Below are 115,343 nucleotides of genomic sequence, written 5' to 3'. Positions count from 1 at the left end.
CAGATCCACCAGAAAACTCAGCAGTAACACTTGTTGAATTTACAAATGGTTTAACATATTCATTTGAATAAAAGTCAACATCTGGATATTGATATTTATTTGGATTGTTTTTATACGGATCAATATCACTAGGTAAAAAAGTAATGTCTTGCCCATCATTAAGTCTTGCCTCGTTAAATAGCTCCATGTAATCCAAAGACCCTACATAATTAGGTAAAGCAATAGGTGTTCTAAGACCAGACCTAACATTAAAGTTCATTTCTTTTCTATTTGTTTTTCCACGTTTGGTATTGATAATGATAACACCATTTTTTCCTTGACTACCATATAAGGCTACAGAATTCGCATCCCTAAGAACAGTAATCTGATCAACCTCTTCCATATTTAAAACATTTGGATCACGACCAATTACTCCGTCAATAACAAAAATAGCATTTCCTAAACCTCTAACGTTAGAAGAACCTTTAACACCTAACATTAAACCATTAATGTAATCTCTAACCCATTGTGTATTATCATACTTTAAACGATCTTTAGTGTTTATTGATGAAATAGCACCAATATTCTCACGACGATTCTTACTAACAAGTCCCATCTCAATTTGATCATCTTCTGTAGCTAGGAAAGGAGATTTCTCCAATGTAACATTGTCCAATAAATCAGAGATACTAATCAGTTCTGATTCGTACCCTCTTTTTTGAATTACAACAGACTCATCGCCCAATAATGTAATTTGAAATTGTCCATTAACGTTCGTAATTGCTTGAACTCCGTTAGGGCCAAATACATTAACGCCCATTATTGGGTTACCTTGTTCATCAATCACGGTTGCGTTAACCTCTGTACCTTTTGTTTGTGCTATTGTTTGATTACAAAAGCAAAACAAGGCAAAGCATACTAGCGTAAACAACCTATATAATTTATTTATCTTCATTTTTTTTTCTTTATATTAATTAAAACGAATTTGTGTAAAACTACCATCCTGGATTTTGAGGAAAACCTTCATAAAACTGTGTTTGCTTAGCCTCAAATGGCAACCAATAGTGCTTAGGATATTCACAAACTCTTTCTATAAGAACTTCTTCTGTGAATGAAGAATGATCTTTAGGATACGCTAATTTTGTTTTAAACCTATATTTATCTAAATGTGCTATTCCCCAACGACGAATATCCATCCATCTATGAGCTTCAAAACATAACTCTGCACTTCTTTCTATTCTTAATTGATCCATAAATTTATTGTTATCAGATACAATAGATGAATGAACATTTGGAATACCAGCTCTATTACGTATTTTATTAATGGCACCCTCAGCAGTTAACCCGTAAGAAGCAGGTATTGAACTTGGTCCTTTAGCAGCTAGTAATGCTTCAGCATACATTAAATATACATCTGTAAGTCTCATAGTTAAACGCACACCCATATATCTATTAATAATTCTATTCCATTTACTATGAAACTCACCATTAATTACAGGGTAAAATTTCTTTTGCATATAGCCTGATTTAGAACCTCCATTACCTTTTTCATGTACACCACCTATATAAAGCTGTGCTGTTCTATGTTGAACAGGAACTGATCCTTTTGTTCCAAGAACATCTCTATCAGCCACAATAAATTTATAAAATCTTGGATCACGATTTTCAAATGGTTTTGTAGGGTCATAAGTTGGTGTACCATACGCTCCACTTAAATCATCTTCAATAGATAACCCGTTAGCCATTCCAAAATTATTATTGATAAAATTATGAGTTGGTGAAAAAAGCGCTGACCCATTTACTCCATGAATAGCTTTCTCCATACCTGCAGTCATAAAGGCTTGAGCTCTTGCTCTATTTCCTCCAGGTGCTGAAAAAATAAACTCAGTACCTCCTGGCCACATATTAGCGTTTGGCGTTTTCCAAAATACTTCTTCATACTCATTCCAATTAGCTAATCCATATACTCCTTGGTCATCTAATTTTAGAACTTCTGCAAAAGCATCAACTGCCATATCAGCTAATTCAGTATCGTACTCATAAGTATTTATACTAGATTGATTGTTAAAATGCATTAACGGGCTGGCAGCAAAAAGCAAGTTTTTACCTTGAAAAGCATAAGCTACACCTTTCGTAAGTCTACCTCCATTTTGACTTAAAGTTTTTTCGCCATAAGGTTGATCATCCCAATTCAAAGGCAATAATTGAGCAGCCATTCTGTAATCTTCATCTGCTCTTAAAGCACATTCTTTATATGTATCAGGGCGTGGTAAGTCAAATTCACCAACAAGTACGGTATCTATGTAAGGAAAGCGTCCCCAGAATTTCATAATCTCATTATGAAAATAAGCTCTAAAGAAATAGGCTTGTCCTAAAATAACATCTTTTTCTGCTTGAGATAAATTCACCATTAAATCAACACTCTCAATCACAATATTAGCTTTACGAATACCAAACATACCAGCATCCCAAACACGTGGTCTGAATCTTGCATTAGTATTATTGGTATCAGGCCCTCTAACATACGCACCTCCTAAATAACTGTATTTATGATTTACCCAAAACCCTAAGTTTCCTCTATCAATAGCACCACTTGCTTGCCATCCATTTTTAGTCCACGCATCATCTCCAAACATATAATCTTGAAAAGTGTGACTGGCAGTACCGTAATCAACTACCATCGCATACATTTCTTCAACAAATCCCTGTGCGTTATCAAAGCTTGAAAAAACATCCGCTTGTTCTAACTCTGATTCTGGGGCTATATCTAAGTAGTCCTCGCACGAAAACGACAACATAAGCCCTATAAATAATAATATTTTTATTGTATAATTTTTCATCAAATTCTTTTTAAAAATTCATATTAAAACCGAAGTTAAACCTTTTCAAGGTTGGGTAATCTCCCCTAAAACTAGAATCTGAGGTAATACTACCGTTAAATTCTCTATCATCAGGTAAGTCTGTCCATAAAATCAAATTGCTACCATTGGCAAAAAATTGAAGTTTGCTAATCCCTATCTTCTCACACACTTTTTTAGAAATATCATAAGATAATGATACATTCTTAAGTCTGGTTAATGACGTATCATATCTATTCTGTAACGGACTGGTAGCTCCTTGATCTAAACTCCAGGCTGGTTGTGTACGTGTACTATTTGGATTGTCTACAGTCCAGTAATTTAAATCCTGTTCAAAAATTAGATCTGTTTGATTGCTAAATGCTCTGTCTCCGAAATTTCTGATACTATTTTGAGTTCCATAAAATTGTACTGAAACATTAAAACCTTCGTAACGAGCACCAACAGTAGCACTCCATGTTCTTTGAGGGCGTACTGTATAGCCATAAGGAACATTATCAAAAGAACTATTATATTGTCCATCACCATCATAATCAATTAAATCATAATAACCTGTACGTGTAGATGCTTGTCCTGCCACTTTTGGTGTAGACATATAAATATCATCCCAGTTAGTCAACATTCCTGCAGGAATACCTGATCTTGGTTGACCAATTGCGTAGCCCGCAGCCTGTTGATAAAAAGGACGTAATGCAGGATCTTCTCTCTCTATTACCTTGTCTTTTGCTTGTGTAAAGTTGCAATTACCATAAACATTTAATCCACTTCCAAAGGTATGATTTACATTCACTACAACTTCATAACCTCTCACCTCTACTTCTCCTTTATTAAAATCAGGAGGCGCAATTCCAAACCAATCAGGTACTGCTCGTTGTGAACCAACTATAAGTATATTACCACGATCTTCTGCAAAGTAATCTAACTCAGCGGTAATCAAATTATTAAACACCCCTATTTCAGCACCAATGTTATACTTAACAGCTGTTTCCCACTGAAGATCTGAATTACCTACTTTTTTCTCTTTATAGAATATGTATGGTGATCTTCCTCCTTGATACGCACTTGGCACCAAAAATGCTGATCCTCCACTTGACCATTGACTCAAATAATTATATCTACCTGGAACACGATCATCTCCCACAAGTCCATAAGAACCTCTGAATTTAAGTTTGTTTAACCATTCCGTACTTTCCATAAAAGATTCGTTTGATACAGTCCAACCTGCAGCTGCTGAAGGAAACAGATCAAAACGATAACCAGGTCCAAATCTCTCAGAACCATTATACGCACCATTAATATCTAAAAAATATCTTGAATCGTAGTTGTAAGTTACTCTACCAACCCAGTCTTCACTATAATATGGAAATTCACTTCCTCTAGCATACTCTTCACGTCTCATTAATGCTAATGCTGTTACATTATGTTTATCAGCAAAAGATCTATTATAATTTAATGCAAAATCATAAACCATTCTACGTACTCTACGCTGACTAGCACTACCATCATTGCCATCAAATATTTCTGAAGCATTTACAGTCCATGGGAATAACGTAAAATCAAAGTCATTAACACCATTAGGTGATAGAAAAATTTCATTATCACCATCATACACTCTGTAAATCACATTTTCAAAACCATCAGCTCCATTATCAGTAAGAGATTGTTTACTTGTCATGTTGTTATCTAGTGAAAACGATGTTTTAAAAGACAAGCCCTTTGTGATAAAGTCTAATTTTTGTTTCAGTACAAAATCTGTGTTTACCTGAAAATTAGTAAAAGTGTCATACCCTGTATTGGTTAAACTCACAATTGGATTTGTTATTCCAAAGGTATCATCCTTGTATTGCCCATATAAACCATCAGGATATACTGGAGTATACAAGTTAGGCGCAATTTCATAAATACCGTTTACTACCGTATTTAAATTACTAGGTGACTCACGAATTCCCATGTACCCAGATAAATTTACTGAAAGTTCAGTAGTACTTGTAATATTAAAATCAATGTTAGTACGGTAATTAAATCTATCATACTTATATTCTCCTAAATACCCTTTTCCACTATCATATTTTTTCCCATCAAAAATATCACTTACTGATTGATACGCTAAACTACCAAAATACTTAGCAGTTTTACCTCCACCACGAACAGATAGATTAATTCTATAATCTTGAGCAAAGTCTTTCAAAGTTTCATCCTCCCAATCAATGTTAGGATATTGGTAACGCTCTTCATCTGTTAGAGGGTTGATATATTTATCAAGAATACCCATTGGGCGAAAATCGTTCCAAGCACGAGGTTCGTTCGCTAATTCTCTTAGAATAGAACTATTAGATTCTAATATAGCGTCATAAGAGTTTAGTTTACTTGGAAGCTTTGAAACCATTTTAATAGTTGAATTAGCTGCCAAGGATAGTTGTGCTTTACCTGTTTGACCTCTTTTTGTTGTAATCAAAATTACACCATTCGCCCCTTTAACACCAAAAACGGCTGTTGCAGAAGCATCTTTAAGTACAGAAAGTCTTTCAATATCATTCATATCAATATCACTCATAGACCTTTCAACACCATCAACAAGAATAAGCGGTTGATTAGTTCCGTTCCATGAACTTTGGCCACGAATAAAAATTTGCATATCAGATTGACCAGGGATACCACTACCTTGAATAGCTGTAACACCTGGTAAATTACCTTGTAATGCTTCTTCTACATTAGACACCCCAGCTGCTCTTTCCATTAAATCCTCACCTTTAATTTGAGAAATAGCCCCTACAACACTTTCTTTTTTCTGAGTACCATAACCAACAAGTACTATTTCGTCTAAGCTTTCTACATCACCTTCTAAAGTTACATTAACGGTTGTTTTACCATCAACTGCAATTTCTACTGTTTTAAAACCTAAGTAAGAAAACACTAGCGTTTTTTCACCTGAAGTTAATTCCACAGAATAATTTCCGTCAAAATCTGTTGACGCTCCTCTACTGGTACCTTTTTGCACCACGGTTACACCAGGTAATGACATACCATCAACATCTTTCACAACACCAGAAACTCTGTTTTGAGCCTCTAAATTAATTGCCGTGAAACTTGAAAACACTATTACCAGCAGTAACGCTAACCCGGAAACAGGAAATTGTTTTTTTAATTTTTGTTTCATATTTAGTTTTAAGTTTAACATATAATTAGTTTTAATTAATCACATTAGTTTGAATTTATTATAATTATTACTCTTTAATTCAGCTAAGTTAAATCACAATAATATGTTAACAATATTATAATAAATGTTAAAAGCCTGCATCCTGTACTATGCTGTAAAACTTAATTTAAAACCTATTTTGTATTATAATTCAGAATAAAAAACACATACAAACAACTAATAAAGAACATATTAACTAAAAATATCAAGTACAAAATGATTACCCAACTTGTTATATGAATTTAGTTCTTTAGAAATTATTTTTTTATGAAATATCAAATCACAAAATAAATGGCTCTAATACTGTAAACCTACCAAGTTGACATATTATTTGACAACAAAGTACCAACATACAATATTTCATTTCAAGCACATAAAAAACCACTACATATGTTACAAAAACATAAAACTAAAATATTTTGTTCTATCTATGATTTTACCTTGTTTTTCATCTATTAAATTACAACAAAACAACTATCTACAAAAAAAAAAGGAAGAAAAAGATGATGCGAAATATCAACCATTGAAATATTGACCATTATTGTGCTATTTCATTTATGATTTACTTTGGTTAGGTTATAACTAATTTCATAGCTTATTCTTTTCAACAAAAAAATCAAACCCGTATTTAGTTATAAAATATAAATTAATTTTAAATTTTCTAGTGAATTCATAGACCAAACTTAGGTTCCTAAATCTAACAAAAGTGCATTTTACCAAAGATTCTTTCGACACTCTCAAAGCTAGTTATCACAAAACTTACTTAAAACTTTTGTTTTTATTCTTTCTTTTTCAAAAAAAATGGATCAAAATAATTACCTAATTAGTAACTATTTTGATCCACAACAACAGTAAATTACAGAAAATACTGAAGGTACTTTATTATTTACTGCGGAATTAACTCTATTAATTTAACACTATGAGGTGCTAAATCTACTTTTAAAGTAATATTACCATCTTTGGTTTCAATTATTGAACCTTTAACGGTTTGAGGTAATTTTGCTAACTCTTCATATTTAGATTTATTGGCATCAAAAACAGTTTTCCATCCATCTTCAAAATAATCATCAGGTCTATTCCCATAAATACGAGCACTACTCGTTGTTTTGTTTGCAACTCCTGCAGCTATTACATCTTTATACAATTCGTGCATAAAAACACCGTTATTTTCATCTACAGTCCATTCATTCATTTTCCATTTACTTGAAGCAGCTATAAGACCTCCTTCAATTCTTGGATACACAACTTTACTTCCTGTACTATTTCTTGTGGTATTGTGATTGTAAACTAATAAGTAAACCTTAGCGTTTTTCACAACAGGTATTACACCTAAATATCCATTAAAATTATCAACCGCTTGTAGTCTATTACCATCTTCCATTTTTAGAAACATGGAGGTAACATTTCTTCTACCAGTAGCTAAACCATCCGTAGATTCTTGACCCCAATCATAAATTTCAGTTATATCATATTCATAAGCCATTTCTGCAATAGCAGCATACCAACTTGCGCCAAACTCGGTTGCATCACTCAAACTCAACCCTCTTTTTTTATTTTCATCTCTTAAAATTCCAAACTCCTGAATATCAAAAGGAATATCACTAAATTGAGAATAACTGTTTAATTTTGCCCTATAAGGTTCAACTGTTTCTTGAAATTTGACATCATTTTGATCTATTTTTTCATAATAAGAAAGACAGAAAAAATTCATTCTTGTCCCTATTTCTCCTGTTGCATAATTTGTACCAGTAGCACAATGGTCAATAATTTCTGTTCGCCAAGTTGCTACTCCTTCTGTAAGCAAGTTTCCTGGTCCAACAATAGCATCAGGAATCACTTTTAAAACTTCATCTACAGTAATATCATAATGTTTAAAATATTCGTCTTTTGTTCCTCTCCAATGGCTAGGTGTATAATTTGGTTCGGTAGCAATTCTAAAGCGCCAATTTTTAACTTCGTTCATACCAAACTCATTAATAAGTGTTTGTAGAAATGCATTAATGTATTGTCTCCAAATACCATAATCAACAGGAGGTTTTGAGTTTCCGTAGGTATCAACTATTTTTTCTCCACTCATATCCCAAGGCACATTATCTAATACAATTCTAGGTTTAAAACCCGTTTGCATAAAGCCACGCATACTAGAAATTAAACCGCTAAAATCTGTAATAATTTTACCTGAGGCATCTACACCTTTGTAAAAATTATTTTTATCATCAGTTCTACCTCCCAGTACTCTTACCAAATTATAGCTTTTTACATAAGGTTTTATATGATCTAAACTATTTGTAAAGTTAGCACTCTCAAATCGCGTTTGGTTAATCATTGGTCGTGTTGACCAGAAATTATACATTTGCCCAACTACAGAACCGGTATTAATAGATATAATTTTATTAGGATCTATAATTTCTGGAGTTTCTGGAACTTCTACAATAGGTTCATCAATGATTTCTTCAGGAGTATCATCTGAACAAGATAAAAACACTAAAAAAACAGCCAATAAAATTATTACTTTACTTAAACTTATTTTACTCATATTAATATAATTAATTATTATTAAAATTGATTGATAAATCTACAACTCGTAATGCACTTGGTTTTCTAAGCGCACTAGGTTCTTCTTGAAGCATTACTGATAAAACACCTTCGTTTTTCCAACGATAAATATCGGCCAACATATCATTCATAAACGGACCTTTTACCGAATGTGCTATATGCCAATCTTTCCAATTGTTTTTTGCGGTTGCAACAGCTATAATTAAGTCTTCACCATCATCATTACCGCTTCTTCCTTTTATTTTTGTATTAGTTGTTCCACAGTAAATTAGAATGAGGTTGTCATTTTTATCAGTAAAAATTTTAGGACGATTGCCAACTGCCATAGGTAATTGCAAACTGTTCCATTTACCACTTTTATCTCTCCAGTAATGAAAATACCGTTGTGCTGCTTTTGGCCCCCAACGGGTTGCCCCTAATTTACTACCTACCGCTTCAATTGTTTCTTTTGTACAATGAAACATTACCACATGTACACGCCCTTCTGAATCTATAACTTGCCCGTGATCGTTCATTAAACCCAATACTCTGGGAATGGATTGTACCACAATTCCTGGTGAGTTAACGTTTATAATTTCAGTTAACAAATCTCCATCATTATTTTTCCATGTAAATCCACGATCATCACTATAAACATACATTAAATCGTGGTTAGCTCCTTGACTATTTTCTCTCCAAACAAAGGTTTCATGTAGTCTTCCGTTTGCATCATAATCGTAACCATTAGGGTAAGAGCAACGTGTTTCACTTTTACCTAATTGGTCTTCAAACATTCCTATAGCCGAATCAATTTGTCGTGTATTATCCCATTTCCCTGTGGAAGCATTGTAATCAACCAACATACGGTCACCATTACCAGAACCTCTCACACGGTAATTCATTTGAAGATTCCCTTCTGGAGTTTGCCAAAATTTAGGATACGTAATTCTAATTGGTTTATTTTCTTCTAATTCATCTATAATTGGACCAAAAGAAGCAGCACTCCACTCCATAGTTTCAGGATTGGTTGCCAAGCCTTTTTTTGAAACCCGATAATGCAACGGATGTACATGATGATCAAATGCTAAGTGAATAGTTCCATCATTAGGACAAATACCAAATGAAACAATATTATGCGAATCGTCACTTTTAAAATCGTAATCTAAAAATTGAATGGTTTTCCAATCGCCAGAAGGCAATTTTCTTCTAGAAATACAAACTCGTCTATCGCTGTTATAATAAGCTATGTATTGATAACCATTGTAGGAAGCAAGCGCATCTTTTTGATACGTTCGTCCATTAATAGCATTTCCAAACTTTCCATCAATAGTTAGCGCTTTAGAATCTACTGTTGAAATGCTTTTTTGAACAATTTCAACTTGCGCATTTAAAGGCACAACTAATAATATAAAAAGAAAAAACAAATACCATTTATTTTTCATTATTTAATTTTTTCTGAGATTAAATGAATCTTCAAATAATTATATTTTTTATTTTAAATACTCCAAATGATAAGTTCCTGAACCTATTATCACTGCTGATTTATCAATTACTTTTATTGAATTCTCTTTTTGATAAGTTTCAAAATGTGTACCATTTATTTTTAATGAAGCTAATTCAGTTGGAGTTAACATAACTTTAGCTTTTGTATTAAAAGGCACTTCTAAATTCATTGAAAAGTTTTCTCCTTTTATCTCCCAACTATTATGAATAGTTCCATACGGTGTAGGCACATCCACTGCTGTTTCAGTCATGTTTTTAGGGAATATTGGTTGTACCGTAAATTCTTTATAACCTGCTCCTTCATAAGTTGATTTAATTCCTCCTAAAGATTCATAAAAATAAGCTGCAAAACCACTATGCATTGGATGGTTTAGTGAATTTGTTGGACCTTCCATCGTTTCCCATTCAAATTGACGTTCTGGCCAAGTTGTAAAACCATTATTCATTACATACGTTTGACTTGGGAAATCTGGTGTTGTTAAAATTTGATACGCCAAATCTTCCTTACCATAGTTGGTTAATACGGTATAAATGTATCTATTTCCATGAATTCCTGTTGAATGGTGTCCTCCTTTTACTTCATTAATATCATATACCAAACCATCTACAACACTATTTATTTCTGTTTCAGGAACCATTCCAAACTGTAAAGCCTGTACAGTTGCTGTTTGACTTCCGTACCATTTGTAATTGGTTTTTGGAATATTTACTAGAAAAGTTTTATTAAACGCTTCTTTCAACTCCTTTTTTTCTTTATTCATTTGTGCTTCATAAGCAGCATCATTAATTATTTTAGCAAAGTTTTCCATAATACCTAAAACGTCATAAAAATAGGCGTTTGCTGAAATAATTGGATCACACTCCATAGCACTTGGGTTTGCTCTTCTATCCCAACGTGGTGGGCACCAATCTCCCATTCCATCTTGAATAATCCCATCTTTATCCTTATACGATAGATAGAATTGGGTTAATTCTTTCATATCTTCATAATAATCTTTTACAATCGCATCATCTCCATAATACAAATAATTGTACCAAGGCAAATACATAGTTGCTACACCCCAATCTAACTTTGCATAGGTTGAAGTACGCTTACCTGGAGCTATCATAGTTGGTACTTGAAATTTAATTTCAGGATTGTTATGTCCTTTAGTTGGTCGCATTTGCGTACGAATATCTTCCATATATTTTTTATAGAAATCGTACATATCATAATTATACAATGCATATTCACAAAATGCATGTGCATCACCTAACCAACCACATTTTTCACGGTGTGGGCAATCTTCAGGAATACCGTGAACATTATCTACAATGGTCCATTTGCTAATACTGTGCATTTTATTTAACAACGCATCTGAAGATGTAAAGCTTCCGTTTTCTTGAATATCAGTAGCAACTAAAACAGCTTTAATCATATCACTGTCTGGTTTTCTTGAAATCCCTTTTATTTTTGCATATCTAAACCCGTGATAACTAAATTTTGGTTCCCAAGTTTCTTTATCACTTCCTTTACATATATATTTATAAATTTGAGCCATTCCATTGGCACCGCCACCTGTAGAACCCTGAAAAATATCTTTTTCATTTCTTAACAAAGCTTCTGTAGTTGTAATTTCTATAAGTTGTCCTTCTTTTTCTTGGACATTAATTTTTACCCAACCAGCTATATTTTGTCCAAAATCTACAATCCAATCTCCGTTTGGCGCTTTAAAAACGTTTTGTGGTTCAAATTCTTTTAGTTTTTTTATTGCAGGAATTTGTTGTGCACTAATTTTAGTTACTTTAGGTGAAATTACCTTTGCAACTCCCCACTTAGCATCATCATAATTTACCGTATTCCAACCATTCAATTCAAAACGAGCATCATAGGTATCACCTCCATAAATATTATTAAAAACAATAGGACCTGTAGACTCTTTCCAAGAATCATTCGTGTAAAAATCTTCTTGACTACCATCAGTATACGTCAGTTTAATTAACAATCTAACTGCAGGAGCGCCGTAAGACATATCTCTATCCGATTCTGGATCTCGTTTCCAAGAAATATCTTGTCCATAAAACCCATTACCTAAAACAATACCAATAGCATTTTCACCTTTTTTTAATGCTTCTGAAATGTTATAATCTACATAATAAGCTTGCTTATCGTAGTTTGAAGGTGCAGGATCTAATACATGGTCTCCTACTTTTTCTCCATTCAAATACAATTCATAATAACCTAATCCACAAACATAAGCTTGTGCACTTTGTATTTCTTTTTCTGTTTGAATTACTTTTCTGAAATAAGAAGCTGCTTGCCCTTCAACCATAAATGGCTCCTTCATTTTACCAGTTTTATAGGCTCTAAAACGATGTTCTGAAGTTCTTGTATCTTTATTTAAACTAATCCATTTTGCTGCACCCCAATTTGTTTCATTCATCAATCCCATTTGGAAATCTTGAACTGAAGACCAATTAGAAGCTTGCTCATTTTCATCCCAAATCTTCACCTTCCAATAATACTTTTGAACTGGTTTTAACTTTTGACCTTCATATGCTACATACGTAGATTTTGAACTAAGTATTTTTCCTGAATCCCATAAATCGGCATCATTAGTATTTAATTTATCTATACTTGAAGCTACTAAAATATGGTAAGCAGATTGTGATTTATTAAAACCTTCGGAATTTATAATCCACGTAAACAATGGATGCTCACTTTCTACAACAGTAGGATTGTTTTTTGAATTACATTCAAGAGATTGAAATCCTAAATCAGTTGCTATTGACTCTTTTTCATCACAAGAAGCAGTTAATAAAACAATTGATAAAAGCGCTATAAAAAATTTTCTTTTGGTCATTTTAAATATTAAATTTTAGTAAAAATCAAAGTTAACTTTAGTTTACATTTTAATTGTCCTGTACTATACTGTTAAATATATTTTTTTTATGTAATAATAAGCTGTAAACAAAATATCTACAATAAACATTATCCACAAAAAAAGATGTTAAATTTTACAGAGAACTCTCTATAAAACTTAACATCTTCACGAGGAATTTAATCCTTTAATAATTTTATTTTATAAGCAGGTTTTTACTGCTTTTAACTTCCTAAATAGAGTTTCCTATTCCAACTAATACAACCGACAATAAAATTACAGCAATACCTGCAGTAATTGTCCATTTTGTTTTAGCAGCAACACCTTTCCATTCTTTACGGTATATACCCCAAAGATTTGCAGTTAAAATAATAGTTGACATATGTAAAATCCAAGAACTAGCACCGTTTCCTAATTTACTTTCACCCATTCCGTAGAAAAAGAATTGTAAAAACCAGATGAATCCTGCTAACGCTGAAAACATAATATTCTTAGCAATTGGTGTATCTAAATTTGTAAAATCTTTATATGATTTATTTTTTAAACTTAAAATAGTTGTCCAAATTAGGTTAGTTGCAAGTCCACCCCATAAAATTACCACAAAAGTTACATTATTTGAGTATAAGTGATCATAACCTGCTTCAACTGCAGCATCTGCCAAAGGTTTTCCTGCTTCAATACCAAAATTGAAAAATGAACTCAAAATACCTGAAAGAATTGCCACTATTAATCCTTTTACCAAATTAAACTCAGCAACACTTTTTTTCTTGTCTTCGTCTGATAATTCGCGTTCTTTCATAATACCAGCTTTACCTGAAAGCGCAATACCTATTAAACAGACGATTACACCTAAAAACACAATTTGACCTCCAGTAGAGGTTAACATATCTGTAAAGGAAGTTTTACCTTCGGTTGGAATAATGTTATAATATATAGAAGGAACTAATGCTCCAAAAGCGGCACAAAATCCTAAAACAACTGAGTTTCCTAAAGACATTCCTAAATAACGTACTCCAAGTCCATACGACAATCCTCCTACACCCCATAACAGTCCCATTAATAATGTGAAATAGAAAACTGTATCAGAACTTTCAGAAATTATTTGAGCAAAACCTGGTATTGTTAAATAAGCTGCAACTGGAGGAGCTATTAACCAAGACATAACGCCACCAACCATCCAATAACTTTCCCATGCCCAACCTTTTACTTTATTATAAGGCATGTAAAAACTACCTGAGGCCACACCTCCTAATGAATGAAATAAAACACCTAATATTGCTTGCATAAAATTAATTTTTTAATGTTTTTAATTACTTTTTTAAATATTTTATAAATTTAAATCATGAAAACAGTTCTATTATCCTGCTCTGTCATGCTTATTTAAAAAATAATACAATTAACTCCTTTAATAACCTCAACAATACTATAATTAATGATGGCTAAATTGAAGTTTCGAAAGATAAAAATTTTGTATCATAGTACAACTACTTACAAATTTTAATCACTTTTAAGTTTGTATCGTTTTTTTATTTTATTGAAAACCCGTTTTCAATAAAATAAATACTTTACATATAGATAAATTGTGGTAGTTATTTCACATCACCAATATTTAGTATCTAAGGCCAAATGTGCCAAAGCACTCTCAGGAACATCTTTAAGATCAAACGTTTTACGAAAAGCAACCCAAGTATTTGCAGGTCCTGCTTGGTCTTGCCACATCCATTGTGCATTTCCCCAATTTGGAGTTTGAGCTTAACTTAAAGATGTTGTTTAGGTTAAAAATAGAACCAAAGACGACTAAGTTTTATTCGATTTCGGTATTCATTTAATTATTTTAAATTATGTTTTTAGCTAATTTTACAACTTTAGTTCCAATTCAATAATTACATTTACAGATCTAGTTTTACCTTAATATTTCTAAATCTAGTTCATAGCTTGTTTTATGCTATCATTACTGTCCCAATTGTACCCCCATTGTTTCATATATTCTTCACCTGGTAAAAATTCATCCCCATTCTTATCTAATATTGCTAGCAGCTTAACTTCCAAATCTGCTTGTATTGTGCTAAACTCTGGCTGATCTACAACATTATTCATTTGATAAGGATCCTTCAAATTATCATACAATAACCAAGGACCATTAAGGTCGTGTACATACGTATATTTTTCGGTTCTTACCCCTCTATATTCTCTTCCTCCACGTTTGTATTTCCATTGATGAAAAGGAACTGGACAAGTTATAAGAGCTGCGTCTACATCCAATACTTCAGTACCCAATAATTGTCCTGTATAATCTATGCCTTGTACCGTTTCAGGAATAGGTAAATTAGACATTCCTAATAATGTTGGCATAATATCAGGAAATGAAAACATTTTAGTCATTTGTGTACCCGCTTTTAATTTGGCAGGATATTTTAACATGAAAGGAATGTGAATAGACTCTTCCCAAGGCTTTTGTTTTTTTACTTGTGAATGAGAATAGAGCATGTCTCCATGGTCTGAAGTGAAAACAAAAATTGTATTTTCATCTAAGCCTAGCTTTTTAATTTCTTGTTGCAATTCAGCAATACAATCATCGAGTGCTGATATGTGAGCATAATAACCTCTGATATCTTCTTTTGCTTTTTCGGTTTTATCTTCAGGCACATTAGGTCGCAATTGAATATCCATATCTTTATACAAGTCCTGATACTTTTTAGGTGCAGTATTATAAGGCGCATGCGGAGGGCCATACGACACAAATAATACAAACGGATTCTCTTTATTATCCTGCATGTATTTTACAGCATCTTTTGTTTGGGCAATAGCATCATAGCCTTCCCATTTATGCTTCACGTCATTTTCGTCGTAATAAATGGAATTATTGTAATTATGGGTGCATTCGTGTACTTTCCAATAATCAAAACCTTGACGACGATTGACAGTTACAGGCAGTTGTCTTCCTGCGCTATTTTTCATTCCTTGGGGATGACCATTGATATGCCATTTGCCAATATAGCCCGTTTGATAACCATTTTCTTTATAGACTTCGGCAATACAAATCTCTTCTGATCTCAAAGGCTTATCATTGTAAAAAAGTCCGTGACTAAGCGGATATTTACCTGTCATTAATGAAGCTCGTGCTGGTGTACAAACAGGAATATTTGAGATGGCATTGGTAAATACCACTGCTTCTTTTGACAATGTATTAATTGCAGGCGTAATTACCTGTTTATTTCCTACAAAACCAAGGTCTTGTGCTCTCCATTGATCGGTTAAAACAAAAACAACATTAGGTTTTGCTATCTCTTTTTTTGATTGGCAGGATACCATAAGTAGTAAACCTGCGAGTAATAATAGTTTTTTCATTTTATATATGCTTAATTATTTAGTTCTTACTTTTTAACTGTTTCAATAACCAAAGGTCCTAATAAGCCTGAAGGTTGTATAGCGCTTTCTGATGTAATTTTATCGATAACTATCCACGTATATTTTTCATTCTCTGGTCGTTGTTTGTCTCTTATGAGTTGATTTCGCCATAAGTTTACCACTTCAACTTCTAGTATATTTTCTCCTTTTTTAATGGCATCCGTTATATTCAATCGATAAGGTGCCATCCACACACCACCAATATATTTTCCGTTTAGTTTCACTTTTGCCATTACCGAAACTTTCCCTAGATTAAGGAATAGATCTTGGTTTTTTGGAAGTTTATCTATTTTAAAAGTTGATGAATAAACTGCTGTTCCTGAATAGTACTTTAGTTGCTCATCTTCTGAATTTCTCCAATCGATTAATTTATCAAATACTACAGGATCTTTAGGTGCAATATCTTTGTTTATAAAATCTACTTTAAAAGGCGATTCAATAGCACTCACCTTTTCGTAAGCAGGAAAATTAGTAGCATAAGCAGGATTCACATTTATTTTATTGGTATCATTCGTAAATACTACAAACCAACTTTGAGCTGCTTCCATTGTTAATGGCACTTTGATACCTGTGGCTGTTATTTCATAGTTGGCTAAAGCTCTTATTTCGCCACTTACCGCATCCCACAATTGTGGTTTTAGCTTTTGATTCACTCTAAAAACTGGAGATAAATCAATGGTCTCATCACTTTGATTACTTATAAAATAGATTTCCATACCAGGCATCGTTCTGTGAATCCACAGTACTGGTAAATCAGCAGAAAGCTCCAAATCTTTTGACAGATTAATAGTCTCGAATACTTCTGACAATTGGAAACCATCCTTCACTTTTCCTGCGCCATATTGCACCGCCATTTTACCTTGATTGTATGTTCCATTCCACATCTTGTTAGCCAATGCTTTCACTTGCTCATCACAGGCTGGGAAATTCTGTAAACTTGGAGATTCTAATGGTTTTGGACCTAAAATAACACCTCCTTGTTGTACCAACGCTTCAATCTTCTTTAGTAATTCAGGACGCATCGTAGTAAATGGAGGTAACACCATTACTTTGTATGACATCCCATCAGGTAACACAAATCTGCCATCTTTAACAGATAAACGGCTCATAATCACTTCAGCATTGATATAATCGTAAGAATATCCTTCTGGAATTTCTGGGTTCCTACCACCCGTCATTATTGGCGCATCTTCACCAATAAAATAGCACACATCGGCAACATATTTACCTTGTTGCAACAAGTGCTGACAACGGCGTAGATAGTCGAAATACGTATCAGCCTGACTAAACCAAGTATTGTGTCGGTTGAACTCAGTACCAAACCAAGCGTTCATTCCAGGTTTACGATTATCGTCAGGTTGTTGGATATACAAATGCAAAACAAAATGATTGATCCCCTCTGTTAATGCCCAATCTCCACGTTTTTTAAGCATCGAAGGATGACGAAGGTAAGCTTTGCGCGATGAGGTAAAAGCCTCTGCTGAAGTAATAGGTTTACCGTAAGTGTGTGATGTAGAAGAAGAAGCTTTACATTCAATATTGCCGAGCGTACCTTCATTCCAAAACTCTCCAGATATTAAATCGGACTGTCCGCCATACATCATAAACTCACCCGGAAAACCCCAGTGACCATAATTTTCTAACCAAACTTTAAGGTTGTACTTATTACTTGCTTTTCGTAAGCCTCCCACATATTCGTAAGCTACATCATCAGCAATAGCACGGCGTAAATCCCATAGAAAACGTTCAGATAATTCAACACTACCCACAATTCTACCAGAAAGAACAGGCAAGAATGGTATAGGATCATAACCAAATTTTTCTTTGAATTTAATTTCATAACCATCGGTCCAATTTTGAGAACCTTGCTCGTAACTATCGGCCACAACATATTTAAAAGCCGACTTGCTTTCTTCAGGTATACGTTTTAGTAGTTCCCCCACAAAATTATCGAAATGATACTGCGCCAAGGCACTACTCATTTTATCAATCTCATAGCCAACACCCTGTGGTGCTGCTGGTGCATTTTTAGTACCCGTAGGCGTCATTCCCATACGCATAATGGTCCATTCACCTGCAGGCGCATCCCAGTTTAGCACACCATTTTTATCAAGCTTATTGCTAATATCAATCACCTCATTTGGATTTACACATAGGCTTTTATCTTTTAGCGCTTCTTGTTTACTAAATATGTAAGTATCCCAATTTGGTTTAGGTGTAGAATGCATCTTCCCCAATTGTTTCTCAATGTATTTATCCAATACAGGCGCTTCAGAAATAGTAATTTCAGCAAAACCATATCCGCCACCTTTAGTTCTAAAATTAGTACATTTTAATATAAACTTGTCAGTTATAACATCCGATAAAATGGTAGCAAAATCTCCTGTCTCAATTGAAGCTACATTGGGAGAAATTTTAAAACGATCAAAAAGGAATTCTTTTACTACTTTTTCTTCACCATTAACCACAGCCATTAAAGTCATATTACATTTAAAAGGCTTACTTGGTATAATGGCGATAGAACGTGCTGTTATTGCTTCAGAAAGTTCAAAACTAATTTCTAAAGATTCTCCCTTCTTTGGTTCAAAGCTCGTATCTGCTTCTTTATTGCCATCGTTTAAGACCGCCACGTCAACATCGTTCCAATTTGCTGTTATTTTAGTGGAAATAAACTGTGTACTTCTTTTTTCAATAGCTGAAGATTTGAATGCAAAAGTATGTGTATCTTGAAATTCATCCTTTGGTTTTTCTAGCTGTATGCTAAGTTTTTTACCTCCTAAAACTTTTGTTTCGCTATAAGTAAGGTAACGCATAGCTTTGGTATAATCTACCCAAGGACCACCACTTTGACTCCATCCCGGACAATTAAACACACCAATATCAACCCCAATACGCTTCCCTTCAACCACGGCATGTACCATATGCGACCACCAATCTTCACTTAGCATGGGTACTTTTCCATCTTCGTGAGCCGGATTTATATTTCCAATTAAAGCACCACCAATACCAGCTTTTTTCATGGCTTCCAAATCTTTGGTAATACCATCTTTAGAAATATCATCATTAATCCAATACCAATAACACCAAATAGTATTGGTATCAGCAGGTGTGGTAAAATTTGATGTTACCTGTTCAAAGTTTTCTTTGCTAATTTGGCTCCAGCTTCTACAGGAACCCATTAAAAAAAGCATTATAAAAACGCAACTTAGCTTTATTGGTAATTTCATTTCTTTATGTATTTCATATGTGTAAAATTTGATTTTTTAGCGGTCATATATGTTATCGCTTTTATTTATTGGTGTTTGCTTCACTGAGTCAATATTTTCATATGTGTTCAGCGAATTTCATTTGCTTGCGCAAACTTCTAGTTAATGGCGATTTCATATCAAAATAAGTTTTAAACACTTTACAATTAGTTTATTAGCATAAAAACCTTAAACACAAACTGAAGTATTTAGACTAAACCTTGATTATTTTTAGTTACTTATAATCTGCTTTAACTTTCCATGCACCAGCTTGAACCCTGAATTTCAAATATTTTAAATCTTCATTATCAAATTCAATTCCTTTTAGTTGTTTTTTCGATTTACCATTTTCCCATATACTTTTTCCATTTACGAACACTTTTTCAATTTTTTTACCTGTTTTAGGAATTCCGATAATGGCTACTGTATTCTCTGGAGAAACTAGATTCATTGCATATACAGACTCTTTAACTTCAATATCTATAACTATATTTCCTTTTACTGTTGGAATGGTTTTTTTTAAAGTGCTAAAATGAAGCAATGTTGGCATAATTTCATATTCACTCCAAGCCAATTTAGTAGGTGCTACACCGGCAATGTATTTTGATAAAATAGTATTAGGCGCATTCCACGCGTGGTTATAACTTCCGCCATTAGGAAACATCTCGTATAAAGTTGTCATTTCCTTCTTATCAACCTGACTTTGATACTGATCTTTCATACGTTCCAACGATTCCTTTGATCTTCCTGCCATACACATGGCCTCTTCAGCAATCCATTCAAAATGCGGACTTGAAAAGCGATTTGGAATTAATACATTGTCTACAATTTGATTGTAATATTCTGGCTTTGCAATACCCGAAACTATGGCGATAGCATTGGCTCTATCATCCTTTAAACTTTCAGGATTGGTACTGTAAAAACCATTTTTCCAATAAGCTTTATCAAAGGCTGGTTTCATTGTTTCCATTCTATTTGAATACCATTTTATATCATCCTTTTTACCTAAAACTTCTGCCATTTTTTTGGCTTCATTTAAGGCTAAATAATAGAAAGCAGCTTGAATAGGCTCGCTATCGATGGTATTTTTCACTCCCCAATCTACCCAATCCCAAGAGTCTGGACTTTTCCCTTTACGGTATTCAGGCAATCCGTTTTCTTGCATTGGAAATAGCGCTAAATAACCATACATATATGGATACACTTTTTCCAAGGTTTCTTTATCTCCTGTATTTAAATAATAAGGCCAAACGCACTGTGCAATAAACTGCAAACTTTGTGCAACCAGTTCACGAACTCTAAGTGGTCCTAATGCGCCAATAACACCATTTTCGTTAAACGACATAGTTTGTAAAATGGCTTTTTTTAACAATTGACGACCAGCATTGTCCATAGAATAAAAGATATATCCCGTTTGATCGGCTACATCACCAATCCACAAAGCACGTTCTCTATCAGGACAATCCATAAAATTATCACGAGCACAAACAAATAAAGTATTGTTACCCATCGACCACAAACGACTGTAAAATGGGTCGCTCACTTCAAATTCACCAACCATTTCACCAACAGTCATCCAACGATATTTTAAAGCTTTTACCTTAACACCTTTTGGAATTGTATAGCGCACTTCGTGACCGTTCATCCACGAAAAGCTCTCGAAAGATTGCGTTCCTTCTTTGGTAATATAAGTAGCGTTGATTCTATTCAATCGGTTATCTGTAGTGATAAAAATAGTGTCACCCGCTTTGGCTTCAATTTCTAAATAAGGGGTAATTTGTTTGTTAAAAGGAAGTTTACAAATAATAGTTTTACCTTCACTAATATATGGTAATTTTAAATCTGCAACATTGGTATAATCTTCCAATCCGTGATTGATTAAATGAGGAACAATATTAGGTTCTAAATTATACCAAGGTGCTGTTCCGGCTATACCTTTTTCTATTGCTGAAGGCCATGTAGCATCAGAAAAATCTGCAGTGTACCACGCCTTATCAGACCAATCGTTCATGGCGTTTTGCGCATCATATTTTACACTGAACTGAACTGTGGCTTTACTAGCAGGCTCAATGGTATTGTCATATCCTGGATGTTGTATCGCTTTCCATGAAGCATCTGAAACCACTTTCTGATCACCAATGTTTGCTGAAAACAAAAGACCACCTTTTTTACTGTCGATATGAGTTCCTTTGTGCGTTTCGCGTCCCCAGTACCATACCAAAATTGCAATGGTATTTTCACCTTTTTTTAAATAAGGTTGAATATTTACTGTTTCGAACCAAGAATTAGCAGGCGTTATTTTATTTTTTCTATCCCATTCACCTGCTTGACTTGGACCTCTTGACAAGCCTCCTTCAAATAGTACCATTTCGCCATTAATCCACAACCAAAATTTACTATCTACAGAAACCAGCGCTTCTACCTGTTTGGGTACTTCATTTAATGTTACTGTTTTTCTAAAGCTCATCCACGTATTGGATGGCCCATCTTCTTGCTGCCATATCCATTGTGCACCTTGCCAGTTTGGAGTTTGAGCAAAACTGAATGATGTTAATAGCACTAAGCTAAAAATCAAACTAACTTTTATTATTCCTCTAATTTTGTAATTCATATTATTTTTTTAATATTATTCTTTGAAAATTTTAAGGTTATCAAAAAGATTATTATTGTAAGAACTTCCTAACAACACATATCCATTGCCTATTTTATGGGTTACTTCGGTTAGTAATTCGCCATCTACAAATACCTTAATCTCTTCTTCTTTAAAACTAAGTTTTAGATGGTGCCAAATGTTTCCATCAAAATTTTGAATACTTCCTTCAGCCAAGGTTGTTTTATCGAAAACCAGTTTCCAGTTTCCATTTTTTTCAAGCATCAAACGATGCCCTTTTAAATAACTTCCTTGCACTCTTCCTCCTAATTCAACATTACCTCCATCAATAAAAACATCTACACTACAAGTAAAATTTTTCCAATTGATATCACCCACCAAGGTATTCGGTTTTATATTTGAACGCCTGTAAATACGCATCCAGTCGTAACCTTGTTCTGGGTTTATTTGTTTCAAATAATTTGTTCCATCTTCTTTTTTGGCAATTTCAAAACTCCCTGTTTGGTCTGAATGATATTTAGGTAAATCTCCTGCTTTTCTATCTTCATAATCTTCACTATAAGGAAAAGGAAAAGCTGTTTCATTAGGAATTTCATAATGTCCTTTTTGCTGACCTGTAGTTGTGGTCAATGAATAAATACATTTAGGATCAAGATTTATTACAAACTTTCCTTTTTTAGGGAGAATACTTTCTTGCTGAACAAACTGATTATTTTCATCAGATTTCCAAACTGAAACCAATTTATCCGACAAACCTTCTTCAATCTTAACCTCTAGGATCTCAGTCTCCTCTGTACAAATAATCATACTCCAATTATCGCTGTTTTCTTCTTTTAAAGTAACACAACTTCCTTTGTAAGTTGCGGCATCAAACAAGCCACAAGCTTTATCCAAATAGTTCCATTTATTCGGTTCTGCAAATTGTGTGGTATGCGCCGTTGCCCAAATAGTAGGCCATACTTCGTAATATCCACTCCAAGGACTGTTAGCCTTCATAGCACCTGCCTTATCCCAAGTGACCGATTTGTATATTGAGCCAATAGGGGCCCAAATGAGGGTTTTGGTAATTTTATCTCGAATGTAAAACTTGTTGTATAAACGTGCTAGATTGAGCGCTCCTGCTCCACCCCAATCTTTGCCTGTCCAGCTCCAATCTTCACTAGCCCAAAGTGGTTTGCCTGATGCTTTTGCCTTTTGAGTTGTAGGACGACCTCTGCCATCTACCATATCTTCTGTAAATTCACGACCGGATATATAGTGATATCCTAATGCTTCTACCACCTTATCAAATTCAGGGTCATTCTCAAACGCTTCAAAAATTTGCCAATCGCCACTGTTATCATCTGGTCCTTGAATTTTCACTTTTTTGTACCCACGGGCATCCAATAGTGGGCGCACTTCATTCACCAACCAATCGCGGTCGGTATAGTTTTCGTTTTCGGCTGCAGCTACCCAATCAATATCCAAATTCCAATCGCGTTTTGCCACATCTAAAAATGAAACGAAATATTCAGCTGATTCTTTGGTGTAAATATTCGGTTTCAAATAGCCTGGAAAACTCCATGGCAAGTATTCCAAAATCAAATCTTTATTTCGGTTTTTAGCTTCTCGCATGAGCCAAAATTCGTACCCTCTAGACACTGGATTTTTTAATTCTTCTCTAGAAATCGCATGCGAGGGTTCAGAGCCACAAGTAGAATTTTCTCCACCACCCATTTCTACTTTTAGATGCTGAAAACCAGCCCCAAACTTGGGTTTAAATAATATATCTAAAATTTGACTTTGGTAAGGATCTTTATAATCGTACAGTAAATCGGTAGAAGCTCCAGCACTAACACCTCCAATACCTTCAAAAACTCGACCTTTATCTTTTGGATTTAAAGTTATTTTTACAACCCCATTTTTTTGTTCAAAAACAGGTGGCTCAAACGCATTTTCAGGGTTTTTAATATCGCCCATTACAAACCAAGAAGGTTCGCTATGTACCACACCACGATTATTTCCCCAAGCAGTCACCTTCCAATATACCTTTTGCCCTGATTTTAGGGGTTCCCCCAAATATTTATACGGACCTGTATTTGAATTACTTGTTGGCCCTGTATCCCAAATATCAGGATACTTTAATTTCTCAATACTTGTGGCCATCATAATTCGAAAACCTCCTTGTTCTGGACTTGTTTTATCACCAACAAAAGTCCAACTAAAACTTGGATGCGTTTTGGTAATTCCTACAGGATTTGTTTGTCCTTCGCACTTTAAGTTTTTAATTTCCATACCCTGTACCATTGTACTGAGGCTTATTAGAAAAAAAATAAAAAATCTCATTTAAATAAAACTTTAATTAATTGTATAATACTTATATCCAATTTGGGTTTTGAGTAAAAAAGGCATAAGAATGATGTTTCAAATATTCATTTACCATTTTATAATTGATAAATTTAAATTTTACCCGTATTAGTTTTATCCTGTACTATCTTGGCTATTTAACTAAAGTAATTAGTTAAACTATAGCTACTAATTACTTTTAAAGAAAATAATTAGATTAACCATTTTTTACTAACAAATCTTAACCACTTTTAAGTTTAATAGTTTGCCTAGCTTTTCTATTTTATTGGCAATATGCCCAACACCAATAGCACAATGATGTGCTGGTCCTTGCTTAGACCATTCATTCATAAATGCTCTAGCGCCTATTGAAAAGCGATAACGACTGTTTGTATTTCCTATTTGTAAAGTTGGTCCTTCAACCGACGCTCCTTCAGCAACCAATAAAAATACCTCATCTTTACCTTCAACAACAGACAATAAGGTTACAGGTCCGTGTTTTACAGTCATTTGAATAGACAACCCTTTACCTGGTTTTCCGTGATATACAGGAAGCGGTACTAACTGAACTTTTCCTTCGGCAATGGCGAAATGAGCAGGTCCATCATGACCCAACATTACAATATCATCGTTAAAATCCATGGCGTAAAATTCAGAGAAAGAACCACCAATACCAAAAGCATCCATAATTTTCATGGCTTGTGCATTTTTTACTTCATACTCACCAGCAACAGGTACATTTTTTCCAGTTAACAACGTATTTCCTGCAATAACAGAGGTTACAATGTTTTCATATTCATTTCCAGATTCACCTTCGTAATAATAAGCTAAAGAACCAAGGTTATGAGTTTCTATCAATTTATCAAGCGCTACAGATGTTTTTGCTGCGCGAATCAATTCTGCTTCCTCACATTCAGCAACAACTTCAAATGTGTTGTAAAATTCTTGAATTTTCTCTGTTATCTCTATTTCAGTAACTTCATCTCTATATTTTTTTACTTCGCACATTTCAACAACTTCTATGTGTGTACCAAATGCTGCCGATTGTTTTGTTAAATCGGAATACACATCTAACATTCCGCAGTAATAATGTCCTAAAACTCCCAATCTATTGTTATTCATTACTGAAGCTACATGAGCTGCATCAATCCAATCTTGAATTTCATCCCAAACAGCCTGTTCACCTAAATAGCCTGTTACAAATTCGTAATCCAAACCTGACCGATTAAAAACATTTGCAATTTCAGGAGCTGAACAAGCCTGGCAATGCGCCAACCATTCCCCTGTCATTAATCCACGATCGCCCATTTTATTGAAATTTTCATAATCAATAGCTGCAACTGGTTGAATATTTAGTATAACGATTGGGCATTTTAGCTTTTGAACCACAGGCAACACTGTGGACGACAAAGCATACGTTGAAACATACAAAAACACAATATCAACATCATTTTTCTTTAAGTTATCAGCTGCTTCTCTTGCTTTTACAGGCGAATCAATCAAACCTACATTTACAACCTCCGCACCAAATTCGTTCATTTTGTCAGCTATCTGATTTTGATAACCTTCTAAACGTTGTAACAATCCCTCAAACTGAGGCCAATAAGTATCTAAACCGATACCAAATAATCCTACTTTCATTGTTATATTTTTTTATTATTTTATGTTATAATTTCCTGCTTTAGCAAATATCTTATCTAATTTCATTTCTACTTTAGCACTTTTACTTTAAATACCATAATTTTTACAGGCCCCAACAAACCCGAAGGTAGCAATTCGGAACTCCTATGCCAATGCTTGTAAGCTGCAAAAGTAGTTCGATCTGTTGGTCGATTAGTATCATCTAAAAGCCAATCAGGCCATTGCTTCACATTGGGGCCTTTTCGTTTATAATCCAAAGGCAATTGCTCATCACCAATCAAACGGTTTGGCCACAGGTTGGTAATTTTCACTTCCAAAGTATTCGTCCCTGCCTGCACAAATTCATCAATATTAAGCCTGAAAGGGGCTTTCCATAAAATCCCTAGATTGTGTCCATTTACGATAACTTCGGCAAGTTCTTTCACGCTGCCCAAGTCTAACTGTAAAGAAATATCTTCTTTAAGAAATTTAGAAGAAACCTCGAACTGTTTTTTATAAGTAGCTGTACCCGAGAAATAACGAATATCATCAATGTTTGATATTGACCACGAGTCCAACTGATCAAAAGAAGTATCTAAGGAAGCTCCTTCTTTCATTGAAAAACTCACGTCCCAAGCCCCTTCTAAAACGATGGGCTTAGGAACAGATTTCACCTTTACCGTTTTACTTTTCCCTTCGGAAGTCAGGTAAGCTATTTCCCCAACGTAAGGAGAAACCCATGAAACAACACCATCCTTATGTATTAATTTCGGTTCTAACACTTCTTGTGTCAATTTTAAGATATCGCCATTGGAAACATGGGCGTATTTCTCCACTCCATTCGTTTTATACGCTACGTGTAAGGATTTCTTGGTAGTAATATCTATTCCTTCGGAAAAACTATCATTAACTGGAATTTCGAATACTCCAGATTTGATTATAGATTTTACTTTTTCGGTCACATCAAAAACAGGATGATTTGGAGGAATGCCATCTACGCCGCGTTCGAATTTCCCAAAAACGGCTCTTAAAATCTGCAGTTCTCCCTTATCAGAAGCAGCTATTACTAGCCACTCTTTTTCCATCGCATTTTTCTCTAGAAGCACATCGCCTATTTTATATTGAATGCGCAATTCTTTATGATACCCTGGTGCCGGATCACCCTTACAAAGGCTACGTGTGACTTGTATATTCAAGCTATTATTTTCTACTTCACCCTTGATCACCGCTGTCACATCCACCAACCCACTAGGCAAGAAAGTACCATATGCTGCTTTTAATATTTCTAAATTGGGCAATGGTTTTGATGCCGGTTTTTGGAGAGTCTGTGTCGTATTTACAATGTGTTTCTCTGATGAGACCATATTTCTGAAAAGGACAAAAACAGAACCTTCAGAAGCAAAAGGAATGTTTACAGTGGTCGTGCCATCACCATTATCCCGCCATACGCTAGCCTTACTTACTTCGCCTGTTTCGGCATTCCACAATTCGGGCTGTAAACCTGACACACGGAAACGACAACCTAGCTCTCGACTTTCTTTCCTCGAATTGACCACAAAATAAATATCAGCATCGTCAGTTTTTCGGTGAATAAAGTCAATCCCCTCACGACTACCTTGTGCAATGGAAAAATCAGGAGGTAAGGTGCCATTTTGCAATTCTTCGACGATAGAATTCTCTTTAATAAGGCCTTTACTCCATAATCTATCGGCTAAATGAGCTACGCTTTCATCACACGAAGGGTAACTATTAAGACTTGGTGATTTTTGTGGCTTAGAGGCTAGTATGGTCGCTCCATCATTGGCCAAGGCTTCAATCTTAGCCAGCACTTTGGGCGTCATCCAAGGACTTGAGGGCATCACCAAAGCTTGGTATTTGTCGCCCAAAGAAGTACAAACCAATCCATCTTTGACGCTTAGTTCGGCTATTTTATTTGCACCTATCAGATCATAGTCATAACCTAGTGCTTTTATCTCAGGTATCAGCAAGGCATCATTGGGCGATGCTTCGCCCGTAAACACCAACACATCGGCAACAGATGTGCCCTGCTGTAACAAGTACTGACCACGGGCAATATAATCAACAAAGGGCTTCCCTTGTTTCCACCAAGTATTCAAGCGATTAAAATCAATACCAAAAGGCCCCAAGGTCAAACCAGGAGCTACATCCCAGGGCTGATGGACATAACAGTGAAGCACAAAACGATTGATGCCTTGTGCCCAAGCCAGATCACCCATTGCTTTCAGTGCGCCAGGGTGTTGCTGCCATCCTCCCATATCGGTAAGCGCCTCAGCCTCTGCTATGGGGCTACCATTCAACTTAGCAATGGAAGCCACAAACTTAGGGGAATCGAAAAAGGCCAAATGTCCGCTCCAAAACTCAGACAGAACGGCATCTGCCTTAGCGCCCACTTGCATATTATCAAAAGGACCCCAATACGGTTCTGTAGAGAACTGCATTCCATATTGATGACAGAGGTCGCCAAAATAACCGTAATAATGATCAGCCATTAAATCGCCAATGGTACGTCGAAAATCCCAAAGAAAGCGTTCTGTTTCTTCTCCACTTTCCACATAATAACCAGCTAGTGTAGGCAAAAAAGAAGTGCAATCGTAAGCGCGAAGTCTTGTAAACTCATCTTCAAAACCTGGTGTCCAGTTTGTAGTTCCCACCTCATAACTATCAATATGGCATCGTTTAACTACTGAACCAATGAGGGTATCAAGTTTATTTACGATGGGCATAATACTGCCTTGCCAGAAAACATCCACCGCCGCGCGACTCATCTTATCACATTCCAAACCTTGACCGCCTTGTGGCGCAGCAATATTTTTTTTACCAGTTGGTGTATGACCAAGTCGTAGAATCACCCAGTCTCCTTCTGGCGCCTTCCATTTTAGTGAACCATCAGCGCTTAACTGCGATGTTAAATCGATAATCTCTATTTTTTTCACCACAGCTGTTGCAGGTACCGATTTATCGTCTGGCCCCAAATGATTTCGCTCTTTACCCGATAAGCTTTTAAAATCTAAATCATTGATGCGTTCTTCGCTTTGAGGCTTTGGGAAAGCAACTACTGCAATATCTTTGTAATAGCCTAACTGTGTTTCTGGCTGAGTCAGTTGCCCCTCGAATACTCCACCACCTTGATGCACAGTTTCTGAATACACCACTTTTTGCATCGCAAATTTTGGGGTAATCACAGGACTACCAGATGAGGACCATCCTGACCCATTATGAAAGCTCAACTCAAGACCTAAACGTTGGGCTTCTAAAGCTGTAAAGTTAAAAAGGTCGAGCCATTCTGGACTCAAATAAGACACGTAGCCTTGTGGTTGTCCCAAACTAGCATTAAAAATCAAAGCCCCTTGAATACCGACATCTTTCATCGCCTCCAAGTCCTTTGTGATGCCCTCTTTGGTCACATTACCATTGATCCAAAACCACATCACACGAGCTCTGGCCGATGGTGGTGGATTCTGAAAATTCTGTTCAAGCGATACGTTTTGACCTTCTAAATCTGTTAGAAACAAACTTAGTAATAAGGTTACAAAAAAAGTTTTACTTAGTAATTTCATTATTTTATCTTTCATCCTCTATACTTTTCTGAAATCTATTAGTATCTGTATCATTTAGTTAGAACTATATATTTTCAACTCTGAAATTGATGCTGCTTTTTTAGCTTCAACAATAAAAATCCTACATTTTGAAGCTGTAACTGACTCAAAACTATGTGCTTTATTAGCTCCACAATTTGTTCCACTTACAATATCTTTCCACGATCCATTTTCCCAATATTGAATTTTATATGCTGAAATATTATTTTCAACTTCATCAATAACCACTTTATTAAAAGTTTGTGGTTTTACCCATTCTACTTCTACATATTGATTATTTAAGTCGTTAGCCAACCAACGTGTTTCAATATTTTCATCATTTGCTTTAAAGGCTTCAAAACCCGGTAACTTTTCAGTTTCAATAAACATAGACGATGCATTCATTCTTCCTAAAGTTGCTAAATTATTTGAAGTTCCTAACGGTTTTGAATATGCTACTTCTGGAAGTTCATTCACTTTAAAATCGTAAACCCCAGATGCTACATTATAAATTACATAATTTCCAACAGCATCACTTTTTTCAGTACCTACAAAATTGACTCCTTCTGAATTTTCTGCTAAAACATCACCTTCTTTAACATTTTCTTTATCAACTGCAGGCAAATACACTTTAGCAGTTGTATTTACAGGAACTTCAATATGAAATGTAGCTGTGTTTGCTTTCTTTATCCAATTAACAACCACATTACCATACATCGATTCGTATGCTGTATTGGCATAAGTTAAATCGCCAACAGGAGCTGGTTTTATAATCATATGTTGCATTCCTAAACTTTCAGGGTTTGGTCTAATTCCACCGAAACCTTTGATAAAATAACCACCAATACCTGTGTAACATGTATGAATTTGACTATTTCCAACAGCAGACCAACGCTCTGGCCATACCGTTTTGCCTTGTTCAATAAAATACCCATAACTTGGATGGTGATTATCTTGAAGTAATTCGTACACTAAATCCATACGCTCACCAGACTCTGTAAAATAGCGTGTATAAAGGGCTTGACCAGAACTTCCTGTATCATAATAAGGAAATTTATACAACACATTGTCTACTAAATTATCATATACTTTTTGCTTTTCAGAATCTGGGGTAACACCTGATAACAAAGCAAAAGCTTGATCTACCTGTAAACCATCAACATATTTACCAGTTTCAGGATTGTAGGATAACTTATGTGTTGCTTCTTGTTGTACTTTTAATCTATCTGCATAGGTTTTAGCATCTTCGGTTTTATTTAATGCTGTTGAAATTTTCATAGCATTATCTAATATAAATGCATATACACAATTATTAAAATGAATTGCTTCAGGAGAATTACTACTTGTCCAAAAATTTCCACGAGGTGTACACCAATCTCCTAAACCAGGAAATTCTCGAGAGCCTTGCTCACCTGTTTTTAGCGCGCCACCTGTTTTATAATTAGAATTTTCAAATAACCAAGTCATCCATTTTTGCATGGACTCATAATTGTCTTTCAATATTTTTTTATCACCTAACATTCTGTAAGTTTCCCAAACAGTGATAGGACTATTTGCTTTCCACATTAAAAACGGACGATCTTCTTCGTTTATAACACCTCTGATTTGACCATCATTCAATTGAGCATCTCGCGTATATTGAAGATACTGATCCATATAAGCGCCACTTTCAAAATTTGGAAGTGCATCACCATACATAGCTGCAACTGTAACTTCTCCCCAACCCCGTCTTTCTCTATGCGGACAATCTACCAATATACCATCCATGGTATTGGCTATATAGGTGTTCAAATTAATTTGGTAGATTTGATTTAATAATTTGTTAGAAGATTTAAATTGACTAATTTGTTTACGATTGTTTGTAATTACAAACCCCTTAACATCTTCCAATTTAGGTTTGTAGTTTAATCCGTAAACTGTAATCCATCTTCCACCAGCAACGTTAAATCGGTTTTCAAATTTACCTTTACCCGATTTTCCGAAAATATATTTGCTTTTTTGTTTCCATGTAGAAGTTTCACCTGTTTGATCACTAATTTCAAACAAAATAGAATCTCCTTCTTTACCTTGAAACAAATTCATTTCAAAAAAACCTGTATAATTTTCACCCATATCAATACGATAAGTACCATCATCATTTTTATCAATAGCAATGGCTTTAATTTCCTTAAACTTTACCTGAGGCTCTACCATTTGTGCACTTAATTTGACTTTTATTGGTTGATAGGGTGCATGTACATCTCTATTTTTATTACTATTTAACGCAAAACTTATGTTGTTACCTTCGGGTATTTTTGCATTTAACATGTTATGGTTGTATACACTAGCATTCATCCAATTGCTATCGTCATATGTTGGAGTTTTCCAATCGTCTTCTCTTTTGCTATCGTCAATTATTTCACCTCCAAAACGTAAAATATCCCAATCGCCATAATACGAACTATAGCTTTTATTAGTTTTCCAAGTAGTATCAGATTTTAGAGTGATTTTCTCACTTCCAGCTATAATTTCTGCTTGCGCTTTAAATACAAAAGGAATATTTCTATACTCTCTAATACGCCTCCATCGTGCCCAACCTGCTGCGTGCCAAATGGCAATTACATTATCTCCTTCATTTAAAAATTGAGTAATGTCATAAGTTAAATAAGGAATTCGTTTTTTCATATAAGATGAAACTGGATTCATCACATTATCTGTTACCTTATTGCCATTTACATACAATTCGTGATAACCAAAAGAACCTACATATACAAAAGCTGATGTAGCTTTTGCGTCTAGCTTAAAAGTTTTTCTGTACCAGTTATGATCTGTTTTTTGTTGATCGCTTTTATAAATCCAATCTCCTTTCCAATCTTCTGGTTGCAAAAGTCCCATTGAGAATTTTCCAGTTTCACTCCAATTTGAGGCATTTCCTGAAACATCCCAAACCTTAACTTTCCAATAGTATTGTTGACCAGATTTTAAGGCTTCCCCCTGATATACATTATTTACCGATGTTGAACTTTCTGTTTTTCCAGAATCCCAAATATCACCTTTATTGTTGTCTAAATTTTGAAGACTACTAGCTACCAAAATGTGATAAGCCGTTTGTTTTTGTCCGCGTGCTTTTTCAGCATCAACAATTTTCCAGCTAAAACGAGGAGTTGTATTGTCAATTCCTAACGGATTGGTACGATATTCACATTTAATATCTGTTGTTAAAACTTTAGATGCAGGTTTACAACTTGTAATTAAAATTGCAGTTATTACAAGCAATAGTTTAAATAATTTATACATTTTGAGAGTATTTGGTAGGTTTTTCATTTTTAAATTTAAAAGCATTTTTTGATTTAATTTATGTAAAACACTTATTTTTGTAAATATTTTTTAATTTTATTATAATCCAAATTCTAACATCCGAAATAACATACTATAATTTAACATTTTAGCTATTTATTTTATTCGGAATTGATACCAAAATTCGATAATTAAATTTATATACCCAATTAACAATTTGACATTTAACTTGCACAAAATGACATGAAAAACATCTACCGAAAATACCTTATGGTTTTTGAACAAGATAAAAATTGGGGTTTTTATGTAAATAATTTAGGAAGAACAATTTTTGAGAAAAATTTAGACTACCCGTCAAAAGACCATCCTGACAACTATGTTTTTACCTGGGACAAAGGAAGAACTTTAGATGAATTTCACCTGGTACTTATTACCAAAGGAGAAGGTATTTTTGACAGTAAAGAAACCGGAATAATCAAAATTTCAGATGGCGATGTTTTTTTGCTATTTCCAGGTGTATGGCATCGTTACAAACCTTTAAAAAAAACAGGATGGACAGAACGTTGGGTGGGGTTTTCTGGTGAAATAGCACAACAATTCCTTTCAAATGGTTTTTTTACACCAAACGAACCTATTATTTCTAAATGTAACAAACCTGCTGTATTGAACCATTTCAATACCCTTTTTAAACTTTTTGATGAAGAATCATTTGGATTTCAGCGGTTAGCTTCGGGAATTTGCCTTCAATTAATGGCGGAACTTTACAATATAAAACAAGGAGGAAATAAAATTGAAGACCTTAACTCTATGGTATCACGTGCAAAAAGTTTGATGTACCAAAACATTTACAAATCAATTGATTTGGAAAAAATTGCATCAAAATTGGGCGTTAGCTATTCTAAATTTAGAATGGATTTTAAAAAGCAAACAGGTGTATCACCTTTACAATATTACTTATTACTTAAAATAGAAAAGTCGAAGGAGTTATTGTTAAACACCGATAAAAATCAAAAAGAAATTGCCTTTGAACTAGGATTTGAATCGGATTATTATTTCAACAGACTTTTTAAACAAAAAACAGGTTTGGCACCAGGGCATTTTAGAAATATTGATAAAACATTTTAAAAAATAACTAGATTAACTTACTTGTATTGATATGTTCAATTCGTTTTTATCGTTTGTAAAAAATGCCTCAATTGGTATTGCTTCTACACCAGGCACCATATTGAATGTTCTTTCTCCAGAAATTTCCTTTATTTTTAAAGGCACATTGGCTTTTATAGTTACCAAACCTTCAGGTTTTTGAATTGAAATTTCATTTTCATTTACAATAGTTACTACTTCTCCTGTTGGTGAAATAATTGGCAATACAAATGCTGTAGCTTCGTTAATTTGCTGGTCTGTTTTTACCGTTATTTTCATTTCTTCAGCAGCACAATTATAGTCAATTTCAAAATCTGACGCCGTTTCACTTACAGCCTCCCGTGCTTCATTTTTAATAATTGTATTTGCTTTTAACTGAATTTTACCATTTGTATCAGAAGATTTTATACTTGCTTCTAAATCAAATAAATTAGTATACCAAACATCGTTTTTAAAAGTTTCTATTCTAGGTGTTAGTGCAATATCTTCACCTGGTTGTGGTTGCTGATTGTTTTTTTCGACCAAATGGTACACAGCCATACTTGCAGCACACAGCAGTCCTACTTCATTATGATACAAAACCCCCAATGCGCCACCCGTTGCCTGACGATAATCGTATTTATAATGATATTCTGCATCATAAGCACTTACAGTACCTCTCCAATCTCCACGTGCAAAAAGCGAAACATCTAAATCTTCAAAATGTTTTACCCCATCAGCAATAGTTCTTGGCAAGGCTGTATTTTTATTTATTTCAGGTAAATGATTCCAATGATCTAACAATGCAGCTAATGGTTTGGCATGTGCAAATGTATGATGTACACAAGGCTCAATACCATGTGAAACATAATGCGGACCGCCATGCAACAGTCCGTTAGCAGTACATTGTTTTAATAATTCTGTATTTTTTACAGCAGCAGTTCCAAAAGCAGGATTAATGTGCGCCATCATACCAAAAGCAGGCTGACTACCATCACAGGTACGGCTTCCCCAATAACTCCACTTGTATTGGCGTGTTCCCCAACTGTTATCCCAAGCTCCATCTGGCAACATAAATTCTAAATGACTATTTAACGATTTTGTTACTATTTGCAACAACTCCTCATCATTTTCTTTCAATGCATACATCACCAAACTATTTAAAGTTTCTTCAACATTGTATCCTAAATCTACACCGTGCAATCCTTTTTTACTTAATTTACTCGAGCTTTTTTTGCATTCACCAAATAACAACCTTTCATTTTTGGTAAAATACACTTTTACTTCAGAAGCAAGTGTTTTACTTTTCGCAATAAAAGCTTCATTATTAAGTACATTACCTATTAAATTCAATCCATAAATAGCTGTACCTGGATAATTAATATTTGTAAAATCTATTGTAAATGTATCGTAAATATATTGTCCTACGCTGGCTAAACGCGCTATCCAAGCAGTACGTAGCTCTTCACTTAACACATGTCCGTGATAATGTAATGCTTCGGCTAAAGCAATGGCGCCAAATACTGAAATACCTTTCCAAGATTTTGGATTTGGTATTACTGTCCAACTACCATCTTCTTGAGAAACATTATTTTCAGCCCAATTCATTACTAAAATAGCACCCTCAATATATTTTTTATCACCAGTAACATCGGCCATATATAAAAAAGGATACACAGCATCCATACATCTACCATGAATATGTGAACAAGATGGACAATCTAACGCACCGTGTTCTTCTAAATTAGAAGGATTGATTATTTGCACCTTTAACATACCATCACACCAATCTTTTAAAAGATTGAACGTTAATTCTCTAAATTCTAATGAATGTTCTGGATGTGCTGCACATGAATTAAATATCCCTGATAAAGGAAGTGTTAACCCTAAGCCTGCTAATGTTGATAGTTGTATAAAATTGCGTCTTTTCATTATATAAATTATGTGTTTATTTAGGAAACTAGTTTATTGTTTTTAACACTACCGGTCCAATTAAACCAGCTTTGTCTAGTGTTGTATCTTCTTTTTTAGGTTTATTTGTGGTCCACGTTTTCTTATTTTCTGTTGAACGTGTATTATCATAAATCAATTGATTTCTCCAAGTATTGGTTACTTTAATTTCTAATGTGTTTTTTCCTTTAATTAGGTTTTCACTTAAATCGAACCTGTAAGGCGGTGCCCAACGTGTTGCTACTTTTTTACCATTGCACCATACTTCAGCAATATTGGCTACCTCACCCAAATCAATACTCATATATTTACCTACACTTTCTAAGTTAAAATCTTTGGTGTACGTTGCAGTTCCTGAATAATGTTGAATAGCTTCATTGTCAAAATTAGTAAGCGATTTTAATTGCGGCACCTCTATAGATTCTGGTGTATCCCAACCTTTTTCAAAAGAGGCTTTCCAATTATTTTGAAGTGAAGTTTCATTTACCGTTACTTCAATTGATTTTACATTGTTTCCTTCATAAAATTTGAATGTACCCGATTTTGAAGCCAATATATTGTTTCCTTTTTTTGAAACTCTTGTAAAATTAGCATCAGAATGAATATTATACCATCCATTTTCAGCACTTAAAATAGTTTCATTTTCAAAATCAACTTTTGAAGAAAACGGCTGCTTATCTCCTTTTGGAAAAACAACAATAGCACTACCACTTGGATCAAAAGATATAGCTACATTTATTTTTTCGTTTTCCTGAGACCATACCATTGCATCTTGCTGTTCACCTGTAAAAGCATTCCACAATTGAGGGTGGGCATTAGCCACTCTAAAACTTAATGAAACATCTAAACATTTATCACTTGTGGTACTTACAAAATAAATATCAGCATCGGCAGTTTTACGGTGAATCCAATGAATTGGCAAACCTTCAGGTACTGTTACATCAGGAGTAATGCTTTCAGCCTTTAAAACAGCATCAATGGTTTGTCCCCAATATACTTTACCCAAACCAACTGTTTTTACACCAACTGTTTCAGTTCCCCATAATTCATCTGAAATTGATTTAAGCATTTTTAAATCGTTTGCATCATCCATTAAACTTGGAGACCCCATAGGTTTATCTCCAACAATTACAGCACCTTGAATCACCAATTCTTTTAACTTTTGAATAGTTGAAAGCAACATTTCATTGGAATCTCTAAGTAAAATAATACGGTAATCACCAGCATGTTTTACATTGATTTTTCCGTCTTTTACCGCTAATTTAGATTGTAATATTTCTTCATTTAAATAATCAAAACGATACCCTTTAGGAAAGTAATCTAAATCAAAAGGAGGACGTTCAAAATGATCTCCATAATACCAAAGTACATCTGCCACATATTCTCCTTGCTGTAACATATATTGGTTACGCGATAAATAATCAATCCAATTTGGCATATATTTCCACCAAGTTTGCGCTCTTACCAAAGGAAATCCAATATTTCCTCCAAAGCTTGAACCAGGAGCTACATTGGTTTGCGGCGTATGAGAAAACGTATGAAATACCAAATGATTTACACCTTTTGTAAAATTGTAATCAATTAAATATTTCACATCAAAAGGGTGTTCATTCCATTTTACTCCAACTTGCGTACAAGCTTCAGCTGCCAACAAAGGTTTATTATATAAATGTGTTGCCGATGCAGCTGAAAAAATTGGTTTTGCGTATTCATTTTGACTTGAAGGTGATTTTGGATACCAAAATTCTGTCATTGGTATATCACTTACTCCGTAATAACGCATAGGGTCTATTGGTAACACTTCACCTCCAGCACCTTCAGTATACACTTCTGCTCCCATTTCATGAGCCACAGTAGCAAAATGACTGAAGAAATTATCAATATACACATCATCCATTGTTTGGCGAATGTCTCTTAAAAACTTGGTAGTTACTTCTGGACTTTCAACAATATAACCCATAGTAGCTGGTAAATATTTTTTCATACTATAGCCTCTACGTTGTTCAAACTCTAGAAACATATCTTCAGAATTCATCGTCCATGTTGGCACATGACTTTCCCAACTATCTATTAATAAACCGTTTAATTTCCCATCGCCAATTGGACCTCCATCTTTAATCATTTTACCAATCATTCCATTTCGCAAATGGTTTTCAATGGCAATTTTATCTAATTTACTCGATTCCCAACCTGTTGATTCAGGCATTGCAGGTTTATTGGTTAATCTCATATTGATATGACCAAAACGTACTACTGTCCAATTTCCCTGCGGAACATTCCATGTTAATTTTCCTTCTGAAGTCATTTTTTCTGAAAGATTCACAATTTTATTAGCAGGAATAATCGTATTTTCAGCATAATGGTATGTTATTTCATCTTTAATACGACGCATAGTTTTAGCAGCTTTTGCTTCGTGATTATGAAGTCTTGGCTTTGAAGTTAAATGAATAAATTCTGGTTGAATTACATGAGCTCCTTCAAAAGTGAACACAAATTCCTTTGAAGTTGTTTCAGGAATTGCCATAGTATGCTGTTTTTGTCTGTCGTTCCAGTTAGCATCAGGAAGTTTAATAACAGCAATTTCAGTTAACGTATTTTTAATAAGTGCTTGAACTTTTATTGTAACATCAATTCTTGGATACTGCGTATCCATAATAATATGGCGCAATGGTGGGAAAACAACCGACCTAAGTGTGACTGGATTTTTAAAGGTGGTTTTTACCCAAGTGTTTTTTGCTTCTACTTTTGCAATTCCTTTTGCTCTGTATTGTTTGAGATCTTTATCTAGCCTTGTTGTTTTGGCTGTAACAATAATTTTTGAATTAGGATTAAAGATGTCATCCCAAGGTACAATAGCATTATTACTTTCGATTTTTGAAGGATTGAGTTTTTCTGTATCATCACCCTCTGGAGTTGGAAATGCAACTACTTGTACATCTTTATAATCATAATCTGGAGTTTTATACAACGAATCTATTGAAAGAATATCATTAAACTCCTTTCCGCCTTCTAATCGGTAAACCGTTTCTACAATTTCTCTTTGTGCTTCTTCAACAGGTACCCACGGACCACCAGTCATTGACCAACCTGGGCAATTTTGCATGGTAAATTTTAAACCTAAACGTTTACATTCATCAGCAGTGTGGCGAACCATATCTTCCCATTCAGGAGATAATACTTTAATTTGCTCAACTCCAGGAAATATACGTCCATTTTTACTGAATAAATGAATTCCTTTAATTCCCGCATATTTTATTGCTTCAAGATCTAGTGTAATACCCTCTTTACCAATATTATTACCATTAAAGTGAAACCAAGTTTCGGGATGATAAGCCATTTCTGGCGTTTGAAATCCTTTACTTAATTCGTTGAAATTAGGTGTTATATCACTTTGTTTTTTGTCAGTATTTTCATTGGGTGTTTTACATTGAACACACAATAATAATATTGCTAAAAGTAGAATTCGCATTTTTTTCTGATTTTTGAATTATTAATTTATTACCTGTTAGGTGTAATTATTATTAACAATTACACCTAACAGATTCATTTTCAATTTATTTTGTACTAAAATTCCAAACTTGTCCTATTGTTTCTCCGCCTTTTCCATCTTTAACAACAACTTTAAAATAGTAAGTAGTTGCTACAGTTAAATTTGAAGCTACATAGGTTGTTTCAGATTGATTTTCTGAAACATTTTTCAACGGTGGATTTACCGTATCTAAATACACATCAAAAGTTAAAGCATCATTATCCACATCACTTGCTGTCCTACTTAAGTTTGCACTTGTTCCATCAATTATTTCATTAGAAGTTGGCACAACTAAATCTGGTGAAAATGGTAAGTGATTGGTTACACCATCTCCTTCAGTTAAAAATTGACTGCTTGACGAAAAATCACTTTCAGCATTTTCACTATCTATTGCCTTTACGCGCCAGTAAAATGCTTTTCCTTTTTCTAAAGTAATAGTTGTACTATTTGTACTGACTGTTTTAGTTTGTGCAATGCTTGTAAAACCACTATTCTCAGAAATTTCAATCTTATACTTTAAAGCATCATTGTCTAAATCTTCAGACTTGTTCCATTGAAAATTTACGTTGTTATTTATACAAAGTGTATTATTTAATGGATAAACTTGCTCCGGAACTAATGGAGGTCTATTTTCTGGTGTTTCTTCAACAGGATTAGTTTCTCCTCCACCTCCACAAGCAACTAATACACTTAAAATTATAACTAAAAATAAATATGTTATTCTCATCATTAATTCTTTATTACTTTAATAAATACAGGTTTTTCTAAATTCAACTTCACAAAATAAACGCCAACAGGTTTGTCGCTAATATTTAAACTAACACTACCACCTTGAACTGTGTATGTTTGTGATGAAATTAATTGAGATTGTATATTGTATATTTCTATGTTTGCCGTTTTTATATCTTCTGGTAAATACATCTCAAACAAACCATTTGTTGGGTTAGGATACACACGCACATTTTCTAATAAATCGATACTTTTTGAAAGCACACCTTGACAAGCTGATTTACTTTGAATTTGCAATTGATCACCATGATTTATTTCAACAGAGAAGTTGGTTTGATATGTTTCTAAAATGGTTTTTCCATTTTTAAGCACTGTATAAGGCGCTGTTCCTTTGGCAATAGAAACAGCAGCTATTTTTTTGTCAACCTTTATTTTTCCTTCTAATTTAGATCCGCCTTCAATAGTTACGTTGTAACATTGTTCAAAAGTGTCCCCTTCAATGGTAATACATAAATCGTAGGTTCCAGGGCTTAACCCATCTACCGTTAAAGTTGAATTAAAATTGTGAGTATTACCGTTTATAGTTGCTATATAATTACGATCTAAACTAGCTTCAATTTTAAGGCTTCCATTTTGTTTTCCTGTACAAGTTTCTCCAACAGTTTCAATAAGGAAGTTATCAGACGCTAACTCAAATACATATTCATAATCAAGGGTATATGCTAACAAGCCTTTTTCTTCACTATCGGCATCCAATGTATATCCGTCAAAAACAAGTTGTTGTCCTTTCCCTACATATAAAGAAACATTGGTTTTTCCATCTTTTACATTTAAACGTACAATTCCAAATCTTCCTGTAAAATCAATATTTAAATTAGGTAAGTTTAGCTTTATATCATCTTCATCATTTGCTAAAATAATATCGGTTATTTCGGCTCCATTTACTTCTGAAATTACTTTAACACCAACTACTTTATTATTGTTATAAATATTTGTTGTTGATTTAATGGTACTTTCTTGACTGTCTGAAGGTTCATAAATAGCAACAAAAGGTTCGTTCCAAGCTTCACCAATTTTACGCATGGTTATTACTGGAGTTTTCTTTTTATCGTAATCATTTAACGCCCCTTTTGTATAAGGAGCTAGTGCTGTAGTATATTCACGCTCAATTCCGGCAGGAATTGAAACATTCATAAATTTATTTACTGCATTTAATGCAAATGAAGCTTTTATTGCTTTTTGGGTTGAAGCTGATGAATTTACATTTTCAAAAAAGGTCCAACCTGTAACATCACCTACTTTATCAGTTGCATATTTAGTAGAGGCATTTAATGGCACCGCAGAATTATCTGTAAATTTCAATGAAACTGCATCTCCTATATTATGATAAATATAATCGTGGTAATCATCAGAAGTTTTACTTTTTGATCTTAAAATATCAAAATAATAACCTGTTGATTCACTTGTACGAATGATACTATTGGTACGTTGTTGCAAACAATCATTAAAAGAATCATCAATAAATTGTGCTGAAAAAGAGAAGTTATTAGAAATTGACGTACCATAAGACTTAGGCTCACAAGCTTCTAAAGCTACGCTTGCTACTTTAGTAAGCCAATTGTTTCCTCCACGTTTTCCAGAGCCATTAACAATTACTGTGTTATGTGACGCATGACGTACTCTATAATTTTCATGTTCATCTGACCCATAAGAACCACTTCCGCTTTCTGCACCTGTAACCTGACCTTTACCATACAACTCTAAATCAATCCCTGTTGAATGTGTATGCACGTATGCTGATCCTCCTGAGTAATACATTAAACCATTATTTTTAACATCTGTAGTGTTAAAATTTCTTTGAACTAAAAGTCCTGCATGTTTTAAATTATAAGTTGTTTCAACTTTAGGAGCAACTGCCGTTTCTGTAGCTGCTACATGTTCTCCCCACAAGAGTTGCAGTGGACTATTAAATTCAAGTCGTTCATACTCTATTACAGGCACATATCCTCCATTTTGGTCATAATAATGTTTTAAATTTTGTGTTGCCAATTGCTTATAGCTTGGTAAATTTTTTCTGGTAGCAATACTTAAAATCCATCGATATTCATTAGTCATATCTCCGTCTATTCCTGAATCACCAAAACGCATTAACTCATTAGAAGGATAAAACCAATTGGCATAACCTATAAAACCATCAAGAATATTTAAATGATTATTTAATAAATTTAAACTTGGATTGTAACGATCTATTACATTTAATGATTGAATAACTAACCCATGAGAATCTTTTGAATAACTAAATGTTTCTGGCCAAACACCATTTTCAGTAAAATTGTTAAGTGTCCAAGTATAGGCATCAAAACTTTCATTGGCATTGTTGTAAAAACGGTTAAAATATTCATCTTTTTTTGTATCATTAGCAATCATTAAAAGATTAAATAAAGCACCATTTCCTGCTAAAACAGAATGATTACTATGAGGAGCTCTAATACTCATAAAAACAATATCGGCTAAATTAGCCACTGTTGTTTGCGCAACAGCGTCATCAAACTTTTTTCTTGTTTTAGTTTCATAATCATAAACCGTAGTACTTACATTATTCACATAATTATAAAGAAAGTCATAGGTAAGCGCTATTCTAGGAAAAAGTGTTCTTGACTCCAACCAACCATCATCAAACATTAATCCATCAGTGCCTTCTTGATATTTTTGCACTGGTTGTACCGCTAGTCTTTCCATATAATGGCTTAAAATATCTGCACTGTATTGAGCGTAAGAAGTGTCATTTGTTAAATAATATAAAATTGCAGCTTCTGTCATTGATGCTAATATTTCGGTATGACTTGTTCTATCAGAAAATAAACCTGGAATTGCAGGAATTGTTTTTAATATTGCCTCTTGATCTGTAACATGTGTATTTTTTTTAATATCAACACTTGACTTTAATTGGTTGTAGAGTGAACTAGCCCAATCGTATTCATGAATATTATCTACTATATGTTGTCTTTCAGGATAAGAAGCCCAAATAAAAGGATGTTTTAAGCTTAAATACTCTGTTGGTGTATCTGGTAAATTTATTGGAGCTGTAGGCGGTGTTGTACTTTCATCTTCTAAATCTATCATTTCAATATTATCAAAATCAAAAGTTCCTGTACCTGAAGCTGAAGTTGCTTGAATTTTAAATCCGCTAATAACACCTTTAGCATCGGTGTTTTTTAAAGAAAAATCATCAATACCTCTAGTTGTTCCAACCCAAACATCCATTTTACCATTTACTACTGTTTCTGTGCTTCCATTAGGAGCTGTATAAGTTTGATTGCTACCAGAGTTATTTACCACAAAAGTAATGGTTTGCTTACCTGAAAATATTGAAGAACTAGGTGCGCCTCCAATATTATCAATGGTAGAAACTTTAAATTCTCCATTAGCTGTTTGAGCATTAATTCCAAATCTACTTGTAAAGTCTGATGAAGATCCAGAAGAGGCACTTGAGAAACCAGACCCTATAAAAACACTAAATAAAGGACTTTGCGTACCAGCTTGGTAGTTACTAACTTCAAAATCAAATTTTAATTGTACAAATGTTGGATTTGCAGCAAATGTAAAATTACGATACGCATAAATAGTAGCTGTACTAGTTCTATTAAACCGAAGAGCTCTATTAATAATACTCGCTGTTAGATTGGCTCCGTTAGGAGAAATATTATCAAATTGTCCTATGTTGGGAGTTGTACTTACATAGTCTGCAATAGAAGTAGAACTGCTAAAATCTTGTTTAAAAATCTGAGCATTTAATGAGATACAAAAACTCATTGCTAACGATAATAGTAAAAATTTCTTCATATAATATATTCGGGAGACAAAATCAATCTTCATCATAAAACTGCTATAGTTACTAATTATGATCACTGTAATATTTTACTTAAATAAGTAACGTTTTTGAAAATTTATTCAGTAGGTTGGTCATTTTACTGTTTCAAGCTAAAAACATTAAGAACTCTAATTATCTTATAAAAATAAAAAAACAAAGTACTCTTTCTATCCTGTCTTATCCTGCTTTATATACAAGATAACAGCGACGTTGATTGTAGTTAAAATATAAAGATTATGTATTCATTACAAATTTAAATATTCTTAATTTAATCGTTATTGTTTTACTTAGAAATACTGCTTTTGTTTACAATTCACAGAAGTTATCCCTGAATATTCAGACATATCTTCTTTATTATTTTTATAATAAGTATTTATCACTCCATGAATTGTTAAATGCTTTGTCAAATTCAATTTTTCAATAAAATTAGGTATTAAAACTCTTTTTGAAATTCTGGGTTTTCTACATCAAAACTTATATCAAGATATAACATAAAAAACAACCGAATCACACATAAAACACTAAAATAATGGTGATTAAAACTTATATTTTTAATTAACATGGTTACTTCTTCTTTTATCAACCAAACAAAATAGATAATCGAAATCATTAAAATAAAATAAGGAATTGCGGGTTATTTTAAAACGTTGTTTGATTAATAAGATGTATTGTATTCGTTAAAAAAGGCGCTAACTATATTTTTGTTCCTGAACGAGGTGGTAAGGTATTTTAGTTCAAAACGTTTAAATTCGTTTTTGTGCATAAAAAAATCTCAGAAGGAATACTTCTGAGATTTAAAATTATAGTTATTTACAAATTACAGTAAAAACTTTATGTTTTAATAATATTTAGCGTATACCACTTTTGTATGCAAATATTCTTCCATACCATGTTTTCCATCAGCACCACCTACTCCAGATTTTTTCCAACCTGCATGGAATCCTTGAATAGCTTCAAAGTGTTCTCTATTTACGTACGTTTCTCCAAAGTGTAAACCATTTGTAGCACGCATAATATTGTTGAAGTTTTCAGAGAATATAGATGATGTTAACCCAAACTGACAGTCGTTAGATAAAGCAATCGCTTCTTCAAGCGTTCCAAATTTCATAATTGGTAATACAGGACCAAACACTTCTTCTTGAATAATTTCCATTTGTTGTGTACAATTGGTTAAAAGCGTTGGCTCATAGAAATAACCACGATCAAATTGTTCAGGTCGCTTTCCTCCTAAAATAACTTCAGCTCCCTCTTTCTTAGCGAACTCAACCATTTCTGAAATTTTATCAATTTGAGATTTTGAAACTAAACTACTCATATCAGCATCTGTTCCCGTTAAAGCATCTTCAATGGTAACTTCGCTCATTTTTTTAGTAATCTTCTCTACAAATTCATCATAAATACTATCTTCAACATATACTCTTTCAGCACAATTACAAACTTGACCGCTAAAAATTACTTTTGATGAAACTATTGAATTTACAGCTAAATCTAAATTTGCGTCAGCACATACAATTGCAGGTGCTTTACCTCCTAATTCTAACGAAACTTTTGTAATATTTTCAGCTGCAGCTTCAATAATTTTCTGTCCAGCTGAAACACTACCTGTTAAACTAATAATTCCCGTAATTGGACTTTTAGAAAGTGCGTTACCAACTGTTCTTCCTGCTCCACATACAAAATTTAACACACCTGGTGCCAATCCAATATTTTGGATTAACTCGGCAAATTCCATAATGGTATTTGGTGCTTCAGAACTAGGTTTAATAACACAGGTATTTCCTGTAATTAATGATGCCGCTACTTTACGAGCCATTACAAAAAATGGGAAATTCCAAGGACAAATACCTACAGCAACTCCAATTGGAACTTTATGTAAATAAATGTGCTCTTTTTCTCTATCACTTTGAATAATTTCACCTTCAATTCTACGCGCCCAACCAGCATTATAATCAAAATAATCAGCAGTCACGTCAATTTCAACTTGTGCCAAACCAATAACTTTAGCTTGTTCTTTTGAAAGTGTTTCAGCTAAAAAAATTCTATTCTCTCTAATAACAGTTGCCATTTTATGCAAAAATGCTGCTCTTTGTATTGCGGGTAAAGCTTCCCATTTTGGTTGGGCATCTTTAGCTGCTTCAAGCGCATTATTAGCATCTTCAACTGTACCTGATGAAATTGTGCTTATCACTTCTTCAGTACAAGGGTTTATTATTTCTATAACTGATGTAGCTTTAGAAGCTACAAACTGACCATTGATATATTGTTTGTAATTTTTCACGGTGGTTTGGTTTGTTTTTAATTAATAGTTATTTTATTACGATAAAAATTTCTTTCTTAAATCTTCAACTTGGTCATCATTTATTGGCACCATTTCTCCCAATGAAGTTCCTAAAACGACAGATTTTGCACTAAATTCTGCAACCTCTAAGTAATCGAATGTTTGTAATAATTTATCTCCAGTTATAATTACTGAATCGTTTTCAATAATTAAAGCTGTTGTACAATTTTCTACAATGCTAGAATTTGTATTGGTTTTGAAATGCTCTCCGTATTTTACAGTAGGAATATCTTGTAAGAAAATCCAACTTTCTGGAATTGTACGTACATTTAAATAAGAATCAGTAATACCAAATGCCATAAGGTATGGTGACTGAGTCATAATAATTGAATTTATATTTGGATTATTTTTGTAAATTTCTTGATGAATCCAAGTAGCTCTACTAGGTGTTTTACCTGCTTCGCGTTTCCCATCTTTAATTTGTACGATGTCATCAATTTCTAAATCCCAACGATTTACGTTTGTAGGCGTAATTAAAAAGTCGTTATCTTTCCATCTCATAGAAACTGTTCCGTAAGAACTAATCATTAATCCTTGTTCACATGAGCGATTAACAATATTACAAATCTCTAATCTTTTTTCTACTTCATCAGATGGAGTTTCAACAACATCCATTTCTGGAATACTTGCTGGCACTTGTGCTTCAAATTGTTCAATTTGAGAATCTGTTAAATAATTAGGTTTCCCTATTTGAGAACCATATAAAATAGTTCTTGCACAAAATTCTAAAGCTTCAAAACGTTCAAAAGCATCAGTTAAACTAGTACCTCCTAAAACAGTACCATGGTTTTCCATAATAATTGCCATGTACCCTTCTTTAAACTCTTCAGCAATAACCTCACCTAGTTCATCACTTCCAGGAAGTTCATATTTAGCGTAACCAATTGGTCCACAAATATGTTTTGCCTGTGAAATTACATTTGTATTAGGTATTTGGCGTACAATACTAAATGAAACCAATGCAGGAGGATGTGCATGTATCACCGATTTAATATCAGGTCTTGCTTCGTAAATAGCTTTGTGAAATGGAAATTCAGATGAAGGTTTGTGTTCTCCAATAATAGTTCCATCTTTTTTAACACAAATAATATCGGCTGGTGTTAAAGATCCTTTATCTACTGCTGATGGTGTTACCCAAATATCGCCACTATCATCAATAATAGATATATTCCCCCCTGAAGTAGTAGTCATTCCTCTTTTATAAATTCTACTAATGATTTCAGTAATTTGATTTCTTGGGTGAATTAATTTTATGTTTTTAGACATTTTAAAAAATATTTAATAAAATAATTTGAAAATTAAATTTTCAATGTTAATAATCGTATTGTTAAAAGAATTATTTAACCGCTAATAATAAACGGCACGTGCTTTTTAAGCGCATAATTCTCTTTTAAAAATTTTGAATTTAGTTTTGTATCAGATATTGAAATTGCTGCACCTAATGCTGAACCAAGTGATGCCTTTGTTGTTCTTAACTTCTTATCTCTAAAATAATGTGTTAACAACTTAGTGTACACTTCATTATCACTAAACCCTCCATCTAAATAAAGTCTTGAAACAGCATCGCTTCCAATGGCTTTTTTTATACATTTGATTTGTAATAACACTAGTTCGGTCATTAATTGGTGGTAAGCATAATCGTAATTATCAAAAGAAATATCAGATTGCTCTGGCATATCTTCATCTACAATACTTTCCCATTTGAAAAAATGTTTGAAATCTTTATTGATTTCTTTAAAAGTATCGCAATTGAATTTTACTGTACGGTGATAATCTTTATCTACACCATATATCTCTCTTAACTTCTCTATTTGTACCTTGTATTCATTTCCTAGAAACAAGCGCGATGCTTTAACAGGTTTCCCATTAATTCGCATGTAATTAATCGCGTCTTTGTCATCAGTATCTGTTGAAATAGGATTTTCAGTAAATGGATTAAAAACAATACTCCAAGTACCTGTTGAAATTAAAGCAAACTTTTTCTTGATACTTCTTACATAAGGAAGTAAAGCTGCTGAACTATCATGAATACCTACACCAATTTTAATACGATTACCATTGTAATTCATATTAATACTAGTTTCTGTTGAAACTATTGGTGGTAATTTCTTATCAATACCTTCTTTATACACCCAACTATGGTAATCTTTTTTACCATAATCCCAAAGTGCTGTATGACAACCAATGCTTGTATACTCACTTAAAGGAATCTTAGCAAAAATATAACTCAAATATTGAGGTAGATGTAATGAATATTTAATCTTTTTGTAAACCTCAGGTTTTGAATGTTTCAACCAATACAATTGCAAACCAGAATTTAGCATACTTAAATCTGAACATCCTGTTGTTTTCAGAAATTCTTCTTTAGGTCCATATTTACTAAAAAAATCATCAATTATATTTTGATCAAGCGGTTTTAAATAATTATACAAAGGCGTTAAAGGATTGCCATGTTCATCAATATGAACCAAACTAGCACCATACGTTGAAAAATTAATTGCCTGAACTTTATATTTTTTCGCTTCTAATATTCGGTTAAAAACTTCTTTCAACCATTCTTTTAATGCTGGAAGATTCTCAGTAGGATACCCATCTTCATCTTCAATCTCATCAAAAGAAATGTATTCTTTATGAACTTCTTTAAAGTTTTTATCAAATAAGAAAAACTTTTTATTGGTTTTCCCTATATCAAAAACTGCGGTTACTTTTTGTTTCATTCCAGATATCTTAAAGTCCTGTAGCTATTGTATTTTTACCTCTTTCTCTAATTAATCCTTCTCTAACATCTAAAGATCTGTATGCTTTAATTGGGTTTAAAACACCTCCGCTTAGTAAACGTGCTTTTTCTAACAATGGTCTCACATCAGTTCTAAAAGCTCCTTGTAATATTTCTTGACATTTTACAACATCATTATCTAGCTGCGCTGCTTTTAATGCATCTTGATCAACTAACAATGCTTTAGCGTACGATTCTTGAATTGCTTCTAAAGATTGAATTAAATCTTCTAAAGGATCTTTAACGTTATGACTAGCATCAATCATCCAAGCTAAATCTGGATTTTGAGGATTATTTTTCATTCCATACACTAATTCATTAAAAATTAAGAACAATGCATAAGGCTTAATACTTCCTGCTGTTAAATCATCATCACCATATTTACTATCGTTAAAGTGGAAACCTCCTAATTTACCTTTTAATTGTAAAATCGAAACAATTTGCTCTATGTTACTGTTTGGTAAATGGTGTCCTAAATCAACTAATGTATACGCTTTATCTCCACATCCGTTTGCTAACATTAATGAAGCTCCCCAATCTTGAATTACAGTACTGTAAAAGTTTGGCTCATAAGGCTTGTATTCAATTAACATTTTCCAATCTTGTGGTAAACCTTTGTAAATATCAATTAAACTATCTTGCGTATTTTGAAATGCTGTTTGGAAATTATTTTGACCAGGAAAACAAGAACCGTCTGCTAACCAAACTGTTAATGCTTTTGAACCTAATTTATTTCCAATATTTATAACGTCTAAGTTGTGTTGAATTGCTTGCTCACGAACTGCTTGACTTACGTTACTTAATGAACCGTACTTGTAACTTTCTTTTGCATTTTTTTGATCCTGAAATGTATTTGAATTTACAGCATCAAATTTAATATCTAATGAATTGGCTACTTCTTTAATAGCTGTATAATCTTCTGGCACATCCCAAGGAATGTGTAAAGAAACCGCTCCAGCAGTTTTTGTAAGTGAATGTATGATACCTACATCTTCAATCTTTTGTTCTAAATTTGATGGCTCTCCAAAATATGAAAAACGTCCAAAACGAGTTCCACCTGCTCCTAATGCCCAACTTGGAATTGCTACTTGAAAATCAGCTAATTTTGATATAATTGCATTTACATCGTAGTTTTGCTTTGTTAACTTGTTTGATAAAAAGTCTAAACTCTCAACATGTGATGCTAAGTCCTTTTGGTTTTCAATTTGAATTTGTTCTTCTTGTATTTTCATTTTTATAATATTTTTCAGTTTCAAAAACCCCCACAAACTTCGTACTAGCTTACGGTAGCTTATTGCAATTCAAATATAAACGTTAACGCACAAATGCGTTTGCCATTCCACCATCAACATTTACAATGTTTCCTGTAGTTTTATTTAAAATTGCGACTAAAGAAAATACGCCATTGGCAATATCTTCTGGGTATATAATTTCATTTAATAAATTCCTTTTTGCGTAATGAGCAGGTAACTCTTCAACAGTAATACCGTAAGCTTTAGCTCTTCCTTCAGCCCAATCACCTTCCCAAATTTTACTCCCAACAATAACTCCGTCAGGATTTACTGTATTTACTCTAATTTTATCTCCTCCTAATTCTGCTGCTAATAAACGCGCCATATGTTGTTGCGCTGCTTTTGCAGTACCATAAGCTACGTTATTTGGTCCAGATACCAATCCGTTTTTACTAGCAATAGAAATAAAGTCACCACCTAAATTTTGTTTACGTAAAATAGCTACTGCTTGTTTTGCTAAATTAAACTGACCTTTCACTAAAATATCTTGTAATATATTCCAATCTTTATCGGTGGTTTCTTCTAATGGTTTTGAAATTGCCAAACCTGCACTATGCACCACAATATCAACGCCTCCAAATTCTAAAATTGCTTTTTCATAAGCAGCCTTGATAGATGCTGTACTAGTTACATCGCATACGGCATAAGTAGCAACATCACTTTTATAAGTTGCATTGGCTTCAATTAAGCGATCTTCAGCAATATCAGTTAAAACAACATTTGCTCCTTCTGCAGCTAATTTATCGGCAATTGCTTTTCCAATTCCACCTCCCGCACCAGTTACCAAAGCAACTTTTCGCGATAATGGAAGCTCTTTTGGCATTCTTGACAATTTAGCCTCTTCTAACAACCAATATTCAATATCAAATGCTTCTTGTCTTGGTAATGAAGTGTATGAAGTAATTGCTTCAGCTCCTCGCATTACATTGATAGCATTGATGTAAAATTCACTTGCAACACGGGTAGTTTGTTTGTTTTTAGCAAAGCTAAACATACCAACTCCAGGATAAATAATAATTACTGGGTTTGCATCTCGTATTGCAGGACTATTGTCTTTTTTACACGTATTGTAATAGTTTGCATATTCTTTTCTATACGCCTCAAAAGCCGGCGTTAATTTTTTTAATATCGCATTAGAATCTGATAAATCTTCGTTTTTACTTAATGTTAAAACTAATGGTTGAATTTTTGTTCTTAAGAAATGATCTGGACAAGAAGTTCCCATTGGAGCTAATCTTTCTAAATCATTACTATTTATAAATTCCATTACCACATCATTATCAGAAAAATGTCCAATCATTCTATTTTCAGAAGAACATAAACCACGTAATAACGGCATTATTTGAGCTGCTTTTTCTAAACGTGCAACTTTTGGTAAACTTTCTATTTTTTGACCTCCAAAAACACTTCCTTTTTGGTTACTTTTCTGTTCAATATATTCAGAAGCCATTTCAATTACTTCTAAACTATTCATGTAGCATTCATAAGAGGTGTCTCCCCAAGTAAATAACCCATGAGATCCTAATACAATACCTCTAATTCCAGGATTATCTTCTAAACATTTTTCTAACTGCAACCCTAAATCAAAACCAGGACGTTGCCAAGGTACCCATCCCATAGTATCTCCCCAAATTTCTTTGGTTACTTTTTCACTATCCTCTGCAGCTGCAACAGCTATTAATGCGTCTGGATGTAAATGATCTATATGTGCAAACGGTAATAAACCATGCAAAGGTGTATCAATTGAAGGTGCTTTACTATCTAAATCATAAATACAATGATTAAACAAACCTACCATACGATCTTCATCGTTCAAACCTCCATAAACATTTTTCAAGTCTCTTAAACGCTTCGTATACAACCCTGCAATTCCAGATCTTTTTAAAGTTCCAATATCTCCTCCTGAACCTTTAACCCACATAATTTCAACTTCCTCATTCGTTAAAGGATCTACTTCAATTGTTTTACAACTGGTATTTCCACCTCCATAATTAGTGATTCTTAAATCTGCACCTAAAATATTTGATCTATATAAAAATAAATCAACTTGATTGTTTTCAAGTTGAGCTGCCCGATCTTGGTCCCATAAATAATCTACGTATTTAAAACTTTTCATTTATTGTTAGTCTTTTTAGTTAGTCCTTTTAGTTAATTCAAAAATAAACCTCTTTTAAAGTTTTTCTATCCTGTACTATACCGTATGATAAATATTTACCAATATCAAATAAAACCCCCAATTAAAAAACATGAATAAATAATTGACAATCAATAATTTACTAACAGCAAAAACATACTCATAAAGCGTTACTATTATTTATTTAAATTTATTTTATAAGTAAATTCATGACTAAAATAGAAACTTTTGCTGCTATACATCTCATTTTTCACCCCAACTACCTAACACAGTGCACCATATAGCAGCTCTATTTTTTAAAACTGAAAAAATAAATGATAAATTATAATCCTAATTCTACACTCCTAAAATTTATTGTAACTTCAAAACTTGAATATTTAAGAACAACTAAGAGTTTAGTGTACTTTATGTACTATTTATTACCCATTTTAATACTTTTATTCTATTAAACTTACTAAATTTGTGCTAAGTAAATTATTTTATATCTCGAAAAACTAAATTATGGACTTATCAAAGTTTATTAAAATTGACGAAAATTCTAGGGTTCCAAAGTACCAACAAATTATTGATTCTATTATTCATAATATTTCTGTTGGAAACTTTACAATGGATCAAAAAATTCCTTCAATAAATATGTTTAGTGAAGAGTTTTATTTATCTAGAGATACTGTTGAAAAGGCCTATAGTATTCTTAAAGAACGAAATATTATAACTTCAATTCGGGGGAAGGGTTTTTACATTTCCAGAACTAAATTAATTTCAAAAGTGAATATCTTATTTTTAGTGAATAAATTGAGTTCCTATAAAATGAGAACCTATAACCATTTTATTGAAAGCATTGGAGCTAATTCACATACCGATATACATATTTATCATTGTGAGGAAAACTTGTTTTTAAATTTATTAGAGAAATATAAATCTGTATATGATTATTTTGTAATCATGCCTCATTTTAAAACTGAAAATCAAAAACATTTAAGCTACACTGAAGATATTATCAATTCCGTCAAAAAAATACCTCGAAATAAATTAGTTGTATTAGACAACACAAAGTTTGGTGAAAAAATTGATGGAAATTTTATTGAAGTTGTTCAAGATTTTGAAAATGATATTTATTATGCGCTTAAAGAAGCATTACCTAAAATTCAAAAAAAATATGAGAAAATCATCTTAATTTATCATGAAAAAGCTGTTTATCCATACCCTAGAAGAATTTTACACGGATTTAAAAAGTTTTGCTTAGAATACAATCTTGACTTTGAAGTACTGGATGAAATTTATGATGACATGGTGTTAAAAAAAGGGGATTTATTTATTACTATTGAAGAAGCCGATTTAGTTGATCTTGTAAAACAAGTACGAGAAATTGAGTATAAACTGGGTGAAGATATTGGAGTTATTTCATACAACGACACCCCTTTAAAAGAGCTATTAGGAATTACTGTAATTTCTACCGATTTTAAAGTGATGGGACAAACTGCTGCCAATATGATTTTAAACAATCAACGAGGGAAGGTAAAAGTACCTTTTAATTTTATTGATAGAGATTCTCTTTAACAAATATTTCCCCATTTTGAATAACTAAGAAGTTTAAAAAATTTATATTAAAAAACCGCATTCCATTTAAGGATTGCGGTTTTTTTAATATTATTAAATTACTTTTTTTTAATCGTTAATCAACTACTCGTCTATTAGGCCAAAGTGCCAATGCATCATTCATAATACGTTTACTGTATTCTTTTCCAAATTTATCTATGGCAGCATCGGTTTCAAAAGTTTGGGCTTTAAAATCTATCCAATCTTGCTTTGTTAAAAACTCATCAGTATGTGAATATTGCAATGCGTTTAGACCAAATAAAAACACATAACCATCACGAGCATTTTTAGTTTCTTTATGTAAATATTCAAAAGCCTTTTCTTTAGCACCTGATAATGCTAATGCTTGTGCAGCTATAAGTCTGTTTACAGGAATAGGCTCTTTTTCTATTGATTGAATCAATTTTTCTTGAATTGTTGTATCATTTTGAGCAATTCTAAAAATACCGTAAGCACCCCAATATCTAATAATTGGGTTTGAATCTTCTATAAAAGCTAAAAAATCATTCTTATTCTCCAAAGAACCTTGTGCTGCAAGTTTTGCAATAGGTAGTATTTTTTCTATTTCATAGGCATCACTTTGTGCATATTCGTATATAGTTGCGTACTTTTTACCTTCGCCAACCAAATCATGAAACATTGGTTCTGGTATACAACCAATATCACGTATCTCAATCATCCATCGATCTAATTCTTGAGATAATTCTGCTAATTTTTCAACGCTTTCATTTTCTTCAGCAATACTTTTAATGTGCCAAGGATCGTTTTTTGTATTGAATAATTCAACCGTTTCTTTTGGCTGATAAAATTGTGATTGTACAGCATTTGAGTTACCATTAGCAAAGCTTTCTTCATTAGCTCTCCAATTTTGTTGCACAGTATAACCATATCTTGTAGAACGACCTCTTGGCCTGTGAGGAACAAAATTTTGGATTAAATAATATTCACCATCTGTTACAGCTCTATTAAAATCGTAACGTTCAGACATACGGTCTCTATAAAAATGAACATAATTTGGTTTTGCTTCCTTGTCTTTCCCTAAAAATACTTTACCCTGCATTTTCTCAGGAACTGGACAATTTGCGATAGATAGCAAGGTTTTTGGAAAATCGACAAAACTCACAAAACCATCTTCAGTACTTCCTGGTTGATAGGATACTAAATGCCTCCACTTTTTAGGAAAATAGGCTATAAAAGGTACTTGTGTTCCTACATTATACAGGTAACGTTTAGACCGTGACAACATTCCACCGTGATCTGAATAGAAAAATACAATGGTATTCTCCTCTAGATTTTTATCTTTTAATTCTTGTAACAGTTCTCCTACCTTTCTATCCATTAATGTGATTAAATCATGAAACCTTGCCCAATCTACTCTTATTTCTGGAACATCAGGATGGTAAGGTGGTAACACAATAGCTGATGGGTTAATTCTAGGCTTTTTTGGAAGGTCTCCATTTGCAACATACTCTTTTATTTTATCTTCAGCTAATTGACTTTCATGTGTTTGAATGATATTAAACACAGCGAAAAATGGTTGTCCTGGCTTTCGGGTATTGTAATGTGCTTTTTTGCTAGATTCATCCCACAAACTTTTATCTGTTTCGTAACTAGAATTGTAATCTTTCTTATAATTATTGGTACAATAATAACCTGCTTCTCTTAATATTTTAGGGTACGCAGGAATACTTTCTGGTAATTTTGTATTTGTTCTAAAATTATGCGTTCCTGTTGTTGGTGCATACATACCTGTAAGTAATGTTGTACGTGCTACACCACAAACTGGCGCATTAGCATAAGCATTTGTAAAACGAATACCTTCACTTGCTAATTTATCTAAATTGGGAGTTTGAGCTTGTTGAAAACCGTAACAACCTAAGTAAGGACTAATATCTTCGCAAGTAATCCAAAGAATATTTGGTTTTTCTTGACTTTGTGCTGTGCAAATTGCAATACTAAAAAAAGTAAGTACTACTAAAAAGTTTTTCATTTATATCTAATTTTAGATGCATTCGTAAAATGCTTACATTTTCAACTATTTGAACTTAAAAAAAAATTTGATTTTTAAGTACTTATACAAAAAAAGGACTACCTAAGATATTAGATAGTCCTTTTTTAAGTAAAATACTTATTTACTTATTGTTTGATGATCTTTTTTGTAAATCGTCCGTTTTCTCCAATAAAATCAACAATATACATACCTGTTTTTAATGAACTAACATTCATGTTTAAAGATTCTGAACTTACTTCTTTAGTTATTAATTTTTGACCTAATAAAGAATAAACAGCAATTTGTTTTACATTAGAAGGAAGCCCTTGAATTGTTAATTGGTCATTAACAAGATTAGACATGAAAAAAGCACTTGTATCAAATTCTTCATTACTTAATGTCAACCCTTCTACAAAAATCCAGTCAAATGCTACAGCTGTTCCTCCATTAAGTAAGGCTGGAGCTCCCTCTGCATAATCTTGAAATCTTCTTTTAGATTTCCCATCCCAACCTGTATCAGTAGGATCACTTTCTAGGAAAATTTGAGTACCTACGCCTCTGGTAAGATTCCATTTATCCTGTTGTCCAACCCCTCCAGCAAGATTACCTTTGCAGCCTAATGCTGGTTTATCAGTATCTATACTTAAAGTCTCTAACGCTCCTTTACCTACAATTTTAGACGTAATAGAATAATATTCTAAATCGGGATGATCGTTAATTATAAACAGCTGTGTGTCACTACCAATAACTTCTGTTTCATACGTTACAGCATCAGTAGTAGTAGACTGTGTTAAATAAAGATTTGTACCTTGTACTTTAATTTTGTAAGTACCAAGTGTACCTGTAACAAAGGCTTGCCCTTGTACTTGCAACGCAAATACTGTTACTAATAAAAATAATAAAGTTTTGTGTAATTTTGTTTTCATATTATAAAATTTAAGATTAGAGACTAAATATCTATATTATAGCTATATAAACAATCCTGCACTATCCTGTTTTGCATAAAAAAACGCTAAGCGTATTTTATTTACCTATAAAAATTAGGTACTTAAAACCACACTTAACGTTGTTATTTTAATAGTATAAAAGACTATTTATCTAATTTTAATACTTCACTTCCTGCCATTAAATAAGCGCCTGTACCAAAGTTTTGCCAGCTATCATAAGATGCTGGTTCTGGAGATGCCCCAATGTTTTGAACCCAACCAATCATTCCATTTTCGTGTTGGCATTTAGCTAATGCATTCCAAGCTTTTTTTACTGCAGGCGTATATACATCCTTATCTAACAATTCATTATTTACACCCCAAGCTAAAGCAAATGTATAAAAACCACTACCACTTACCTCACCATGTTCGTAAGACTCTGGAGATAACAAACTTGTTCTCCACAAACCATCTTCAGGTTGTAATTCTAAAATTCTAGCAGCCATTTCTTTGTATAAGTTTTCGTAAAAAGAATAATGTTCGTAATCTTTTGGCATATCATCTAAAATTAATGCTAAACCACCAAGTACCCAGCCATTTCCTCTAGACCAAAATATTTTTTTACCGTTTTCTTCTTTTTTATCTTTTTTTGAACCTTTCCAAACGTAACGCATATCTCTTGCAAACAGTTGCTCATCTTCATCGTATAACTGATTGTACGTTTGCATATAAAATTTATGCATCTCGTCTAAATACTTTGGCTGTTTTGTGTGTTTAGCATACAAGTTCAAAACTGGAGGCGCCATAAATAAAGCATCGCACCACCACCATAAAATAGTTTGACCCATTTCATTTTTTCTTGTTCCTTGTTTCCATACATCATCTTCATATAAATGTGCATCTAAGAAGTTTTTAGTTGGCTCTAAATCTACAAAACCTTTTCTTTTATCATTCATACCTATATATATGTAACTGTATGAAATAGCAACATCATCGGCATGATGTAGTCTCGTATACGTTTGCCAATTATTCCAATACGCTTGGTTTTTTAAGGCAGCCATATATATTTGATCTTTGGTGGTTTTATGCGCGCGCACTACACCTGTATAATAAGCACCTTCAGTCCAATCGGTTGGTGCTAATGCAAAAATAGGATGTGCTTCTTGCCACTCTAAAGCTTTTATCATGGAAGCTTCAATTGCTGCTTTATCTAAGGCATCTTGGGCAGTTGATTTTTGAACAATTGAAATACTAAAAATTGTTACTAGTACAACTAATTTTAATAATGATTTATTTACCATTTTTTTATTTTTTTAGTTTAAACGCTGTTTCTATATGTGTACTTGAAGAAGTTCCCACTTTAACTGTGTAATCTCCTGCTTCTAAAACTTTAGTCATTTGAAGACCTGTAAACTCTAACATTTTTGGTGTAATTTTAAATGTAACTGTTTTAGCTTCACCTGGGTTTAATTCAATTTTATCAAATGCTTTCAATTCTTTATCTGGTCTTGTAACCGAACCTATTTCATCTTTAATATACATTTGAACCACTTCCTTAGCTTTTACTTTACCTGTATTTTTTACAGTTACACTTACTTCAATTTCGCTATAAGGAGTAATTTCATTACTTGATAATTTTAAATCTGAATACTCAAAAGAAGCATAACTTAAACCATAACCAAACGAGTAAATTGGTCCGTCTTCAAGAAATAAATACCCTTTTTTGTAATTGATTTCTTTCATGCTATAGTGAAAAGGCATTTGACCGATAGATCTTGGTACTGTAACAGGTAATTTACCAGAAGGTGAAACTTCTCCAAAGATAATTCTTGCTGTAGACTCATCACCAAATTCACTTAAATCCCAGGTATCTAAAATAGCATCTGCTTTTTCAGCAATAACGTTGATAGACAATGTACGTCTGTGTTTTAACACTACAATTACTGGTTTTCCGGTAGCCTTAATTTTTTCTATTAATTCATCTTGTGCTCCAACAGGATCTATAGTTGCTCTATCTCCTAAAGCTTTGTTGAAAAACGCTTCTTTTGAAGTATGCTCATCACCTCCTAAAAACAAGATAGCTACATCAGCTCCTTTTGCCATGTTTACCATTTTAGCAATTGCTTTTGGATCTTTTTCTAATAAGTTAGGAGCTCCTTTACTTCCATCAGTAAGATTAAATCCTTTTTCTGCAACATATTTGATATTTGAACCTGTTACTGATTCAAACATCGCTTTTGTATTTTCTTTAACAAGCGGTCCTAAAAGTGCAATTTTAAGCGATTTGTTTTTATTTAACGGCAATACTTCATTTTCATTTTTCAATAAAATCACAGATTCTAAATCAGATTCTTTAGCCAACGCTAATGATGATGCTGCACGCACTCCTTTTTCAACTTCAGGAATATCGATATAAGGATTGTCAAATAAACCTAAAATGAATTTTGTTCTTAAAACTCTTCTAACCGATCTATCGATTAATTTTTCAATTTCAGGGTTTGTTTTTACCATTTCTGGAAGATATGCGTAAGAATCTTCGGCATATAAATCAATATCAATACCTGCTTCTAATCCCATTAAAGCAGCTGCTTCAGGAGACTCGGCTACTTTCATAAAGTAATACAAACGAGCAATGTCATTTGAATCTGAAACTACGTAACCATTAAATCCCCAATCGTCACGCAACACACCTGTTAATAAAGCTGGGTTTCCGTGACTAGCAATACCGTTTAAATCTCCGTGAGAAGCCATAACTCCTAATGTTTGAGCATCTTTTACAGCTGCTTCAAACGGTGGATAAATTTCATCAATTAATGTACGTTCAGAAATTTCAATAGCTGCAAAGTTTGAACCACCTAATACTTGTCCGTACCCTGCAAAGTGTTTTGCAACAGCTCCAATATGCGTACCATTCCCTAAACCTTCATAATCTCCTTGAACACCTTTAATAGCACTTGTTACCATTTGAGTTGTTAAATAAGTGTCTTCACCAAAAGCTTCACTCATTCTTCCAAAACGAGGATCTCTCACTAAATCTGCTTCAGGAGAATGGCACATATGCATACCGCGCAAACGTGCTTCTCTACCTACAACATCCCATTGTCTTTTAACCAGTTCTGGATTGAATGATGCTGCTGATGCTATTGGTCTTCCAAATTTTGTACAACCTTCAGCATCTACTCCGTTGTATGATTCAGTAACAAACAATGCTGGAATTCCCCATCTATTGTTTTCTATAATATACTTTTGAAGTTCGTTATTTAATTTCGCTGCGGCAACTGCATCAATATGTTCTCCTGGGTTTTTAATACCAGCAATACCTATTTTTAATTTTTTAACAACTCTCTCTGAAAGGATTAACTTTCCATTTTCGTCAGATTTCACACCAATATTTGCATGAAAAATTCGCATTTGAGCTACTTTTTCTTCCAAAGACATTAGCGGTAATAAAGCTTCTACACGTTCATCTATAGACAAAGATGCATCTTTGTAATCTTTTCCATTAGATGATGACTCCGCACAAGAATGTACAAGAACGTAAATAGCCAAAATAGGCAGTATGAGTAATTTCTTCATTATTTAATTATTTATATATTGTTTTATTTTAAAAATGTAAATGATTCTATTTGTAACGGTTTATTGTTTAATTGTTCTATTAAAAAATAGAGATTTTCTTTTTGATTTAATGTTGAAAGTGTAATTATTACATCTTCCAATTTATTGTTACTATTAATGGTGATTTTTTTACTACCCACCAATTCACCCTGTAAATTATCTTTTCGAATTTCAATAGAGAATTCACCTCCACTTGGCGCTAATAATTTGAAATTAATTTTACTATATACATCCAAACCATTTATATTCGGATAATTTAAATAACTTTTATTCGCTGTGGTTTCTACTACAAAATTGTTACCAAACTCTTTTTTTACAAGTCCATCTGTTTTAAAATAATCTTCGGCTTCAATTTTAGATTGGTTAGCATTGTATTGACCAACACCTACTCCATCAACTCTAATGGTTGCTATTTCTCCATTTTCTTTATAATGAATGTAACTAATAAAAGCGTCTCTAAAATAACGATTTCCTGTTTGACTCATATCACAATAGGTATAATACCATTGGTTGTGCCATTGAAAAAATGAACCGTGACGCCCTTGTAAAAATCCGTTTGGCCAAGTTGGCGCATCATACCCTTTGGCAAAACTTTCTTCTTTTATTACTGAATCTTTATAATCGTACGGGCCATATAAATTATCAGACATGGCATAAAAACAACCCCAAGATAAATAATATTTACCGTTGTTTTTATGAACAAATGGTTTGTCATCCGTTGGTTTTTCAAGATTCTTACCATCAGGATTGTATGGACCTCTTGGGTTGTTTATGATTAGTTTTCTTGGTTTTTCAGCCAAACTTATCATATCATAATTTAGCTTTGCTATATAGTAATCCCATACACCAAAAATAATGTAATGCTCTCCATTATCTTCAAAAATAGCCATATCATACTCATCTGTTGGCGTTAAATCTGATGCTAATAATGGTTTTCCTAAAGGATCTTTCCAAGGACCTACAGGAGAATCACCAACTACAACACCCGTCTGTTGATTTTTTTCTGAAAAATACCAATAGTATTTACCATCTTTTTCGCCAACATCAGTTGCCCAACAACCCTGAAAACCTTCTCCTATATAAGTATTTTTTGGATCTAAAACACTACGTTTTGTCCAGTTCACTAAATCTGGAGAAGACCAAATCCACCAATCTTCCATAATAAATGCCTTATCATCAGCTGATCTGTCATGAGATGCGTACACATAAGCGGTATCATTAAAAATATGAATATGAGGATCATTCAATCCTTGATTTGGCACAATAGGATTTTGAGCAAGTACAGCTATCAGCGTATTCAACAAAAACAATGTATTTATTACCCTTTTTCTCATATAATTTGTCTTACAGTTGTTAAATGTAATATTTAGTAAAATGAAGTTTATCCTGTACTATTATGGTGTTTTAAAAATTTAGCTATTATAACGATGTAGAATTACTTTTCAATAAATAATTTAAAAAAATTAAGCTTGTAACAACTGTTAATTATTGATATTAAATTCAGTATTTTCGGTAGCATTTATCTTATAATCTTCATTTAAAAATTCAATGTAAGCTGCTATTGGTTGCATATTTTTTGACTGCATTTGAACTTGACCAACAGTTAAAGAATCTCCTTCTCCTATGTAACTATTTTGTAGTTTATTATTTTTATCAAAAGTTAAAACTGCAAAGGCGCCTTTAAAAGAAATTTCTAGTTCTTTATGTTCATAAACTCCTTTTTGATTTTGATTGATAATGTATTGTGTGCAAATTTTACTTTCTATTTTACTAACAACTTTAAAACCTTTAAAAACGCCATTATTTTCTAGTTTAGTTACAGATTGAATTCCATTTTTTGAATTTTCATCAAAACTTGGTTCATAAATTACAGCAAAAGGATTTGTCCAAGCCTCTCCCTTTTGACGAATAACCAATGTAGGCGTTGGTAAATTTTCATAAGCTACTGGTGCTTCAAAAGTTTTAGGTGCCATTACTTTGGTGTATTCTCTATTCTTATTTCCTACAACAAAAACATTCATATAAGATTTTTTGCTGAGTTTATTTAGCTCAAACTGAGCTTTTATATCAGCTTCATAAATGCTTGATGATTTTACTTCTTTAAAAAAATGCCACCCTGGATTTCTATATTTTCTATTTCTAATATGCTTATCATTGGCATTTGCATTGAATCTATTTTCATCAGATTTTAAATCTAAATCTTTGTTTAAAAAATTTAATTCATCTCCAATATTATGATACAAATAATCGTGATACTCATTTGGCAAGGCAGATTTTGAACGAAAAACATCAACATAATACCCAGTAGTTGGCGAGGTTCTAATTAACGCCAAGGTTCTTTCTTGTGTTGCTTCGGCTTTATCTCCTTTATCATCTAAAAAACGAGTTCTTGTAAAAGAATGATTTGGTGAAATTGCCTTTTCTAAAGGCATTGGCTCCATGGTTACTAATTCAACAGTATTCATTCCTAAATTCACCCAATCACCTTCCCCTTGACTTGCTCCGTTTACAATTACTGAATTGTGCGCTGCAAATAATCTAGAATAGTTTTCATGTAAATCTGTTCTATATTGTCCACGTCCGTGGTCAACTCCAAGTACTTCACCCAAGCCATACAACTCCATATCCATTCCACTTGCATGCCCATGAACCATATGCGCACCACCAACAAAACACATTAAACCATCATCAGGATTATTTGTTGAACTTAAATTGCGCTGTAAAAAAACACCTGCATGAGAAAAATCATCTGTTCTAGGTAAAACAGTATTTTCAACTGAATATTCTTTTGTTTTATGAAGCCACAATAATTGTGTTGGTGTAAAATATACAGATGCACCATCAGAACGTTTACCTACATTTGCTCTATCATACTTACCTTCCTGAATACTTTTAGTTATCAGTGGGCCAAATTTATTTGTAAGTTTTCCTACGCCATCTTGTTCACCTAAAAGATAGGCCATATCATAAGATGCATACTGTACACCAAACTTCCTGTGCCCGTCTCCAAATCTAATAATTTCATTATTTGGATAATGAAGCTTATTCCATCTATCTAATGAAAAAGGAATTTTATAATACTTTTGTCCTAATTTTAAACTTGGGTTGTATTTGTTTAAAATCAGCAGCATTCGTGTTGTATAGGCAGCTACTCCATTTGAATATTGTGAAGTTTCAGGATACACATCTCCTTCTTTTTTATAGTTTGCTGAAATATCGGGCAAGGCATCTTGCTTACTAGTTCCTTCTTCTAAATAAAAATCTACATACTTTTTTCGTTCTTCTAAATTATTCAATGCCAAGGCATTTTGAACCAAACTAAACGACATTAAAACCGACCAATTTGAACCTCTATGCCCGTGATAAGCTGCTAAATTTGCATAGGTTAAAAAAACCTTTTGAGCGTTTTCTTCTGAAAATTTAGTGAAATCATTTTTTCCAATATCATACACTTTATTGTTCTTTTCTAAATAAAGTGCAATAAAATCGTATATAATGGGTACTTGAGCTCCAAAAACACGCGCTTCTCTTAAATAGTCTGTAGGGTAAATCCAACCACCATTCCCTAATTCTTTAGAAGGTGTAAGTTGTAAAACTCCTTCAACAAATGCATGCAAAATAGCTGCAGCACATTGTGCGTAATTTTCATCTTCTGTTAAAAAATACAACACACTGCAATCTACACCTATTTGTAGGTATTTATTTAGTATAAATCTATCAGAACTATTTGATTCTGTAAAGTTATTATATGTTTTTAAAGGTGGTGTTTTTTCTACTTCTTGCTTAGACCAATCGAAAGGAAGTTTTGCAATAAATTCTTTTGGTGATTGTTTATATAAAATAATATCAGTATCTAAGCGTTGTTTGAAATTATTGTAAAACTGTTTTGCCCAAGCTTCATTTTCAATTTTAGCAAGAATTTCTACTCTATCTTTATGTTCAACCCAAATAAAAGGTCGCTCAATTTTTTGAGCAACTAAACTTAAAGTGTTTAAAAAAAGGAATAAACTTACAATATATGCAGATAACTTAGTCATTTCTTATACATTTAAAATATTTACAGTATAGTTTATTCCTTTTTCTATCACAGATTACTAACATTCAAGATTGAACTACTATTATTAGATTATTTTTGAATTTAACTCTCTTCTATTATTATTCTATGACTATCTTTTTAACCAATCTTCCTTCTTCAGAAGATAATTCAATATAATAAATACCTACAGCATAGTTTGAGAGATTCAATACATTATTTCTTAAAACACCTTTTTCTAAAATCTGACCTAACATGGTTTTTATGCTATAATTAGGGTTAGGAATATTGGTTTTAATATGAAATATACCATTACTAGGATTTGGATAAATAGTTAACTTTTTTTGTTCCAAATCACCAACACCTAAAGTTGATTTAAGATACAACTCAATTTTATCAGGTTCACTAGATAACGATCTTTTTTGAGTTAGTTTGATCACATTTTCTCCTAGAACGAGGTTTATATCTGGAATAGTCGTTTCTAAAAACACATTCCAATCAAAGGAACGGGTAATTAAAACACTACTATACATAACACCATTTATTTCAATATCCATAATAGAATCGTCTCTATTTCTATTTGCTGCAAACAAAATAAAATCATAAGGCCCAGGTGTGGTTACTTGAAATCTATATTCTAAAAACTGATTGCTAGAAAAAGAACCAATTACTTTGGCATTTGAAGCTGCAGGATTATCTTCAATAACAATATCTGAGGAAGCCGTGGTAAAGTTCTCGGCTTCGAGTTTGTAGTCTGGAAGCTCCACTACGGGAGCATCTACTTCAGATAGATTAAATACTTTTAAATGCAAAGGTCTTGCATCTCCACTGGTATTTTCCATCAAATAAACGTATAATTTATTTCCTTCAACAAAAGCATCAAAATGCATAAAGTTTTCTGTTCCATCATCTGTAAATACAATATTCCAGTCGTTTTGTCCTTCTAATGTTGATTTTACATTCACTTTTCCGGCTAAAAGTTCAACCATAAATACGTGGTTTTTATAACTGTAAATTTCACCTCTTACTTCTGGATTAGGAATTATACCACCAGAATTACTTGAAAAGTTAGCATCTAAGGCTTTTTTATAGTAATGCACATTTATATTATCTACTCTAGTAACAAAGTGTATAGCACCGCTTTCGGTAACAGTCCAAGCAGGATCACTTGTATTTCTTGGGTTGGTTGTTGTTCCATAATCATCTCCTGGCTGCCCTATTTGAACAGGATCTAGGTTTGGATCTAAATTATTTATTATAGGTAATGTAATAGGGTTATCATTTACATCAAACCATTGAGTAGACTGATCTTTAGGTATGCCATTGGTATAAGCATAATACAAGCCACTATTGTATGAATAACCATTGGTTGGCGTATCTGAATTGTTATTTGCATAGCGTATAGAGAAACCTGAATAGAACTTTCCATTTAAAAAACGCTCTCCACCATACATATTGTTTCTATCAGGCAAAGGTAAAGTACCATTATGAAATAACCAGTTATCAGTCCAGCTTGTACCATTATAATGCGCCATAACAATATCTCCATTACCCGAACCACCTACTCTATATCTTACCAAAAGACTTCCGTCATCTGCTCTGTGAAGCATTGGATATGTAATACGGTTATAATTTTCACCTAATTTTAAATAGTTTTGCTTTGGCTTAAAAATACTTAAGTTAAACTCTGAGTCTGGCACAAAAGCTTTGTTTTTTTCAGAAACTGAGTAATTAAAAAAATCATTTGGTAAAGAAGTTTCACTATAAGCATGCATATCATATAGTAAGTGAATAGTACCGTCTATGGTACTTATACCAATAGCTATTGTATTGTGCGAATCTCCTTTGGTTGGGTCTGTACCACGATAACCAACATGTTGATGTGGAAATTCTATAGTAACCCAATTTGCTGTTGGGTCGTCTAATTTTTTCCTAGATAGCATTACATTACGCTTATCCATGCCGCCTTTATACCATGTTACAAAAACATAACCATTTACAACATCTACACAATCGCCATGAGGTGATATACGTGGCGAAAATTGGTAATCAACGCCACTTGTTCCATTAAAATACAAACCATTGTCTGCTATTTTGGAGTTGTCAATTAAACTTGCCGACAGTATCTTATCTTGTGCATTAGCAGCACTTAATACAAGTACTGAAAAAATTATTGTAAAAAAAGTTTTCATAATTACTTATTTAAAATAAAATACCTCGAAGAAAGTCCACGAGGTATCCTTTTAGATTAAATTCTTCTTAAAAAGAGTTTATCACTAACTTTATAGTATGTTTACCTGGCTCTAATCGGATCATATCAAAAGCCGATGGGACTTTTTTACCATTATGAATAAGATTCTTTCCGTCTAAAGAATTTAACGAAAATTCTGCCACCATATTTGCTGGAATCTCAATTTCATAGGTTTGTAATCTTGCACCGTTAAATTTATAACTAGCTTTTATAGTTCCTAAAACAGTTGGAACTTCAATAGCACTAGATTTTAATTTACTCATTTGAGGTTTAATGGTAGCAATGCTAAATCCAGGTGTTTTTGGTTTAATACCCCACAAACCTCTAGGAATTGTATTTGCTGGTACTGCTCCCCAAGCATGATTCCAATCTAAATTGTTTTTATATTCTAAATCCCAAGCTTCTAAAGTAATAGTAGAACCAATACGAATCATATTATACCAACTTCTTTTATCTTTACTTGTTAATAATTCTAATGCATAATCTGCTTCACCAGCGTTGTATAAACCGTCCATTAAGAATTGAGCGCCATAAACACTACAAGCCATTCCACGTGATTTTACAAAATCAACAACCGATTGAAAATGTTCTTCAGGAACCAGCCCAAATGCCAATGGCATCATATTAGCGTGTAAAGATGCGTGATCTGTACCAATTCCATCTACATAAATACCACGTTCTTTGTCAAACATTTGTTCATTTACCGCTTTTTTAGCTTTAGCTGCTCTTAATTCAAAGTCTAATACTTCTTGTGTTTTACCAAGAATTTTAGCAAATTCAGCCATAATTTTCATATTCTCGTAAAAAAATGCATTAATTACAGTACTGTAAGGTTTAAATACAAAACCATCACGTTCTCCTTTTGTTTTACTTCCATTAAAATTTGCTGATGGCCAATCTACAATATCAGTTAATGGTTTTTTATAACCATCAGGGAAACCTAATTTACGCATAAAATCAGCATCTACTTTTGTTGAAGTAATTAAACCATCTTCGTTAGATAATTCATACAATGATTTATGTTTTAATGCTTCATAATAACGCTCAATAAGTTCCGTATTTCCTGTATACATATAATCTGCATAAATTAATAAAGGAACGTGTTGTTGCCATTCTGTTGGCCAAGTTGGGTGTTGCATAAAATACTCTATGGTTCGTCTTGCCATAGCATATTCTCTATCCGCAGTATAATGACTTAACTGATTTAAATAAGCATCGGCTTCATAAGGAATTCGCTCTCTATCACCATCAACATATAAACCGTTAAAAGTTGTTGCTTTTATTGAATATTTACATAAATCCCAAACTTGATTTAAAATATCATTGTTACTTTCAAAGCTACTAGCTTCTTCATCCCAATACGTATGATATGCTAATTGTTCAAAGTTTTCAGCAGAAATAGATTCTTGAGCACCTTCAACTTCAGCATATCTAAATGGCATTAACGGAGGAAATCCTTCTGGCAATGGAATTGCTTTGTTAGGTCTTGTATTTCTTTCATCTGTTTGAACAGGAATTCTATACGTTGTTTGGCCCGGTTTCACATCAACTTTTAACTCTTGATAACGAATATTACTCTTTTTCGCAGGTGTTCTATTGATATTTTCACCCTCTAATTGTTCTCCTATACGTATGGTTAAAGTATGTGGTGTTTTTGCTTTGTATGTAAAATCTATAGTAGCAAAAGCTGCTTTTCCAAAGTCCATAAAATAGAAATCTCCTCTATTTTCAAACTTCACAGGTTTAATTTTACTGACAACAAATTTATTTTCAGTAGAAATTATATAACTATCACTTTTACCTGTAGTAAATTTTTGAGCCTCAGAATAATCAACTAACCTATTTTCTTCATCCCAAATTCTAACTTTCCAGTAATACTTTTTGCCCACTTCTAATGAAGGGCCAGCATATTCAACATTTGTTGATGCATTTGAACTTACACGTTCACTATCCCAAACATCACCATTATTTGCATCAATAATTTCTTTTGATGAAGCAACTAATAATTGATAAGCCGACTGAAATTTAGATTCATTAGCAACTGTCCAACCAAATTCTGGTTTTAAATCAAATATTTCAACATCAGTGCTTGGCTCTCTGATTAACTCAACTGTTAAATCGGAAGGTGCTGTTCTAAATTTATTGCTATTTTTCTTGATTAATTCGTCACACTTCAACCTTAAGTTAGCAGCAACTTTTTGATATTTTTTCTTACCGATAAGATTGTTAGTTTCTAGAGGATCTTTTTTCAAATTGTATAATTCCTCTATAGATTTATCGTTTACATATCTAAAATATTTCCATTCTGAAGTACGAACACCTTCACTTGGAGGAATTTCACTAAAATCCCAAATATGCTCAATAAGAATTGTATCTCTTTCTATTGAAGTTTTTTCATTTTTCACTAATGGCATTAAACTTTTTCCTTGCCAAGAATCTGGTATTGAAACACCTGCAATATCTGCAATGGTTGAAGTAACATCAATATTCAAAGCCATTTCATCAATATCTTGATGCTTGTTAACTCTTGGATCAAAAATAATTAATGGCACTCTTATAGAATTATCATACATTAACCATTTACCTGCCATTTGACGCTCTCCAAGGAAATAACCATTATCACCCATTACAATAATAACGGTGTTTTTATCTAATCCTTTTTCTTTTAATTTTTCACGTATTTTAGCTATTTCTAGATCTATACCTGCAATCATACGGTAATACCCTTTTAAACTGTGTTGGTATTTTTCAGGAGTATCATAACGCCATGTCCAACGCAATCTATTAAACCCTTTTTTTACAATTTCAGGTTGCGCATCAAAATACTTATCATCAGCAAGTACTGGACCAGGAATTGTGGTATCAGCTAGTAAATTATTGGTAGTGTTTTGCCAAAAATATTGATCTTCAGCTCGGTCATGTGCGTGCGGCGCACTAAAACTTAGCGATAACAAGAAAGGTTGCTCACTTGATGTTTTATCGATAAAATCTAGAGCTTTCTGTCCAGTATAACGTGTTAAATGTACCGTATCTTTATCAATTGTTTTGTAGTAATAACCTCTTCTGTCAGGGAAACGATTATTTCTATCATAATCTTCAAATTCATCAAATTGACTTTCCAAATCTCCATATTTCACTCCAAATTTACCGTAAAACCCAGTATGATATCCGTTTTTCCTAAGTAAAATCGGATAAGAGTTTGCCATATACTCATCTCTTATATTTCCAGTTTGAAAATTATAATTATGAGAACGTTCATATAAACCTGTCCATATTGAAGCTCTACTTGCAGCACAAATAGGCGTAGTTACAATTGCATTATTGAAATAAGTTCCGGCTTCAGCCAAATCATTCATTTGCGGTGTATGCACATACTTATTACCTACATAACCAATAGCATCAAACCGTTGATCATCAGTTAGTATAAAAATAATATTTGGTTTATCCTTGTGTGCCTTTTTTTCTTGAGCTAAAACATTTTTAAAACAAGTTAGGGATAATAAAATACCTAATAAAAAATTGAATTTTTGCATAAAAATACGATGTTATTATGTGTGATTTCGTTTAAATATATTTGAGCATAAATATATAATTAAGCAAAAGAAGCGCCATCCTGCACTATCCTGAGAATAAAGATAGCACAAAAAAAATTCTTTAATAAAATTAATTTTATTAAAGAATTTTAACCAAATCTAAACAAACTACTTATGAAATTATCAATTTTCATACTTTAAAATAAATGTATTATAGAATCTTACAATACATACTTTTAAATAGTAATACAAATTAACTAATTATATTTCAAGCAACTATCTTGTACAATCCTGACATTGTTATTTTTATTTGTTTTTAATCTATATAATCTTTAAAAATTTAATTATTAAAAACAAATAAACTTACCACATTATAAAAATATAAACTTACAATCATTAGAACAAACAAATAGAACACCTGCTTGGTTGTTACAGTTATACCAACAGGTATAAAGAATTGTATTAAATTCCTATTACAAAGTATTTTAAAGTAATATAACAAAGACTGATCTGAAAACTTATTATTTCTTAATCTTACAAGGATCAATTAAATGGGATTAACAGTAGTGTTAACAATGATTGTAATTGTAATTACCAGTTTAATCCAGCATAAAGGTAAAGATGATAAAAAAGTAATTGAATTTAAAAAGGAGTAATTTAAAACAAGTCAATTATTTAATAATAGTGCATTTGACAAAATGCTAGTATTAATAGTTCAATACACAGCTTTTAGGTAATAAAAAAAGCAACAAATGTTACTTTAGCGAATTATTTTTGGAGAACTGATAAAAGTCATTATTCTAACTAAAAAATGTAATTAAATTTACATCATAATTCAATTACTTATTCAAATAAGTAATGTTTTTGATTTTTTTAGTTAGTAGTAAAATAAAAAAGAGAGTTTACCCAAACTCTCTTTTTTAATTATATAAAGTTATGTATAACTTATAAACTAACAACAGAATTTTCCTCTGCTCCTAACCCACTATTTACATATTTATCAGCGCTATCATCGTTAATCCATTTTTCACCATCTAACAAATATTTGAATTGAAATTCAGTTTCAGAAGGTAAATCAATAGTAACTTTAAAAGTTCCATTTTTTAACTTTTTCATACTAACTGGCTCGGCAGTATTCCAGTTGTTAAATTCTCCTAATAAATCTACTTTTCCAGCACCTGCAACAGCTTCTTTATCCATTGAAAATGTTACTTTACAAACTGGTTTACTTTTTAAATATTGTTTTTTTAAGCTCATGATTTTGGTTTTTAATTTTATACAACAAAGTTAATCCGCATAACTTCAATAATATACAACTCTTTTTTCATATTTATATTCTATTTTAACAGGGTAAACAAGATAAACGACCTATGGGTTAAATTTATACAGACTCATTATAAATAAGGATTAATAAACGTTACAATTCTGATAATGTAGTAAAGAAAACATTATTCAATAAACCTAATCGCTATAAACACTAATTTCACTATCATCATCTTTACAATTCTATTTTTAGATATCTCGCAATTAAAACCTAATTATAAACCTAAAAAAAGCACTTTTAGTAACAAAAATTACAATTGTTTAATTTTAGTATTGAAAAATATCTTAACTTTATATAATTCAAATATATTTTCTGCAGTTAACCAACAACAATTTTAACCACTATGGACAAAAATTTTAAAGTAAGAGTCGATAATTCATTTGAATTCGATTTAAAAAATTCTGATGCAGACCAACTAGATTTATTAAATTTAGCACAATCACAGTTCCACGTGATTAATAACAATAAATCCTTCGACATTAAGCTTAAAAAATCAGACTTCTACAACAAGGAATATATTATAAAAGTAAATGCTAATAGTTACACTGTTAATATCTCTAATCAATTAGATCAGTTAATTACCAAAATGGGGTTTTCTCTTGGAACTGCTAAAAAAGCAAATGATATTAAAGCGCCAATGCCTGGTTTAATTTTAAGCATAAACGTTAAAGAAGGTCAGCAAGTTAATGAAGGTGACACATTACTAATTTTAGAAGCCATGAAAATGGAAAATACTATTAGTGCTCCAAAAGATGGCATTATTAAATGTATCGCTGTAAAAAGTGGAGCTACCGTTGAAAAAGGTGAATTAATAATTGAAATGGCTTAAAGAAAATGAAATGAAAAAAATACTAATTGCAAATAGAGGTGAAATTGCCATAAGAGTTATGAAAACGGCCCATAAAATGGGAATTAAAACAGTCGCAGTATATTCTGAAGCTGATAGAAATGCACCCCATGTACGATTTTCTGATGAATGCATTTGCATTGGTGAAGCTCCTTCAAGTAAATCTTATTTAGTAGGAGAACGAATTATTGATGCTGCAAAAAAACTAAATGTTGACGCCATTCATCCTGGTTATGGCTTTTTAAGTGAAAATGCAGATTTTGCAAAATTATGCGAAAAAAATAACATTATTTTTATAGGTCCAAAGTCGAAATCAATAAAAATGATGGGAGATAAATTAGCTGCAAAAGATGCTGTTAAGGATTACAATATACCAATGGTTCCTGGTGTTGACAGAGCCATAAGTAACCCAAAAGAAGCTGTTGAAATTGCATGTGAAATAGGATTCCCTATTTTAATTAAAGCTGCAGCTGGTGGTGGTGGAAAAGGAATGAGAGTTGTTGAATCGGAAAAAGATGTTGAAAACCAAATGGAACGCGCTATTAGTGAAGCTGTTTCGGCCTTTGGTGATGGTGCTGTTTTTATTGAAAAATACATTACTTCTCCACGTCATATTGAAATTCAAGTACTCGCTGATAGCCACGGAAAAATTTTACACTTTTTTGAAAGAGAATGTAGTGTACAACGAAGACATCAAAAAGTGGTTGAAGAAGCTCCTTCATCAATTTTAACTCCCGAACTAAGAGAAAAAATGGGACAAGCAGCTGTTTTAGTTGCCAAATCTTGTGATTATATAGGTGCAGGAACTGTAGAATTTTTAATTGATAGCGACTTAAATTTCTTCTTTCTAGAAATGAACACGCGCCTACAAGTTGAACACCCTGTAACCGAATTAATTACAGATGTTGATTTAGTTGAACAACAAATAAACATTGCCAGAGGTGAAGCCATTCCGTTCAATCAAAGTGATTTAAAAATAAATGGTCACGCAATTGAATTACGTGTGTATGCAGAAGATCCTTTAAATAATTTTTTACCTAGCGTTGGTTTTTTAAGCACTTATAAACCTCCTGTTGGAAAAGGTATAAGAGTTGATGATGGTTTTGAAGAAGGAATGGATATACCTATTTATTACGATCCTATGCTTTCAAAATTAATTACCTACGGAAAAACACGTGATGAAGCCATTCAATTAATGATTGAAGCCATAGATAACTATAAGATTATAGGAGCCATGACTACGCTGCCATTTGGTAAATTTGTGTGTGAACATGAAGCATTTAGGTCTGGTAATTTCGATACACATTTTGTAAAAAATTATTATACGCCCGAAAAACTTCAAACAGAAATAAGTGAGGAGGCTGAGTTAGCCGCTTTGGTTGCGCTAAAACTATATTTAGAAGATCAAAAAAAATTAAGACTACCTAATAATTAACAGCCAAAATAGATCATTATGGATAAACAAATGGATACTAAAATTGAAAAATTAGACAAAAGGGTTGCTTTGGCGCAATTAGGAGGTGGCGAAAAACGCATTGCAAAACAACATGCTAAGAAAAAACTTACAGCTAGAGAACGCATAAATTATTTACTTGACGAAGGGTCTTTTGAAGAAATGGGTGTTTTGGTTACCCATAGAACAACTGATTTTGGTATGGAAGATCAACTCTTTTTTGGTGATGGTGTAGTCACTGGCTACGGAACAATTAATGAGCGTTTAGTCTATGTTTTTGCACAAGATTTCACCGTTTTTGGAGGCGCTTTATCTGAAACACATGCCGAGAAAATTTGTAAAATTATGGATCACGCTGTTAAGGTTGGTGCTCCGTGTATTGGTTTAAATGATTCTGGTGGTGCACGTATTCAAGAAGGGGTAAAATCTTTGGGTGGTTATGCCGATATTTTTCATAGAAATGTACAATCTTCGGGTGTTATTCCTCAACTATCAGCTATTATGGGACCTTGTGCTGGTGGCGCTGTTTATTCACCTGCTATGACCGATTTTACCATTATGGTTGAAGACACTAGCTATATGTTTGTAACCGGTCCGAATGTTGTAAAAACAGTAACTAATGAAGAAGTTACTTCAGAAGAATTAGGAGGTGCTAGTACACATTCAACAAAATCGGGTGTAGCACATTTAACTGCTGCAAACGACATTCAATGCTTAGAAGATCTTAAAACACTTTTAAGTTATATGCCTCAAAACAATAAGGAAACCACCAAAAAAATCCCTTATGAACTGGGTGAAGAATTAAGACCGCATTTAATTGGTTTAATTCCTGAAGATGCACATAAACCATACAATATGCTCGATGTTATTACGGGTATTATTGATGAAGATTCATTTTTTGAAATTCAAAAAAACTATGCCGAAAATATAATTATTGGCTTTGCAAGACTGGGAGGAAGAAGTATTGGTATTGTAGCCAATCAGCCAATGCAATTAGCAGGTTGTTTAGATACAAACAGTTCTATTAAAGCAGCACGTTTTACGCGTTTTTGCGATTGTTTTAACATTCCTTTATTAGTGTTAGTTGATGTTCCTGGATTTTTACCTGGAACCGATCAAGAATGGAATGGTATTATAAAAAATGGTGCTAAATTATTGTATGCTTTAAGCGAAGCTACCGTACCAAAAATTACAGTAATTACCCGTAAAGCATACGGTGGAGCTTATGATGTAATGAACTCTAAACATATTGGAGCTGATATGAATTTTGCTTGGCCTACTGCTGAAATTGCTGTGATGGGTGCAAAAGGAGCTGCTGAAATTATTTTTAAAAACGAAATTAAATCTGCTAAAAATTCTGAAGAAAAACTGAAGGAAAAAGAAGCCGAATATGCATATAAATTTGCAGATCCTTATAGGGCGGCAAGACGTGGTTTTATTGATGAAGTAATTTACCCAAAAAATACACGTAGAAAATTAATAAAAGCATTTCAAATGTTAGAAAACAAAGAAATTAATAAGCCCGACCGTAAACATGGAAATATTCCGTTGTAACATAAAATAGAGACTGTCTCAAAAACAGTAATTAAGACAGTCTCTTTTTTTTAATAAATTCTAATCCCTACAATTTTAGAATTTGATTTAAAATCGGTTTTCTTTAAAAACTCTTGGTCACTTGAAATTTTTAATTCACCTGTAAAATCGTTCTTATCTAAAAGAAATTGTGCGTTAACACTTTCCGTTTCTAGCACATACATATCGCTTACATATGTGTACCAAATTTTATAGGTTGGATATGCTGCTATAAATTCGTCAATAGTTGATGATACTCCTATACCTTCACTTGTTTTAAACTTAGCTGAAAAAACCAATAGCTCACCAATTTTTTCAACAACAATACCTGATTCTAAATATTCAACAGTTTCTAAATTCAATAATTTTTCGTTGTTATCTAAAACAGTATAAATTGTTTCTTTTTCTTCTTCACCTTCAACCATTTTAGTTACAACACTTTTTTCTAACTTATAAATATCATTTTTAGTTGGAAATACAATTTCATCTCCAACCTTAAAATCACCTGCAGCTTTGTTTGCAATTGTAAAATTTTGAATAATCTTTTTGGAAGCTTGTACTTCTTGCTGTACTACATCTTTCTTTTTTTCTTGAGCAGGTTTTGAGTTACAACTAACTACAGCAACTACTAACAATCCAATAAATAGTGTTCTTAATTTCATTTCAATTATATTTTTTTAAAATTCATCAAATCAAAAATATAATTTCATAAAACGATAGTAACTGATAAATTTCATATTTATTCAACTTTTTTTTCATTAAGATAAAAAAAAATGTTTTAAAAAATATGTGCATAAAAAAACCTAACAAGGTAATTTCTTGTTAGGTTTTTAAATAAATTTTAAAATTTTACTATATAATTTCAGCTGAAAGCCCTCTGCTTAACAATTTAGTACAGCGCGGCTCTAAGTCTTTATACTCTCCAGTTTTAACCGTACATTTCCCTTTATAATGCACTAACATAGTACATTGCTCTGCTTGCTCTAAAGTGTGCTCACAAACTTCAATTAAAGAGTCTATCACAAAATCAAATGTATTTACATCATCATTAAATAACACTATTTCATTTAAATTTGACTCCTGCTCTAAAACATCAACTTCTTCCTGTATTTTTTCTTTTGTACTCATAATTTCAACTAATTTATAAAAATTTTAAACAAACTACAGATTCCGCTTCGTTATTTTTATACACCTCTGTAAGCTTTCCAGAATTTAAATCTCTTTTAAAAACAATTATATTATTTGAATCTTGGTTAGCAACTAACAACCATTTTCCTGTTGGAGAAATTGTAAAATCTCTTGGAGTTTCACCTCCTGTAGGTTGTTGATCTACCAACATTAGTTTACCACTTTCAGCTATAAATTTAAAAATAGCAATAGTATTACTTCCTCTATTTGAAACATATAAAAAATTACCATCTGGACTTATTTTTATGGCTGCTGCTGAAGGAGTTCCTTTATATGTATTTGGAATTGAACTAATATTATCTATAATTTCAAATTTAGCATTTATCTTTTTCACTATTGAAATACCACCTGTTAATTCGTTAATAACAAAACCATATTCACCCAATGGATGAAAAACAATATGCCTTGGCCCTGCTCCTAAAGCCATTTTAATGTTATAATCTTCTATTAATGAGTTTTTATTCTCATTAAAAACAATCACTTTATCTATACCTAAATCTGGTACAAAAATTTGATTGTTTTGTACAGCTATCATATGAGAATGTGCACATTCTTGTCTTACAACATTTACACTTGTTCCAATGTTTGTTATAATTTGAGAACTTTTCTCTAATGATCCATTTTGGTTAATTGGAAATAAATGAACACTTCCTGTTTGGTAACAAGCAACAGCTAATGTTTCATTATTTATCACATCTAAATGACATGGTAAACCTCCTTCAATTGGCTGTTGGTTTATTAGATCCAATGAGCAATCATCATTTATAAAATATGAAAGAACTATTGGTTTTTTATCTAATGAAACCTCTTGAAAACTAAACAAGTATTTTTTATCTTCTGAAATAGCAATATAACTAGTGTTTCTGCTCAAAAAAGTATTTAATAAGAATAGTTCACCATTTTCATTATTAAAATAAAAACAATAAATACCATTTCCCGTCCCACTTAATCCGGGACCAACTTCTTCAGTATATGAACCACCATAAACGATCATTATTCAGAAATATATTTCAAAGACACCCAATTATTTCGCTCAATAGTTTTATCTAATTTTAAACCATATTTTAATACTTCAGCATCAATAATAGGAATATCTTCTGTATAAAAACCGCTAAATAAAATAACTCCTTCTTTATTTAAGCAATTCATATAAGCTTCCATATCATTTAATAAAATATTTCTGTTAATATTCGCTATAATTATATCGTAACTTTTACCTGCTAACAATGCTGCATCTCCTTCAAAAACAGTAATATGTTGACAATTATTTCGTTCTACATTTTCTATAGAATTTTCGTAACACCAATTATCAATATCAATAGCATCAATTGGATTTGCTCCTTTCATTTCAGCAAAAATTGCTAAAATTCCAGTTCCACACCCCATATCCAACACTTTTTTATTGGTCAAATCTAAATCAATTAATTGCTGCACCATCATATGTGTAGTTTCATGATGACCTGTTCCAAAACTCATTTTTGGCTCAATAACAATATCGTATTTTAAATTTGGGTTTTCGTGAAATGGTGCACGGATACTTACCAAATTATCTACCTGAATTTGATTGAAATTCTTTTCCCACTCACTATTCCAATTGGTTTGCTCAATAACTTCTTCAACATAGGTTATCTCAAACTCATCTGAATTTAAAATTTGAATGTCTTCTAAAATAATTGGATTCCAATCTCCTTCTTGAATGTAAGCCGTTACACCGTCTTCATTTTCAACAAAACTCTCAAATCCTTCCAATCCTAATTGTGCAATTAAAATCTCGGTTGCTGGTTCTTTCGGACTCACTTTAAACGTGTAACCTATATAATTTATCATAATTTATGTGTTCAGAATGCAAAAATACGGTTTCCTTTCATATTGAAAGAAAACCGTATTGTATTTTGTAAGTATTTTAACTTTTTCTTAGAATGATTTTACCAATGCAATAAAATCTTCTGCATTTAAAGCAGCTCCACCAATTAAACCACCATCAACATCTTCTTTAGAGAAAATTTCTTTTGCATTTCCAGGTTTAACACTTCCTCCGTATAAAATTGATACGTTATCAGCAAGCTCAGCATTGTATTGTTCAGCAACAATTTTACGAATAAAAGCGTGCATTTCTTGCGCTTGTTCAGGAGAAGCAGTTTCACCAGTTCCAATAGCCCAAACTGGCTCGTATGCTAAAACAATATTTTTCCAAGCATCAACTGGTAAATGGAATAATCCATTTTTAATTTGACTTTCAACAACATTGAAGTGATTGTCTGATTTTCTATCTTCTAAAACTTCACCAAAACAGAAAATTACTTCTAATCCGTTTGCCAAAGCAGCATCTACTTTTTCAGCTAAAATAGCATCAGTTTCACCAAAATATTCACGTCTTTCAGAATGACCTAAAATAACAGTTTTTAAACCTAATGATGTTAACATTTCAGCAGAAATTTCTCCTGTATAAGCTCCACTTTTAGCTTGGTGCATGTTTTGTGCAGCAACTTCAACAGCTGAACCTTCAGTAACTTTTAGAACTTCACTAATGTTTACAAAAGTTGGTGTAACAATTACACGTGTATTATCAAGTGTTAAACCTTTAACTTCTCCAACAATTTCATCAGCTAATTGTGTAGATTCTTGAACAGTTTTGTTCATTTTCCAGTTTCCTGCAACTATTTGTTTTCTCATGGTATTATATTTTACTTTATATCTTTAGTTTTACCTTACAAATTTACTATTTTACACGTTAATAAAGGATTAAAAACAGGATTGTTTCCGCAATCGTTTTCGATTGAAAATCAACAAGGCAACTTTATTTTATTCTAATTCTTGGGTCTAACACTCCATATAAAATATCAACCAAAATATTAATTACAATAAACATCGTAGCAATAATTAACACACTTCCCATTATCACAGGTAAATCAAGCGTATTTAAGGCATTTACTATTTCTTTCCCTAAGCCATTCCAGTTAAAAATGTATTCAACAAAAACAGCACCTGCCAATAAAGAAGCAAACCAACCCGAAACAGCCGTTACAACAGGATTTAATGCATTTTTTAAGGCATGTGATTTTATTATTTTAAACGTTGAAAGTCCTTTCGCTTTTGCCGTTCTAATATAATCCTGGTTTAAAACTTCTAACAACGAATTTCTGGTTAACTGTATTACAACTGCTAAAGGTCGTATCCCTAAAACAATGGCTGGCAATATTAAATTTTTCCATTGAATAGTAATGTGTTCTCCAAAATCATCTACTTCATACAAACTTCCTGTCATATTTAAATCCGTGTATTTATGCCACACAAAACCAAACAACCAAGCAAATAAAATGGCCGAAAAGAAAGATGGTACACTCATTCCTAAAGTGCTTATAACAGCAATAAAACGGTCAAAAAAAGTATCTTTATACAATGCTGAAAGTATGCCAAAAAATATGCCAATAATTATAGCTATTGTGATTGCTGATATGGCTAAAATTGCTGTATTTGGAAGTGTTTCAGCAATTACTTCTGAAACATTTTTATCGTTCATTTGAAATGATGTTCGCAAATAAGGATATTTAATTACCATTGTTTTATTCCCTATTGAAAACAATTCAGCAAACGTATATTTATCACTTTTTAAAAACGTGTAATTTTCTGGATTGTTTGAGTGAACTGAAACAGGCGATAAATCGTTTAAATAATACAAATACTGTGTTGCAACAGGCTGATCAAAACCATATTTCTTTCTAATATTAGCCAACTGTTCCGCATCTTCTCGTTGGTCTAACATCATACGTGCAGGATCACCGGGTAAAATATTAAATAAGAAAAATATAACGGTAACCACACCAAACAGTGTTAGCAATCCATAAAATAATTTATTTAAAATATAACGAATCAATACAAGAATATTTAGTAAACAAATATAACTTAAAGTATTAAAATTACTACTTTTGCGGAACTCTTTATTTGAAGTTATGAATAGACAAGCACTTATTGAACAAATTCAACAAAAAAAATCGTTTCTATGTATTGGTTTAGATGTTGACATTACTAAAATTCCAACACATTTATTAGCCGAAGAAGATCCAATTTTCGAATTCAACAAGCAACTAATTGATGCTACGCACCATTTAGCGGTTGCCTACAAACCAAATACCGCTTTTTATGAAGCTTACGGTATTAAAGGATGGAAAGCGTTGGAAAAAACAATCAACTACATCAACGAAAACTACCCAGAGATTTTCACCATCGCTGATGCTAAAAGAGGCGATATTGGAAACACCTCAACAATGTATGCAAAAGCTTTTTTTGAAGATTTAAATTTTGATTCGGTAACGGTGGCTCCTTATATGGGAAGCGATTCTGTTGAGCCATTTTTAGCTTTTGAAAATAAAACGACCATTCTTCTAGCGTTAACTTCTAACAAAGGAGGTTTGGATTTTCAAGGGTTGAAAACTGAACATGATGAATTGTATAAAGAAGTGCTAAAAACCGCAATTACTTGGAAAAATTCAGAAAATTTAATGTTTGTTGTTGGTGCTACCAAAGCTGAATATTTTTCAACCATAAGAAAAATAGTTCCAGATCATTTTTTACTAGTTCCAGGTGTTGGTGCGCAAGGTGGAAATTTACAGGATGTTTGTAAATACGGATTGAATAAGGATTGTGGATTGTTAATTAACTCTTCAAGAGGAATTATTTACGCTGGAAAAGGTGAAGATTTTGCCATAAAAGCACAGAAAGAAGCACAAAAATTACAACAAGAAATGGCAGCTATTTTAGAAGTGAGAAGTGAGAAATGAGAAGTGAGAAGTGAGAAGTGAGAAGTGAGAAGTGAGAAGTGAGAAATGAGAAGTGAGAAGTGAGAAGTGAGAAGTGAGAAGTGAGAAGTGAGAAGTGAGAAGTGAGAAGTGAAAAGTGAAAAGTGAGAAGTGAGAAGTGAGAAGTGAAAAGTGAGAAGTGAGAAGTGAGAAGTGAGAAGTGAGAAGTGAGAAGTGAGAAGTGAGAAGTGAGAAGTGAAAAGTGAGAAGTGAGAAGTGAGAAGTGAGAAGTGAGAAGTGAGAAGTGAGAAGTGAGAAGTGAGAAGTGAGAAGTGAGAAGTGAGAAGTGAGAAGTGAGAAGTGAGAAGTGAGAAGTGAGAAGTGAGAAGTGAGAAGTGAGAAGTGAGAAGTGAGAAGTGAGAAGTGAGAAGTGAGAAGTGAGAAGTGAGAAGTGAGAAGTGAGAAGTGAGAAGTGAGAAGTGAGAAGTGAGAAGTTTAAAAAATATCATTTCTAGTAAAGTCGAGAGCTACTTTTACTTGAAATTTATTAACAATGTAGCTATTTACATAAGAAATAGTGCCTGAAAATCGTAATTCATATTTTTAAAATGAAAACAGTTAAAGATCAAATTGGAAGAGAAATCACCTTAAAATCTACACCTAAAAGAATTGTATCGTTAGTTCCTTCACAAACTGAATTATTGTACGATTTAGCATTGGAAAATGAATTGATTGGTATCACAAAATTTTGCATACATCCTTATCATTTAAAATCTGTGAAAACCGTTATTGGTGGCACTAAAAAAGTAGATTACGAAAAAATTAAAGCACTAAAACCTGATTTTATTTTATGTAATAAAGAAGAAAATGCCTACGACATGCTTCCTGAGTTGGAAAAAATAGCGCCTACTTATTTTTCAGATGTAAATACTATTCAACAAGCTGTTGATTTAATTCTTAGACTGGGTTCACTATTAAACAGAAGAACTGAAGCTGATAATTTAGCGCATAAAATTGAATTTAAACTAAACGATTTTAAACAATTTATTGCTGACAAACCAACCCGAAAAGTTGCCTATTTTATTTGGGCAAAACCGTGGATGGTTGCAGGGAATGATACTTTTATAAATGAAATGCTTGAGCTAAATAAGTTTGAAAACATTTATGCAAATATGAGTCGTTACCCTAAAGTTGAAATCAACAAAATTCGACATGAAGGTGATCCTGAAGTGCTATTTTTATCTTCAGAACCTTTTCCTTTTAAAGATGAGCACGCTATGGAAATAGCTTCATTTACAAACAGATCTATCACTGTTTTTGCCGATGGCGAAATGTTTAGCTGGCCTGGATCTAGAATGTTATTGGCGTTTGACTATTTTAAAGAATTACATAAAAAATTAGAAAGTCATTTCTAAACAAAAAAAAGCTATCTAAAAAGCATCAAAACTCGTCATTCTAAATTTATTTAAGGTTGACGAAAAGCTTACTTTTTAGATAGCCTCCTTTTTTACAAAACTTTAATTAATCTTGTACTGCAAATACTTTTTGTAATAAATCTGTTGAACGCTCACCTACTTTACCTCTAATTTCCTTTTCTTCAACAGCTACCATTTTATAAACTCCACTAAGAGCTTCAGTTGTAACATAATCTGTTAAATTAGGGTTGACATCTCTGGTCATTGGCACTGAATTGTATTTACTAATAATTGTTTCCCAAACTTTATCAGCCCCAACTTTTTGAAAAGACTGTTTAATAATTGGGTTGAATTTTTCATATAACTTTTCAGATGTAGCTGTTTGTAAATAAGATGTTGCTGCATCTTCATTTCCTGCTAAAATATTTTTTGCATCTGTAAAAGTAATTCCTGTTATGGCATCTGTAAAAATTGGAATAGCTTCACCAACCGCATCTTCAGCGGCTCTATTCAATAATTTCAATCCCTCATCAGCTAATTGCCCCATTCCTAATTTTCGCAAAGTTTTATCTACTTTTTGAAGTTGTTCAGGTAAAACTATTTTCACCAATTCATTTTTAAAGAAACCATCTTCACCAGCAAGCGTTGTTACTTGTTTTGTAATTCCTTTTTCCAAAGCTTCCTTTAAACCATCACCAATTACACTGCTTGTAAGACCGCTTTGAGTAATTTTATCAAGTGTATTTTGCAATTGACCAAATGCTGAAAACTGTACTAATACGATTAGAATAACTATTATTTTTTTTAACATTTTTTTTCGCTTTAATTATTTAAATGTGTCTGTTTTTTTATCATAACCAAACGGACAATGTTTACATCCATTTTTACAACAATACCCCCTTTTTAAATGGTATTGTTCCGTAAAAACACGATAACCTTGTTCATTTACGTAGTAATCTCCTTCCTCTAAAGGAATCGGTTTTTTAAATTCCATATGGCGAATATAAAAAAAACGTTCTGAAAAAATCAAAACGTTTTATAATTCAATACTAATTTTATAACTTAAGGCGTAACTTTTACTGCTGGTGGATATTGTGCCATAATTTGAGCTACAAACTCTTTAATTCTAGCTTCTTTTTTTTCGACATTTCCAGAAGTTGTTAAACCTCCACTTCCAATACCTTGCCAAACCAATTCTTTTTTATTTGCATCAATTAAATCTACAAATAAAGTTCCTTCTGTATATTCGGAAATAGTGGTTCCAAAATTAGGACCATAGTACCACGGATACCAACCGTGATAACCGTAACCGCCAAAACCGTAACCAAAATTATTGTTATTTACATCAACTTTTCTTGTTGATTTTGTGAAAATATTTACTAATAAATCAGGATTTTCTGATTTTGTAAATCCTTTTGCTAATAATTCAGCTTCCACCGCTTTTAAAATTCTTCGTTTGTCTAAATCTGAAATTTCAGCTTTATCAATTCCTTTTTTATAGAATGCAAATGTTTTGTACTGCGAAAAATCTGTTGTTGTTTCATAATCAGCAACAACCTTTATTGAGTTACAGGAGGTAATTAAAAATAGCAATACCAATGATGTTAATTTTAGGGCCTTCATTTCAATTAATTTTTAAGAGTTTAACAAATCATTTAACAAGGTATCATCAACTAAATTTGGCAATGTAACTTTTAATTTAGGTTCCATTTCCATTGCTCTTTTAATAGCGAAAGTAGCTCCTTCATTTCGAGCCCAATTTCTTCTGGCAATACCATTATTTACATCCCAAAAAAGCATACTTTTCAAACGCTTTTCGACTTCAATACTACCATCAAGAACCATACCAAAACCTCCATTTATAACTTCACCCCATCCAACTCCACCACCATTATGAATGGAAACCCAAGTAGCTCCTCTAAAACTATCTCCTATTACATTTTGAATTGCCATATCAGCCGTGAATTTAGAACCATCATAAATATTTGAAGTTTCACGGTAAGGAGAATCTGTTCCCGAAACATCATGATGATCTCGACCTAAAACAATGGGCGCTGAAATTATTCCATTTTTTACAGCATTGTTAAATGCTTCTGCAATTTTCATTCTTCCTTCAGCATCGGCATATAGAATACGAGCCTGAGATCCCACAACCAATTCATTTTCTTGAGCACCTTTAATCCACTGAATATTATCAGCCATTTGTTGTTGAATTTCAACAGGCGATTTTTTCATGATTTCTTCTAAAACAGCACAAGATATAGCATCTGTCTTTTCTAAATCTAACGGATTAGCACTTGTACACACCCACCTAAAAGGTCCAAAGCCATAATCAAAACACATTGGTCCCATAATATCTTGTACATAACTAGGATAGGCAAAAGCTTCATCACCTATTTTTGATTCCCTAGCTGCGTAAAAATCACCTTCACTATCTTTATAAACTGCCGCTCCTGCTCTACTAGCCTCTAACAGAAATGCATTTCCATAATCAAAAAAATAAGTACCTTTTTCTGTATGTTGATTAATTGCTAAAACCTGTCTTCTTAAACTTTGCTGAACTTTTTCTTTAAACAATTCAGGATTTGTAGCCATCATTTCATTTGCTTCTTCAAAAGAAATTCCTACGGGATAATACCCTCCAGCCCACGGATTGTGTAACGAAGTTTGATCAGAACCTAAATCTACATACATATTTTCCTCAGCAAATTTCTCCCAAACCTCAACTATATTTCCTAAAAATGCAATTGAGACCACTTCCTTGTTTTCTTTTGCTCTTTTAACTCTTGCACTTAATTTATTTAAATCTGTAAATTTCTCATCAATCCAACCTTGAGACAATCGAATTTCTGTGATTTTAGGATTTACTTCAGCACAAACGGTAATACAACCTGCAATGTTTCCTGCTTTTGGTTGTGCACCACTCATACCACCTAAACCCGAGGTTAAAAACAACTTCCCTGCCAAATCCTCTCCATGTTTTGCAATTTTTCTACCTGCATTTAGTACTGTTATTGTTGTTCCATGCACAATTCCTTGCGGTCCAATATACATATAGCTTCCTGCCGTCATTTGCCCATATTGCGTAACTCCCAGAGCATTGTATTTTTCCCAATCATCAGGCTTGCTATAATTTGGAATCATCATTCCGTTTGTAACTACCACTCTTGGTGCATTTTTATGCGAAGGAAATAAACCCATTGGGTGTCCAGAATAAACAGCCAGTGTTTGCTCTTCAGTCATTTCACTTAAATACTGCATTATCAATATATATTGTACCCAGTTTTGAAAAACAGCACCATTACCTCCATAAGTAATTAATTCATGAGGATGTTGAGCAACAACAGGATCCAAATTGTTTTGAATCATATGCATAATGGCTTTTGCTTGGTCGCACTTCCCAGGATATTCATTTATTGGACGTGCGTACATTTTATAATGAGGACGAAAACGATACATATATATACGCCCGTATTCTTTTAACTCATTTAAAAATTCTTTAGCTAAAACAGTATGATGTTTTTCATCAAAATAGCGCAATGCATTTTTTAAAGCCAGCTCTTTTTCGTTCTTGGAAAGAATTTCCTTGCGTTTTGGTGCGTGATTTATTTCTTGATTGTAAGGTCTTATTTTAGGAAGCTCGGTTGGTATTCCTTGCTTAATTTCTTCTTTAAATGTCATACGTTAGATTTTAGGTTAATGGAAGTTTTTCGTAACTAAACCTAAATCTATGGGTAGCGAATATCAACTCTAAAGTGAGTGCCGTTTATTTGAATTTTATATGAAAAGTGCCTAGTATCCAAATTACAGTAATTTCTATAATTACAAATATACTGTAATTGTTTTTATTACTATTAAGTAAACACAACAGTCTTATTATTAGACACCATTACTTTTCGCTTTGTATGTAATTTTAACGCTCTAGAAAGCACTATTTTCTCTAAATCTCGTCCTTTTAAAATAAAATCTTTAATAGTGTGTGTATGCGAAACACGAGTTATATCTTGCTCAATAATTGGTCCTTCATCTAAATCTTCAGTAACATAATGACTAGTAGCTCCAATAATTTTAACACCTCTCTCATAAGCTGAATGATAAGGTTTTGCTCCAGGAAATGCAGGTAAAAATGAATGGTGAATATTAATTATTTTATCTTTATATACTTCAATTAATTTTGGTGAAATAATTTGCATATACCTCGCCAAAACAATAAAATCTATACTGTGTTCTTTTAACAAACGTAACTGCTCGTCTTCTGCTTGCTGCTTAGTATCTTTTGTTACTTTTATACAGAAATAAGGAATATTGAACGATTTTGCAATGTGCTCTAAATTTGGATGATTACTAATAATTAAAGGAATTTCAACCTCTAATTCATTTGAACTGTATCTACTCAAAATATCGTACAAACAATGTTCGTATTTAGAAACAAAAATGGCCATTTTTGGTTTTGAGTCTGAATCGTGTAATTGCCAATTCATCTCAAACTTTTTACCAATTACTTCAGAAAAAATATTTTTAAAAACTTTTAATGAAAAGACTTTTGCTGAAAATTCACATTCCAATCTCATAAAAAACATATCATCAACCCTATCAACATGTTGGTCTATATAGGTAATATTACCGCTTTGCTGATGAATAAAGTTGGTTACTGAAGCAATAATCCCTTTACTATCCTTACAATTTATTAGAATGGTGATCCTTTTCATTTTTAATATAAATTAGTCGACAAAAATACTAAAAATTGAGACGGTATTTTCATTTTTCAAAATGTTATGTATTTTACAAAAAACACTGTATATTTTTAAAAATTTCATAAATTGCATGTATAATGCTAGCTAATTTTACGAAATGGAAAAAATTAAACCTTACAAATCCAACCATAAAGTACGAGTTGTAACTGCTGCTTCGCTATTTGACGGCCATGATGCCGCTATAAATATTATGCGAAGAATTATTCAGGCTACAGGTGTTGAAGTTATTCACTTAGGGCATGATAGAAGTGTTGAAGAAGTTGTGAATTGCGCTATTCAAGAAGATGCCAACGCTATTGCAATTACCTCGTACCAAGGCGGGCATACCGAATATTTTAAATATATGTTTGATCTATTACAAGAAAAAGGTGCTTCAAACATAAAACTATTTGGTGGCGGTGGTGGCGTAATTCTTCCTGAAGAAATTCAAGAATTAATGGATTATGGAATTACCAGAATTTATTCACCAGATGATGGACGAAAAATGGGATTGCAAGGTATGATTAATGATATGGTTGAGCGTTGCGATTTTGCAACTGGAGAAATTATAGATTTTAAGGTTACAGATTTAAAAAATAAAAATCCCTTACAACTTGCTACATCAATTTCAGCAGCTGAAAATTTTTCAAAAAAACATATTGAATTCATTTCAGAAATAAGAGAATTAGCTCATAAATCTTCTGTACCTGTATTGGGAATTACAGGAACTGGCGGTTCAGGAAAATCTTCAACCATTGATGAAATTGTACGACGCTTTTTAATTGATTTCCCTAAAAAAACCATTGGAATTATTTCTGTAGACCCCACAAAACGAAAAACAGGTGGCGCCTTATTGGGCGATAGAATTAGAATGAATGCCATAAAAAACGATCGAGTTTATATGCGTTCACTAGCAACACGTCAATCTAATTTAGCATTGTCAAAACACGTAAGTGATGCTGTTGCCATTTTAAAAATCGCTGGTTATGATTTGGTTATTTTAGAAACATCAGGAATTGGGCAAAGTGATACTGAAATCATAGAACATTCAGACGTTTCTTTGTATGTAATGACTCCTGAATACGGTGCTGCAACACAATTGGAAAAAATTGATATGATTGATTTTGCCGATATTATTGCGCTTAATAAATTTGACAAACGTGGCGCTTTAGATGCCTTACGAGCTATAAAAAAACAATACCAACGTAACAACAATTTATGGGATGAAAATGTAAATTATATGCCTGTCTACGGCACCATTGCATCACAATTTAACGATCCTGGTACCAATGAATTATATACAGTTATCATTCAAAAATTAAACGAAAAAGCGGCTGTTAATTTTAAAAGTTCATTCAAACTCTCTTCTACACATAAAGAACAGCAATTTATAATTCCACCAAATAGAACGCGTTATTTATCTGAAATCACAGAAAACAACAGGGCGTATAACAAAGCTAGTTTAACGCAAAAGGAAGTTGCTCAAAAATTGTATGGAATTTATAAAACGATTGAAAGTGTTTCAGCTGTCAAACTGAGCCTGTCGAAGTTTGGTTTAGATGAAGTTAGACTTCGACAAGCTCAGCCTGACAAAAATAGTGACTTTCTAAATTTATTAATATCTGAATTCTCGAAGGTTAAAATGGATTTAAATCCGCACAATTGGAATATTATTTTAAACTGGGAAGCAAAAAAACAATCCTATAAAAATGATGTTTATACTTATAAAGTTAGAGACAAAGAAATTCAGATAAAAACACATAGCGAATCACTTTCTCACCTTCAAATTCCAAAAATAGCATTGCCAAAATACGAAGCTTGGGGTGACATTTTATATTGGAGTTTAGAAGAAAATGTTCCGGGAGAATTCCCTTACACTGCTGGATTATTTCCATTTAAAAGAACAGGTGAAGATCCAACAAGAATGTTTGCTGGCGAAGGCGGTCCCGAACGCACAAACCGCCGTTTTCATTATGTAAGTTTAGGAATGAAGGCTAAACGCTTATCAACCGCTTTTGATTCTGTTACCTTATATGGTAATGATCCAAAAAGTAGACCTGATATTTACGGGAAAATTGGAAATGCTGGAGTTTCAATTTGCTGTTTAGATGATGCTAAAAAATTGTATTCAGGGTTCGACTTAACAAATCCTATGACTTCGGTCTCCATGACAATTAATGGTCCGGCTCCAATGATGCTCGCCTTTTTTATGAATGCTGCTATTGACCAAGAATGTGAAAAATATATTATTGAAAATAACCTAGCAACTGAAGTTGAAGCAAAAATAACTTCAATTTATAACAAAAAAGGAATTGAAAGACCTGCTTATCAAGGTAATTTACCTGAAGGAAATAACGGATTAGGCTTATTTCTATTAGGTGTTACGGGTGATGAAGTTTTACCTTCGGAAGTGTATCAAAAAATAAAAAGTGAAACCATTTCAAAAGTAAGAGGTACGGTACAAGCTGATATTTTAAAAGAAGACCAAGCACAAAACACCTGTATTTTTTCAACTGAATTTGCCTTGCGTTTAATGGGCGATGTTCAGGAATATTTCATACAAAATAATGTTCGCAATTTTTATTCGGTGTCCATTTCTGGATATCATATTGCTGAAGCTGGCGCCAATCCAATTTCGCAACTAGCTTTTACCTTGGCCAACGGATTTACGTATGTAGAATATTATCTTTCAAGAGGCATGGATATCAATAAATTTGGCCCTAATTTATCGTTCTTCTTTTCAAATGGAATTGATGCTGAATATGCAGTAATTGGAAGAGTTGCGCGTAAAATTTGGGCAAAAGCCATGAAAAACAAATACCAAGCAAATGCACGCGCTCAAATGTTGAAATATCATATTCAAACTTCAGGTAGAAGTTTGCATGCACAAGAAATAGATTTCAACGATATCAGAACAACCCTACAGGCTTTGTATGCAATTTATGATAACTGCAACAGTTTACACACCAATGCTTATGATGAAGCCATTACTACACCAACTGAGGAAAGTGTGCGCAGGGCAATGGCAATTCAATTAATTATCAACAAAGAATTAGGCTTAACACAAAACGAAAATCCAATTCAAGGCGCTTTTATTATTGAAAAATTAACCGATTTAGTTGAAGAAGCTGTATATGCGGAATTTGATAGAATTAACGAACGTGGCGGTGTTTTAGGTGCTATGGAAACTATGTACCAACGCAGTAAAATACAAGAAGAAAGTTTGTACTACGAAACCTTAAAACACAATGGCGATTTTCCAATAATTGGCGTAAACACTTTTTTAAGCAGTAAAGGATCTCCTACAATTTTACCTCAAGAAGTAATTAGAGCAACTGAGCAGGAAAAACAATATCAAATTAAAGTTGTTGAAAATTTAAACAAGGGAAATAGTGATACATCTGCACAACAAATTTCAATGCTAAAAGAAAAAGCAATTCGAAATGAAAATATGTTTGAGCAATTAATGGAAGTTTGTAAAGTGTGTTCTATTGGTGAAATTACAGCCGCTTTATTTGAAGTTGGAGGCGAATATAGACGAAATATGTAACTCTTATTTTAAAAAACTACAATAAAGAATTAACATAAAGTCTGTGAATTTTTCGCAGACTTTTCAATTCTTTACGCAACATGCGAACAAAATCTTTCCCGTGAATTCTAGAACCTTCTAAATGCAAACAATCTTGGTACAACCTATCAATAAAAAAGCGTAATGATTTTGCATACCTTAATTTTTTTGACGGACTTTCTTGCGTTTCAGTCTCAACAACTTTTGGAACTAATTTTAAGGCGTTCATTATCAAATTATCGGCATAATTATCCACCCTTTCACCTGAATTATACATTGAAATTACATCTTTATCATCGGTAACATAAGACGCAACACTTCGTGACAGCTTAAAAATATCAATAGATTTTTGATAAATGATCGAGTGATTTAAATCTTTATTTCCTGTGATTAACATAACTAGTATTCTGGTGCTATAAAATTACTTCGGAAAACTCAATCTCGCATTTAATATTTAAAGCAAAAACTATATTTATCTTTAAATATTAATATATTTACCAAATAATTCTATAGAAATGAAGCTAGATACCATAAGTTGGAAAATTTTAGATTGTTTGCAACAAAATGCAAGACAATCAAATACTGAAATTGCAAGGCAAGTAGGCATTACTTCTCCTGCGGTTGCTGAACGGATTAAAAAGATGGAAGATGCAGGGATTATTGAAGGGTACCATGCAAAAGTTTCGCATTTTGAAACAGGGCATCAATTAAAGGCTATTATTACATTAAGAGCTTTTATGGGCCGTTTAAAACCTTTTATTAGCACCGTTTCATCATTTTCTGAAGTGGTAAATTGTTACCGTATTACAGGAAATGAAAATATTGTAATGGAAGTTGTTTTAAACAATCAAAAACACCTAGAACAATTTATAGATCAACTAATTACCTACGGTGAAACCAGAACCCATATTGTACTTTCAAATATTGTAGAAAACAATCCTTTAATAAAAAGGATTCATTTATAATTAGCCATTATTTTCAAGAATCGTTAAAGCTAAACGAATTTTAAAATACTCAATTTCTGCATTTAAATGCTCGTAATACGGTTTTAAAGCCGGTGGACTTTCTAATTCATCTTTTGCCAATCGTACTTTTTCAACCTCTTCTTTGGTTACAAAATCGTAAATTTCAATAGGTTTTCCATCGGTATATAATTTTGCTAAATGCGAAAAAATAGTCGTCGATTTTAGTTTTCGTTTCTCAGCAATTTCATCAATTGTCAGTCCTTCTTTATACAATTCGTAGGTTACTTTATGTGTATCTTTCTTTTTGCGAGTTTTTATTTTTTCGTTTGAAAAAGCAACAATTTCAGCAATAAAATCTTCACCATACACTTCTAATTTACGCTGACCAACACCACTAATTTCTAAGAAGTCTGATTCACTCATTGGACGTGCTCTTTCCATTTCTTTCAACGCGGCATCACTAAACACCAAGTAAGCTGGTATATTTTCAGCCAACGCAATTTCTTGACGTAATTTTCGTAAACGCTCAAATAATGAATCCTTTTTAGGTTTTGCTACTCTTGCTGTTTTTGCTTTTTTATCAACTGTTGGTTGTTCTTTAAATGCTACCGGACGTGTTAAATTTACTTGCTCTCCTTCAAACAATACTTTTTTAGAAAAATCGGTTAATTGCAATGCATTGTTTTTATGAAACGCTATTTCGCAATATCCTTGGTTTGTTAATTGAATTAGATATTGCTGCCAATCTCTCCAAGAAATTTCACTTCCTACCCCGTGCGATTTTAATTGATCGTAGCCTTTTTCTAAAACAGTAGCATTGTGCGCTCCACGCAACACATCAATCACAGTTCCAATAGCTTCTGATTCTTTTAAACGTGTAATTACCGACAATGCTTTTTGCGCAATTATGGTTCCGTTAAAAAACTGTGGCGGATTTTTACACACATCACAATTTCCACAATTTTCAGCTAATAACTCTCCAAAATAACTCAACAGTATTTTTCTTCGGCACGTAGTTGCCTCTGAAAACTGCTTCATTCTATCTAATTTGGCAGCTTGTACTTCTTCATTTGAAGCTCCACTCATAAATTTCCGAAGTTGAATTACATCAGAATAACTATGAAATAACAAGGCGTTTGCTGCTACTCCATCTCTTCCACAACGTCCAATTTCTTGATAATAACCTTCAATATTCTTTGGCATATTGTAGTGAATTACCCAACGAACATTTGACTTATCAATCCCCATTCCAAAGGCAACAGTTGCACAAACTACCTTTGTTTTATCGTAAATAAAATCTTCTTGTGTTTTAGAACGTTCTACAAAATTCAAACCCGCATGATAAGCTGCTGCATCAATTCCATTTTGTTGTAATTTAGCAGCAGTTTGCTCTGTTCCTTTTCTACTTAAACAATAAATAATTCCCGACTCGTTTGGTTGTTTTCTTATAAATTTAATTATTTGAGACAACCTATCGTTTGCTGGGCGCACTTCTAATTCAATATTTTTTCGATCAAAAGAAGAAATAAATTGTGTTGCTGAAGGAATACTTAACTGCTCTAAAATATCGGCTCGTGTAGCTTTATCAGCGGTTGCTGTTAATGCTATAATTGGTGTATTTGGTAACGATTGTTTTAAAAACCCAAGTTGCTGATACGAAGGTCTAAAATCGTGACCCCAAGAAGAAATACAATGCGCTTCATCAATAGCAATACAGCTAATATAATCTTCGTTTAAAATATTTTCCAACAAAGACAAACTCTCTGGAGCAACATATAATAACTTTAATTCCTTCTGAAAAACCTTCTCAAAAATAATAGCTTGCTCAATACTTTCCTGACTGCTATTAAAAAAATCGGCTTCAATTCCGTTCGCTTTTAAGCCATCCACCTGATCTTTCATTAAAGCTATTAACGGAGAAATAACCAAGGTTAAACCTTCAAATAATAATGCAGGTAATTGAAAACAAATAGATTTACCTCCACCTGTTGGCATAATTACTAAATTATCATTTTTAGACAAAACAGATTCTACTATTTGCTGTTGTTGATCACGAAAACTATCGTAACCAAAATAGGTTTTTAATGTTGGAATTAATTTTTCTTGAGTTTCTTTCAAAAGCATTTAACAAATTTTTGACAAAAGTACGTTTTATTAACAAATTATAAGAAATTGAAATTACACTTCATATCTGTCTATTAATTTTAACATACATCAACGATAATGAGTTTCGATTCATATATTCTAAATGAATATCCTAATAGATTGTATTTCATAAGATCTACCGCTATGCATTCACAAAAAAAATGTGCATCCCTCACAAAACTTTCGTAATTTGGCCTGCTTAATGTTTAACTGTTAAACAAAATAAAAAAATGAGTAAAATAATGACTGTCGACGTATTGTCGAGTATTAAAGGAGCACAGCCCTCAGAGACCGTGAACAAATTATTTGATGTGATTAAAAACGCACAACCAACTAATAATAATTCCTCTAATAATGTCAATTATAATTGTGTCTCATTAAATGATTTAAGAGAAGATGTTGTTATAGAAAGCCCTGCTTTGGAGAAACAAATTATTATAGAAAACTTTCCTAAGGAAAAAAACGGGTATTTAGTAGTTTCAAAAGTGATAGAAGACTAATATGGATTCGCAAATAAAACAGCTTCACCAACAACTGGTGAACAAAGAAATATCTTGTACAACTTTAGTACAAGAAAGATTAGAGTTGCTAAAAAAGAACGCTTACAATACGGTAAATTCGTTATTAGAAGATAGCGCTTTGGCATTGGCTGCAAAAGTAGATGCTAAAATTGCAAACGGAGAAGAAATAGGATTGTTAGAAGGAATTCCTTTCGGAATTAAAGATGTGTATATGGTTCAAGGAACTTATACCACAGCAAGTTCAGACATACTTAAAAATTACAAATCGGCTTACACAGCAACTGCCATTCAAAAATTATTAGATGCAGGTGCAATTCCGTTAGTAAAAGAAAACTGTGATAGTTTTGGTCACGGTTCATCTAGTGAAAACACCATTTTTGGTGCCGTAAAAAACGCCATCAATCCTGAGTTAGTTGCAGGTGGTTCTAGTGGTGGTTCTGCTGTAAATGTGGCAAAAGATTATACCGTATTTTCAATTGGTGGAGATACAGGAGGTTCTATTCGTCAGCCTGCAGGTTACAATAATATTTATGGTTTAAAACCTACCTATGGTCGTATTTCTAGATATGGAATTATGGCGTATGCTTCATCTACAGATTGTGTGGGGCCTTTGGCAAAAACTATTGAAGACATTCGCATTGTGCTGAATGTAATGAGCGGAAAAGATGGTAAAGATCAAACAACCATTGCTTCCACCGAAATTAGTGAACAAGCCATTTCAAATAACAACACCATTAAAACGGTAGGCTATTTTAAAAACTTTATTGAAAATGAAGCGATTGACCCTAAAATAAAAGCTGACTTTTTAGCTAGTATTGAAAAAATAAAAGCAACAGGTATTGAAGTGAAGGAACTTGACTTTTTTAAATCTGACACCTTAGTTTCTACATACTACACCATAGCAATGGCTGAAACAGCATCTAACTTATCCAGGTTAGATGGTACAAATTATGGAAATAGAATTGAAGGTGAAAATTTAAAAGACACGTATTCAATTACACGTTCTGAAAATTTTTCAGAAGAATCTAAACGAAGAATTGTTGGTGGAAATCAAGTATTATCACAAGGTTTTTCTGATGAAATTTATTTAAAAGGATTGGCTTTGAGAGATCAAATTTCAGCAAATTTTGAAAAAGACTTTAAAGAAGTTGATATTATAATTTCACCTGTTACACCAAACACCCCTCCTAAAATTGGAGATAGTTTAAAAGATCCGCTAGCCATGTATTTATCTGACGCTTATACTGTTGGATTTAGCCTTGGACAATTACCAACGCTAACCGTACCACAAGGAACAGCAACAGGATTGCAAATTACTGGCGCAAAAAATAAAGAACAAACACTATTGAAGTTTGCTAACTTCTTAAAAGAAACAATATAATGGAATTGGAACAATTAACTGCCGCTTTAAAAGCGCACGATTTAGAATTGGTTATCGGACTAGAAACACATGTTCGATTAAATACCAAAACGAAGTTGTTTTGTTCTTGTCCTAATCAAGAAATTGAAACACCAAACCAAAACATCTGTTCGGTTTGTACTGGTCAAATGGGCGTTTTACCTGCCATTAATAAAGAAGCAATTACAAAAGCCATTTATTTTGGAAAAGCTGTAGAATCGTCATTTGAAAACGAGGTAATATCGTGGGATAGAAAACATTACGAATACCCAGATAATCCGAAAAATATACAAATTACGCAATTTCACAATCCAGTTATTCCTGACGGACATGTTTCGTGTTACAGAAATGATGGATCGCAGTTTACGGTGAGTTTAACCCAGGTTCATATTGAAGAAGATGCTGCTAAATTAATGCACGAAAAGAACATTTCGTTGGTTGATTTTAACAAAGCTGGTGTTCCTTTAATTGAAATTGTTACAGAACCTTGTATCAGAAATATTGAAGATGCTTCAACCTACGCACAATACATTCAGCGTATTGTTCAAAATTTAGAAATTTCAGAAGCAAACCTTGAAAAAGGAGAATTTAAGTCAGATGTTTCTGTTTCATTAAGAAAAAGAAGAAGTTACGATTTAAATCCACGTACTGAAATCAAAAACTTAAACTCGTTTAAGTTTATGGTTGATGCGTTGAAGGAAGAAATTGAAAAACAATTCAATTACTACGTTGATAATAAAGAATTTAGACCAGAACAAACAACAGTTTTATGGGATGCTGATTTAAAGCAAACCAAAACCATGCGTAAAAAAGAGTTTGAAGCAGATTATCGTTTTATTTCTGAACCAGACTTACCTTTTGTAAGTATTAAAAATGAAATAAAAGCAATTAGCGTTGACTCAAGTGCATTGCCTTTTGCTGTTGAAACTATTTTAATTAAAGGTGGTGTTCGTCCGCAAGATGCTAAATTTTTTACTGCTGATGCCATTCGTTCAAAAGTATTTATGGGGATTAATAATCAATTAAAAGACCCATCATTTGTTGCAAAAACATTGGTTAACAACATAAAACCAGAAGATTATGCTACAATTAATAATATTGAACATTTAATTGAAATTTTTGAACTTTTTAAAGCTGAAAAAATTACTGCTGTTTTGGCTCAAAACGGAATTACAGAGTATTTAAAAGACAGAACTTTTGATTACAACAAATACTTTGAAGACAATACTATTTCCGAAGAAAAAATAACAACTGCTATTCAAAAAGTTATTTCAGAAAATGAAGCTATTGCCAACGATATTAAAAATGGAAACCAAGGAAAAGCTGGTATTTTAGTTGGAAAAGTAATCAGCATTATTGGAAAAGGTGCTTCAGGAAAAGTAATTAGAGAAGGAATTTTAAATGAACTAAATTCTGCTTCAGCTCAACAAAAAATAGCTGAAAATAAAATTAAAAATTCTTCAGAAGAAACGGCTACAAAAGAACAAGATGATGTATTGCCTGAAATTCCAATTATTATAAAAGATGAATACAGAACACACAAAATCTCACAATTATCAGAAACTAGTATTACTGAAAAAGTAACATTATCTGGTTGGGTGGCAAGTGTACGTGATCACGGTGAATTAATGTTTATTGATTTACGCGATTCAAGCAATGAGGTTTTTCAAGTTCGTTTAAGTAGAGAGTCATTTCCAAATTTAGATGACTTGGTAAAGCTAAAACCTGAATCTGTAATTTCGGTAACAGGAATTGTTGTAAAACGTAAAGAAGACGATTACAATGCAGGTTTAAGAACTGGAAAAATTGAGTTAGAAACTTCCGAATTAGAAATTTTAAATCTTTCTAAAACGTTGCCTTTTGAAATTAAAAGAGCCACAAAAACTAATGAAAGTACTCGTTTTCAATACAAGTTTTTAGATCACAGAAATGACGATGTAAGAAGAGCTATTGTGAATCGCCACAAGGTGATTAAGCTAATGCGTGATATTTTAGATGAAGCAGCGTTTTTAGAAATTGAAACACCTATTTTAACTGCCGGAACTGATGAAGGTGCCCGTGAATTTATTGTACCAACTCGTAAACAAGGTGGTTTATTTTACACCTTACCGCAAGCACCTCAACAATTTAAACAAATGTTAATGGTGAGTGGTTACGAAAAGTATTTCCAAATTGCACGTTGCTTTAGAGATGAAGATTCTCGTGGAGACCGTCAGCCAGAATTTACACAGTTAGATATTGAAATGGCATACGCAAGTATGCAGCAAATTATAGATTTAAACACCAAAATGTTTAATGAAATAGTGCAAAAAGTATATGGTAAAAAATGGATTTTACATCCGTTTGAAATATTGACCTACAAAGAAGCAATGGACTATTATGGTTGCGATAGACCCGATTTACGCTATGGCTTAAAAATGCAAGACATTACCGAAATTGTAAAAGATACTACGTTCCAAGTTTTTAGTAAACCTATTGAACAAGGTGGTATTGTAAAATGTATCAAAGTTTCTGCAAAAGAACAAGGAGACAAACGTATGTCTAAAGGTCAAATTGAAAACTTAACAGCCATTGCACAACAACACGGATTAGGTGGCTTGGCCTATATTATTGTGAATGAAAATGATTTACAATCGCCAATTATTAAGTTTTTAGGTGCTGAAATTGCTGCTGGAATTATTAATGAAACCAATGCTGAAGTTGGTGATATTGTATTTTTCTCTGCAGCAGATTATGAAACTGCAAACAAAGCATTAGACGCAGTTCGTCAGGAAATGGGGAAAATTCTACGATTGATAAATCCGAAAGAATTAAGACCTGCTTGGGTAATTGATTTCCCAATGTTTGAAAAAAATGACGATGGCAGATGGACTTTTACACACAATCCATTTTCTATGCCTGCTGTTTACGATTTAGAGAAACATATGAATGGAAAAGAGGATGAAATTGGAAGTATTATTGCACAGCAGTACGATTTAATTTTAAATGGCTTTGAAATTGGTGGTGGTTCTGTAAGAGCTCACAAAGCCGAGATTTTAGAGGCAACCTATAAAAATATGGGTTACAACAAAGCTGAAATGATTAAAAGCGTTGGAGCTATGTACAAAGCTTTCCAATACGGAGCACCGCCACACGGTGGAATTGCTTGGGGAGTTGACCGTTTAATGATGATTTTAGAGAAAAAAGCGTCTATTAGAGAGGTAATGGCTTTCCCTAAAACAGGAACTAGCGACGATTTATTATTTGGAGCACCTTCTAAATTATCTGATAAAAAGGTTGAAGAACAAAATGTAAGAGTTATAAAATAATTATAAATAAAAGGCTGTTAAAAAGGTATTGGAAACTCGTCATTCTGATTTTAGTTCAGAATCTCATCATATTTACTACTAACTTATATGAGAACCTGAAACAAGTTCAGGTTAACGAATAGTTTACTCTTTTAACAGCCTTTTGAAATAAAGCCATTTCGTATGCCACAAACAACATTAATAATTGCAAGTATTTTAGGTGGATTAGCCGTTATTTTTGGTGCTTTTGGTGCGCATGCATTCAAAAAAATTCTTTCCGAAGAACAATTAAAAAGTTTTGAAACCGGCGTAAAATACCAAATGTATCACGCCATTATTTTATTAATTATTGGCTTTAATTTCAGCTTAGAAATTCCTTCTGAAAAATACATGGTCTATAGTTTTATAATTGGAATTATCTTATTCTCTTTTAGTATTTACGGGCTTGTAATTTCTTCAGCCAAGAATAAAAAACTACGCTTTTTGGGCCCAATTACACCACTTGGTGGGTTATTTTTAATAATTGGCTGGTGTATGCTTTGCTACAATGTTTTATATATAGATTGTTAATGGTTCAATACAAAAAGTTGTGGAGTAATTAATAAAACAAGAACCAGCATCGTTGATTGAGAATCTTTGATGCTGGTTCTAAACTAAAACTACTAACTAAACTTTTATTTGATAAAAATAATTTTGGTTTTTCTCCAATTCGTGAATTATTTTTATTCCTTAATTACACTACAAATATATATGGGTATTTAAGTTCAAACACTGATTTATATCAAGGTTTTTTAACTTTTTTTGAATTATGAGCAGCCTATTTAAATTAAAATTATTACAGTTATTGCAAATAAAACAACAAAAATAAGCACACTTAGTTTCCAAAAAGGGTGTGATTTTCTCAACTCCATAAAATAAAACGAAACTCCTAAAAACTTAACTATTGAAAGTACAATTATTAATGTACCAGTATACAATATATTACTTTCTGAAATAATTGCTACAATAATGGTTAATACAATTAAAACCATCCATACGTTAAAAAATAGTGTCTTATTCATATTAAAACAATAAATAAATTACGGGGAAAAGTAACAGCCAAATTAAATCGCATAGATGCCAAAAAGTAGCACCCGCTTCCATATCTTCTAATTTTGTTGACGAATTTTCCTTTTTTATTCCGAAATAAATGGAGATTAAAATTACCAAACCTACTATTACGTGAATTACATGAAATAACGTAAGCATCCAATAAAAAGAGAAGAATGTATTGTATCCCATTGTTAAGCCTGCGTCTATTTTACCATAGTACTCTAGACTTTTAAGGAGTAGAAATAATACGCCACCTAACATTGTTAATTTTAAATAGCATAACGTTTTAGATTTATTACTCACCTTAAAATATTCAACAGATTTTGCTATAAAAAAACCACTAGTAAGTAAAAAGACCGTATTTATTACTCCAAAAGTTGAGTTTAACAACAACCTTGAATTATGAAATATTTCAGGCTCATATTTACTATAAAGTATCATCGCGATTAAGGCTATTCCGAAGGTAAATAGTTCAAGAAAAATAATTATCCATAGCAAGATTCCTCCTGGTGGATAGTATAATTTTTTATGATTTACGGTTGCTGTTTGCATAAATTAATCCCAATCTAACAAACGTTTTTGACCTTCAAGTTTTTGAATTTCAGTAATGTCTTGAGACATTTCAATCACCCCTTTATATTCTTTATTATCATTACGAATAGCAAAATACCTAATATGAATAATACGCCCTTTAAAGTTGAACCAAAACTCAGCAACATCTTTGGTTCCTGCTTTAAATTCTTCAACAATACGCAAGACCATATCTACACTTTTTGGCGGATGACAAAAACGTACTTCACGACCAATAATTCCTTTACTTCTTGGAAAAACACGATCATCGCCTCTATTGTAAAATATGACTTTATCATTTTCATCTACATACGTAATATCAACAGGTAAAAAACGCAATAATAAATTTACTTGTTCAGGTGTCATATAACCTTCGTCATAATGAAACGTATTCTCTAATGAAAAAGATAAATCACGTTTTTGAAAATCCTGACTTGGGTGTACATATTCTTCTTTTTCAATTGCTGGATACGGAGTTGGTTTTTCTAATAACATCCAACCAATTTCTTCATCACCTATGTAAAATTCTTTCCAATCATCTTCAGAAAGTAAATCCATTGCTTTTGGAAATAAGCGTGCATCTTCAATAGACATTAACCTTTTAATTCCTTTAATTAAATACGGGATATTAGCTATAATCTTGGCTGTATTTTTTTCTGAATTGTACCCATTTAACAATCTAATTTGATCTCTTAAATTATCGTGAAACGACCACATTCCTTGGCTTGGACCTTCCCAACCATATTTTTCTAAATACGGGAACAACTGATTTTCTTTTCGTGAAAATCGTTTTTCAATAGTTGTTAATTGATTAAATATATTAAAATAGTGTTGAAAATCTGCAACAGGATCTGCATCATATAATTCCAATAAAACAGCTTGTATTAGAGCAGTTTCTTGGTAATAAACTTTTACTGGATGCCCAGTTGGCAAGGCATCAACAGTTGGTATAAATGAATTCATTTTGTGTGTATTTTTAAAATTTAAGTTAAATCCCTTATTCCAATATTTTAAGCATTTTTGGAATGATTACATTTTTTTCTAAATGCATATACTTATGAATTTCAAGCTCAAACTCTTGTAGTTTTTTATATAAAAAGGTATAAGAATTACAAGCTCCTTTTGGTAAAACGTAATTAGAGGACAACCTTGATATTTCCTTAAAAGTATCACCAACCAAAATTTGAGCAATCTCATTTCTTTTTATAGAGCGCTTTAATTCTTCTAATTGGGCCAGTGAGAAATCAGAGGCTGGGTTTGGTAGGTTTAAAATTTCATTGATAATTGGATATAAACTAAGAATTGAATTCTTTAACATTTCAGTGATCACAATTTCTACACTTGTAAACAAAACATTTAGCTCAACAACCTCACTGTGTTCTGCTCCATGAACCTCTGCTACTTTTTCTGAAAAAGGTTTTATTTCAAAAATTGAGTCACTAATGTATACATGATATTCATCCTTAGCAATATCCATTAACGATTTGACGTCCAAATCATTTAAATTAGTTTTACCAGAAATTGTATTGTTTATTGTTTCTATTTCTTGCTTTAAGGTTTCAAATTCAACGCCACTTTCTTTACAAGCTTTCTCCAAAGTATCTCCACCTCCACAGCAAAAATCAATTTTGTATTTACTAAAAACGTGATCAGAACCCAAGTTTTTTGAAACTACTTCTGCTACTGTATTTTCTTTTGTTATTTGCATATTAATATTCTTACGATTGATGTTTTATTTTTTCATATAGCTGAACTAATGATTTTAATAATTCAACTGGTGTTGTTAATATTTGATAATGATTTTGCCCAAACATTTGTGGCAAATAGTATTTTGCTTGTGCTTCAATAGCCAAAGCGTACGAGTTTATATTTCGTTCATTCAATTCTCTAAGCGCTTGTTTTACATCATGTACACCGTACTTCCCTTCATACTTATCGTAATCGTTAGGTTTTCCGTCTGAAATTAAAATCACCCATTTATTTTTGGTATCTCGCTTATCTAACATTGCTCCAGAATGTCTTAAAGCAGCACCAATCCGTGTATAACCACTTGGCTCAATAGCACCTACTTTAAATTTAGCTTTATTCCAATCTTCATCAAAATCTTTTATGGTAATGTATGAAGAATGATTTCGTGTTTTAGAGTAAAAACAATCAATAGAAAAATCTATATTAAATTCTTCCAAAATTTCTCCAAACAAAATTGAGACTTGTTTTTCAACATCAATTACTCTATTTCCGGCTGCATAACCATCGCTAGACAAACTAACATCTAACAACAATAAAATAGAAACATCTTTCTCCTTTTTTCGCTTAGATAGGTATATTTTTTCTGAAGGTGTGTGCCCTGAATGCACATCAACAAATAAATCTGTAATGGCATCAATATCAAATTCCTCTCCTTGTGTTTGCCTACGTTGCTGTTGGTATTTATTATTAACTGAAGTTAACATTTTTCGTAAACCAACCAATGTTGATCTATTTTCATTTAATGTTTTCTTATAATACGGAACATCCGTTTTTAACAAGGTTTTTGGATACACTTTACAAAAATCAGGTTTATATGCACGTTTAGAATAATCCCATTCATCATATTTAATGTGATAGCCTTTTTTATCAACCTCAGCACTTTCAGAAACTGTTGTATTCTCAATAAAATCTGCCTGATATACCGAATGCGCCGTATCATCAACACGTACGGTATATTTCATGTTGATATCTTCCAACGCATTAGAATGGTCATCTAACTCGTCTTCACCATCAAAATCTCTAAAATTCCCTGCAAACTCTTCAGCAGTTTCAACTTTTTCAAACTGATGCTGTAAAACCGCATCTTCCTGCTGTTTTACATCAACCTGAACCGAAATTATTTCTTCAACAGCATTTGATTTTAAAATAGTTTTCGGTTTCTCTTCTGTTACTTTTTTAACTTTCTCTGTAAAATTTTGCAGTTTTTCTTCGGAAGCATCTTCTGGGTGATTTCGCATCCATTTTCCGTAGATAAATGAAAAGTCTTTAACTGTATTCTTTTTTTGTTTTTCTGAATAAAATTGAACGAATTTACTATGATATTTTTCGGCAACTGGAAACTGTTCAAACAATGAAGTTAGAACTTTACTAGAATTTTCTTGTGCCTTTTGCTGACTTTCAAATAACTCATGTTCTTGATTGTCATTCCAATTTAACCCTACATTCTTTTGAACTGACAGATATAAAATTCTGAATACATAAAATGAAATATTCTCTTCAATCGAAGGAAATTCAGCATAACGACTTGGAAGAAAAAAGTTATTATTTTTATAACCTCCTTCTCTTTCGGCTTCATAAATTTCTATAGATTGTCCAGTAACTGCTCTTGATAAAATAGTTAAACGCGGCTTTAAATCGTTTAAATTTACGGCATGTGCAATATCTTCCTGCTTTCTTTTACTTCGCCTTTTGAAGTAATAAGCTAGTTTGGTAAAAAGATATTCATCTGGTTCGAACATTACTATTGATTGTTGGGTTGTAGTTGTTGGTTAATAGCTATTTATTATTGGTTTAAAGTATTCTTTTTTTACTTTTATGTTGATGAGGTCCTAAAACCTACTTCGACAAGCTCAGCATGACATCTTCTAAATAACGAATTAGATCATTAGGTTACACAAATCTTTTAAGGCTTCAACTACGTCTAAATCATCGGTTAAAGGTTCTACAATTGCGACTTCAACTGCTAATCGTTTTGGTAATCCACTATGAATTAATTTAGCAGCATCTACTAACAAACGAGTTGAAACAGTTTCAGCCAAACCAAGTTCGGTCAAGTTCCTAATCTTAGTAGCTATGTTTACTAGTTTTTTTGCTATATCTTTATCTACATTGGTTTCATTCACTAAAATAGCTGCTTCAATTTTAGCCTCAGGATAAGCAAATGCAGTTGCTATAAAACGCTGACGTGTTGATGGTTTCAACTCTTTAAACCCTTTTTGGTAACCAGGATTAAATGAAGCTACTAGCATAAAATCTTCGTGTGCTTTTACCGTTTTACCTAACTTATCTATGAATAATTCTCGCCTGTGATCTGTAAGTGAATGAATAGCTACAATTACATCGGGTCTTGCTTCAGCAATTTCATCTAAATAAATAATTGCTCCTTCTTTTATTGCATTTGTCAATGGTCCATCAGACCAAATGGTTTCTGCTCCTTTTATAATATACCTTCCCACTAAATCTGTAGATGAAGTTTCTTCGTGACAAGAAATAGTAATTAGTTTTTTATCTAATTTATGAGCCATATACTCAATAAATCTCGACTTACCAGTTCCTGTTGGACCTTTTAATAAAAACGGAATTTTATTTTTATACGCGTGTTCAAACACCTCAACTTCTTTGCCAATTTGGTGGTAATATGGTGCTCTATTTTTCATAAATAATTACTTTAATATCATAAATAGAAAACCAACGCAATTAATTTATATCAAATGATATAGCAAGTATTACGTTGGAAATCAATCTAAAAAAACTATTAATTTATTTTTAAATGTCTAATGCTTCATCAGTTGGTTTACCGTGCTTATAAAAGTCGATAATATAAAGCACAATACCTGTTGCAAACATTGTTGCGCATAAAACTAACACTACAAAATGAACGCTTATTTCTTTTTGAACTGTCATAAAGTCCATTCCAAACTTACGTTCTAAATATACTTGGGCTACACCAGCAACTCCAAAAGCAACCGTCATACCAATCATTCCAATATTAGACAACCAAAAAGCGGCTCTACCTCGTGAAGATTCGTATAATTTTCTACCTGTTAAATTTGGTAGAGCATAACTAATAATTGCTAAAACAATCATTGCATAGGCTCCCCAAAATGCTAAATGTCCGTGCATTGCAGTTACTAAGGTTCCGTGCGTATATAAATTTGTTTGAGGTAATGTATGGGCAAAACCTAATAAACCTGCACCTACAAATGACACAATCGCAGAACCTAATGTCCAATACAAAGCCAATTTATTTGGATGTTTCTTCTCTCCTTTTCTATACATATTTACAGCAAATAATGCCATTGCTAAAAAAGCTAAAGGTTCTAATGCTGAAAATATACCACCAACAACTAACCAAATTTTATTTACACCTATATAATAGTAATGGTGACCAGTTCCTAAAACTCCTGATAAAAAAGTTAAACCAACAATTACATACAACCATTTTTCAATAACCTCTCTATCTACACCTGTAAGCTTAATTAATAAGAACGATAAAATACCCCCCATAATTAATTCCCAAACTCCTTCAACCCATAAATGAACAACCCACCATCTGAAAAAAGAATCTGTAACCTGACTATCGAATGGTAACATTCCTGGTAAATACAATAAGGCTGCAAATAACAATCCCATTGATAGCACTAATGAAGTAGTTGTGCGCCGTTTTGCTTTAAATAAGGTTGTTAAAATCAATCCTAAAAATAGCAGTACGTTTACGACAACTAAATAATCTAAAGGTCTAGGAATTTCTAAAAATTTACGTCCTTCCCAAATATTAAAATGAAAACCTATAATTGCTACAACTCCAACAAGTGCTAAACTTATTAATTGAACATAAGCCAATTTAACACTTACCAACTCTTTTTGTGCTTCTTCAGGAATAATATAATAGGCAGCTCCCATAAATCCTGATAATAACCAAACTACCAACAGATTGGTGTGAACTGCTCTTGCTGTATTAAAAGGAATAAATTCGTGTAAATTATCAAATCCCATTCGGGCAAATCCCATAATAAATCCATAGGTAATTTGAAGTACTAACAATAGCATTGAAAGGGCAAAAAACCAATATGCTACTTTTTGTGATTTATATTTCATCTTTATAATTTCTTAGTTGTTAATTTTTTCTTTTGCCAAAGGAGATATCTTTCTATCTACTCCCACTACCTTTCCAAAGCCGTTTAAATCAATTTCACCAATCCATTTAAAAAAGGCTACAACATCTGCTGCTTCAGCTTCAGTCATACCATAGGCTACCATTTTTCTACCATTTGGCTGCCATGGTCCTTCAGACATTAAAATACTTTTGATAACTTGCTCTCCGTTACCATCGTATCTTAAATTTAATCGATCAATAACTTTTGTTAATTCTGGAGCATAATAAGCACCTTCACCCAATATTGTATGGCACCCCATACAATTATTAGATTCCCAAATTTCCTTTCCTCTAACTACATCTGCAGAAAGATTTTCTTGATTTGTTTGATCACTTCCTTTTGATAAAGAGAATATAGTAAGCCCTATAAAAATTAGGAACGTTACTAATGTTCCGCCTAAAAAGAATGCCCTTGCTTGTTTTTTAGATAACATTTGTTTGTTTGTTTAATTGTTAATCAATTTTTAATTGATATAATAAGATCTTTTTATCTTTTATAATGCAAATATATATAATTATTTTAGTTAAGCTTTAACAATTCTAATTTTATGAAGTAAATTTTCTATTTTTTTACTTTAGGAGTAATGTCTTTTAAGGTCAGTACACGCCCTTTCTCAGAAATTTCTTGAGCAAATTCCATGATTGTTTTATCTCTAAATTTACCTAAGATATTTTCTTTAAAAGGTTCAACTATAAAATGTACAGGACAAGGATTTTCAGAATCACACTCATTTAAGCCTAAAAAACAGTCGTTCAGTTTGGTTAAACCATCAATATTTTCAATAATATCTAAAACGTTTCTTTTACCATTGCTCTCATTTAAATAAAAACCTCCGTTAGGACCTTTAGTTGAAGAAATGATTTTACCACGTACTAATTGTTGAAATAATTTTGCTAAAAAAGGACTTGGAACATCTATACTTTCAGCAATTACTTTTACACTTATTTTTTTTTCTACACTGGAATGTTCTGCCAAAAACAAAGTTGATAATATGGCGTATTTACTAGCTCGTGATAACATCATTTTAAATTTACATTTTTCTTTTCGTTTCAAACTTACTAAAAAAAGAGTAAAGGATATTATAATTTCTCAAATTTTACGGTAAAGTGTCTCATTATTGGTGCTTCATCAACTATAACATAACCAGATTTTGCTTCTTTTCTTGTATCGTAAACATTTTTTAAAGCAGCTGCTACATAATCCATATGATTATATGAATATGTTCTTCGCGGAATAGCCAAGCGAACCAACTCTAATTCTGGAAAACGATTTTTACGTGTAAACGGATCTCTATCAGCTAAAACAGTGCCAATTTCAACTCCTCTAATTCCTCCAACAATATACAATTCAATCGCCAATGCTTGTGCCCGGTATTCTTCTCTAGGAATGGTGGGTACAAACTTATTAGCATCTAAAAATATTGCATGTCCGCCAAAAGGTTTTTGTACTGGAACACAATAATCTACTAATTTTTGACCTAAATATGCTACCTGCTCTACCCTACTTTCCAAATAATTAAATTCTGTAGCTTCATTTAAACCAACAGCCAAAGCCCCCATATCTCGACCATTCATACCGCCATAAGTAATAAACCCTTCAAACATGATATTAAAAACAGTAGCTTGTTTAAATACTTCTTTATCATTTAATGCTATAAAACCACCCATATTAACTAAGCCGTCTTTTTTAGCACTAATGGTCATTCCATCACCATATGAAAAAACTTCTTTTACAATTTCTTTAATAGTTTTATCTTGATAACCTATCTCTCTTTTTTTAATGAAATAAGCATTTTCAGCAAAACGAGCTGCATCAAAATATAGTGGAATTTCATACTGTTTACACAAAGTAGAAACTTCTTTAATATTTTGAACTGATACTGGCTGACCTCCGGCACTATTACAAGTAATAGTAATAATTACAAAAGGAATTTTTTCTTTTGGATGACTTTCAAAAACAGTTTTCAACTTTTTTAAGTCCACATTACCTTTAAAAGGATGAATTATAGATGTGTCAAAGGCTTCGTCAATTGTGCAATCTACAGCTGTGGCTTTTCTAAATTCAATATGACCTTTTGTGGTATCAAAATGAGAATTTCCAGGAACAACATCACCTTCTTTTACCAATGCTGAAAACAGCACGTTTTCAGCAGCACGCCCCTGATGTGTAGGTAAAAAGTACTTAAAACCTGTGATTTTTTTAACCGATTTTTTTAATTTTTTAAATGATGAGGAACCTGCATAGCTTTCATCCCCAATCATCATTTCAGCCCATTGTTGATCGCTCATTGCACCAGTTCCAGAATCGGTTAGTAAATCTATAAATACTTTATCTGATGACAAATTAAACAAGTTATAATTGGCTTCTTTAATCCATTTTAAGCGTTGTTCTTTTGTTGAACGTTTAATATGTTCAACCATTTTAATTTTATAGGGTTCTGCATATGGCAATTCCATAAGAGTATAGTTTAAGTTAAAAAAAGTAAATAATGAAGGCTAAAAAAGTGCTATATCAAATAGCTTTCAGGACGTTTAATATTTAAATAAATATTAAAGTAAGGCAGATGCAAATTTTGTTCTTTCATTTCAAAAAAAATCTATACAAAGTTACATTATTTATTTCTTTGATCATAAAATCCATCCGTTTTTAATGACAATAATCACTAATTGTGATAAAAGTTACTCTTAACTTTACAAAGTACAATTTGCTTAAAATTAATATCGTTAAATTTACCGTTTTAGATAAACCGTATGACATTTATCAGTATTTTTGCAATCTGTTTATTTTCATATTAAAACCAATAATAATGAATAAAATTCTTACCTTTTTTTACTCAACCCGCTTAATGGCTGTTTTATTTTTAATTTTTGCACTCGCAATGGGAGTTGCTACATTTATTGAAAATGATTTTGGAACTGAAACCGCAAAAGCACTTATTTATAATTCTTGGTGGTTTGAGGGTATTATGATATTTTTTGTAATTAACTTTTTTGGAAACATTATTAAATACAAGTTATTTAGAAAAGAAAAAATAGTGGTTTTAGCATTTCACGTTTCTTTCATTTTTATTATTGTTGGTGCCGGAATTACACGTTATGTTAGTTTTGAGGGTATTATGCCTATTAAAGAAGGGAATGTTAGCAATAAATTTCTTTCTGAAAAAACCTATATAAGCATCATTATGAATGATGGAAATGTACAAAAAGAACCTGTGCACTATCCTGTTTTATTATCTGCAATGGGAAACAATCGTTTTAGCCATACTACTGATTTTAAAGGAACTGATGTTGCGATTAAATTAACCGATTATATACCTAATGCTTCAGAAGTTTTTGAAGAAAGCGAAACCGGAACTGAATATTTATTATTTGTGGAATCTGGCGGAGGCGGAAGACACAATCATTATTTAAAAAAGGGAAGCTCTGAATTGGTTCATGGAGTTTTAGTTGGTTTTGATGCACCTAATAAAAATACCATTGACCTTAGAACTACTAACGATGGTTTAACTATTGAAACTGCGGTTGCTGGTAACTATTTTAGAATGGCCGATCAATTTGATGGAACTATTACTAAAGATTCAGTCCAAGATTTTTCACTATTGGCGGTTCATAATATTGCGGGTTTACAATTTGTAGTTCCAAAAGGACCTGTAAAAGGTGAATATAAAACTGTTTCAGGTGATGGCGATCAATTTACCAATGCGCAATTAGAATTTGATGTTACGGTAAATAATGAAACAAAACACATAAAATTACGTGGCGAAAAATTTGCAATTCAGCCTCCAACTCAATTTTCTGTTGGAAATTTAAATTTTAGAATGAGCTACGGAGCTATGCAAATGGAATTACCGTTTAGCATAAAACTAAACGATTTTCAGTTAGACAAATATCCTGGTTCAAACAGTCCAATGTCTTTTGCCAGTGAAGTAACTGTAATTGACCCAAGTGAAACATTTGATTTTAGAATATTTATGAATAACATTTTAAACTACAAAGGATATAAATTCTTTCAATCAAGTTACAATATTACTTCTGAATATGAAGAAACACATTTATCAGTTAACCATGATTATTGGGGTTCTTTAATTACATATATTGGATATTTTGCGTTGTATGCTGGTTTAATTTTAATATTGTTCACCAAAAACACACGTTTTGATTTCTTACGAAAAAGTCTTCAAAAAATAAGAAGTAAAAAAACCGCTTTGTCAATTGTTGGACTGTTATTTATTTCAAGTGTTGCATTTTCTCAACAACACAATCACACGCTTACGAATGCTCAAATAGATTCTGTTTTAACAAAAAATATAATTTCAGTAGCGCATGCTGAAAAGTTTAGCAAAGTAGTAATACAAGATGCTGGCGGAAGAATGAAACCGGTACACACCTATGCTTCTCAATTATTAAGAAAGGTTAGCAAAAAAGACACCTACGAAGGGATGAATGCTACACAGGTATTTTTATCTATTCAACAAAACCCACGAACTTGGTTTCAAATTCCAATTATTTATGTTGAAAAAGGAAATACCAAGTTAAGAGATATTTTAGGAATTCCACACGAACAAAAATACACAAGCTTAGCCAGTTGTTTTGATGAAAAAGGAAATTATAAATTAGGTGAATTACAGGCTGAAGCTCAAAAAAGTAACATTAAAAGCAAGTTTGAAAAGGATGTTATTAATGTTGATAAAAGAGTTAACCTATTATATTCTGCAATTACAGGTTCTATCCTAAGAATTTTCCCTGTTCCAAATGATGCTAACAACACTTGGGTTTCTCACAACGATATCAATCAAGCAAAGTTTCACGGACAAGATTCCGTATTTGTACGTCAAATTTTACCAATATACATACAAACATTGGCTGAAGCTAAAACTTCAAATGATTATATTACTGCTGATGAAATTTTAGGTGGAATTACCAATTTTCAAAAAAAATATGGTAGTGCTGTGTACCCTTCAGAAGATAAAATTAATTTAGAAATAGCTTATAATGAATACGATGTATTTAAAAAATTATACAGCTATTATATGTACATAGGAACTTTAATGTTTCTATTGGTGATTTTTCAAATTTTCAACAACAGTAAAGCTGTAAACTATTTAGTTAAAGGATGTGCAATTATCATTATAGGCTTATTTTTAATGCACACCGGTGGTTTAATTGCTCGTTGGATTGTTAGTGGGCATGCGCCTTGGAGTAATGCTTACGAATCTATGATTTACGTTGGTTGGGCTACTATGCTATTTGGTTTAATCTTCGGAAGAAAATCTTCTATGACTATTGCTGCAACTGCTTTTTTAACCGCATTTATTTTAATGGTAGCACATTGGAACTGGATGGATCCAGAAATTGCAAACCTACAACCAGTTTTAAATTCGTATTGGTTAATGATTCACGTGGCAATTATTGTAGCAAGTTACGGACCTTTTGCCTTAGGAATGATTTTAGGTTTAATAGCATTGATATTAATGGTGTTAACTACCGAAAAGAATAAGAAAAAAATCACATTAATGATTAAAGAAATTACCATTATTAATGAAATGGCTTTAACCGTTGGTTTGGTAATGTTAACTATTGGAAACTTTTTAGGCGGACAATGGGCGAACGAAAGTTGGGGACGTTACTGGGGTTGGGACCCTAAAGAAACTTGGGCTTTAATTAGTATTATGATTTATGCCTTTGTGTTACACTTACGTTTGGTTCCTGGTTTACGAAGCAAGTTTACGTTTAACGTAATGTCTGTAGCTGCCTTTGCTTCTATTTTAATGACTTACTTTGGAGTAAATTTTTACTTATCAGGTTTACACTCGTATGCAAGTGGAGATAAAGCAATTACACCTACTTTCGTATATTATTCTATTGCTTTTGTTGGTGTACTTTCTGTAGCTGCTTATATTAAATTTAAAAAATACTATAAAAAATAAAGAAAATCATTGCAAAAATGTAAATTTGCAACCTATTAAAAATAACTATCAATGTTTAATAAATATATAAAATTAGTTTTAGCAGCAGGAATCTTAGTTTGGTCAGTATTTCAATTTATTGAAGGAAATATTATGAATGGAATCTCTTTGGTTTTATTGGCTGGTATTTTTGTTTTATTTTACTTTAAAAACGAATTTATTTTACTTGCTTTTTGGCAATTAAGAAAACAAAATTTTGCAGGTGCCAGTAAATGGTTAGCTTATATTAAAAATCCTCATACAGCACTAGTTCAAAAACAAGAAGGATATTATAATTTTTTACAGGGAATTATGATTTCTCAAACCAATTTAACTCAGGCTGAAAAATTCTTTAAAAAAGCATTGAGTTTAGGCTTAAGTATGAGTCATGATGTTGCAATGGCAAAATTACAATTAGGTGGTATTGCAATGTCTAAAAGACGTAAACGTGAAGCTACCATGTTAATTAACGAAGCTAAAAAGTTAGATACTCAAGGAGTTTTAAAAGATCAAATTAAAATGATGAAAGATCAATTAAAGAAAATTTAATTATTTTTAAAATATTTCACAAAAAAAGACCTCAAATTTGAGGTCTTTTTTTATGAAAAAATATCGTTCAATTTATATCTTTTTTAACTGCTTTTGAATTTTTTTAATAGCTGAATGAATAGGTTTTTCGGGCTCAATTAAATTGTATTCTCCCCAAAACTCAGGATCAGAAAAACCAGATGCCTCATCACTTAAAATAACTGACGATTTTAAGCGATCTCTTTGTTTTATATTTTTAGGATCGGTTACTTTGTGCCAATCTGTAATTGCCATTTCTGTAGTTGAATAATAAATAGAGTTAAACCACTTTTTCTCCCAATTTATTTTAAATCCAAGTTCAATTCTACTGTAATTATGATACCATTTATTTCCTTTTTTTCTATAATCTACTTGGTATTTAGCAAGAATTGGTGTAACATCAGCTCTTGCAGGTTTTTTCAAAATAAAAAACTGTTTAGCTTTATCTATATCAGATAAATCTAATTCAAATTTAGCACTTACAAGTGCCAACGATTGTGCATCAATATATAATTTACCATAAAATAATGCATCTTCAACACTTTGATTTGGTTTAAAGTTAACCACGTAAATTACACGATTATCAATTTTTGTTGAATTCTCAAATTTAAATTTATAATTTTGAAAAACGTCCTCAGTTAATAGCAACTCAGGATTTTTCATAACATCTAATCGTACCATACTATGCGCACCACCTCGATGCTTTAAAGCCACTGTATCTAACTTGTTATAATCGGTACTTTTTCTTGACTTATATAATTGTAAAACATCATTTCTATCGTTGGTGTATGGTTGTTTATTTATTTCAATAATTGCCTCAGAAAGAGAAACATAGGTTTTTCTTTTTTTGATAGCTTCCCTGTAAAAAGCAGTCATTACCAAATGATCTTTTGAGTAATTTTCTGTTCTTCGCTTTAGAACTTCTTTAACAAGTGTTGGAGCATCTTTTACAGCAATACTAATCTCTGAAAGCTCTTCAATATAGGTTTCTAATTGAATAATTGTAGTGGTATCATTAAATTCTGACAAACTCAAAACTTTACTTGTATACCCTAAAAAAGATACTGTAACGCTATTTTGTTGAAACTTTTTTGGAACCTTTAGTAAAAATTCTCCTTTAGAATTCGAAACTGTACTTATGTTTGTTCCATTTACATTTAATGAAGCAAACTCTAATGGTTTTTTAGAATTCGCTTCAACAATAATTCCTTTATAGCTATTAAAACCAATAGTATCGTTTACAATTTTACTTGTTGCATATCCATTATTATGAATTGCTATAAAAAAGATAAAACACAAAACCGATGTAGTTAAACTCCTTTTTAATAGTGTTTTAGTTAAATTCCTCATGACATTTATGTTTAAAATAAAAATATTTAGTATATCTAAGTTACTAATTTTTAGCAAAATAAA

At 32.5% G+C, this 115,343-nt stretch carries 71 protein-coding genes (1 of these 71 only partly in view); 15 read left to right on the top strand and 56 right to left on the bottom strand.

The features are described 5' to 3' along the window. The 14 genes from CHB67_RS14650 to CHB67_RS14585 all read right to left on the bottom strand — a co-directional run. Positions 1-934 carry the beginning of a SusC/RagA family TonB-linked outer membrane protein gene (locus CHB67_RS14650; RefSeq protein ID WP_089382544.1) on the bottom strand. 2,099 nt of this gene lie to the left of the window's left edge, so the window shows 934 of its 3,033 coding nt (coding positions 1-934); its start codon is at positions 932-934; its stop codon lies off the left edge, out of view. Between the two features lie 40 nt (positions 935-974). Then, a complete protein-coding gene (locus CHB67_RS14645; protein WP_089382543.1) occupies positions 975-2,819 on the bottom strand; it encodes a RagB/SusD family nutrient uptake outer membrane protein in 1,845 nt (614 codons plus the stop codon). Positions 2,820-2,829: 10 nt separating this feature from the next. Then, the gene (locus CHB67_RS14640) at positions 2,830-5,994 is read right to left on the bottom strand and encodes a SusC/RagA family TonB-linked outer membrane protein (protein ID WP_176461289.1); all 3,165 of its coding nucleotides are present in this window, start codon (positions 5,992-5,994) and stop codon (positions 2,830-2,832) included. 925 nt (positions 5,995-6,919) lie between these two features. After that, positions 6,920-8,569 carry a GH39 family glycosyl hydrolase gene (locus CHB67_RS14635; protein ID WP_089382541.1) on the bottom strand — a complete coding sequence of 550 codons (1,650 nt, stop codon included), beginning with the start codon at positions 8,567-8,569 and terminating at the stop codon, positions 6,920-6,922. Between the two features lie 10 nt (positions 8,570-8,579). Then, a complete protein-coding gene (locus tag CHB67_RS14630; RefSeq protein WP_089382540.1) occupies positions 8,580-10,010 on the bottom strand; it encodes a BNR repeat-containing protein in 1,431 nt (476 codons plus the stop codon). A gap of 48 nt (positions 10,011-10,058) precedes the next feature. Beyond that, on the bottom strand, positions 10,059-12,914 hold the full coding sequence (locus CHB67_RS14625) for an alpha-L-rhamnosidase (protein ID WP_089382539.1): 2,856 nt from the start codon (positions 12,912-12,914) through the stop codon (positions 10,059-10,061). Between the two features lie 250 nt (positions 12,915-13,164). Further along, on the bottom strand, positions 13,165-14,217 hold the full coding sequence (rhaT, locus tag CHB67_RS14620) for an L-rhamnose/proton symporter RhaT (protein ID WP_089382538.1): 1,053 nt from the start codon (positions 14,215-14,217) through the stop codon (positions 13,165-13,167). A 638-nt stretch (positions 14,218-14,855) separates the two neighbouring features. Then, a complete protein-coding gene (locus tag CHB67_RS14615; RefSeq protein WP_089382537.1) occupies positions 14,856-16,280 on the bottom strand; it encodes a sulfatase family protein in 1,425 nt (474 codons plus the stop codon). A 26-nt stretch (positions 16,281-16,306) separates the two neighbouring features. Beyond that, a complete protein-coding gene (locus CHB67_RS14610) occupies positions 16,307-19,567 on the bottom strand; it encodes a glycosyl hydrolase (protein WP_245813560.1) in 3,261 nt (1,086 codons plus the stop codon). A gap of 253 nt (positions 19,568-19,820) precedes the next feature. Continuing rightward, complete coding sequence (locus CHB67_RS14605; protein WP_089382535.1) at positions 19,821-22,196, bottom strand: alpha-L-rhamnosidase-related protein; 2,376 nt, start codon at positions 22,194-22,196, stop codon at positions 19,821-19,823. Between the two features lie 15 nt (positions 22,197-22,211). Further along, positions 22,212-24,470 (bottom strand): glycoside hydrolase family 78 protein, encoded by a 2,259-nt coding sequence (locus CHB67_RS14600; RefSeq protein WP_176461288.1) that lies wholly within the window; start codon positions 24,468-24,470, stop codon positions 22,212-22,214. Positions 24,471-24,752: 282 nt separating this feature from the next. Continuing rightward, entirely contained in the window at positions 24,753-26,162 is a 1,410-nt protein-coding gene (locus CHB67_RS14595) for an L-fucose/L-arabinose isomerase family protein (protein WP_089382533.1), read from the bottom strand. Positions 26,163-26,230: 68 nt separating this feature from the next. Further along, entirely contained in the window at positions 26,231-29,734 is a 3,504-nt protein-coding gene (locus CHB67_RS14590; RefSeq protein WP_089382532.1) for a glycosyl hydrolase, read from the bottom strand. A gap of 39 nt (positions 29,735-29,773) precedes the next feature. Beyond that, positions 29,774-33,013, bottom strand: a complete 3,240-nt coding sequence (locus tag CHB67_RS14585) for a family 78 glycoside hydrolase catalytic domain (protein WP_176461287.1) — start codon at positions 33,011-33,013, stop codon at positions 29,774-29,776. 243 nt (positions 33,014-33,256) lie between these two features. Here CHB67_RS14585 and CHB67_RS14580 point away from each other — a divergent pair, with 243 nt between their 5' ends. Continuing rightward, positions 33,257-34,138, top strand: coding sequence for an AraC family transcriptional regulator (locus CHB67_RS14580; protein WP_089382530.1), 882 nt, complete (start codon positions 33,257-33,259; stop codon positions 34,136-34,138). Between the two features lie 12 nt (positions 34,139-34,150). Here the strand turns inward: CHB67_RS14580 and CHB67_RS14575 are convergent, their stop codons facing one another. The 9 genes from CHB67_RS14575 to CHB67_RS14535 all read right to left on the bottom strand — a co-directional run bounded on the left by CHB67_RS14575 (position 34,151) and on the right by CHB67_RS14535 (position 52,736). Further along, the gene (locus CHB67_RS14575) at positions 34,151-36,067 is read right to left on the bottom strand and encodes a hypothetical protein (RefSeq protein ID WP_089382529.1); all 1,917 of its coding nucleotides are present in this window, start codon (positions 36,065-36,067) and stop codon (positions 34,151-34,153) included. A gap of 28 nt (positions 36,068-36,095) precedes the next feature. After that, complete coding sequence (locus CHB67_RS14570) at positions 36,096-39,554, bottom strand: glycosyl hydrolase (RefSeq protein ID WP_089382528.1); 3,459 nt, start codon at positions 39,552-39,554, stop codon at positions 36,096-36,098. A gap of 85 nt (positions 39,555-39,639) precedes the next feature. Further along, positions 39,640-40,344, bottom strand: coding sequence for a fibronectin type III domain-containing protein (locus tag CHB67_RS14565; protein ID WP_089382527.1), 705 nt, complete (start codon positions 40,342-40,344; stop codon positions 39,640-39,642). Continuing rightward, positions 40,344-44,186, bottom strand: coding sequence for a T9SS type A sorting domain-containing protein (locus CHB67_RS14560; protein WP_176461286.1), 3,843 nt, complete (start codon positions 44,184-44,186; stop codon positions 40,344-40,346). Before CHB67_RS14560 ends, CHB67_RS14565 begins: the two co-directional genes overlap by 1 nt. An 866-nt stretch (positions 44,187-45,052) precedes the next feature. Further along, complete coding sequence (gene aldA / locus CHB67_RS14555; protein ID WP_089382525.1) at positions 45,053-46,492, bottom strand: aldehyde dehydrogenase; 1,440 nt, start codon at positions 46,490-46,492, stop codon at positions 45,053-45,055. A gap of 36 nt (positions 46,493-46,528) precedes the next feature. After that, positions 46,529-47,818, bottom strand: coding sequence for a class II aldolase/adducin family protein (locus tag CHB67_RS14550; RefSeq protein WP_089382524.1), 1,290 nt, complete (start codon positions 47,816-47,818; stop codon positions 46,529-46,531). 74 nt (positions 47,819-47,892) lie between these two features. Then, on the bottom strand, positions 47,893-49,269 hold the full coding sequence (locus CHB67_RS14545; RefSeq protein ID WP_089382523.1) for an FGGY-family carbohydrate kinase: 1,377 nt from the start codon (positions 49,267-49,269) through the stop codon (positions 47,893-47,895). Between the two features lie 10 nt (positions 49,270-49,279). After that, positions 49,280-50,560: a sugar isomerase gene (locus CHB67_RS14540; protein ID WP_089382522.1), complete on the bottom strand. Its 1,281-nt coding sequence runs from the start codon at positions 50,558-50,560 to the stop codon at positions 49,280-49,282. A gap of 82 nt (positions 50,561-50,642) precedes the next feature. Beyond that, the gene (locus CHB67_RS14535) at positions 50,643-52,736 is read right to left on the bottom strand and encodes a bifunctional aldolase/short-chain dehydrogenase (protein WP_089382521.1); all 2,094 of its coding nucleotides are present in this window, start codon (positions 52,734-52,736) and stop codon (positions 50,643-50,645) included. 519 nt (positions 52,737-53,255) lie between these two features. Between CHB67_RS14535 and CHB67_RS14530 the strand changes: the two genes are divergently transcribed. Continuing rightward, positions 53,256-54,311 (top strand): GntR family transcriptional regulator, encoded by a 1,056-nt coding sequence (locus tag CHB67_RS14530; RefSeq protein WP_089382520.1) that lies wholly within the window; start codon positions 53,256-53,258, stop codon positions 54,309-54,311. Between the two features lie 115 nt (positions 54,312-54,426). On the opposite strand, the gene CHB67_RS14525 is transcribed toward CHB67_RS14530, so the two are convergent. From CHB67_RS14525 to CHB67_RS14485, 9 genes are all read right to left on the bottom strand, one after another. Next, a complete protein-coding gene (locus tag CHB67_RS14525) occupies positions 54,427-56,340 on the bottom strand; it encodes a sulfatase family protein (protein WP_089382519.1) in 1,914 nt (637 codons plus the stop codon). Between the two features lie 146 nt (positions 56,341-56,486). Beyond that, complete coding sequence (locus CHB67_RS14520; protein WP_089382518.1) at positions 56,487-57,266, bottom strand: T9SS type A sorting domain-containing protein; 780 nt, start codon at positions 57,264-57,266, stop codon at positions 56,487-56,489. A 164-nt stretch (positions 57,267-57,430) separates the two neighbouring features. Continuing rightward, positions 57,431-58,567 carry a glycoside hydrolase family 88/105 protein gene (locus CHB67_RS14515; RefSeq protein WP_089382517.1) on the bottom strand — a complete coding sequence of 379 codons (1,137 nt, stop codon included), beginning with the start codon at positions 58,565-58,567 and terminating at the stop codon, positions 57,431-57,433. Positions 58,568-58,571: 4 nt separating this feature from the next. Then, positions 58,572-60,842, bottom strand: coding sequence for a glycoside hydrolase family 3 N-terminal domain-containing protein (locus tag CHB67_RS14510; protein WP_089382516.1), 2,271 nt, complete (start codon positions 60,840-60,842; stop codon positions 58,572-58,574). Between the two features lie 23 nt (positions 60,843-60,865). Next, positions 60,866-62,215, bottom strand: coding sequence for a family 43 glycosylhydrolase (locus CHB67_RS14505; protein ID WP_089382515.1), 1,350 nt, complete (start codon positions 62,213-62,215; stop codon positions 60,866-60,868). 147 nt (positions 62,216-62,362) lie between these two features. Continuing rightward, a complete protein-coding gene (locus tag CHB67_RS14500) occupies positions 62,363-64,918 on the bottom strand; it encodes a heparinase II/III domain-containing protein (RefSeq protein WP_089382514.1) in 2,556 nt (851 codons plus the stop codon). A 118-nt stretch (positions 64,919-65,036) separates the two neighbouring features. Further along, positions 65,037-67,106 carry a BNR-4 repeat-containing protein gene (locus CHB67_RS14495; RefSeq protein WP_089382513.1) on the bottom strand — a complete coding sequence of 690 codons (2,070 nt, stop codon included), beginning with the start codon at positions 67,104-67,106 and terminating at the stop codon, positions 65,037-65,039. A 67-nt stretch (positions 67,107-67,173) separates the two neighbouring features. Beyond that, positions 67,174-70,698, bottom strand: a complete 3,525-nt coding sequence (locus CHB67_RS14490) for a sulfatase-like hydrolase/transferase (RefSeq protein ID WP_089382512.1) — start codon at positions 70,696-70,698, stop codon at positions 67,174-67,176. Between the two features lie 945 nt (positions 70,699-71,643). After that, positions 71,644-71,955: an isoamylase early set domain-containing protein gene (locus tag CHB67_RS14485; protein ID WP_089382511.1), complete on the bottom strand. Its 312-nt coding sequence runs from the start codon at positions 71,953-71,955 to the stop codon at positions 71,644-71,646. 410 nt (positions 71,956-72,365) lie between these two features. On the opposite strand from CHB67_RS14485, the gene CHB67_RS14480 reads away from it, so the two are divergent. Genes CHB67_RS14480 through CHB67_RS14470 form a run of 3 tightly spaced genes read left to right on the top strand, consistent with a single transcriptional unit; the run spans position 72,366 to position 75,876 of the window. After that, positions 72,366-72,851 (top strand): acetyl-CoA carboxylase biotin carboxyl carrier protein subunit, encoded by a 486-nt coding sequence (locus CHB67_RS14480; RefSeq protein WP_089382510.1) that lies wholly within the window; start codon positions 72,366-72,368, stop codon positions 72,849-72,851. A 10-nt stretch (positions 72,852-72,861) separates the two neighbouring features. Beyond that, positions 72,862-74,304: an acetyl-CoA carboxylase biotin carboxylase subunit gene (locus CHB67_RS14475; protein WP_089382575.1), complete on the top strand. Its 1,443-nt coding sequence runs from the start codon at positions 72,862-72,864 to the stop codon at positions 74,302-74,304. A 30-nt stretch (positions 74,305-74,334) separates the two neighbouring features. Continuing rightward, positions 74,335-75,876, top strand: coding sequence for an acyl-CoA carboxylase subunit beta (locus CHB67_RS14470; protein ID WP_089382574.1), 1,542 nt, complete (start codon positions 74,335-74,337; stop codon positions 75,874-75,876). Between the two features lie 50 nt (positions 75,877-75,926). On the opposite strand, the gene CHB67_RS14465 is transcribed toward CHB67_RS14470, so the two are convergent. The 6 genes from CHB67_RS14465 to CHB67_RS14440 form a co-directional block, all read right to left on the bottom strand. After that, entirely contained in the window at positions 75,927-76,556 is a 630-nt protein-coding gene (locus CHB67_RS14465; RefSeq protein WP_089382509.1) for a hypothetical protein, read from the bottom strand. A 190-nt stretch (positions 76,557-76,746) separates the two neighbouring features. Further along, the gene (locus CHB67_RS14460) at positions 76,747-77,022 is read right to left on the bottom strand and encodes an ATP-dependent Clp protease adaptor ClpS (protein ID WP_089382508.1); all 276 of its coding nucleotides are present in this window, start codon (positions 77,020-77,022) and stop codon (positions 76,747-76,749) included. 13 nt (positions 77,023-77,035) lie between these two features. Next, positions 77,036-78,076, bottom strand: coding sequence for a lactonase family protein (locus CHB67_RS14455; protein ID WP_089382507.1), 1,041 nt, complete (start codon positions 78,074-78,076; stop codon positions 77,036-77,038). Beyond that, a complete protein-coding gene (prmA, locus tag CHB67_RS14450) occupies positions 78,076-78,909 on the bottom strand; it encodes a 50S ribosomal protein L11 methyltransferase (RefSeq protein ID WP_089382506.1) in 834 nt (277 codons plus the stop codon). The genes CHB67_RS14455 and prmA overlap by 1 nt, the downstream gene beginning before the upstream one ends. A gap of 87 nt (positions 78,910-78,996) precedes the next feature. Further along, positions 78,997-79,755, bottom strand: coding sequence for a triose-phosphate isomerase (tpiA, locus tag CHB67_RS14445; RefSeq protein ID WP_089382505.1), 759 nt, complete (start codon positions 79,753-79,755; stop codon positions 78,997-78,999). A gap of 124 nt (positions 79,756-79,879) precedes the next feature. Continuing rightward, on the bottom strand, positions 79,880-80,956 hold the full coding sequence (locus tag CHB67_RS14440) for an ABC transporter permease (RefSeq protein ID WP_089382504.1): 1,077 nt from the start codon (positions 80,954-80,956) through the stop codon (positions 79,880-79,882). Between the two features lie 76 nt (positions 80,957-81,032). Here CHB67_RS14440 and pyrF point away from each other — a divergent pair, with 76 nt between their 5' ends. Further along, complete coding sequence (gene pyrF, locus CHB67_RS14435) at positions 81,033-81,860, top strand: orotidine-5'-phosphate decarboxylase (protein ID WP_089382503.1); 828 nt, start codon at positions 81,033-81,035, stop codon at positions 81,858-81,860. A 566-nt stretch (positions 81,861-82,426) separates the two neighbouring features. Next, complete coding sequence (locus CHB67_RS14430; RefSeq protein ID WP_089382502.1) at positions 82,427-83,233, top strand: ABC transporter substrate-binding protein; 807 nt, start codon at positions 82,427-82,429, stop codon at positions 83,231-83,233. A gap of 106 nt (positions 83,234-83,339) precedes the next feature. On the opposite strand, the gene CHB67_RS14425 is transcribed toward CHB67_RS14430, so the two are convergent. The 5 genes from CHB67_RS14425 to purU all read right to left on the bottom strand — a co-directional run bounded on the left by CHB67_RS14425 (position 83,340) and on the right by purU (position 87,942). Continuing rightward, the gene (locus CHB67_RS14425) at positions 83,340-84,044 is read right to left on the bottom strand and encodes a DUF4197 domain-containing protein (RefSeq protein ID WP_089382501.1); all 705 of its coding nucleotides are present in this window, start codon (positions 84,042-84,044) and stop codon (positions 83,340-83,342) included. A 15-nt stretch (positions 84,045-84,059) separates the two neighbouring features. Then, complete coding sequence (locus CHB67_RS17050; RefSeq protein WP_176461291.1) at positions 84,060-84,227, bottom strand: DUF5522 domain-containing protein; 168 nt, start codon at positions 84,225-84,227, stop codon at positions 84,060-84,062. A gap of 68 nt (positions 84,228-84,295) precedes the next feature. Continuing rightward, positions 84,296-84,856 carry a DUF4136 domain-containing protein gene (locus CHB67_RS14420; protein ID WP_089382500.1) on the bottom strand — a complete coding sequence of 187 codons (561 nt, stop codon included), beginning with the start codon at positions 84,854-84,856 and terminating at the stop codon, positions 84,296-84,298. A 12-nt stretch (positions 84,857-84,868) separates the two neighbouring features. Further along, positions 84,869-86,914, bottom strand: coding sequence for a urocanate hydratase (locus CHB67_RS14415; protein ID WP_089382499.1), 2,046 nt, complete (start codon positions 86,912-86,914; stop codon positions 84,869-84,871). Positions 86,915-87,087: 173 nt separating this feature from the next. Beyond that, positions 87,088-87,942: a formyltetrahydrofolate deformylase gene (purU, locus tag CHB67_RS14410; RefSeq protein ID WP_089382498.1), complete on the bottom strand. Its 855-nt coding sequence runs from the start codon at positions 87,940-87,942 to the stop codon at positions 87,088-87,090. 142 nt (positions 87,943-88,084) lie between these two features. On the opposite strand from purU, the gene CHB67_RS14405 reads away from it, so the two are divergent. After that, entirely contained in the window at positions 88,085-91,516 is a 3,432-nt protein-coding gene (locus CHB67_RS14405; RefSeq protein ID WP_089382497.1) for a methylmalonyl-CoA mutase family protein, read from the top strand. A 16-nt stretch (positions 91,517-91,532) separates the two neighbouring features. On the opposite strand, the gene CHB67_RS14400 is transcribed toward CHB67_RS14405, so the two are convergent. Further along, positions 91,533-91,931, bottom strand: a complete 399-nt coding sequence (locus CHB67_RS14400) for a hypothetical protein (protein WP_089382496.1) — start codon at positions 91,929-91,931, stop codon at positions 91,533-91,535. A 118-nt stretch (positions 91,932-92,049) separates the two neighbouring features. On the opposite strand from CHB67_RS14400, the gene CHB67_RS14395 reads away from it, so the two are divergent. After that, positions 92,050-92,499 (top strand): Lrp/AsnC family transcriptional regulator, encoded by a 450-nt coding sequence (locus tag CHB67_RS14395; protein WP_089382495.1) that lies wholly within the window; start codon positions 92,050-92,052, stop codon positions 92,497-92,499. Here CHB67_RS14395 and recQ read toward each other — a convergent pair whose 3' ends face one another. Next, on the bottom strand, positions 92,500-94,623 hold the full coding sequence (recQ, locus tag CHB67_RS14390) for a DNA helicase RecQ (RefSeq protein WP_089382494.1): 2,124 nt from the start codon (positions 94,621-94,623) through the stop codon (positions 92,500-92,502). A 251-nt stretch (positions 94,624-94,874) separates the two neighbouring features. Between recQ and CHB67_RS14385 the strand changes: the two genes are divergently transcribed. The 4 genes from CHB67_RS14385 to CHB67_RS14370 all read left to right on the top strand — a co-directional run bounded on the left by CHB67_RS14385 (position 94,875) and on the right by CHB67_RS14370 (position 100,421). Next, positions 94,875-95,144 (top strand): Asp-tRNA(Asn)/Glu-tRNA(Gln) amidotransferase subunit GatC, encoded by a 270-nt coding sequence (locus CHB67_RS14385; protein WP_176461285.1) that lies wholly within the window; start codon positions 94,875-94,877, stop codon positions 95,142-95,144. A gap of 1 nt (position 95,145) precedes the next feature. Beyond that, the gene (locus CHB67_RS14380; protein WP_089382493.1) at positions 95,146-96,546 is read left to right on the top strand and encodes an amidase; all 1,401 of its coding nucleotides are present in this window, start codon (positions 95,146-95,148) and stop codon (positions 96,544-96,546) included. Next, positions 96,546-99,872 (top strand): bifunctional amidotransferase subunit GatB/aspartate--tRNA ligase AspS, encoded by a 3,327-nt coding sequence (gene gatB/aspS / locus CHB67_RS14375; protein WP_089382492.1) that lies wholly within the window; start codon positions 96,546-96,548, stop codon positions 99,870-99,872. Before CHB67_RS14380 ends, gatB/aspS begins: the two co-directional genes overlap by 1 nt. Positions 99,873-100,034: 162 nt before the next feature. Then, a complete protein-coding gene (locus CHB67_RS14370; RefSeq protein WP_089382491.1) occupies positions 100,035-100,421 on the top strand; it encodes a DUF423 domain-containing protein in 387 nt (128 codons plus the stop codon). Between the two features lie 251 nt (positions 100,422-100,672). Here CHB67_RS14370 and CHB67_RS14360 read toward each other — a convergent pair whose 3' ends face one another. The 10 genes from CHB67_RS14360 to CHB67_RS14315 form a co-directional block, all read right to left on the bottom strand. Next, positions 100,673-100,912, bottom strand: a complete 240-nt coding sequence (locus CHB67_RS14360; protein WP_089382489.1) for a cytochrome C oxidase subunit IV family protein — start codon at positions 100,910-100,912, stop codon at positions 100,673-100,675. A gap of 1 nt (position 100,913) precedes the next feature. Then, the gene (locus CHB67_RS14355) at positions 100,914-101,495 is read right to left on the bottom strand and encodes a cytochrome c oxidase subunit 3 (RefSeq protein WP_089382488.1); all 582 of its coding nucleotides are present in this window, start codon (positions 101,493-101,495) and stop codon (positions 100,914-100,916) included. A gap of 3 nt (positions 101,496-101,498) precedes the next feature. After that, entirely contained in the window at positions 101,499-102,476 is a 978-nt protein-coding gene (locus CHB67_RS14350) for a DUF438 domain-containing protein (protein ID WP_089382487.1), read from the bottom strand. A gap of 34 nt (positions 102,477-102,510) precedes the next feature. Next, positions 102,511-103,221 carry a DUF542 domain-containing protein gene (locus tag CHB67_RS14345; RefSeq protein ID WP_089382486.1) on the bottom strand — a complete coding sequence of 237 codons (711 nt, stop codon included), beginning with the start codon at positions 103,219-103,221 and terminating at the stop codon, positions 102,511-102,513. 10 nt (positions 103,222-103,231) lie between these two features. Continuing rightward, positions 103,232-105,001 (bottom strand): nitric oxide reductase activation protein NorD, encoded by a 1,770-nt coding sequence (locus CHB67_RS14340; RefSeq protein ID WP_089382485.1) that lies wholly within the window; start codon positions 104,999-105,001, stop codon positions 103,232-103,234. A 138-nt stretch (positions 105,002-105,139) separates the two neighbouring features. Then, positions 105,140-105,919: a CbbQ/NirQ/NorQ/GpvN family protein gene (locus CHB67_RS14335; protein WP_089382484.1), complete on the bottom strand. Its 780-nt coding sequence runs from the start codon at positions 105,917-105,919 to the stop codon at positions 105,140-105,142. A 109-nt stretch (positions 105,920-106,028) separates the two neighbouring features. After that, the gene (locus tag CHB67_RS14330; RefSeq protein WP_089382483.1) at positions 106,029-107,360 is read right to left on the bottom strand and encodes a cbb3-type cytochrome c oxidase subunit I; all 1,332 of its coding nucleotides are present in this window, start codon (positions 107,358-107,360) and stop codon (positions 106,029-106,031) included. A gap of 12 nt (positions 107,361-107,372) precedes the next feature. After that, positions 107,373-107,852, bottom strand: a complete 480-nt coding sequence (locus CHB67_RS14325) for a c-type cytochrome (RefSeq protein WP_089382482.1) — start codon at positions 107,850-107,852, stop codon at positions 107,373-107,375. Between the two features lie 128 nt (positions 107,853-107,980). Continuing rightward, positions 107,981-108,442 carry an RrF2 family transcriptional regulator gene (locus tag CHB67_RS14320; protein WP_245813557.1) on the bottom strand — a complete coding sequence of 154 codons (462 nt, stop codon included), beginning with the start codon at positions 108,440-108,442 and terminating at the stop codon, positions 107,981-107,983. Positions 108,443-108,498: 56 nt separating this feature from the next. Then, positions 108,499-109,875 (bottom strand): tryptophanase, encoded by a 1,377-nt coding sequence (locus CHB67_RS14315; protein ID WP_089382481.1) that lies wholly within the window; start codon positions 109,873-109,875, stop codon positions 108,499-108,501. A 350-nt stretch (positions 109,876-110,225) separates the two neighbouring features. Here CHB67_RS14315 and ccsA point away from each other — a divergent pair, with 350 nt between their 5' ends. Together ccsA and CHB67_RS14305 are read left to right on the top strand one after the other, a co-directional pair. Continuing rightward, entirely contained in the window at positions 110,226-113,345 is a 3,120-nt protein-coding gene (ccsA, locus tag CHB67_RS14310) for a cytochrome c biogenesis protein CcsA (protein WP_089382480.1), read from the top strand. 51 nt (positions 113,346-113,396) lie between these two features. Further along, the gene (locus tag CHB67_RS14305; protein WP_089382479.1) at positions 113,397-113,912 is read left to right on the top strand and encodes a hypothetical protein; all 516 of its coding nucleotides are present in this window, start codon (positions 113,397-113,399) and stop codon (positions 113,910-113,912) included. A gap of 72 nt (positions 113,913-113,984) precedes the next feature. On the opposite strand, the gene CHB67_RS14300 is transcribed toward CHB67_RS14305, so the two are convergent. After that, positions 113,985-115,280 carry a carboxypeptidase-like regulatory domain-containing protein gene (locus tag CHB67_RS14300; protein ID WP_089382478.1) on the bottom strand — a complete coding sequence of 432 codons (1,296 nt, stop codon included), beginning with the start codon at positions 115,278-115,280 and terminating at the stop codon, positions 113,985-113,987. Positions 115,281-115,343 lie beyond the last annotated feature (63 nt).

The sequence above is a fragment of the Lutibacter agarilyticus genome (assembly GCF_900188235.1).
In the GTDB taxonomy this organism is placed as follows: Bacteria; Bacteroidota; Bacteroidia; order Flavobacteriales; family Flavobacteriaceae; genus Lutibacter; species Lutibacter agarilyticus.
This window is presented reverse-complemented; position numbering and strand designations above follow the sequence as displayed.

What these genes read in the sequence shown, in the direction of transcription:
- CHB67_RS14645 (WP_089382543.1), bottom strand. Translation starts at nt 2,819, where the DNA reads ATGAAAAATTATACAATAAAAATATTATTATTTATAGGGCTTATGTTG.
- CHB67_RS14640 (WP_176461289.1), bottom strand. Translation starts at nt 5,994, where the DNA reads ATGAAACAAAAATTAAAAAAACAATTTCCTGTTTCCGGGTTAGCGTTA.
- CHB67_RS14635 (WP_089382541.1), bottom strand. Translation starts at nt 8,569, where the DNA reads ATGAGTAAAATAAGTTTAAGTAAAGTAATAATTTTATTGGCTGTTTTT.
- CHB67_RS14630 (WP_089382540.1), bottom strand. Translation starts at nt 10,010, where the DNA reads ATGAAAAATAAATGGTATTTGTTTTTTCTTTTTATATTATTAGTTGTG.
- CHB67_RS14625 (WP_089382539.1), bottom strand. Translation starts at nt 12,914, where the DNA reads ATGACCAAAAGAAAATTTTTTATAGCGCTTTTATCAATTGTTTTATTA.
- rhaT (WP_089382538.1), bottom strand. Translation starts at nt 14,217, where the DNA reads ATGCAAGCAATATTAGGTGTTTTATTTCATTCATTAGGAGGTGTGGCC.
- CHB67_RS14615 (WP_089382537.1), bottom strand. Translation starts at nt 16,280, where the DNA reads ATGAAAAAACTATTATTACTCGCAGGTTTACTACTTATGGTATCCTGC.
- CHB67_RS14610 (WP_245813560.1), bottom strand. Translation starts at nt 19,567, where the DNA reads ATGAAATTACCAATAAAGCTAAGTTGCGTTTTTATAATGCTTTTTTTA.
- CHB67_RS14605 (WP_089382535.1), bottom strand. Translation starts at nt 22,196, where the DNA reads ATGAATTACAAAATTAGAGGAATAATAAAAGTTAGTTTGATTTTTAGC.
- CHB67_RS14600 (WP_176461288.1), bottom strand. Translation starts at nt 24,470, where the DNA reads ATGGAAATTAAAAACTTAAAGTGCGAAGGACAAACAAATCCTGTAGGA.
- CHB67_RS14595 (WP_089382533.1), bottom strand. Translation starts at nt 26,162, where the DNA reads ATGAAAGTAGGATTATTTGGTATCGGTTTAGATACTTATTGGCCTCAG.
- CHB67_RS14590 (WP_089382532.1), bottom strand. Translation starts at nt 29,734, where the DNA reads ATGAAAGATAAAATAATGAAATTACTAAGTAAAACTTTTTTTGTAACC.
- CHB67_RS14585 (WP_176461287.1), bottom strand. Translation starts at nt 33,013, where the DNA reads ATGTATAAATTATTTAAACTATTGCTTGTAATAACTGCAATTTTAATT.
- CHB67_RS14580 (WP_089382530.1), top strand. Translation starts at nt 33,257, where the DNA reads ATGAAAAACATCTACCGAAAATACCTTATGGTTTTTGAACAAGATAAA.
- CHB67_RS14575 (WP_089382529.1), bottom strand. Translation starts at nt 36,067, where the DNA reads ATGAAAAGACGCAATTTTATACAACTATCAACATTAGCAGGCTTAGGG.
- CHB67_RS14570 (WP_089382528.1), bottom strand. Translation starts at nt 39,554, where the DNA reads ATGCGAATTCTACTTTTAGCAATATTATTATTGTGTGTTCAATGTAAA.
- CHB67_RS14565 (WP_089382527.1), bottom strand. Translation starts at nt 40,344, where the DNA reads ATGATGAGAATAACATATTTATTTTTAGTTATAATTTTAAGTGTATTA.
- CHB67_RS14560 (WP_176461286.1), bottom strand. Translation starts at nt 44,186, where the DNA reads ATGAAGAAATTTTTACTATTATCGTTAGCAATGAGTTTTTGTATCTCA.
- CHB67_RS14550 (WP_089382524.1), bottom strand. Translation starts at nt 47,818, where the DNA reads ATGTCTAAAAACATAAAATTAATTCACCCAAGAAATCAAATTACTGAA.
- CHB67_RS14545 (WP_089382523.1), bottom strand. Translation starts at nt 49,269, where the DNA reads ATGAAACAAAAAGTAACCGCAGTTTTTGATATAGGGAAAACCAATAAA.
- CHB67_RS14540 (WP_089382522.1), bottom strand. Translation starts at nt 50,560, where the DNA reads ATGAAAATACAAGAAGAACAAATTCAAATTGAAAACCAAAAGGACTTA.
- CHB67_RS14535 (WP_089382521.1), bottom strand. Translation starts at nt 52,736, where the DNA reads ATGAAAAGTTTTAAATACGTAGATTATTTATGGGACCAAGATCGGGCA.
- CHB67_RS14530 (WP_089382520.1), top strand. Translation starts at nt 53,256, where the DNA reads ATGGACTTATCAAAGTTTATTAAAATTGACGAAAATTCTAGGGTTCCA.
- CHB67_RS14525 (WP_089382519.1), bottom strand. Translation starts at nt 56,340, where the DNA reads ATGAAAAACTTTTTAGTAGTACTTACTTTTTTTAGTATTGCAATTTGC.
- CHB67_RS14520 (WP_089382518.1), bottom strand. Translation starts at nt 57,266, where the DNA reads ATGAAAACAAAATTACACAAAACTTTATTATTTTTATTAGTAACAGTA.
- CHB67_RS14515 (WP_089382517.1), bottom strand. Translation starts at nt 58,567, where the DNA reads ATGGTAAATAAATCATTATTAAAATTAGTTGTACTAGTAACAATTTTT.
- CHB67_RS14510 (WP_089382516.1), bottom strand. Translation starts at nt 60,842, where the DNA reads ATGAAGAAATTACTCATACTGCCTATTTTGGCTATTTACGTTCTTGTA.
- CHB67_RS14505 (WP_089382515.1), bottom strand. Translation starts at nt 62,215, where the DNA reads ATGAGAAAAAGGGTAATAAATACATTGTTTTTGTTGAATACGCTGATA.
- CHB67_RS14500 (WP_089382514.1), bottom strand. Translation starts at nt 64,918, where the DNA reads ATGACTAAGTTATCTGCATATATTGTAAGTTTATTCCTTTTTTTAAAC.
- CHB67_RS14495 (WP_089382513.1), bottom strand. Translation starts at nt 67,106, where the DNA reads ATGAAAACTTTTTTTACAATAATTTTTTCAGTACTTGTATTAAGTGCT.
- CHB67_RS14490 (WP_089382512.1), bottom strand. Translation starts at nt 70,698, where the DNA reads ATGCAAAAATTCAATTTTTTATTAGGTATTTTATTATCCCTAACTTGT.
- CHB67_RS14485 (WP_089382511.1), bottom strand. Translation starts at nt 71,955, where the DNA reads ATGAGCTTAAAAAAACAATATTTAAAAAGTAAACCAGTTTGTAAAGTA.
- CHB67_RS14480 (WP_089382510.1), top strand. Translation starts at nt 72,366, where the DNA reads ATGGACAAAAATTTTAAAGTAAGAGTCGATAATTCATTTGAATTCGAT.
- CHB67_RS14475 (WP_089382575.1), top strand. Translation starts at nt 72,862, where the DNA reads ATGAAAAAAATACTAATTGCAAATAGAGGTGAAATTGCCATAAGAGTT.
- CHB67_RS14470 (WP_089382574.1), top strand. Translation starts at nt 74,335, where the DNA reads ATGGATACTAAAATTGAAAAATTAGACAAAAGGGTTGCTTTGGCGCAA.
- CHB67_RS14465 (WP_089382509.1), bottom strand. Translation starts at nt 76,556, where the DNA reads ATGAAATTAAGAACACTATTTATTGGATTGTTAGTAGTTGCTGTAGTT.
- CHB67_RS14460 (WP_089382508.1), bottom strand. Translation starts at nt 77,022, where the DNA reads ATGAGTACAAAAGAAAAAATACAGGAAGAAGTTGATGTTTTAGAGCAG.
- CHB67_RS14455 (WP_089382507.1), bottom strand. Translation starts at nt 78,076, where the DNA reads ATGATCGTTTATGGTGGTTCATATACTGAAGAAGTTGGTCCCGGATTA.
- prmA (WP_089382506.1), bottom strand. Translation starts at nt 78,909, where the DNA reads ATGATAAATTATATAGGTTACACGTTTAAAGTGAGTCCGAAAGAACCA.
- tpiA (WP_089382505.1), bottom strand. Translation starts at nt 79,755, where the DNA reads ATGAGAAAACAAATAGTTGCAGGAAACTGGAAAATGAACAAAACTGTT.
- pyrF (WP_089382503.1), top strand. Translation starts at nt 81,033, where the DNA reads ATGAATAGACAAGCACTTATTGAACAAATTCAACAAAAAAAATCGTTT.
- CHB67_RS14430 (WP_089382502.1), top strand. Translation starts at nt 82,427, where the DNA reads ATGAAAACAGTTAAAGATCAAATTGGAAGAGAAATCACCTTAAAATCT.
- CHB67_RS14425 (WP_089382501.1), bottom strand. Translation starts at nt 84,044, where the DNA reads ATGTTAAAAAAAATAATAGTTATTCTAATCGTATTAGTACAGTTTTCA.
- CHB67_RS17050 (WP_176461291.1), bottom strand. Translation starts at nt 84,227, where the DNA reads ATGGAATTTAAAAAACCGATTCCTTTAGAGGAAGGAGATTACTACGTA.
- CHB67_RS14420 (WP_089382500.1), bottom strand. Translation starts at nt 84,856, where the DNA reads ATGAAGGCCCTAAAATTAACATCATTGGTATTGCTATTTTTAATTACC.
- CHB67_RS14415 (WP_089382499.1), bottom strand. Translation starts at nt 86,914, where the DNA reads ATGACATTTAAAGAAGAAATTAAGCAAGGAATACCAACCGAGCTTCCT.
- purU (WP_089382498.1), bottom strand. Translation starts at nt 87,942, where the DNA reads ATGAAAAGGATCACCATTCTAATAAATTGTAAGGATAGTAAAGGGATT.
- CHB67_RS14405 (WP_089382497.1), top strand. Translation starts at nt 88,085, where the DNA reads ATGGAAAAAATTAAACCTTACAAATCCAACCATAAAGTACGAGTTGTA.
- CHB67_RS14400 (WP_089382496.1), bottom strand. Translation starts at nt 91,931, where the DNA reads ATGTTAATCACAGGAAATAAAGATTTAAATCACTCGATCATTTATCAA.
- CHB67_RS14395 (WP_089382495.1), top strand. Translation starts at nt 92,050, where the DNA reads ATGAAGCTAGATACCATAAGTTGGAAAATTTTAGATTGTTTGCAACAA.
- recQ (WP_089382494.1), bottom strand. Translation starts at nt 94,623, where the DNA reads ATGCTTTTGAAAGAAACTCAAGAAAAATTAATTCCAACATTAAAAACC.
- CHB67_RS14385 (WP_176461285.1), top strand. Translation starts at nt 94,875, where the DNA reads ATGAGTAAAATAATGACTGTCGACGTATTGTCGAGTATTAAAGGAGCA.
- CHB67_RS14380 (WP_089382493.1), top strand. Translation starts at nt 95,146, where the DNA reads ATGGATTCGCAAATAAAACAGCTTCACCAACAACTGGTGAACAAAGAA.
- gatB/aspS (WP_089382492.1), top strand. Translation starts at nt 96,546, where the DNA reads ATGGAATTGGAACAATTAACTGCCGCTTTAAAAGCGCACGATTTAGAA.
- CHB67_RS14370 (WP_089382491.1), top strand. Translation starts at nt 100,035, where the DNA reads ATGCCACAAACAACATTAATAATTGCAAGTATTTTAGGTGGATTAGCC.
- CHB67_RS14360 (WP_089382489.1), bottom strand. Translation starts at nt 100,912, where the DNA reads ATGAATAAGACACTATTTTTTAACGTATGGATGGTTTTAATTGTATTA.
- CHB67_RS14355 (WP_089382488.1), bottom strand. Translation starts at nt 101,495, where the DNA reads ATGCAAACAGCAACCGTAAATCATAAAAAATTATACTATCCACCAGGA.
- CHB67_RS14350 (WP_089382487.1), bottom strand. Translation starts at nt 102,476, where the DNA reads ATGAATTCATTTATACCAACTGTTGATGCCTTGCCAACTGGGCATCCA.
- CHB67_RS14345 (WP_089382486.1), bottom strand. Translation starts at nt 103,221, where the DNA reads ATGCAAATAACAAAAGAAAATACAGTAGCAGAAGTAGTTTCAAAAAAC.
- CHB67_RS14340 (WP_089382485.1), bottom strand. Translation starts at nt 105,001, where the DNA reads ATGTTCGAACCAGATGAATATCTTTTTACCAAACTAGCTTATTACTTC.
- CHB67_RS14335 (WP_089382484.1), bottom strand. Translation starts at nt 105,919, where the DNA reads ATGAAAAATAGAGCACCATATTACCACCAAATTGGCAAAGAAGTTGAG.
- CHB67_RS14330 (WP_089382483.1), bottom strand. Translation starts at nt 107,360, where the DNA reads ATGAAATATAAATCACAAAAAGTAGCATATTGGTTTTTTGCCCTTTCA.
- CHB67_RS14325 (WP_089382482.1), bottom strand. Translation starts at nt 107,852, where the DNA reads ATGTTATCTAAAAAACAAGCAAGGGCATTCTTTTTAGGCGGAACATTA.
- CHB67_RS14320 (WP_245813557.1), bottom strand. Translation starts at nt 108,442, where the DNA reads ATGATGTTATCACGAGCTAGTAAATACGCCATATTATCAACTTTGTTT.
- CHB67_RS14315 (WP_089382481.1), bottom strand. Translation starts at nt 109,875, where the DNA reads ATGGAATTGCCATATGCAGAACCCTATAAAATTAAAATGGTTGAACAT.
- ccsA (WP_089382480.1), top strand. Translation starts at nt 110,226, where the DNA reads ATGAATAAAATTCTTACCTTTTTTTACTCAACCCGCTTAATGGCTGTT.
- CHB67_RS14305 (WP_089382479.1), top strand. Translation starts at nt 113,397, where the DNA reads ATGTTTAATAAATATATAAAATTAGTTTTAGCAGCAGGAATCTTAGTT.
- CHB67_RS14300 (WP_089382478.1), bottom strand. Translation starts at nt 115,280, where the DNA reads ATGAGGAATTTAACTAAAACACTATTAAAAAGGAGTTTAACTACATCG.